Origin of the sequence: Moraxella nasovis, from assembly GCF_022701215.1 — a bacterium.
In the GTDB taxonomy this organism is placed as follows: domain Bacteria; phylum Pseudomonadota; class Gammaproteobacteria; order Pseudomonadales; family Moraxellaceae; genus Moraxella; species Moraxella nasovis.
This window is the reverse complement of sequence record NZ_CP089976.1, coordinates 1,498,452-1,613,794: the sequence shown is the minus strand read 5'-3', so window position 1 is coordinate 1,613,794 and position 115,343 is coordinate 1,498,452. Positions and strand designations below refer to the sequence as shown.

Annotated in this window: 121 protein-coding genes and 10 tRNA genes (2 of these 131 cut by a window edge); 68 read left to right on the top strand and 63 right to left on the bottom strand. The window is 42.9% G+C overall.

Annotated features, from left to right (window positions below):
- On the top strand, positions 1 to 87 hold the end of the coding sequence (locus tag LU293_RS07920) for a MiaE family protein (RefSeq protein ID WP_242747129.1). 597 nt of this gene lie to the left of the window's left edge; 87 of the gene's 684 nt are visible here — the last part of the coding sequence; its start codon lies off the left edge, out of view; the stop codon is at positions 85 to 87.
- A gap of 34 nt (positions 88 to 121) precedes the next feature.
- On the opposite strand, the gene LU293_RS07915 is transcribed toward LU293_RS07920, so the two are convergent.
- From LU293_RS07915 to hflX, 3 genes are all read right to left on the bottom strand, one after another.
- Positions 122 to 820 (bottom strand): LrgB family protein, encoded by a 699-nt coding sequence (locus LU293_RS07915; RefSeq protein WP_242747127.1) that lies wholly within the window; start codon positions 818 to 820, stop codon positions 122 to 124.
- Between the two features lie 3 nt (positions 821 to 823).
- Positions 824 to 1,240 (bottom strand): CidA/LrgA family protein, encoded by a 417-nt coding sequence (locus LU293_RS07910; RefSeq protein WP_242747124.1) that lies wholly within the window; start codon positions 1,238 to 1,240, stop codon positions 824 to 826.
- A gap of 117 nt (positions 1,241 to 1,357) precedes the next feature.
- Positions 1,358 to 2,737 (bottom strand): ribosome rescue GTPase HflX, encoded by a 1,380-nt coding sequence (gene hflX, locus LU293_RS07905; protein WP_242747122.1) that lies wholly within the window; start codon positions 2,735 to 2,737, stop codon positions 1,358 to 1,360.
- A 181-nt stretch (positions 2,738 to 2,918) separates the two neighbouring features.
- Between hflX and folP the strand changes: the two genes are divergently transcribed.
- From folP to LU293_RS07890, 3 genes are all read left to right on the top strand, one after another.
- Entirely contained in the window at positions 2,919 to 3,818 is a 900-nt protein-coding gene (gene folP / locus LU293_RS07900; protein WP_242747120.1) for a dihydropteroate synthase, read from the top strand.
- 118 nt (positions 3,819 to 3,936) lie between these two features.
- Positions 3,937 to 4,021: transfer RNA gene (locus tag LU293_RS07895), tRNA-Leu, on the top strand.
- Positions 4,022 to 4,156: 135 nt separating this feature from the next.
- A complete protein-coding gene (locus LU293_RS07890) occupies positions 4,157 to 4,462 on the top strand; it encodes a CopG family transcriptional regulator (RefSeq protein ID WP_242747117.1) in 306 nt (101 codons plus the stop codon).
- A 55-nt stretch (positions 4,463 to 4,517) separates the two neighbouring features.
- Here the strand turns inward: LU293_RS07890 and sppA are convergent, their stop codons facing one another.
- The 10 genes from sppA to LU293_RS07840 all read right to left on the bottom strand — a co-directional run bounded on the left by sppA (position 4,518) and on the right by LU293_RS07840 (position 17,957).
- On the bottom strand, positions 4,518 to 5,552 hold the full coding sequence (sppA, locus tag LU293_RS07885) for a signal peptide peptidase SppA (RefSeq protein ID WP_242747115.1): 1,035 nt from the start codon (positions 5,550 to 5,552) through the stop codon (positions 4,518 to 4,520).
- Positions 5,553 to 5,607: 55 nt separating this feature from the next.
- Positions 5,608 to 8,166 (bottom strand): ComEC/Rec2 family competence protein, encoded by a 2,559-nt coding sequence (locus tag LU293_RS07880; RefSeq protein ID WP_242747113.1) that lies wholly within the window; start codon positions 8,164 to 8,166, stop codon positions 5,608 to 5,610.
- Positions 8,163 to 8,891 carry a 2-C-methyl-D-erythritol 4-phosphate cytidylyltransferase gene (ispD, locus tag LU293_RS07875; protein ID WP_242747111.1) on the bottom strand — a complete coding sequence of 243 codons (729 nt, stop codon included), beginning with the start codon at positions 8,889 to 8,891 and terminating at the stop codon, positions 8,163 to 8,165. Before ispD ends, LU293_RS07880 begins: the two co-directional genes overlap by 4 nt.
- A gap of 54 nt (positions 8,892 to 8,945) precedes the next feature.
- Positions 8,946 to 9,335 (bottom strand): septum formation initiator family protein, encoded by a 390-nt coding sequence (locus LU293_RS07870; protein ID WP_242747110.1) that lies wholly within the window; start codon positions 9,333 to 9,335, stop codon positions 8,946 to 8,948.
- 13 nt (positions 9,336 to 9,348) lie between these two features.
- Positions 9,349 to 10,665, bottom strand: a complete 1,317-nt coding sequence (eno, locus tag LU293_RS07865; RefSeq protein WP_242747109.1) for a phosphopyruvate hydratase — start codon at positions 10,663 to 10,665, stop codon at positions 9,349 to 9,351.
- A gap of 102 nt (positions 10,666 to 10,767) precedes the next feature.
- Positions 10,768 to 11,625 carry a 3-deoxy-8-phosphooctulonate synthase gene (gene kdsA / locus LU293_RS07860; protein ID WP_242747107.1) on the bottom strand — a complete coding sequence of 286 codons (858 nt, stop codon included), beginning with the start codon at positions 11,623 to 11,625 and terminating at the stop codon, positions 10,768 to 10,770.
- 71 nt (positions 11,626 to 11,696) lie between these two features.
- Positions 11,697 to 13,325, bottom strand: a complete 1,629-nt coding sequence (pyrG, locus tag LU293_RS07855; protein WP_242747105.1) for a CTP synthase — start codon at positions 13,323 to 13,325, stop codon at positions 11,697 to 11,699.
- A gap of 108 nt (positions 13,326 to 13,433) precedes the next feature.
- Positions 13,434 to 15,203 carry a single-stranded-DNA-specific exonuclease RecJ gene (gene recJ / locus LU293_RS07850; RefSeq protein WP_242747102.1) on the bottom strand — a complete coding sequence of 590 codons (1,770 nt, stop codon included), beginning with the start codon at positions 15,201 to 15,203 and terminating at the stop codon, positions 13,434 to 13,436.
- 8 nt (positions 15,204 to 15,211) lie between these two features.
- Complete coding sequence (gene ispH, locus LU293_RS07845; protein WP_242747099.1) at positions 15,212 to 16,150, bottom strand: 4-hydroxy-3-methylbut-2-enyl diphosphate reductase; 939 nt, start codon at positions 16,148 to 16,150, stop codon at positions 15,212 to 15,214.
- A gap of 46 nt (positions 16,151 to 16,196) precedes the next feature.
- Complete coding sequence (locus LU293_RS07840) at positions 16,197 to 17,957, bottom strand: glutamine--tRNA ligase/YqeY domain fusion protein (RefSeq protein WP_242747096.1); 1,761 nt, start codon at positions 17,955 to 17,957, stop codon at positions 16,197 to 16,199.
- A 242-nt stretch (positions 17,958 to 18,199) separates the two neighbouring features.
- Here LU293_RS07840 and LU293_RS07835 point away from each other — a divergent pair, with 242 nt between their 5' ends.
- The gene (locus tag LU293_RS07835; protein WP_375540327.1) at positions 18,200 to 18,709 is read left to right on the top strand and encodes a peptidylprolyl isomerase; all 510 of its coding nucleotides are present in this window, start codon (positions 18,200 to 18,202) and stop codon (positions 18,707 to 18,709) included.
- Positions 18,709 to 19,503: a UDP-2,3-diacylglucosamine diphosphatase gene (locus LU293_RS07830; protein ID WP_242747094.1), complete on the top strand. Its 795-nt coding sequence runs from the start codon at positions 18,709 to 18,711 to the stop codon at positions 19,501 to 19,503. The genes LU293_RS07835 and LU293_RS07830 overlap by 1 nt, the downstream gene beginning before the upstream one ends.
- Positions 19,504 to 19,513: 10 nt before the next feature.
- Here the strand turns inward: LU293_RS07830 and LU293_RS07825 are convergent, their stop codons facing one another.
- Positions 19,514 to 20,233 carry a rhomboid family intramembrane serine protease gene (locus LU293_RS07825; protein WP_242747091.1) on the bottom strand — a complete coding sequence of 240 codons (720 nt, stop codon included), beginning with the start codon at positions 20,231 to 20,233 and terminating at the stop codon, positions 19,514 to 19,516.
- Positions 20,234 to 20,305: 72 nt separating this feature from the next.
- Positions 20,306 to 21,127: an ion transporter gene (locus LU293_RS07820; RefSeq protein WP_242749733.1), complete on the bottom strand. Its 822-nt coding sequence runs from the start codon at positions 21,125 to 21,127 to the stop codon at positions 20,306 to 20,308.
- 190 nt (positions 21,128 to 21,317) lie between these two features.
- On the opposite strand from LU293_RS07820, the gene LU293_RS07815 reads away from it, so the two are divergent.
- The 4 genes from LU293_RS07815 (at position 21,318) to LU293_RS07800 (ending at position 24,704) form a co-directional block, all read left to right on the top strand.
- Positions 21,318 to 22,067, top strand: a complete 750-nt coding sequence (locus LU293_RS07815) for a YebC/PmpR family DNA-binding transcriptional regulator (protein WP_242747089.1) — start codon at positions 21,318 to 21,320, stop codon at positions 22,065 to 22,067.
- Between the two features lie 75 nt (positions 22,068 to 22,142).
- A complete protein-coding gene (locus LU293_RS07810) occupies positions 22,143 to 22,409 on the top strand; it encodes a cytoplasmic protein (protein WP_242747087.1) in 267 nt (88 codons plus the stop codon).
- A gap of 100 nt (positions 22,410 to 22,509) precedes the next feature.
- A complete protein-coding gene (gene ilvA / locus LU293_RS07805) occupies positions 22,510 to 24,057 on the top strand; it encodes a threonine ammonia-lyase, biosynthetic (RefSeq protein WP_242747084.1) in 1,548 nt (515 codons plus the stop codon).
- Complete coding sequence (locus LU293_RS07800) at positions 24,054 to 24,704, top strand: hypothetical protein (protein ID WP_242747082.1); 651 nt, start codon at positions 24,054 to 24,056, stop codon at positions 24,702 to 24,704. Before ilvA ends, LU293_RS07800 begins: the two co-directional genes overlap by 4 nt.
- A 1-nt stretch (position 24,705) precedes the next feature.
- Here the strand turns inward: LU293_RS07800 and LU293_RS07795 are convergent, their stop codons facing one another.
- The 9 genes from LU293_RS07795 to pstS all read right to left on the bottom strand — a co-directional run bounded on the left by LU293_RS07795 (position 24,706) and on the right by pstS (position 32,078).
- Positions 24,706 to 25,050 (bottom strand): AAA family ATPase, encoded by a 345-nt coding sequence (locus LU293_RS07795; RefSeq protein WP_242747080.1) that lies wholly within the window; start codon positions 25,048 to 25,050, stop codon positions 24,706 to 24,708.
- Between the two features lie 16 nt (positions 25,051 to 25,066).
- Positions 25,067 to 25,351 (bottom strand): hypothetical protein, encoded by a 285-nt coding sequence (locus tag LU293_RS07790; RefSeq protein WP_242747077.1) that lies wholly within the window; start codon positions 25,349 to 25,351, stop codon positions 25,067 to 25,069.
- 43 nt (positions 25,352 to 25,394) lie between these two features.
- On the bottom strand, positions 25,395 to 25,577 hold the full coding sequence (locus tag LU293_RS07785; RefSeq protein WP_242747074.1) for a hypothetical protein: 183 nt from the start codon (positions 25,575 to 25,577) through the stop codon (positions 25,395 to 25,397).
- Positions 25,578 to 25,636: 59 nt separating this feature from the next.
- Positions 25,637 to 26,851 carry an ATP-binding protein gene (locus tag LU293_RS07780; RefSeq protein WP_242747072.1) on the bottom strand — a complete coding sequence of 405 codons (1,215 nt, stop codon included), beginning with the start codon at positions 26,849 to 26,851 and terminating at the stop codon, positions 25,637 to 25,639.
- Positions 26,848 to 27,531 carry a phosphate regulon transcriptional regulator PhoB gene (gene phoB / locus LU293_RS07775; RefSeq protein WP_446030809.1) on the bottom strand — a complete coding sequence of 228 codons (684 nt, stop codon included), beginning with the start codon at positions 27,529 to 27,531 and terminating at the stop codon, positions 26,848 to 26,850. The genes LU293_RS07780 and phoB overlap by 4 nt, the downstream gene beginning before the upstream one ends.
- Positions 27,532 to 27,946: 415 nt before the next feature.
- Positions 27,947 to 28,732, bottom strand: coding sequence for a phosphate ABC transporter ATP-binding protein PstB (gene pstB / locus LU293_RS07770; protein WP_242747070.1), 786 nt, complete (start codon positions 28,730 to 28,732; stop codon positions 27,947 to 27,949).
- A gap of 30 nt (positions 28,733 to 28,762) precedes the next feature.
- Positions 28,763 to 29,677: a phosphate ABC transporter permease PstA gene (gene pstA / locus LU293_RS07765; protein ID WP_242747068.1), complete on the bottom strand. Its 915-nt coding sequence runs from the start codon at positions 29,675 to 29,677 to the stop codon at positions 28,763 to 28,765.
- 145 nt (positions 29,678 to 29,822) lie between these two features.
- Entirely contained in the window at positions 29,823 to 30,791 is a 969-nt protein-coding gene (pstC, locus tag LU293_RS07760; protein ID WP_242749729.1) for a phosphate ABC transporter permease subunit PstC, read from the bottom strand.
- Between the two features lie 162 nt (positions 30,792 to 30,953).
- The gene (gene pstS, locus LU293_RS07755; protein WP_242747066.1) at positions 30,954 to 32,078 is read right to left on the bottom strand and encodes a phosphate ABC transporter substrate-binding protein PstS; all 1,125 of its coding nucleotides are present in this window, start codon (positions 32,076 to 32,078) and stop codon (positions 30,954 to 30,956) included.
- Between the two features lie 415 nt (positions 32,079 to 32,493).
- Between pstS and LU293_RS07750 the strand changes: the two genes are divergently transcribed.
- From LU293_RS07750 to LU293_RS07715, 8 genes are all read left to right on the top strand, one after another.
- Positions 32,494 to 32,655, top strand: a complete 162-nt coding sequence (locus LU293_RS07750; RefSeq protein ID WP_242747065.1) for a hypothetical protein — start codon at positions 32,494 to 32,496, stop codon at positions 32,653 to 32,655.
- Entirely contained in the window at positions 32,646 to 33,749 is a 1,104-nt protein-coding gene (gene argS, locus LU293_RS07745) for an arginine--tRNA ligase (protein WP_242747064.1), read from the top strand. The genes LU293_RS07750 and argS overlap by 10 nt, the downstream gene beginning before the upstream one ends.
- A gap of 73 nt (positions 33,750 to 33,822) precedes the next feature.
- Positions 33,823 to 34,359 (top strand): hypothetical protein, encoded by a 537-nt coding sequence (locus tag LU293_RS07740; RefSeq protein WP_242747062.1) that lies wholly within the window; start codon positions 33,823 to 33,825, stop codon positions 34,357 to 34,359.
- Entirely contained in the window at positions 34,346 to 34,756 is a 411-nt protein-coding gene (locus LU293_RS07735) for an ASCH domain-containing protein (protein WP_242747060.1), read from the top strand. Before LU293_RS07740 ends, LU293_RS07735 begins: the two co-directional genes overlap by 14 nt.
- Positions 34,753 to 35,166, top strand: a complete 414-nt coding sequence (locus LU293_RS07730; protein WP_242747058.1) for an Hsp15 family ribosome-associated heat shock protein — start codon at positions 34,753 to 34,755, stop codon at positions 35,164 to 35,166. The genes LU293_RS07735 and LU293_RS07730 overlap by 4 nt, the downstream gene beginning before the upstream one ends.
- A 158-nt stretch (positions 35,167 to 35,324) precedes the next feature.
- The gene (locus tag LU293_RS07725; protein WP_242747055.1) at positions 35,325 to 35,786 is read left to right on the top strand and encodes a low molecular weight protein-tyrosine-phosphatase; all 462 of its coding nucleotides are present in this window, start codon (positions 35,325 to 35,327) and stop codon (positions 35,784 to 35,786) included.
- A complete protein-coding gene (gene murB / locus LU293_RS07720; protein WP_242747053.1) occupies positions 35,783 to 36,838 on the top strand; it encodes a UDP-N-acetylmuramate dehydrogenase in 1,056 nt (351 codons plus the stop codon). The genes LU293_RS07725 and murB overlap by 4 nt, the downstream gene beginning before the upstream one ends.
- 34 nt (positions 36,839 to 36,872) lie before the next feature.
- Positions 36,873 to 37,559: a YdcF family protein gene (locus LU293_RS07715; RefSeq protein WP_242747051.1), complete on the top strand. Its 687-nt coding sequence runs from the start codon at positions 36,873 to 36,875 to the stop codon at positions 37,557 to 37,559.
- A gap of 103 nt (positions 37,560 to 37,662) precedes the next feature.
- Here the strand turns inward: LU293_RS07715 and secB are convergent, their stop codons facing one another.
- The 6 genes from secB to LU293_RS07685 all read right to left on the bottom strand — a co-directional run bounded on the left by secB (position 37,663) and on the right by LU293_RS07685 (position 40,443).
- Positions 37,663 to 38,118 (bottom strand): protein-export chaperone SecB, encoded by a 456-nt coding sequence (gene secB / locus LU293_RS07710; protein WP_242747049.1) that lies wholly within the window; start codon positions 38,116 to 38,118, stop codon positions 37,663 to 37,665.
- Positions 38,119 to 38,149: 31 nt separating this feature from the next.
- Entirely contained in the window at positions 38,150 to 38,410 is a 261-nt protein-coding gene (gene grxC, locus LU293_RS07705) for a glutaredoxin 3 (protein ID WP_242747047.1), read from the bottom strand.
- Positions 38,411 to 38,500: 90 nt separating this feature from the next.
- Entirely contained in the window at positions 38,501 to 38,920 is a 420-nt protein-coding gene (locus LU293_RS07700) for a rhodanese-like domain-containing protein (protein ID WP_242747045.1), read from the bottom strand.
- A 69-nt stretch (positions 38,921 to 38,989) separates the two neighbouring features.
- The gene (gene rsgA, locus LU293_RS07695; RefSeq protein WP_242747043.1) at positions 38,990 to 40,102 is read right to left on the bottom strand and encodes a ribosome small subunit-dependent GTPase A; all 1,113 of its coding nucleotides are present in this window, start codon (positions 40,100 to 40,102) and stop codon (positions 38,990 to 38,992) included.
- 133 nt (positions 40,103 to 40,235) lie between these two features.
- A tRNA-Ser gene (locus tag LU293_RS07690) sits at positions 40,236 to 40,326 on the bottom strand.
- 26 nt (positions 40,327 to 40,352) lie between these two features.
- A tRNA-Ser gene (locus LU293_RS07685) sits at positions 40,353 to 40,443 on the bottom strand.
- 142 nt (positions 40,444 to 40,585) lie between these two features.
- Here LU293_RS07685 and LU293_RS07680 point away from each other — a divergent pair.
- The 5 genes from LU293_RS07680 (at position 40,586) to LU293_RS07665 (ending at position 44,633) form a co-directional block, all read left to right on the top strand.
- The gene (locus LU293_RS07680; protein ID WP_242747040.1) at positions 40,586 to 41,758 is read left to right on the top strand and encodes an MFS transporter; all 1,173 of its coding nucleotides are present in this window, start codon (positions 40,586 to 40,588) and stop codon (positions 41,756 to 41,758) included.
- 301 nt (positions 41,759 to 42,059) lie between these two features.
- A complete protein-coding gene (gene metK, locus LU293_RS07675) occupies positions 42,060 to 43,226 on the top strand; it encodes a methionine adenosyltransferase (protein WP_242747037.1) in 1,167 nt (388 codons plus the stop codon).
- Positions 43,227 to 43,596: 370 nt separating this feature from the next.
- Complete coding sequence (locus LU293_RS09860) at positions 43,597 to 43,728, top strand: hypothetical protein (RefSeq protein ID WP_256462107.1); 132 nt, start codon at positions 43,597 to 43,599, stop codon at positions 43,726 to 43,728.
- 138 nt (positions 43,729 to 43,866) lie between these two features.
- Entirely contained in the window at positions 43,867 to 44,055 is a 189-nt protein-coding gene (locus tag LU293_RS07670; RefSeq protein ID WP_242747034.1) for a hypothetical protein, read from the top strand.
- Positions 44,056 to 44,300: 245 nt separating this feature from the next.
- Positions 44,301 to 44,633 carry a DUF3144 domain-containing protein gene (locus LU293_RS07665; RefSeq protein ID WP_242747031.1) on the top strand — a complete coding sequence of 111 codons (333 nt, stop codon included), beginning with the start codon at positions 44,301 to 44,303 and terminating at the stop codon, positions 44,631 to 44,633.
- 47 nt (positions 44,634 to 44,680) lie between these two features.
- Here the strand turns inward: LU293_RS07665 and orn are convergent, their stop codons facing one another.
- Complete coding sequence (gene orn, locus LU293_RS07660; RefSeq protein ID WP_242747026.1) at positions 44,681 to 45,274, bottom strand: oligoribonuclease; 594 nt, start codon at positions 45,272 to 45,274, stop codon at positions 44,681 to 44,683.
- 190 nt (positions 45,275 to 45,464) lie between these two features.
- Between orn and LU293_RS07655 the strand changes: the two genes are divergently transcribed.
- Positions 45,465 to 46,076 carry a DUF2062 domain-containing protein gene (locus LU293_RS07655; RefSeq protein WP_242747023.1) on the top strand — a complete coding sequence of 204 codons (612 nt, stop codon included), beginning with the start codon at positions 45,465 to 45,467 and terminating at the stop codon, positions 46,074 to 46,076.
- A 199-nt stretch (positions 46,077 to 46,275) separates the two neighbouring features.
- Here LU293_RS07655 and lolD read toward each other — a convergent pair whose 3' ends face one another.
- Both lolD and LU293_RS07645 read right to left on the bottom strand, forming a co-directional pair.
- A complete protein-coding gene (gene lolD / locus LU293_RS07650; RefSeq protein ID WP_242747021.1) occupies positions 46,276 to 46,956 on the bottom strand; it encodes a lipoprotein-releasing ABC transporter ATP-binding protein LolD in 681 nt (226 codons plus the stop codon).
- Between the two features lie 6 nt (positions 46,957 to 46,962).
- Positions 46,963 to 48,204, bottom strand: coding sequence for a lipoprotein-releasing ABC transporter permease subunit (locus LU293_RS07645; protein ID WP_242747018.1), 1,242 nt, complete (start codon positions 48,202 to 48,204; stop codon positions 46,963 to 46,965).
- Positions 48,205 to 48,393: 189 nt separating this feature from the next.
- Between LU293_RS07645 and LU293_RS07640 the strand changes: the two genes are divergently transcribed.
- On the top strand, positions 48,394 to 49,353 hold the full coding sequence (locus tag LU293_RS07640) for a hypothetical protein (RefSeq protein ID WP_242747015.1): 960 nt from the start codon (positions 48,394 to 48,396) through the stop codon (positions 49,351 to 49,353).
- Positions 49,354 to 49,542: 189 nt separating this feature from the next.
- Here LU293_RS07640 and ccoP read toward each other — a convergent pair whose 3' ends face one another.
- The 4 genes from ccoP to ccoN are packed head-to-tail and all read right to left on the bottom strand — an operon-like array spanning position 49,543 to position 52,927.
- Complete coding sequence (gene ccoP / locus LU293_RS07635; protein ID WP_242747013.1) at positions 49,543 to 50,613, bottom strand: cytochrome-c oxidase, cbb3-type subunit III; 1,071 nt, start codon at positions 50,611 to 50,613, stop codon at positions 49,543 to 49,545.
- The gene (locus tag LU293_RS07630) at positions 50,610 to 50,783 is read right to left on the bottom strand and encodes a cbb3-type cytochrome oxidase subunit 3 (protein ID WP_242747011.1); all 174 of its coding nucleotides are present in this window, start codon (positions 50,781 to 50,783) and stop codon (positions 50,610 to 50,612) included. Before LU293_RS07630 ends, ccoP begins: the two co-directional genes overlap by 4 nt.
- Positions 50,783 to 51,421 carry a cytochrome-c oxidase, cbb3-type subunit II gene (gene ccoO / locus LU293_RS07625; RefSeq protein ID WP_242747009.1) on the bottom strand — a complete coding sequence of 213 codons (639 nt, stop codon included), beginning with the start codon at positions 51,419 to 51,421 and terminating at the stop codon, positions 50,783 to 50,785. The genes LU293_RS07630 and ccoO overlap by 1 nt, the downstream gene beginning before the upstream one ends.
- 12 nt (positions 51,422 to 51,433) lie before the next feature.
- Complete coding sequence (gene ccoN / locus LU293_RS07620; RefSeq protein ID WP_242747007.1) at positions 51,434 to 52,927, bottom strand: cytochrome-c oxidase, cbb3-type subunit I; 1,494 nt, start codon at positions 52,925 to 52,927, stop codon at positions 51,434 to 51,436.
- Between the two features lie 568 nt (positions 52,928 to 53,495).
- Between ccoN and LU293_RS07615 the strand changes: the two genes are divergently transcribed.
- Positions 53,496 to 53,879, top strand: a complete 384-nt coding sequence (locus tag LU293_RS07615; protein ID WP_242747004.1) for an SCP2 sterol-binding domain-containing protein — start codon at positions 53,496 to 53,498, stop codon at positions 53,877 to 53,879.
- A gap of 99 nt (positions 53,880 to 53,978) precedes the next feature.
- Here LU293_RS07615 and LU293_RS07610 read toward each other — a convergent pair whose 3' ends face one another.
- From LU293_RS07610 to LU293_RS07585, 6 genes are all read right to left on the bottom strand, one after another.
- Positions 53,979 to 54,938, bottom strand: a complete 960-nt coding sequence (locus LU293_RS07610) for an OmpA family protein (protein ID WP_242747003.1) — start codon at positions 54,936 to 54,938, stop codon at positions 53,979 to 53,981.
- A 72-nt stretch (positions 54,939 to 55,010) separates the two neighbouring features.
- Positions 55,011 to 59,303: a YadA-like family protein gene (locus LU293_RS07605; protein ID WP_242747000.1), complete on the bottom strand. Its 4,293-nt coding sequence runs from the start codon at positions 59,301 to 59,303 to the stop codon at positions 55,011 to 55,013.
- 744 nt (positions 59,304 to 60,047) lie between these two features.
- Entirely contained in the window at positions 60,048 to 60,350 is a 303-nt protein-coding gene (locus tag LU293_RS07600) for a helix-turn-helix domain-containing protein (protein ID WP_242746998.1), read from the bottom strand.
- Complete coding sequence (locus LU293_RS07595) at positions 60,347 to 60,670, bottom strand: type II toxin-antitoxin system RelE/ParE family toxin (protein ID WP_242746996.1); 324 nt, start codon at positions 60,668 to 60,670, stop codon at positions 60,347 to 60,349. The genes LU293_RS07600 and LU293_RS07595 overlap by 4 nt, the downstream gene beginning before the upstream one ends.
- Before the next feature lie 106 nt (positions 60,671 to 60,776).
- Positions 60,777 to 61,070: a YeaC family protein gene (locus tag LU293_RS07590; protein ID WP_242746995.1), complete on the bottom strand. Its 294-nt coding sequence runs from the start codon at positions 61,068 to 61,070 to the stop codon at positions 60,777 to 60,779.
- Positions 61,067 to 62,086, bottom strand: a complete 1,020-nt coding sequence (locus LU293_RS07585) for an NAD(+) kinase (protein ID WP_242746992.1) — start codon at positions 62,084 to 62,086, stop codon at positions 61,067 to 61,069. The genes LU293_RS07590 and LU293_RS07585 overlap by 4 nt, the downstream gene beginning before the upstream one ends.
- Positions 62,087 to 62,262: 176 nt before the next feature.
- Here LU293_RS07585 and LU293_RS07580 point away from each other — a divergent pair, with 176 nt between their 5' ends.
- Positions 62,263 to 62,982 (top strand): Bax inhibitor-1/YccA family protein, encoded by a 720-nt coding sequence (locus tag LU293_RS07580; protein ID WP_242746990.1) that lies wholly within the window; start codon positions 62,263 to 62,265, stop codon positions 62,980 to 62,982.
- A gap of 316 nt (positions 62,983 to 63,298) precedes the next feature.
- On the opposite strand, the gene LU293_RS07575 is transcribed toward LU293_RS07580, so the two are convergent.
- Positions 63,299 to 64,756, bottom strand: coding sequence for an anion permease (locus LU293_RS07575; RefSeq protein WP_242746987.1), 1,458 nt, complete (start codon positions 64,754 to 64,756; stop codon positions 63,299 to 63,301).
- Between the two features lie 228 nt (positions 64,757 to 64,984).
- The gene (locus LU293_RS07570; RefSeq protein ID WP_242746986.1) at positions 64,985 to 67,570 is read right to left on the bottom strand and encodes a heavy metal translocating P-type ATPase; all 2,586 of its coding nucleotides are present in this window, start codon (positions 67,568 to 67,570) and stop codon (positions 64,985 to 64,987) included.
- Between the two features lie 150 nt (positions 67,571 to 67,720).
- Between LU293_RS07570 and mrcB the strand changes: the two genes are divergently transcribed.
- The 3 genes from mrcB to purH all read left to right on the top strand — a co-directional run bounded on the left by mrcB (position 67,721) and on the right by purH (position 72,938).
- Positions 67,721 to 70,126 carry a penicillin-binding protein 1B gene (gene mrcB, locus LU293_RS07565; RefSeq protein WP_242746982.1) on the top strand — a complete coding sequence of 802 codons (2,406 nt, stop codon included), beginning with the start codon at positions 67,721 to 67,723 and terminating at the stop codon, positions 70,124 to 70,126.
- A 136-nt stretch (positions 70,127 to 70,262) separates the two neighbouring features.
- Positions 70,263 to 71,189 carry a 50S ribosomal protein L11 methyltransferase gene (gene prmA / locus LU293_RS07560; RefSeq protein WP_242746979.1) on the top strand — a complete coding sequence of 309 codons (927 nt, stop codon included), beginning with the start codon at positions 70,263 to 70,265 and terminating at the stop codon, positions 71,187 to 71,189.
- 153 nt (positions 71,190 to 71,342) lie between these two features.
- The gene (gene purH, locus LU293_RS07555) at positions 71,343 to 72,938 is read left to right on the top strand and encodes a bifunctional phosphoribosylaminoimidazolecarboxamide formyltransferase/IMP cyclohydrolase (protein ID WP_242749727.1); all 1,596 of its coding nucleotides are present in this window, start codon (positions 71,343 to 71,345) and stop codon (positions 72,936 to 72,938) included.
- Between the two features lie 73 nt (positions 72,939 to 73,011).
- On the opposite strand, the gene parC is transcribed toward purH, so the two are convergent.
- The 3 genes from parC to LU293_RS07540 all read right to left on the bottom strand — a co-directional run bounded on the left by parC (position 73,012) and on the right by LU293_RS07540 (position 75,895).
- Positions 73,012 to 75,237 carry a DNA topoisomerase IV subunit A gene (gene parC / locus LU293_RS07550; RefSeq protein WP_242746976.1) on the bottom strand — a complete coding sequence of 742 codons (2,226 nt, stop codon included), beginning with the start codon at positions 75,235 to 75,237 and terminating at the stop codon, positions 73,012 to 73,014.
- 80 nt (positions 75,238 to 75,317) lie between these two features.
- Positions 75,318 to 75,602: a 4a-hydroxytetrahydrobiopterin dehydratase gene (locus LU293_RS07545; protein ID WP_242746974.1), complete on the bottom strand. Its 285-nt coding sequence runs from the start codon at positions 75,600 to 75,602 to the stop codon at positions 75,318 to 75,320.
- A 23-nt stretch (positions 75,603 to 75,625) separates the two neighbouring features.
- Entirely contained in the window at positions 75,626 to 75,895 is a 270-nt protein-coding gene (locus tag LU293_RS07540) for a GNAT family N-acetyltransferase (RefSeq protein ID WP_242746971.1), read from the bottom strand.
- Positions 75,896 to 76,374: 479 nt separating this feature from the next.
- On the opposite strand from LU293_RS07540, the gene LU293_RS07535 reads away from it, so the two are divergent.
- From LU293_RS07535 to htpX, 3 genes are all read left to right on the top strand, one after another.
- Positions 76,375 to 76,451, top strand: a tRNA-Ile gene (locus LU293_RS07535).
- A 44-nt stretch (positions 76,452 to 76,495) separates the two neighbouring features.
- Positions 76,496 to 77,173 (top strand): lytic transglycosylase domain-containing protein, encoded by a 678-nt coding sequence (locus tag LU293_RS09880; protein ID WP_311195308.1) that lies wholly within the window; start codon positions 76,496 to 76,498, stop codon positions 77,171 to 77,173.
- A 135-nt stretch (positions 77,174 to 77,308) separates the two neighbouring features.
- Positions 77,309 to 78,214: a protease HtpX gene (gene htpX, locus LU293_RS07525; protein WP_242746968.1), complete on the top strand. Its 906-nt coding sequence runs from the start codon at positions 77,309 to 77,311 to the stop codon at positions 78,212 to 78,214.
- 47 nt (positions 78,215 to 78,261) lie between these two features.
- On the opposite strand, the gene LU293_RS07520 is transcribed toward htpX, so the two are convergent.
- The 3 genes from LU293_RS07520 to LU293_RS07510 are packed head-to-tail and all read right to left on the bottom strand — an operon-like array spanning position 78,262 to position 80,609.
- Entirely contained in the window at positions 78,262 to 79,503 is a 1,242-nt protein-coding gene (locus LU293_RS07520) for a PIN domain-containing protein (RefSeq protein WP_242746965.1), read from the bottom strand.
- A 13-nt stretch (positions 79,504 to 79,516) separates the two neighbouring features.
- Positions 79,517 to 80,218, bottom strand: a complete 702-nt coding sequence (locus LU293_RS07515; RefSeq protein ID WP_242746962.1) for an LrgB family protein — start codon at positions 80,216 to 80,218, stop codon at positions 79,517 to 79,519.
- Positions 80,211 to 80,609: a CidA/LrgA family protein gene (locus tag LU293_RS07510; protein WP_242746959.1), complete on the bottom strand. Its 399-nt coding sequence runs from the start codon at positions 80,607 to 80,609 to the stop codon at positions 80,211 to 80,213. The genes LU293_RS07515 and LU293_RS07510 overlap by 8 nt, the downstream gene beginning before the upstream one ends.
- 166 nt (positions 80,610 to 80,775) lie before the next feature.
- Here LU293_RS07510 and dut point away from each other — a divergent pair, with 166 nt between their 5' ends.
- Together dut and argB are read left to right on the top strand one after the other, a co-directional pair.
- A complete protein-coding gene (gene dut, locus LU293_RS07505; RefSeq protein ID WP_242746957.1) occupies positions 80,776 to 81,240 on the top strand; it encodes a dUTP diphosphatase in 465 nt (154 codons plus the stop codon).
- 35 nt (positions 81,241 to 81,275) lie between these two features.
- Complete coding sequence (gene argB / locus LU293_RS07500; protein WP_242746955.1) at positions 81,276 to 82,160, top strand: acetylglutamate kinase; 885 nt, start codon at positions 81,276 to 81,278, stop codon at positions 82,158 to 82,160.
- Between the two features lie 140 nt (positions 82,161 to 82,300).
- Here argB and LU293_RS07495 read toward each other — a convergent pair whose 3' ends face one another.
- Together LU293_RS07495 and LU293_RS07490 are read right to left on the bottom strand one after the other, a co-directional pair.
- Entirely contained in the window at positions 82,301 to 83,056 is a 756-nt protein-coding gene (locus LU293_RS07495) for a Slam-dependent surface lipoprotein (RefSeq protein WP_242746953.1), read from the bottom strand.
- Between the two features lie 320 nt (positions 83,057 to 83,376).
- A complete protein-coding gene (locus LU293_RS07490) occupies positions 83,377 to 83,745 on the bottom strand; it encodes a Spx/MgsR family RNA polymerase-binding regulatory protein (protein WP_242746951.1) in 369 nt (122 codons plus the stop codon).
- 482 nt (positions 83,746 to 84,227) lie between these two features.
- Here LU293_RS07490 and leuS point away from each other — a divergent pair, with 482 nt between their 5' ends.
- The 10 genes from leuS to LU293_RS07440 all read left to right on the top strand — a co-directional run bounded on the left by leuS (position 84,228) and on the right by LU293_RS07440 (position 95,130).
- Positions 84,228 to 86,837: a leucine--tRNA ligase gene (gene leuS, locus LU293_RS07485; RefSeq protein ID WP_242746949.1), complete on the top strand. Its 2,610-nt coding sequence runs from the start codon at positions 84,228 to 84,230 to the stop codon at positions 86,835 to 86,837.
- A gap of 3 nt (positions 86,838 to 86,840) precedes the next feature.
- Entirely contained in the window at positions 86,841 to 87,350 is a 510-nt protein-coding gene (lptE, locus tag LU293_RS07480) for an LPS assembly lipoprotein LptE (RefSeq protein WP_242746947.1), read from the top strand.
- On the top strand, positions 87,350 to 88,351 hold the full coding sequence (gene holA / locus LU293_RS07475; RefSeq protein ID WP_242746945.1) for a DNA polymerase III subunit delta: 1,002 nt from the start codon (positions 87,350 to 87,352) through the stop codon (positions 88,349 to 88,351). The genes lptE and holA overlap by 1 nt, the downstream gene beginning before the upstream one ends.
- Positions 88,352 to 88,715: 364 nt before the next feature.
- Entirely contained in the window at positions 88,716 to 90,020 is a 1,305-nt protein-coding gene (locus LU293_RS07470) for an efflux RND transporter periplasmic adaptor subunit (protein WP_242746943.1), read from the top strand.
- A gap of 24 nt (positions 90,021 to 90,044) precedes the next feature.
- Complete coding sequence (locus LU293_RS07465; RefSeq protein ID WP_242746941.1) at positions 90,045 to 92,129, top strand: MacB family efflux pump subunit; 2,085 nt, start codon at positions 90,045 to 90,047, stop codon at positions 92,127 to 92,129.
- 153 nt (positions 92,130 to 92,282) lie between these two features.
- A tRNA-Lys gene (locus LU293_RS07460) sits at positions 92,283 to 92,358 on the top strand.
- A gap of 81 nt (positions 92,359 to 92,439) precedes the next feature.
- Positions 92,440 to 92,515: transfer RNA gene (locus LU293_RS07455), tRNA-Lys, on the top strand.
- 4 nt (positions 92,516 to 92,519) lie between these two features.
- A tRNA-Asn gene (locus LU293_RS07450) sits at positions 92,520 to 92,595 on the top strand.
- Between the two features lie 207 nt (positions 92,596 to 92,802).
- A complete protein-coding gene (locus LU293_RS07445) occupies positions 92,803 to 94,497 on the top strand; it encodes an ABC transporter ATP-binding protein/permease (protein WP_242746939.1) in 1,695 nt (564 codons plus the stop codon).
- A 60-nt stretch (positions 94,498 to 94,557) separates the two neighbouring features.
- Positions 94,558 to 95,130 carry a hypothetical protein gene (locus LU293_RS07440; protein WP_242746938.1) on the top strand — a complete coding sequence of 191 codons (573 nt, stop codon included), beginning with the start codon at positions 94,558 to 94,560 and terminating at the stop codon, positions 95,128 to 95,130.
- Positions 95,131 to 95,141: 11 nt separating this feature from the next.
- On the opposite strand, the gene LU293_RS07435 is transcribed toward LU293_RS07440, so the two are convergent.
- Both LU293_RS07435 and LU293_RS07430 read right to left on the bottom strand, forming a co-directional pair.
- Positions 95,142 to 96,143 (bottom strand): Lnb N-terminal periplasmic domain-containing protein, encoded by a 1,002-nt coding sequence (locus tag LU293_RS07435; protein WP_242746936.1) that lies wholly within the window; start codon positions 96,141 to 96,143, stop codon positions 95,142 to 95,144.
- 17 nt (positions 96,144 to 96,160) lie between these two features.
- Complete coding sequence (locus LU293_RS07430) at positions 96,161 to 96,754, bottom strand: DNA-3-methyladenine glycosylase I (RefSeq protein WP_242746933.1); 594 nt, start codon at positions 96,752 to 96,754, stop codon at positions 96,161 to 96,163.
- Positions 96,755 to 96,892: 138 nt separating this feature from the next.
- Between LU293_RS07430 and LU293_RS07425 the strand changes: the two genes are divergently transcribed.
- The 7 genes from LU293_RS07425 (at position 96,893) to LU293_RS07395 (ending at position 99,958) form a co-directional block, all read left to right on the top strand.
- Positions 96,893 to 97,201: a rhodanese-like domain-containing protein gene (locus tag LU293_RS07425; RefSeq protein ID WP_242746931.1), complete on the top strand. Its 309-nt coding sequence runs from the start codon at positions 96,893 to 96,895 to the stop codon at positions 97,199 to 97,201.
- Between the two features lie 142 nt (positions 97,202 to 97,343).
- Positions 97,344 to 97,420, top strand: a tRNA-Pro gene (locus LU293_RS07420).
- 74 nt (positions 97,421 to 97,494) lie between these two features.
- Positions 97,495 to 97,571, top strand: a tRNA-Arg gene (locus LU293_RS07415).
- Between the two features lie 19 nt (positions 97,572 to 97,590).
- A tRNA-His gene (locus LU293_RS07410) sits at positions 97,591 to 97,666 on the top strand.
- Between the two features lie 161 nt (positions 97,667 to 97,827).
- On the top strand, positions 97,828 to 99,171 hold the full coding sequence (locus tag LU293_RS07405) for a tyrosine-type recombinase/integrase (protein ID WP_242746928.1): 1,344 nt from the start codon (positions 97,828 to 97,830) through the stop codon (positions 99,169 to 99,171).
- A gap of 423 nt (positions 99,172 to 99,594) precedes the next feature.
- Complete coding sequence (locus LU293_RS07400; RefSeq protein ID WP_242746925.1) at positions 99,595 to 99,738, top strand: hypothetical protein; 144 nt, start codon at positions 99,595 to 99,597, stop codon at positions 99,736 to 99,738.
- 58 nt (positions 99,739 to 99,796) lie between these two features.
- Positions 99,797 to 99,958, top strand: coding sequence for a hypothetical protein (locus tag LU293_RS07395; protein ID WP_242746923.1), 162 nt, complete (start codon positions 99,797 to 99,799; stop codon positions 99,956 to 99,958).
- Between the two features lie 534 nt (positions 99,959 to 100,492).
- On the opposite strand, the gene LU293_RS07390 is transcribed toward LU293_RS07395, so the two are convergent.
- Positions 100,493 to 100,705, bottom strand: coding sequence for a YlcI/YnfO family protein (locus LU293_RS07390; RefSeq protein ID WP_242746920.1), 213 nt, complete (start codon positions 100,703 to 100,705; stop codon positions 100,493 to 100,495).
- Between the two features lie 437 nt (positions 100,706 to 101,142).
- On the bottom strand, positions 101,143 to 101,349 hold the full coding sequence (locus LU293_RS07385) for a hypothetical protein (RefSeq protein ID WP_242746918.1): 207 nt from the start codon (positions 101,347 to 101,349) through the stop codon (positions 101,143 to 101,145).
- A 118-nt stretch (positions 101,350 to 101,467) separates the two neighbouring features.
- On the opposite strand from LU293_RS07385, the gene LU293_RS09855 reads away from it, so the two are divergent.
- The 12 genes from LU293_RS09855 to LU293_RS07330 all read left to right on the top strand — a co-directional run bounded on the left by LU293_RS09855 (position 101,468) and on the right by LU293_RS07330 (position 108,453).
- Positions 101,468 to 101,602 carry a hypothetical protein gene (locus LU293_RS09855; RefSeq protein WP_256462106.1) on the top strand — a complete coding sequence of 45 codons (135 nt, stop codon included), beginning with the start codon at positions 101,468 to 101,470 and terminating at the stop codon, positions 101,600 to 101,602.
- The gene (locus LU293_RS07380; protein WP_242746915.1) at positions 101,599 to 101,964 is read left to right on the top strand and encodes a type II toxin-antitoxin system death-on-curing family toxin; all 366 of its coding nucleotides are present in this window, start codon (positions 101,599 to 101,601) and stop codon (positions 101,962 to 101,964) included. Before LU293_RS09855 ends, LU293_RS07380 begins: the two co-directional genes overlap by 4 nt.
- Positions 101,965 to 102,065: 101 nt before the next feature.
- The gene (locus tag LU293_RS07375; RefSeq protein WP_242746912.1) at positions 102,066 to 102,869 is read left to right on the top strand and encodes a hypothetical protein; all 804 of its coding nucleotides are present in this window, start codon (positions 102,066 to 102,068) and stop codon (positions 102,867 to 102,869) included.
- Between the two features lie 432 nt (positions 102,870 to 103,301).
- Positions 103,302 to 103,553, top strand: a complete 252-nt coding sequence (locus tag LU293_RS07370) for a helix-turn-helix transcriptional regulator (protein ID WP_242746910.1) — start codon at positions 103,302 to 103,304, stop codon at positions 103,551 to 103,553.
- A gap of 28 nt (positions 103,554 to 103,581) precedes the next feature.
- Entirely contained in the window at positions 103,582 to 103,875 is a 294-nt protein-coding gene (locus LU293_RS07365; protein WP_242746908.1) for a helix-turn-helix domain-containing protein, read from the top strand.
- A gap of 1 nt (position 103,876) precedes the next feature.
- A complete protein-coding gene (locus LU293_RS07360) occupies positions 103,877 to 104,077 on the top strand; it encodes a hypothetical protein (RefSeq protein WP_242746904.1) in 201 nt (66 codons plus the stop codon).
- Positions 104,078 to 104,139: 62 nt separating this feature from the next.
- Positions 104,140 to 104,358: a hypothetical protein gene (locus LU293_RS07355; protein ID WP_242746901.1), complete on the top strand. Its 219-nt coding sequence runs from the start codon at positions 104,140 to 104,142 to the stop codon at positions 104,356 to 104,358.
- Positions 104,359 to 104,442: 84 nt separating this feature from the next.
- Positions 104,443 to 104,979: a hypothetical protein gene (locus LU293_RS07350; protein WP_242746897.1), complete on the top strand. Its 537-nt coding sequence runs from the start codon at positions 104,443 to 104,445 to the stop codon at positions 104,977 to 104,979.
- Positions 104,976 to 105,230: a hypothetical protein gene (locus LU293_RS07345; protein WP_242746894.1), complete on the top strand. Its 255-nt coding sequence runs from the start codon at positions 104,976 to 104,978 to the stop codon at positions 105,228 to 105,230. The genes LU293_RS07350 and LU293_RS07345 overlap by 4 nt, the downstream gene beginning before the upstream one ends.
- The gene (locus tag LU293_RS07340; RefSeq protein WP_242746891.1) at positions 105,227 to 105,607 is read left to right on the top strand and encodes a hypothetical protein; all 381 of its coding nucleotides are present in this window, start codon (positions 105,227 to 105,229) and stop codon (positions 105,605 to 105,607) included. Before LU293_RS07345 ends, LU293_RS07340 begins: the two co-directional genes overlap by 4 nt.
- A gap of 30 nt (positions 105,608 to 105,637) precedes the next feature.
- Complete coding sequence (locus LU293_RS07335; RefSeq protein WP_242746886.1) at positions 105,638 to 106,198, top strand: CHC2 zinc finger domain-containing protein; 561 nt, start codon at positions 105,638 to 105,640, stop codon at positions 106,196 to 106,198.
- 26 nt (positions 106,199 to 106,224) lie between these two features.
- Complete coding sequence (locus tag LU293_RS07330; protein ID WP_242746883.1) at positions 106,225 to 108,453, top strand: DUF3987 domain-containing protein; 2,229 nt, start codon at positions 106,225 to 106,227, stop codon at positions 108,451 to 108,453.
- 705 nt (positions 108,454 to 109,158) lie between these two features.
- Here the strand turns inward: LU293_RS07330 and LU293_RS07325 are convergent.
- The 3 genes from LU293_RS07325 to LU293_RS07315 all read right to left on the bottom strand — a co-directional run bounded on the left by LU293_RS07325 (position 109,159) and on the right by LU293_RS07315 (position 110,062).
- A complete protein-coding gene (locus LU293_RS07325) occupies positions 109,159 to 109,338 on the bottom strand; it encodes a hypothetical protein (protein ID WP_242746881.1) in 180 nt (59 codons plus the stop codon).
- A 224-nt stretch (positions 109,339 to 109,562) separates the two neighbouring features.
- The gene (locus tag LU293_RS07320; protein ID WP_242746879.1) at positions 109,563 to 109,703 is read right to left on the bottom strand and encodes a hypothetical protein; all 141 of its coding nucleotides are present in this window, start codon (positions 109,701 to 109,703) and stop codon (positions 109,563 to 109,565) included.
- 185 nt (positions 109,704 to 109,888) lie between these two features.
- A complete protein-coding gene (locus tag LU293_RS07315; protein ID WP_242746877.1) occupies positions 109,889 to 110,062 on the bottom strand; it encodes a hypothetical protein in 174 nt (57 codons plus the stop codon).
- Between the two features lie 124 nt (positions 110,063 to 110,186).
- Between LU293_RS07315 and LU293_RS07310 the strand changes: the two genes are divergently transcribed.
- The 4 genes from LU293_RS07310 to LU293_RS07300 all read left to right on the top strand — a co-directional run bounded on the left by LU293_RS07310 (position 110,187) and on the right by LU293_RS07300 (position 113,163).
- On the top strand, positions 110,187 to 110,408 hold the full coding sequence (locus tag LU293_RS07310; protein ID WP_242746876.1) for a hypothetical protein: 222 nt from the start codon (positions 110,187 to 110,189) through the stop codon (positions 110,406 to 110,408).
- 18 nt (positions 110,409 to 110,426) lie between these two features.
- On the top strand, positions 110,427 to 110,561 hold the full coding sequence (locus LU293_RS09850) for a hypothetical protein (protein WP_256462105.1): 135 nt from the start codon (positions 110,427 to 110,429) through the stop codon (positions 110,559 to 110,561).
- Positions 110,562 to 110,883: 322 nt separating this feature from the next.
- A complete protein-coding gene (locus tag LU293_RS07305) occupies positions 110,884 to 111,690 on the top strand; it encodes a thiazole synthase (RefSeq protein ID WP_242746874.1) in 807 nt (268 codons plus the stop codon).
- 60 nt (positions 111,691 to 111,750) lie between these two features.
- Complete coding sequence (locus tag LU293_RS07300; RefSeq protein WP_242746872.1) at positions 111,751 to 113,163, top strand: WS/DGAT/MGAT family O-acyltransferase; 1,413 nt, start codon at positions 111,751 to 111,753, stop codon at positions 113,161 to 113,163.
- Between the two features lie 38 nt (positions 113,164 to 113,201).
- On the opposite strand, the gene LU293_RS09845 is transcribed toward LU293_RS07300, so the two are convergent.
- From LU293_RS09845 to LU293_RS07290, 3 genes are all read right to left on the bottom strand, one after another.
- The gene (locus LU293_RS09845) at positions 113,202 to 113,336 is read right to left on the bottom strand and encodes a hypothetical protein (protein WP_256462104.1); all 135 of its coding nucleotides are present in this window, start codon (positions 113,334 to 113,336) and stop codon (positions 113,202 to 113,204) included.
- Positions 113,337 to 113,660: 324 nt separating this feature from the next.
- Positions 113,661 to 114,491 (bottom strand): inositol monophosphatase family protein, encoded by an 831-nt coding sequence (locus LU293_RS07295; protein WP_242746870.1) that lies wholly within the window; start codon positions 114,489 to 114,491, stop codon positions 113,661 to 113,663.
- 93 nt (positions 114,492 to 114,584) lie between these two features.
- On the bottom strand, positions 114,585 to 115,343 hold the end of the coding sequence (locus tag LU293_RS07290) for a 1-deoxy-D-xylulose-5-phosphate synthase (protein WP_242746868.1). The gene runs 1,341 nt beyond the window's last position; only the last 759 of its 2,100 coding nucleotides appear in the window; its start codon lies off the right edge, out of view; its stop codon occupies positions 114,585 to 114,587.

Here is a 115,343-nt window from a genome sequence, read left to right as displayed (position 1 = left end):
GCATTAATTGATGAGACAGATGACGAACTGCGGTTTCATAGTGGCGTGCCATCACAGGCACTGCTTGGGGAGCTTGGTGCGGCATAATGGTTATGGTGGTAGTCAGATGCTCTTGAGTAAATCAGCCCATAACCCACAGCACCGCCATCGGTAGCCATACCGCTGTAATTAGCCCATTAATCGCCAGACCAAATGCTGCATACCGCCCTGCTGTTGGGCTTATCGTCCATGCTTCTACTGTGCCAATAGCATGAGCGACTAAGCCAAGCGATAGCCCTTGGGCTCTTTCATCTTCGATGTTTTTAAACACCACACGACAAATACCCGCTCCAAGTATGCCTGATACGATGATAATAAGGTTTGCCATCACAAGCGGTGCATTGATAATCTGGGCGACAGATAAGCCCACAGGCGTCGTTACCGAACGGGTCGCAAATGCCAATATCGTCTCAATATTTAAGAAAAAGGCATAGGCAAGCGACATCGGCAAAATTGCCCCTACGATACTGGCAAGCACGACGACCACGCCAAGCCTCTTTACAGGCAAACCTTTAAAATCCATTCCAGCTAAAGGTACGGCAAGTAACACCGTGCTATATCCCAACAAGCGATCAAACACAGGCTTAGCATTAGCATAATAGGTCTGATACGGCATATTTATCATCAGTAAGATAGTCAGCGTTAAGATAATGGCGATGATAATCATCGGCACACCACGAATGTAGCGATTAAGATACCTTAGGACGTATTTTGCTGTGATATGGGCGATAAGCGTTACCATAAAGGCTGTGATGATGGTCGTGCTGTCAATGGCTGGCATAGCTTATCCTTTATCAGATACTGTGGGCGATGGACGTTCTTGAAGCCACTTGGCAGACAGCTTGGCAAATACCCAAAGCGGTATAACCACACTAATGATAATAACAGCTGACACCGCAAAAAAGTCTGAGCCTAAGCCAAATAATAAGATACCCGCCCCTGCTGATACAGGTAAGAACGCAAAGCCACTATCTACAAGTAGCACACTGGCTGATGATGACAGCCATTGTGGCAACTGCCCTGACGCCAGACGTAAGCCTATCAAGGCGACAAATAACGCCACAAGACCGACGATATTTGCCGCTGTCGGCATACCAAACCAAGTACAGACCACCAAAGCTAGCTCACGCACACTCACCACTAAGGCGATGGTGGCGATCAGACCTTTATAAAGCTTAGGGTTTAGATAGGGGGATTTCATACGTATCCTTGTATTATGGCTTATACAGCATGCCTAAAGTGGATGGTTATTTAACCATCAATTTAGCCGATTGGTCAAGGTTTTACGATGAAATGTTGGGTATTTTATGGGTGAATGTTATAAACAAAATTCATCTAAATCCTGCTCATCACTGACTGTGAGTGTCCGCTGCTCAAACTCTTCAAGCTCTGGCAAGAGTGTATCGGCTTCGTCCTGTGGCAGTACATCATGTGCCATCAGCCCAAACTTGCCAAGCAACTCTTTTAGCTTGTCTTTAGCTAAAGTAATGGTAATCATCTCACGTCCATCATCACCAAACGTAGCGTCATCAATCACATCAAGCTCATGTAAGGCACTCTTTAGCTGACCTGCATTAAAGGGCAATGTCAGATGATAAGTAGAAAGTTTACCGACGAGTAGCTCACTGACTGCTTGGGTAAGCTTATCCATGCCTAGGTTCTTTTGAGCAGAAACATAGACACGGTGCGGCACGCCTTGCTCTTTATAAACAATGGTCGGATCTTCGCCACTCTTATCAATCTTATTATATACCAATAAAATCGGAGCATCTGCTTTAATCTCATCTAGCACATCATTCACCGCATCAATCTGCTCGTGTAAGGTGTCACTTGCTGTATCAATAACATGCAACAAAAGGTCGGCTTCTAACGTCTCTTCTAAGGTGGCGTGAAAACTTTCAACCAGTTCATGGGGTAGATGACGCACAAAACCTACCGTATCAGCAAGCACGACATTTCCCACGCCTGCCCACTTGACACGGCGTAAAGTCGGATCAAGCGTAGCAAACAGCTGATCGGCAGCATAGATATTATCATCAGCTAAGCGGTTAAACAGTGTGGACTTACCTGCATTCGTATAACCTACAAGCGAGATGGTTGGCACGTCTGATTTTTGACGTTTTGCTCGTCCTTGCTTACGAGTTTGTTTAACTTTATCTAATTTCGCCTTTAGCTGACCGACACGAATCTGGAGCAGACGGCGGTCAGTCTCTAGCTGGGTCTCACCCGGTCCACGAAGTCCGATACCCCCCTTTTGACGCTCTAAATGCGTCCAGCCACGCACCAAGCGAGTCGCCAAATGGTTGAGCTGGGCTAGCTCTACTTGTAGCTTGCCTTCATGCGTCTTAGCACGACTTGCAAAGATATCTAAGATAAGTCCTGTACGCCCAAGCACTCGGCACTTAAAGAGTTTTTCTAAGTTGCGTTCTTGGCTTGGGCTAAGTTCGTGGTTAAAGATAACGATATCTGCACCATGACGCTCAACCGCTTGAGCAATCTCGTCTGCCTTACCTGTCCCGACGAAGTATTTGGCATGAGGCATTGCTCGGCTACCTGTGATAATCTCAAGCTCGTTCGCCCCCGCCGAATTCACCAACAGGCGGAACTCTTCTAGGTCATTTGGATCGCTCATCTTTGAGATGGTTAGATGTACTAAGATGGCATTCTCACCGCCTTCTGCTCGTTCAAAATATTGCAAATGTATTCTCTTTATTAAAAAAAATATAAGCATAGATTGTGGTGATAACCTTCATTTTCAAGACCTTAAATAAGCTGTTAAAGCTTAATTGGCTTGTTATGGCTAAATAAACATGGGATAATAATCACAACAAGTGGCGATAAATACCCACTTTTACACACACCACCACAAAAAGACACTCATGACCGCCATTTTTAATCCACTACCTGCCCACAAAATTACCCACCGCACTAAAGTGTTGGATTTATCTACCCCTAAAGTTATGGGCGTGCTAAATGTAACGCCTGATTCTTTTTCAGATGGTGGGCGATTTAATACCCTAGATTACGCTTTAAAGCACGCTGAGCATATGCTACATCTTGGTGTAGATATCATCGACATCGGTGGAGAATCCACTCGCCCAAATGCTGCCGTTATCAGTACAGACGAAGAGCTGCGCAGAGTTATCCCTGTTATACAAAGTATCCGCAAAAATTTCGGTGATGAGATATGGCTGTCTATCGACACAAGCAACCCCACCATCATGAAACACGCCATAGAATCAGGAGCTGACATCATTAACGATGTTCGAGCCTTACGTCGTCCACTTGCAGCACAGACTGCCGCCAAGCTTAATTGTCCTGTGGTACTGATGCACTCTCGTGGCGAACCTGATACCATGAACGACTTAGCCACCTATGAAGATGTCCTAAGTGAGCTAAAAACAGAATTGCAAGCCGCTATCAGCTGTGCTGTGCAAGCAGGCATCAAAAAAGACCACATCATCATTGATGTGGGCATGGGCTTTGCTAAAAACTTTAGTCACCATCAGATAATCTTAAAGCACATAGATGAGATTATAAAACACTTTAATCTGCCCATGCTCTTTGGCGTATCTCGCAAGCGTTTTTTGGGTGAAATACTAAATAAAATGAACTTAGCCCATTTACAAAACCATGCAGCAATCGATCGTGATGGCATTGGCGTGTTAGCCCATCTGCTTGCCATTCAGCAAGGAGCAAGCATTGTGCGAGTGCATGATGTCGGACCTATGGTACAAGCGGTTAAATTTTGGCAAATAATGTTAGAAAATAATAAGTAAAATCAATATATTATGATATTTTTAAGCCATTATCATTTATTTTTTAAGAAAATTACTTGCCAAATATTAAAATTACGCTATAATGCTCCCCATCCAAAGCAAGCCGTGCTTGTTTATTGGGGTCGTGGCGAAATTGGTAGACGCACTGGATTTAGGTTCCAGCGGGGCGACCTGTGAGAGTTCGAGTCTCTCCGACCCCACCACATTAAAAAAAAGCTGATGTTCATTCATCAGCTTTTTTGTTATGAGTAAATCCAAAATATGGCATAAGCAGACACTGCCCGATGTGATATAATGGCATAAATTTAGTATCCATAAATTTAATATCAAGGACAGCTATGATATCCCCTAAGATTAAAAACAAATTCTCAAACCACCCTGAAATCATCACACGACCTGTACACCTGCGACTGTCTGAAGATATCATCTGTCATCTTGAAGATACCGCAGGACAGCATGGCTTTCGTCGTATCCAAGGGCTGATTCGCCTGTACATCCGCCAAGGTCTTGATAGGGATAATAACAACTACTCGCTAGCAAAAGACACCTTATTTATCGAAAAGCTACGCAAAAAAGGGGTAAGCCAAAGCATTATTGATGAAGCCTTAGCTGATCTTAACCGACCTAACGGACTTGACGGCTAAACTAACCAATAAAAACGCACCCCTTGTGAGTGCGTTTTTATTTATCGTCATTATATTACTGTAACTGTGCTTGCGACTGCTCTTGCAAGCCGACTTTAACACCTTCTCCAAGTCCTTTGCCCATCTGCACACCAAAACGGTCAAAAAAGCGTTGCATCGGATCAGTATAGCTATAATCTACATCAGGTAGGTCAAGCTGTTTTTTTAGCTTCATCATACCACCAAGCTTATCTGCCAAGCCAAGCTCCACTGACTGTGAACCAGCCCAAAACAGACCTGTAAAGATTTGATTTTTCTCAGGGTCTTTTAGCTTATCGCCACGACCTTTTTTAACGGCATTGATAAAGTTTTGGTGCGTTGCATTCAGCACGTTTTGGACATGGGTACGCTCTTTATCAGACATCGCACGAGTTGAGCTTAAAATGTCTTTATATTCGCCTGCTGTCATAGTTGTATCTGAAACGCCCACCTTATCCATCAGACCTTTAACATTATAGCTTGACATGATAACACCAATAGAACCCACCAAGCTTGATGGATTTACCCAAATCTCATCGGCTGCCGAAGCGATATAATACGCCCCGCTTGCACCGATATCGCCAATCACAGCATACACTTTCTTATCAGGATGCTCTTGGCGTAAGTCCATCACCATCTGCCAAATCTCATCTGACTGCACAGGCGAACCACCCGGTGAGTTAATATCTAGGGCGATAGCCTTAGCGTTCACATTTTCAAATGCGTCAATCAAAGCAGCGTTGATATTGTGAGCACTCGTCTCGCCAGTATCTGTAATCGCTCCATGAACATGAACCACCGCCAAATGTGGCTCAGATGCGTCTATCGGCATTGCCATACCTGTTGTCGGCGTGGTCGTACTGCACTGACTTAATAATAAAATCAGTGCTGCTATGTATAAGAACGTAAGAATCTTAAAAAATATTGACCACCTACGAGAACGACGCTGCTCATCGATACTAGCAAGCAAGGTCTTTTCAAGTAAATGCCACTCTTTGGTTGTTGGTCTTGTGGCGTCGGTTTGCACCGCTTGTGATGTTGGGGTTTTATTGGGGTTTGGTGGCCAAGCCATAATGACACCTTAAAATAAAAATTTACCTATTGTATCACGAAATATCCACCTTAGGTCAATCCTTAGCCGTCTGCATTTGTTGCCACTGCTGTATCTGTCTTTGGGCGGTGCTGATATTTTGTGCGGTAGGTTTTGCGATGATTTTTAGGTGATGCACGCCAAATCTATCCATCACCTGAGAATCTGACTGCGCCTGAATATGACTAAGCCACATGGTATTTTGGGATAAATCAGTCGTTAGATCTTGGCAAATCCACAGCCACAGTTGCCATAACTTCTCGGTGGTGGCTGCATTGATGATAACGCTTGTTATGTCGCTATCATCATCCATACCAATGCCACCTGTAAGATGCAGCTTAGGGGCGTTAATTTGTATGGTGCAATCCCACACTTGACTGTCTATAATCTGCGGCCACCCTGTGATGGCTTTAATGCTAAAATCATCACCTTGCCATGACTTGTTTTCATGACAAGATTGGGTCGCTAGATTGACAAGCTGTCTTTTGGTATGCCCTGCTTGCCAATACTCACCGACAGGGATAACACCCTTAATCTGTGCAACTGTCTGCACTAGATGATCGCTTGGCGTCTGCACGATAATACCTGCTAAGCTACTTACACTGTGTCTTTTTAGCTGATGGATAAGTGTGTCTGTATGAACTTTAGTGAGAGGCTTATCATCATAGCTTGCTAAAATTAGCCAGTTTGTTGTTCGTTTAGCATCTTGGATAAGAATCTGCTTAGCACCTGCCATATCACTTGCTAAGACAATAACCGACACGCCTGACGATCTTGGTTTTTCTGACCCATTTATCACGGTGAATGTAAAAATAAGCAAGGGTAACACCACAAGCGATTTTGGTAGAATTTTTGGCATAAGCCAAATACCTAAAGCCAAAAGTAATAACAATAGCCCCAAGCCACCAAAAAATGAATGCACCCATATCGCACCGCCATCACCAAAACGAATGAGCTCAAGAGCATAATGCACCCTATATAGAAGGTATGTAGAAATCTGCCATAGCCAATCTGCAAGATGTGGCAAGAACATAAACAGCACACCTGCCAAAAGATTAATCGGCACAATCACTATCCCAAACAAAGACACTGCCCATAAGTTTACAAACAGTCCCCATAAAGAAACCTTGCCAAACAGCACCAAGGATAAAGGTAGCATGGCAATAAACAGCCACATCTGCATTTGACATAGCATGATAAACCTAATAAAAATACGCCGTGATAATGGCAGCTTGTCTAAATCTAACGCCGTCAGCTGACTTTCATATCGCATTAAAATAAGCACAGCAATAAACGATAACCAAAAGCCTGCCTGCCATAACACTGATGGATCAAGCCAAATCATCGCCAGTGCAACAATCACAAGCACGCTGGCTGCCGATATCGGCAATGCTAACTGCTGTACCACCACAACTGCTAAAAGCATATAAACCGTACGCACAGCGGGCACATCAAAGCCTGTAAACCAAGCATACACGAAAGCCGCCACTGTCATAACCCATGCTCGTAGCTGCCTTCTAGGAATGTATTGATATGCTCGTGGGTAAAGCTGATTGACCATCGTCGCAAGAAAACCTGCCAATATCAATGCCAAGAACATCACATGAGTGCCAGAGATGGCAAGTAAATGGGAAATACCAGCAAACTGATATAAGTCCTTAGTATCACGATTAATGAGTGCACGGTCGCCTGTCAAAAGACTAAGCACTACTGCCTGAGCTTGGGCAATCTTTATGTCATACTGATACCAATTTTGATAAAAATGCTCTCTTAACTCCCATCTAAGCGACTGTAATTTTACGATAAAGCTACCGTCATCAGCAGATCTAGGCTTGCCATGCACCGCCACTATCTTTGCATTTGCATGGATATGGCGAGTATAAAGCCAGCGATAACCGCTAAAGCCATCTGCATTGGCTTTTTTATTTGGGGGTTCGATTAATAAAGTTAAGTCAATCTTAGTGTTTGGTGGTAAAGGTGGCAACTTAATTGCTTTGCCAAAACGCACGTCTTGGCGTAATAGTACAGTCATCGTACCAGTAAGGGGCGTATCATCTAGGCGGTCAGCTGACCCATCTTGCCAAAAAGGATTATCAGCGTGATCTGATACTGCATGATGATGAGCATTATGAACCAAAGATATGTCTGATAACTGAGCAACTTGGCGATAACTTGACCCTGTCAGCTCATCATAAACGCCATCGCTTATCTCTAAAATAGTGGCGGTCGCTCGCACAGTCTGGGCTTGGCGTGGTACGCTTTGCTCAAAAACTGCATGCGTGCTTAGCACTCTTATTATAAATAAGCACGCCATCAAGCCAAGTAAGCCAAACATAATCAGACGATTTATGCCAAGCTTTAAGAAAAAGCGGTCAACCCATAGATGACGATTAGGTTTTGCCACACCATCGGCATGGCGACGGCTAAAAACAGCATGCAAGATACAAAGCACAAAACAGGATAAGCTAAGCCATATAAAAAGCCTGTCGTCTAATAAAAAGGCTGAGTTTAGCAAACTTGGGGGCAGGTTTGGTGTAATGGATAGTAATCCTAAACATAACGCAATCACAACGCCTGCAAAAACCCAAATCGTCAAGGCAACGCCTCATCATCAAGTAAGTGATTGACAATAAGCCCAAGCAGTGGTAAGTCCTCAGGATAGGTTAATTTCATATTTAGCCTACTGCCCTGCACAATCTTAACAGGCATACCCACCATCTCAAAGCCACTTGCTTCATCAGTGATGGTTAAGTTTTCTTGTTGGATGGTGTTTAGCACCTTTTCTAGTTTATCAAGCCGAAAAGCTTGTGGCGTTTGAGCTTGCCATAAGTTTTGGCGTTCAATAGTGTGCGAAATAGTGACGCCATCTGCATACCTTAAAGTATCCACAACAGGTGTCGCCAATATCACCGCATCATTTAAGCCTAAACTTATAGCAGCCAATAAACATTCTAAATCTACTCGAGGCAAGCAAGCTCTAGCAGCGTCATGAATTAGCACCCAATCATCATCTTTAGCACCTTTTTGGCGAATTTGGCAGACGCCTGATATGACAGAATCCACACGCTCTGCCCCACCTTCGGCATAATTAATCACGCCATGAAACTTTGGCTTTAAGGTATGTACACGCCTATCGTCTTTTGCAACCACTATCGTCATATCTGCGATACTTGGGTGGTTTAGTCTTAATATACTATGCTCTAGCACAGTCTTATCACCAAGCGTTAAATACTGCTTGGGAATATCAGAGCCAAAGCGAGACCCCTTGCCTGCAGCAACAATCAGTGCGTGGATTTTTGGTGGTGTTTTTATAATTGACATAAAGATTTCCATATCAACGGCTAAAAATAAGACCAGCCAAAGCCAGTCTTAAATTTATAATTCAGGGGCATCTATCGGCTCTACTGCGTCTTCTTGCGACCGAGTCTCTTCTTGTACATAAGTGATGGGAGCATTTGACAGCTGGACGAATGTCTCGCCCGACTTAATTAGACCTAAGTCTAAACGTGCGTGTTCTTCAACTGCCGCCATGCCAGATTTTAGGTCTTTGACATCGGCACGCAGAACGTTATTGGTGTAGATTTTCTCTGCATTGATTCGCTCTTGCTCTTTGACTTGTTGTTGTAGTATGACTAAATTAGCGTGGCCATTTTCACCACGCCAATACTGATGTTGCAATAAGATAAACACAACAAGAAATAAGATGATTAAAGCGATCAATCCATAGATAGACTTATTGTCTTTATGTTTCGCTAAAAAAGTCACTTTACTCTACCAACTAACCACGTAAGCCAATAAATTCTTCACGACCACGATAGCTTGCCGTTACCATCTGCTCAATGCGAAGTAATTGGTTATACTTAGCCACACGGTCACTACGGCATAGCGAGCCTGTTTTAATCTGACCTGCTGCCGTACCAACGGCTAAATCTGCGATGGTGCTGTCTTCAGTTTCGCCCGAACGGTGGCTGATAACTGTCGCATAGCCATTTTGTTTTGCCAAATAGATGGCATCAAGCGTTTCAGTTAGCGTGCCGATTTGATTATATTTAATCAAAATCGCGTTAGCAATATGCTTATCAATGCCTTCTTGTAGGATTTTTGGGTTGGTAACAAATAAGTCATCGCCGACAAGCTGCACTTTATCGCCTAAAATTTTGGTGAGATAAGCCCAGCCTTCCCAGTCGCCTTCATCTAAGCCATCTTCGATCGAGATGATTGGGTATTGACGCACAAGATCTGCTAGATAATCAGCAAAACCTTGAGAATTAAAGGCTTTATTACCCTCGCCTGCCAATACATACTGACCATTTTTATAAAATTCACTTGACGCACAGTCTAACGCTAAATAGATATCTTGACCTGCTTTATATCCTGCCTTTTCAATCGCTTCTAAGATGACTGTAACCGCTTCTTCATTGCTACGCAAGTTTGGAGCAAATCCGCCTTCATCGCCCACAGCTGTATTTAGACCTTGTGCCTTTAATACAGATTTTAGACTGTGGAAAATCTCTGCACCCGCTCTTAGGCTTTCTGAGAAGCTGTTAAAACCAACAGGCTCAATCATAAATTCTTGGATATCCACAGTATTATCAGCGTGAGCACCACCGTTTAGAATATTCATCATCGGAACAGGCATAGAGAGCGAAGTCTGACCGCGTAGGTTTGCGATATACTGATGTAGTGGTAATTTTTGGGCGATTGCCGCTGCACGAGCCACTGCCAATGACACAGCCAAAGTGGCGTTTGCACCAAGTTTGGCTTTATTATCTGTACCATCTAGGTCGACAAGCTTATCATCAATGGCTTTTTGGTTGGTAACATCGCTATCTAACAAGGCTGCACGAATTTCACTATTCACATTAGCGACGGCTTTTTTTACACCTTTGCCCAGATAGCGATTTTTATCACCATCACGAAGTTCTAGTGCTTCACGAGATCCAGTTGATGCACCACTAGGTGCTGTACCACGACCAACTGTACCATCTGCCAAAATAACATCTGCCTCAATGGTTGGGTTACCACGAGAATCTAGAATTTCACGAGCAATAATATCTTTAATCTCGATTGCACTATTGGTTTCTTCTGCGTACATGGTAGTTCCTATTGTTTTGGTTAAAGTTTAGCTAAATACTTAGGGCGACTGTCACAGCTTTGCTGTCATAAATTTTATCAAGCAGCTAGACAGATCTATCTTTTAATATGTATCAAGCACATCAAAGCTCTTAACGGTATCGTCTAAGGTCTTAATCTGAGCTAAGAATGGTTCAAGCTGGTTTAATCTTAAGGCACACGGCCCATCGCACTTAGCTTCATCAGGATTTGGGTGAGCTTCTAAGAATAATCCTGCCAAGCCTGTTGCCATACCTGCTCGAGCAAGTGTTACGATTTGGTGGCGTCTGCCGTCTGCACTATCGCTACGCCCGCCTGGCTTTTGTAGAGCGTGCGTCACGTCAAAAAAGACAGGCACATTCATATCTTTCATGGTGTCAAAGCCAAGCATATCTACAATCAGATTATTATAGCCAAAGCTTGAGCCACGCTCACATAATATGACTTTGTCATTACCTGCATCAAGACATTTACCAATGATATGACGCATTTCGTGGGGTGCAAGAAACTGGGCTTTTTTGATATTAATAACCGCACCTGTTCGTGCAATCGCACTCACAAGATCAGTTTGGCGACTAAGAAAAGCGGGTAACTGTAAAATGTCCGCAACTTTTGCAGCAGGGGCTGCTTGATACGGCTCATGAACATCTGTGATAACAGGCACGCCGTATTTTTCTTTAATATCATTTAGCCAAGTTAAGCCTGTCTCAAGACTAGGTCCACGAAATGAGTGCAGACTGGAACGATTTGCTTTATCAAAACTTGCCTTAAACACATAGCCAATGCCCAAACGCTGACAAATATCAATGTAGTTTTCAGCGATTTCAAAAGCAAGCTCACGGCTTTCAAGCACATTCATACCGCCAAACAGCACAAACGGCAAATCATTACCAATCTCAATACCTGCCACATTGATGTGCGACTGTGCAACCAACTGTGTCATCGTGTTATCCTCAATTTTACCAAACTTATAAAATTAAACGCACCAAACATTTTGTCTGGTACGTTTATTCCTTAATGCTTTTGATCAATGGCTGCTTTAATAAAGCTATTAAATAGTGGATGTCCACCACGGGGCGAGCTTGTGAACTCTGGGTGATATTGCACCGCCACAAACCACGGATGGTTATTAATCTCAACTGATTCCACCAAATGCTGCTTAGCCGAATAACCAGAGATGGTCATGCCTGCATTCTCAAGCGGCTCAATATAGCGGTTATTCATCTCATAACGATGGCGGTGGCGTTCAGTGATGGTGCTTGAACCATAAATCTTAGCAAGCTTAGAACCTGTAACAAGTTCTGCTTTTTGGGCACCAAGACGCATCGTGCCACCTAAGTCGCTGTCATCGCTACGAAGCTGTAATTCGCCTTTTTCATCAAACCATTCGGTAATCAGACCGATGATTGGATTGGCAGTTCTGCGGTCAAACTCGGTAGAATCCGCCTCAATGTTAAGTACGTTACGTGCATACTCAATGACTGCAAGTTGCATACCTAGGCAAATCCCTAAAAATGGCACATCATTCTCACGGGCATAGCGAATCGCCATCATCTTACCAAGTGTACCACGCTCACCAAAGCCGCCAGGAACCAGCACCGCATCGCAAGCCTTAAGCTCTTCTAACAGCTCACTTTGGGTTTCTAATTTCTCAGCGTCAATGTAGTGGATTTTGACTTTAGTTTTATTGGCAATACCTGCATGCAACAAGGCTTCATTGACTGACTTATAGGCATCTGGTAGCTCTACATACTTGCCCACCATCGCAACAACAATTTCACCTGTAGAAGCAAATAAGCCTTCAATCACTTTATCCCAGTCAGATAAGTCTGCCTCTGGTGCTGTAATGCCGAAACGCTCACAGATGAGATCATCTAGGTCTTGTTCATAAAAACGGCGTGGAATCTGATAGATGCTACGTGCATCTTCGCATAGGATAACTGCTCGAGCCTCTACATTGGTAAATAGTGCGATTTTTTGGCGGTTATCTTCTGAGATGGGCTTTTCACTGCGACAAATCAGCACATCAGGCTGCAAGCCAATAGAACGCAATTCTTTTACCGAATGCTGAGTTGGCTTGGTTTTGCTCTCGCCTGCACTAGCAATGTACGGCACTAATGTTAGGTGCATGAGCAATGAGTTATCACGCCCAAGCTCTACTTGCATTTGGCGTACTGCCTCCATAAATGGCAAGCTTTCTATGTCGCCAACCGTACCGCCAATCTCGATGATGGCAATATCATAACCTTCGCCTGACGCACGGATTTTATGCTTGATTTCATCGGTGATGTGCGGAATAACCTGTACGGTACCGCCAAGGTAATCACCACGACGTTCTTTAGCAAGCACAGTTTGATAGATACGTCCAGAAGTGAAGTTGTTTACTTTACCCATTTTTGAATGGCGTAAGAAACGTTCGTAATAGCCAAGGTCAAGGTCTGTCTCTGCACCATCTTCGGTTACAAACACCTCGCCATGCTGAAACGGACTCATCGTGCCAGGGTCAACGTTAATATAAGGATCCATCTTGGTCATGGTAACTTTTAGCCCACGAGCTTCCAAAACGGCTGCCAAAGATGCGGCGGCGATGCCCTTACCCAAAGATGAGACTACGCCACCAGTCACAAAGATAAATTTAGTCATAATAATCATCGTCTACTGGTAAAACCGAATTTTACTAAATTTTGGTAAAAAAATACAGTCAAATCGATAAATTTTTATAGCCGCTTTGGTAAACTTAAGCGACTACCCCTAAAGTGTCGTTTCGACAACCGCTAAATCCTTAATGATAAGCTGTATATTTTGAACACCTTTCCATTCATTAATGTCAAGCGTATATAAGATATGCACAAGGCTTGCTCGATAATCCCATCGATCAGCATCATAATTAAACCAAATCGCATCAATAGGATACATCACGCCATCGTGCTTAAGTGTTAATTTTAAATGTTTGTCTTTTAGCACTTTGGCATCTACGATATGAAAGACCCCATCAAAGCTTGGCAGAACAAAGCCATTACCCCATACACTGATATTTTTTAGATCGGTTGCAAACTGTAAGCTAAAATCTTCAGGTAAAAGCGTGCCATCTGTGAACTGCTCTTCACTAAACACTTTATCATCAAAGCTGTTCATTACCTGGTTAAAGGCCTTAGCAAATGCTGTAAAATGACGCTTATAAATGGTCAGCCCCGCTGCCATCGCATGCCCACCAAAATGTAAAATCAACTCTGGATTTGCCACCGCTACCGCTTCAATGGCGTCTCTAACATGAATACCTGCGATGGAGCGTGCCGAGCCTTTAATCAGATCATCATCGCCCACGCATTTGGCATCCGCTGGTGCAAATACAATGCACGGACGATACAGACGCTCTTTAATGCGCCCAGCCACAATCCCAATTACTCCTTGGTGCCAGCTGTCTTGGTATAATACGACAGATTTTGGCAGCTCTTTTGTCTCGCCACATTCATCAGTTAAATGCAGTGTTTCAATAATGCTATTTGCCTCATCACGCATCTGCATCTCGACACTTCGGCGAGATTGGTTGAGACGATTTAGCTCAAGAGCAAGTGTATGTGCTGCACCCCAGTCATCGGCAAGCAAACACTCCACGCCAGTTCGCATATTATCCATACGCCCTGCAGCGTTAATGCGTGGGGCGATGGCAAAACCAAAATCATCACTGGTGATTTTTTGGTAATCTCGGCTCGCCTGCTCTAGTATTGCAAGCACGCCTAAACAGGCACGTCCTGCACGGATAGCATTTAGCCCATGCGTGACTAAGATTCGGTTATTTTGGTCAAGTACACCGACATCAGCAATCGTCCCAAGTGCCACCAAGTCCAAGTATCTTGATACATTCGTTGTGGTCTTATTCGCTTCTCGGCGAAGCTTAGCGACACGACCCATCACATAAAACGCCACACCAACACCCACCAATGACTTAGAGCCAAATTGACAGCCTTGCTGATTAGGATTGACGACAGCAGCAGCTTTTGGGGATGGCTTAGTGGTCAAATGGTGGTCAGTGATAATAACTTTAATACCAAGGTTGGTCGCTTGTTGGACACCGTCATGGCTTGAGATACCATTATCTACTGTGATAATCAAATCAGGGTTAAACTTATCAGCACTGTAAGTGACGATTTCTGGCGTCAAACCATAGCCAAACTTAAAGCGGTCTGGCACGATAAATTCCACCGTCGCGCCCATCTGTCTTAGACAGCGAACCACCAGTGCAGTCGATGTCGCCCCATCACAATCAAAATCACCCACAACCAAGATACGCTCACCTGCATCAATCGCTTGATCGATAAGTCTTGCTGCTTCATCTATGCCTAATAAATCAGTCGCTGGCAATAGGCTGCCCACCGAGACATCCAGCAGGCGTGTATCATCAATGCCTCGAGCCATCATCACCAAAGCTAATGTCTGAGAACCTAGCTGCTTCGTCAGCTCATCGGGTACTTTACCTGTGTAACGCTGAGTTAGGTTTAAAGATGTTGTTTTGATTGTCATAAGTGTCATTATTTTAAGGATTTTGGCAGACTAAATGTAATATTTTCTTCAATACCATTTAATTCTGTTGGCGTATCTGCTCCCCACGCTTGCAAGGTATCTAATACTTCTTGGATTAGCACTTCAGGAGCAGAAGCACCTGCAGTTACTCCAACTTGGGTTATGCCATCAAACCAAGATTTATCCATCTGAGAAGCGTTATCTATCAGATAAGCTTTTGCCCCCAGTCTCTCGGCAAGTTCACGTAAGCGATTTGAATTACTCGAATTAGGCGAGCCTACGACAAGAACGATTTGACACACTTTGGCTAACGACTTAACTGCATCTTGGCGGTTTTGAGTGGCGTAACAAATGTCGTCTTTACGGGGTGCATTAATCTTAGGAAATTTATTTTTTAGGGCGTCAATTACCACCGCCGTATCGTCCATAGATAGCGTAGTCTGAGTGACAAATGCCAAATCTTTGGCATCATCGCCATCAAAGTTTAGGCTAGCAACATCGTCAGCATCCTCAACCAAATGAATGCGGCCACCAAAACTGGTATCAAACCGTCCCATCGTGCCTTCAACCTCAGGGTGTCCTGCATGCCCAATCAAAATAGCATTCATGCCATCTTTGGCAAATTTACCCACCTCCATATGCACCTTGGTAACCAGTGGGCAGGTGGCGTCAAACACTGTCAAATCACGACGAGCTGCCTCATCTTCCACCGCCTTAGATACGCCATGAGCTGAGAAAATCACGATTGCCCCATCAGGCACTTCATCGAGTTCTTCAACAAAAATCGCCCCGCGAGATGCCAAATCTTCTACGACAAACTTGTTATGCACGACTTCATGCCGCACATAAATGGGCGGATTAAAGCGTTCTAGGGCGACATTAACAATCGCAATGGCACGGTCCACGCCAGCACAAAATCCACGTGGGTTGGCAAGTAAAATTTTCATGATTGTCTTTCTGTATGTACACTTTTAGGGTAAATTTGCCCACAAATTAAGCAGGCTTAAAGCCGTCTTTTAATCCTACAATCTGATAAAATACAGGCTTATTATCTTGGATGCTGTCTAAGATAAAGTAGCTTTCTCGCTCAAACTGAAAACGCTCACCAACCTGCGCTACTAAGGACGGCTCAACAACAGCGTCGTACACTGTTTGTGAATTGGGATTATAATGTGTAAGCACCCAAAGCGTATCATCGTCTGCATCAGGATGATTTGCCTTAATCTTGGCAATATGCTCATCTGTTAACTCATCATCCTCAAAAAGCAAGTGCTCAAATGTATATACCGCACTTGGCACACCCAAATCTGCCGATACCCAGTGAATCACCCCTTTAACCTTACGTCCTTCAGGATTATTGCCCAGCGTTTTTGGGTCGATGGTGGCGATAAGCTCTATCACATCTCCATTATCATCGGTCTTAAACTCTTCTACCTTTAGGATATAGCTATTACGTAGACGGATTTCACGATTGTCAGGCGATAGGCGTTTATAGCCTTCTGGTGGATTTAGCTCAAAGTCGCTTTGATCAATATAAATGGTCTTTGTAAACGGAATATCACGGTGACCCAAATCAAGGCTTGGGTGCTTAGGCTGACTTAGCCATAATACGCCATCTTTTACTTTAGTTGCGACCGTTGGCTTTTTAAGCGTTTCTACTTGGCTGATAGCTTCATCAAAATTGGTAATGGTGACTTTTAAGGGGCGAAGCACCGCCATGCCACGAGCTGTGCTATCCTCAAGTGAATTTCTTACACTAAATTCAAGCTGGCGAAAATCAACCACTCCATCTGCCTTACTAACGCCGATACGCTCACAAAAATCACGCAAACCCTCTGGCGTGTAGCCACGTCGTCTCATACCTGCAATGGTTGGCATGCGTGGATCGTCCCAGCCACTCACCACACCCATCTCAACTAGGCGTTTAAGCTTACGCTTAGAAGTTAGCGTGTGATCAATATTTAAGCGACTAAATTCGTACTGACGTGGGGGAATCTCAAATCCGACTTGCTCTACTACCCAATCATAAAAAGGACGATGATCTTCAAACTCAAGCGTACAAACTGAATGCGTAATTCCTTCTATTGCATCACTAAGTGGATGGGCATAATCATACATCGGATAAATGCACCACTTATCGCCTGTTTGGTGGTGGTGAGCATGCATCACACGATAGATAACAGGGTCTCGCATATTCATGTTAGGGTGATTCATGTCAATTTTGGCACGAAGCACTGCCTCGCCCTCTTTGTATTTGCCGTTTTTCATGTCGTCAAAGCGAGCCAAATTCTCCTCAATACTCGCCTCTCGCTGTGGCGATGGCACAGACGGCTTACCAAAGCCACCACGATTCTCACGAATCTCTTCGGGTGTTTGTAAATCGACATATGCCACGCCTTTTTTGATAAGCTTAACTGCCCATTCATACAGCTGGTCAAAGTAGTTTGACGCATAACGCACATCACCTGCCCAGTCAAAACCAAGCCATTGAACGTCTTTTTTAATGCTATCCACAAAGTCTTGCTTTTCGGCGGTAGGGTTAGTGTCGTCAAATCGCAAATTACACAGACCCTGAAATTCTTGTGCCAAGCCGAAGTTTAGGCAGATTGACTTAACATGTCCAATGTGTAAAAAACCATTTGGCTCTGGTGGAAATCGCGTAACGATACGCTCATGCTTATTATTTGCTAGGTCATCTTTGATGATGGTGCGGATAAAGTTATTTTTTTCGGTGTCAGGTTTGATGTTGGTCATAGCAGTCTTATTTAAATAAAATAAATCGTTTATTCTAGCACAAGTTATAGCGACTTGCTATTTTTAACCCCTAAGATTGCATAACTTATGATAATTACTTTTATATCACCCAAAAGGTTGCTCCAAAACACACGTGTTATTTTGGCGTTATGATTAAATTACAATTATATACTTATTTTTTTGTTAAAAATTTGATAATATGGTATGTGTTATTTCACATTCATTTATTTTTGGAGATTATCATGGATATGCCTATTGTAGAGCTTGACACTAACTTTGGTTCTATCGTCATTGAGCTTAATGAAGAAAAAGCCCCACAAACCGTTGCTAACTTTTTAGATTATGTTCAAAGTGGGCATTATGACGGCACGATTTTTCATCGTGTGATTAACGGCTTTATGATTCAAGGTGGCGGCATGGAAAGCGGTATGAAGGAAAAACGCACTGGCACACCAATTAAAAACGAAGCAGACAACGGTCTAAAAAATGACGTGGGTACGATTGCGATGGCTCGCACAAATGATCCACATTCTGCAACTTCCCAATTTTTCATTAACGTAAATAATAACGATTTTTTAAACTACTCAAGCCCAACACCTCAAGGCTGGGGTTATGCTGTTTTTGGTAAAGTTATTGATGGTATGGACGTGGTTAATCAGATTAAGAACGTAAAAACAACAAGTTATGGCTTTCACCAAGACGTACCTGTGGATGCTGTCGTTATTAATTCCGCTAAAGTCATCCAAAAGTAATGCCTAATTCATCACAAGTATTTTTAAGCTTTGAGCATTTACTTACTACAAAACCGCATGATATTCGTGCGGTTTTTGTCAGTGATTTACATTTATCTGAGCAGACCACGTCGCTGACTGCGGCATTTAACCATCTGTTAATGAATCTGATTAAATTACCAAATTTACAGCACTTATTTATTTTGGGAGATTTTTTGGATGCTTGGCTTGGTGATGATGATTTTATCAATCAAACATGGCTTAAGCAAACGACAGATCTATTGCAAGCCTTAAGCGATCATTGTCATATTTATATCATGCATGGCAATCGTGACTTTACCCTTGGGCAACAATTTTGTGATATTTTTCGTGGCACGCTGATTCAAGCACCGTATTATCATGCCATAAAAGGCAAAATCATTCGCCTAGAGCATGGAGATGCACTATGCACTGACGATATAAGCTATCAGCGTTATCGTGCGATTATCCAAAACCCTGTGGTAAAATTTTGTCTATTAAATACGCCTTTAGTGGTTCGCCAAAAACTTGCCAAAACCATCAAAAGCCAAGCCCATAAAGACAAAAATAAAAAGCCCAAAGTGGTGATGGATGTCAATGATGCCGCTGTTCAGCTTGCCTTAAAAACGTGCGATATACTCATTCATGGGCATACGCATCGCCCTGCTGTGCATAATCATCATGATAAAACAAGAGTAGTACTCGGTGATTGGCACTATAACGATAATCAAGTAACGGCTGTTATTGGGGTAGCTTGTGAAACGGTGGCGTTATACACATTTAAGCACCAAACATAAAGCCCATCACTCACACCAAGACCAAAACCCAGCCTTGTAGCACCCACCACACGCCCACAAATCCAAGGCTTAGCACTGCTGCAGATAACCAAAACAGACTAACCAATCTGACTTTTATCATGCGTAAATCTGCCACAAAAGCAAGCCCAAGCAATGCTCCAACAATTAAACCGCCAATATGCCCTGCATTATCAATGCCATCAACAGCAAAGCCCATAATGACATTAACACCCATCACCATCGCTAAGTTTTTCGTGCTTAAAATAAATGGCGTACGAGCTTTCGTTGCTGCCAGCACGAATAATGCTGACCCAAGACCCATGATACCGCCTGAAGCACCTGCCGACAGCCCAACAGGCCCACCTGCCAATACATCTTGCCAAGTGATAAACAGATTTAGCAAATTACCGCCAATTGCTGATACCATAAAAACCACAAAAAACCGCAAGCTATTTAAAATCTGCTCTGCCACTTGACCAAAAAAATACATAGCAAAGGCATTAAATAACAGATGGATTAAGCCAATATGTAAAAACACACTGCTGACAATCCGCCATGGCTCAATCGTCAAAGATAGCGGTAAGAAGTTGGCTCCAAAATGAATCAAATCATCTGAATTTGGTGAGTCAAGCGATACGCCAGCCACCGTTTGCCATAGTGCTACGATAACAAAACTAATGATTAAAAAAAGCGTAACAGGTGCAAGACGAACAAGTTGATCTAATTTCATTTTTGGTATGATATGATTAAAAATAGGAGTTAAGCTGTGGCAATATTAGCATTAAAGAATATGGCATAAATACTATAAATGCAAATCATGCCCACAGCGGTCGCAAAATTTGGCATTGGACGCATGACCAAATTTGCCGCAATTCGGGCAAGAGATGGGGTGTAGCTGTGGTCGCATGGTGCGTGTCAGCTCTGCGGTAAAAATCCCTGTCGGCACCGCAATGATGGCATAACCTGTAATCATCACCATACTTGCGATGGCTTGACCTAGTGGTGTTTTTGGTGAAATATCACCATAGCCTACGGTGGTCAGCGTAACTATTGCCCAATAAATAGATAAAGGAATACTGGTAAAACCGTTTTCAGGGCCTTCAACGACATACAATACCGAACCAAAAATCGTGACCAACAATAACAATGACACAAAAAATACGATGATTTTATGCTGGCTGGTCTTAAACGCCGCCGCCAAAAATCCCGCCTGCTGCATATAAGACTTAAGCTTAAATACTCGAAATATCCGCAAAATACGCAAAATACGCACCACAAGCAGATATTGCGTCCCCACAAAAAATAAACTCAGATAGCTTGGCAATAATGCCAACAAATCCACCACCCCAAAAAAACTAAACGCATAACGGCGACGATTGGGGGCAGAATACAGCCGCAGCATGTATTCTATGGTGAATAACAGCGTAAAAAACCATTCTGCATAAAAAAATAGCTTGCCATATTGCAATCTTAAAATCAGCACACTATCTAACATCACCACCGCCACCGACAACGCAATGGCAATCAGTAGCACCACATCAAAAAATTTACCCATGCGGGTATCAGTGCCTTCAATGATGATATGAATACGTTCTGCAAGGCTGTGCTTATGATGGGTTTTCATAGAATGATGATGAATAAAATTTACGCTTATTTTACCAAAAAATTTCATCATGTGCTGGTGTTGTCAATAAATTGTCAATAAAAAAGAGCGTTGGCTGGCGTGGGTGTATTTTTTGTGGTGGATTTTATGGTAAAATAGGCGATTATTTTTGTGTAGTAATTTTCAATCAAATCAATAAAAAGGTAATATTATGGCAGGTCATAGTAAATGGGCGAATATCAAACATCGCAAAGCCAAACAAGATGCCGCAAAGGGCAAAATTTTTACCAAAATCATTCGTGAGATTGTCTCTGCTTCTAAGGGGGGCGATCCAGACCCTGCAAGCAACCCACGCCTAAGAGCCGTGCTAGAAAAAGCCAATGCCGCCAACATGACCAAAGATGTCATCAAGCGTGCCATTGAACGTGGACAAGGCGGTGGTGAAGGCGACAACGTCCAAGAGATTACCTACGAAGGCTATGGCGTGGGCGGTGTGGCGGTCATCGTGGAGACCATGACCGATAACGTCAATCGCACGGTGGGCGAAGTTCGCCACGCATTTAGCAAGCACGGGGGCAATCTTGGCACATCTGGCTCAGTGGCATATTTATTTAGCAAGCGTGGCGAGATTGTCTTTCACGATGTATCGCTTGAAGATAAAGTGATGGAGATTGCCCTAGAAGCAGGAGCAAGCGACATTGAAAACGATGGCGAGAGCCTACTTGTCATCACCGAACCTAATGACTTTGGGGTGGTGGTGGACGCACTAGCAAATGCAGGACTAAAAGCAGACAGCATGGAAGTTACCATGTCGCCTTCTACCACAGCCGACATTGATGATATTGACGATGCACAGCGTGTGCTAAAAATGATTGATATGCTAGAAGACTTAGACGATGTGCAAGAAGTCTATACCAACGTCAATTTTAGCGATGATGTGATGGCACAATTAGATGCTTAATTTATCATAGGCTTTAAAATAAGATATGATAAATTCATTTATCATATCTTATTTATTTTTGACCGATAACTCATCATGAAATCATATCCTATTTTTGAATTAAAAGCATTGCATGGACTTTGCACCAATCATAGAAATTTATTGAAAAAATATCAGCAATGTGCGTGTTTTCATTGTTTGACCTATTTTGATTATAGCGATATTCAAAAAGAAGACTGGATTGATAATAATGATACAGCCCTATGCCCTTATTGTGGCATTGATGCTGTGTTACCCAACGATTTTAACAATCTGATTGAAGAAAATTTATTAAAAACCATGCAAAAGTATTTCTTTTCATGATATTTAATGGGTTTTATTTTAAATCGAATAGCCTATTAAATTATCGGTTTTTGTTTATCATACTGACAACCAACCATGTCGATACAAACAAAGGAACCCTATGCTCACCCATTATGTCCGCTCTATCATCACCGCCACTGTCTATGATGTCGCCATTCGCACGCCCTTAGACCAAGCCGTGAAACTGTCGGCACGCTTTGATAACGACATTCGGCTAAAACGAGAAGACTTACAGCCTGTATTTAGCTTTAAACTGCGTGGAGCTTATAATAAAATCAGCCAATTATCCACCGAACAAAAGGCAAAAGGGATCATCTGTGCATCTGCTGGCAATCACGCCCAAGGGGTGGCATATTCAGCAAGCAAATTAGGTTTACACAGTACCATCGTCATGCCAACCACCACGCCAGACATCAAAGTCAAGGCAGTCAAAGCATTAGGTGGCAATGTCGTGCTACATGGCGACAGTTTTGATAAAGCAAACCAATTTGCCATAAATAAAGCAAACACAGATGCTCTGACCTACATCGCCCCTTATGATGATAAGCTTGTCATCGCAGGACAAGGCACGGTGGCATTGGAGCTATCGCAGGATTGGCGTGAGATGGAATATGTCTTTGTGCCTGTGGGCGGTGGCGGTTTGATTGCGGGGATGGCGGCATTTTTGGGCGAGATTGCCCCACACGTCAAAGTGATTGGTGTAGAATCTGACGGCTCTGATTGCCTAAACATCGCACGAAAAACAGGCGAGCGAACACGTCTGCCACAAGTATCACTCTTTGCTGATGGCGTGGCAGTCGCCCAAATCGGACAAATCCCCTTTGATGTCGTCAGCCTCCCCAAATCAGATGGACAAAAAAGCGTGGTAGATGATGTCATCACGTGCAGTAACGATGAGATATGTGCCGCCGTCAAGGATATTTTTGAAGAAAATCGCCACATCGTTGAGCCATCTGGGGCGTTGGCGTTGGCAGGTCTTAAAAAGTACATTCAAACCCATCATTTACTCGGCAAAAACTGCGTGGCGATTGTATCAGGGGCGAACATGAACTTTGATAGATTACGATACATTGCTGAACGCACCGAGATTGGCGAATCCAAAGAAGCGGTTTTTGCAGTGCAAATCCCAGAGCGGACAGGGGCATTTTTGGATTTTTGTCGCTCACTACAAGGGCGAAACATCACCGAATTTAACTACCGAGTCAAACCATCATCAAAAGATGCTCATGAGTCTGCCAGTATTTTTGTGGGCATCGGCTTAAAAGATGGACAAAAAGAACGTTCAATCATCGCCCAAAAATTAGATGAAGATAACTATCATGCCTATGATTTGACAGACGATGAAGTCGCCAAAACACACATTCGCTATTTGATTGGCGGACACGCCTACCTTGATGATGAAGAGATTTTCCGTGTCGTATTCCCAGAGCGTCCTGGGGCATTATTAAATTTCTTAGAAAAATTAGGTCAAGATTTTAATATCACGCTGTTTCATTATCGCAATCACGGCGCTGCCGAAGGACGGATTTTGGTGGGGTTACAAGCCACCGCCCAAAGCTCACGACAAATCTTGGACGCACTGACCGACATCGGCTATGAATGTGAAAAAGTGAGCGATAATGTAGGGTATGGGTTATTTTTGAAATGACAGACGTTCCTGACGACATGGACGGCAAAGTCAGCGGCATTCATCAAGATGGCTTTAGTGTACTTGATGAATGCCACGAGTCTTTATCATCAGCTTATCCGATTAGCCATGATTTTGATGACGGCATTCTCCTTAGCCAGCATTTGCCAATTATCTTGATTGCCTTAGTGTTTGGCTTTAATTTAATCAATACATGGATTGGTTTATTTTATGGCAATGGCGATGTTATTGCTGTATTGATAATCTCACTTGCCTTTGTGGGGGTATTTGGATTTGGGCTATATTTGCCAATCATTCACTTTATCATGTGGCGACATCACAAAGATATGCTCGTCATTGATAAAGACCATTTGGCGTGTATTTTAAAATTTAGTGATAAACAAAAGACCGTCATCAGTTTTGAGCGCATTTATCACATAGAACTAAAATCTTACACCCACACATGGCAAAAGCTGGTGCTTTATCACATCAGTTTTAGCGATGACGGTCAATTTTATAAAAAACACAAAAACACCATTGGTTATGTCAGCGGATTTGACAAACAAAAATCCAAACAAATCCTTAGCGACATTACTCACGCCATGCTAACTTATCACGCCAATCATCAGGTTTGTCTGCCTAAGATAAACCGCATTCGTCAGCGTTAAATTACTCAAAATCCGCCTGCCTTGCCTTAAAAAATTCATAATACGCCCTGACATTATCCAATTCTGTCCATTTTTTAACGACAGGGATATTATCCACATCATAAATTTTGGCATTTGGCATGGATAATAAAAACGGCGAATGCGTGGCAATAATAAACTGACAATGATAAAAGCGTACGCTATCGGTAATAAAGTTCATCAGCTCCATTTGTCTGTTGGGCGATAGGCTATTTTCTGGCTCATCTAATAAATACAGGGCATTATCCGTAATTCGCTCGGTAAAATAAAAAAACGCACTCTCGCCATTAGACTGCTCTTTGATATGATGAATATTTTGCTTGTGCATATAAGCAAATTGGCTTTTACTCTTTTTTTATCGCTTTATATTTATCGGTATCTAGGGCTTTAAAATCAGCCAAGGAACGCACTTTGATATTGCTATATTCTTTGTAGTCATTGATGAGATTTTGGCGATGATTTTCAATGCCTTGATTTAAATGGCGAACCTCAAGCATATAATCAAAGACATCATCGCTTGTGATAATTTGGCTATCATCAGGAATATAATCAATATCCGTCAAACAAAGATTTAGATAATTATCAAAATAAGGCGAGCGATTAAAAGCGGTTTTGCGGTGTAATGCCAATTTTTCGGCAATGATATTAAGTAAGGTGGTTTTGCCAGAGCCATTAGTACCATAAAAAAAAGGTCAGCGGTTCAAATTCAAACGTAATGGCGTGGTCGTAATCTTGTCGTTTGTGGGTAAAGGCGTTAAAGGGGTGAAAATTGGTGGCGTTGCGTAAGTGTTCTAAAATGTATTCATATTCCACCCTTTCGGTGGGTAGGGCAAAGGATTTTAGGTAGGTTTTCATGATGATGTTGCATGGCAAATGATTTGTTTAGATTATCACACAAAAACCCAAAACCCAAATCATTTCACCGTCTCATTCATGGGGATTTTTACCCCAAATTTACTCCCCACACCCACTTCACTATGCACGCCAAGCACGCCGCCATGGCGTGCCAATGCGTGCTTGGCGATGGCAAGACCAAGACCACTGCCACCTGTTTTGCGACTTCTGCCCTTATCCACCCGATAAAACCGCTCGGTCAAATGTGCCAAATGCTCGCCACTGATGCCCCCACCATTATCTTGGACAAAAAACTCAATTTCATCATCTGCCGACAGATGTACACGAACCTCTGTGCCATTTTCGGTGTGGCGAATGGCATTAAAAATCAAATTACTGAACGCACTGTACAGCTCTTTATACACCCCAAGCATATAAATATCAGGCGTGATGTCGGCATGAATATGATGGCTGTCTGATAGATGACGAGCGTCTTTGACGATACTGTCTATCAGCTCGGATAAGTTAATATTTTCTTGGTGTTTGGTGCGTGGGTCGTCATTTTCTAGGTGGGACAGGGTCAATAAATCTTCAATCAGCCCAAGCATTCGCCTGCTTTCACTACTCATCATACCGATAAATTCAAGCTGTAATTCACGGGGAAGTTCATTATCCTGCAAGGTCTCTAAAAAGCCCTGTATGACCGTCAAAGGCGTGCGAAGTTCATGGCTGACATTGGCGATAAAGGCATTTTTGGTGATGATGAGCTGTTCGGACGCACTGACATCATGAGCGATAAGCATACGGGCGTTAGCTTCTATGGGTATGAGCGTACACAGCAGTGTTTTTTGATTTAATGACAGCTTTTGCTCTACACCACTCTCTTCCTTAGCACTCAAAAACTGGATAAAATCTTTGTCATTCACTTGTTTTATCAGTGGTAGTTTATTGTTTTTTAAGGATAAATAATCTTCTGCCAAGCCATTTTTCCATGCGATACCGCCTTTTTCGTCCACAATCAACACCGCACTTGGAATGGCGGTCATCATGCGATTGAGTCGATTGATGGTGCGATGTAGGCGGTCGTCTCGTTTTTGACGACTTCTTTCTTTTTTGAACAATTCGTCATATAAGCGTTGCCAACCCAAAAGCTTGCCCACATCACTCGCTTGCAAGGCATTATCGGAGTTTTGTAGCCACAGTGTGAGTCGTTTGAGATGATAAAATTGACTTACCGCCACCAAAAATAGTACCGCCACGCACAACGACAATACACCAACAAGCACCATCATCATACCGCACCAAAGCCATAGCCCACACCACGCACCGTCTGCACATAGTCTGATACACCCACAACTTCAAGTTCACGTCTTAGCCTGCGAATGTGTACGTCCACCGTTCGCTCCTCGATGAACACATGATCGCCCCACACTAGGTCAAGTAGCTCACCACGACTATAAATTCGCCCCGTGTGCGTCATAAAAAAATGCAAAAGCTTAAATTCTGTTGGGGCAAAATTGATCAATACACCGTCCACGCTCACCGTGTATTCGGCAGGGTTTAGGGTAATTTTACCCACCTGCACGACATGGTCGCTTTTGTGTGGTGTCCTGCGTCTTAGTAGTGCTTTGATGCGTGCGATGAGTTCTCTTGGAGAAAACGGCTTGGTAATATAATCGTCCGCCCCAAGATTTAACCCCATCTCTTTGTCCATCTCTTCGCCACGAGCGGTGAGCATGATGATTGGCAAATCTGCCGTGCGATTATTTGCCCTAAGCACCTTGACAAAATCCACACCACTCATGGTAGGAAGCATCCAATCTAACAAGACCAAATCAGGCAATTTATCATCAATCACCCTGCGAGCATCTTCACTGCTGTCCACACAGATGACATCAAACCCCGCTTGGGTCAGTCCAAATTCTATTAGGCGTAAGATGTTTGATTCATCTTCTACCACAAGTATGGTCGGCATGATTATCTCCTTTTTCATCTCTTGGTATTTGGTGCATTAGGTGAAAATTCACCTCCAAACTTTAAGATTTGGTATTGATTAGACGAGCATATTGTAAAAGATTTTGCTACCAATCCTAAGCCACCACCATCAAAGGAGGTGAAATTTAGGCTACTAAGTTTGCCACAATTTACCACAAACATTACCACAAACAATTTTTTAACATCTTTGCAAAACAACACCAAAGTAACGCTAAGTAATACCAAAGCAATACTCAAAATTATTCAATCAAGCATCATTTGTTCACACAACGCCAAACAAACATCACATTTATCATCACAATAATGTATCATAATTTTTAATTTTTTGACAAAATTTTAGAGTATACCTACCCTTTGTAACACTTTTTGCAAAATAAAAATTATTTGGTAATATTTTAGCCAAATTTGCCTGTGATATAATCATAAGTCGCTTTAAGTGTTGGTTCGCTAAATATCTTCTTGGTGTCGCCCATTTCAATCAGCTCGCCCAAATACATATAAGCGGTCTTATCGGAGATACGCTGGGCTTGTTGCATATTGTGTGTAACAATGGCAATGGTGTAATCTTGCTTTAACTCACCAATCAACTCTTCAATAAAGCCTGTAGAAATAGGGTCAAGGGCGGACGTTGGCTCGTCTAAGAGTAGCACATCAGGACGGCAAGCGGTGGCTCGTGCGATACACAGACGCTGTTGTTGTCCGCCTGATAGTGAGTTGCCTGATTGCTTTAATTTGTCTTTGACTTCATTCCACAGAGCGGACTTTTTTAACGCCCATGCCACTCGCTCATCAAGCTCGGATTTGGACAGATTTTCGTACAGTTTGACCCCAAATGCCACGTTGTCGTAGATGGACATCGGAAATGGCGTGGGCTTTTGAAAAACCATACCCACCTTGCTACGCAAAAGATTGACATCGGTGTGTTTATCCAAAATATTTTGTCCGTCTAGCAAAATCTCGCCTTCGGTGCGTGAGCTGTCGTATAGGTCATACATACGGTTAAAGCTACGAAGGAGCGTGGATTTACCACAGCCAGATGGTCCAATGAATGCCGTAACTTGCCCTGTGGGAATGGTGAGACTCACGTTTTTTAGGGCGTGGAAATTGCCGTAGTAGAAGTTAAAATTTTTAACGGTAATTTTATCAGCAGGTTTGCTAATTTCAGAATTGGGAAAGTTCATTTTTTTATCCTTTTGAATTTAAAAGTAAAATTAGTGCGATTTACTATTTAACACCCTTGCAATCACATTGGTGGTCAGTACGGCAAGGGTGATGAGCAACGCCCCACTCCACGCCAGAGCCTGCCAATTGTCATACGGACTCATGGCAAATTGATAAATGACGTTTGGCAAGTTTGCCATCGGAGCGGTCATGTCGGTGCTAAAAAATTGGTTGTTCAAGGCGGTAAACAGGAGCGGTGCGGTCTCGCCCGAGATACGAGCCAGCGACAGCAAAACACCTGTCATCACGCCTGCTTGGGCGGATTTTAAAGTTACCAGACCCACCATTTTATATTTGGGCGTACCAAGGGCAAAGCTGGCTTCACGCAAGGTATCTGGCACAAGATTAAGCATATTTTCGGTGGTGCGAACGACCACAGGAATGACAAGTAGCGACAACGCCAGCGAGCCTGCCACGCCTGAAAATCTGCCCATCGGCACAACCACAAGGGCATAAATAAACAGACCAATCACGATGGACGGGGCGGACAGTAGCACATCATTCATAAAGCGAGTGGCAGACGCTAGGCGAGATTTTTTGCCAAATTCGGCTAAGTAAATCCCGCACATGATTCCCACAGGCGTACCGATAAACAGACCGCCTGCCGTTATCATAAGACTGCCGACAATGGCGTTTTTTAGACCGCCCATACTCATGGGAGCAGGCGTGTTTTGGCTAAATACTTGGGCGGATAAGCCTGATAAGCCTTCGCCAAAGAGCGTGATTAAAATCCAGCCAAGCCAAAGCAGTCCAAATCCCATCGCCCCATAAGCAAAGACGAGCAGGGATTGATTGATAAAACGGCGTTTGGCGTAGGTTTTTTGACATAATTGCTTGACGGCTGGCAAACTTGGTAAGTTTACGTTTGATAGATTTGGACAAGATTGGCTGATATCGTATTGCATTTTAATTTCCATTTTAAAATTGAGAGTTGGATAGGTTTTTCGTTCGCCCTGAGCTATGCCTGCGGGTAGGAAAACCACCGAAAACCATTATGGTTCGACAGGCTCACCACGAACGGTTTTCTTGCCTACATCATAATTTCACAAATTATCTGCCTTCATGTTTTTGCATTTTTAACAGCATAATTTTGGAGATACACAAGACAATAAACGTGATGACAAACAAAATTAAGCCCAAAAACAACAGCGACGAGATGTGCATGGGGTCTATCGCTTCGGCAAATTCATTGGCAAGGGCGGACGTGATGGACACCCCAGAGCCGAATAGGTCAGCCGACAGATTAAAGGTATTACCGATGATAAAGGTTACCGCCATCGTCTCGCCTAAGGCACGCCCCAAACCTAAAATCACACCACCGACCACGCCTGATTTGGTATAAGGCAAGACCACATGGCGAATGACTTCCCAGCGTGTCGCCCCCAATCCATAGGCGGATTCTTTGAGCATATTTGGGGTAATCTCAAACACATCTCGCATGACAGACGCAATAAAGGGAATAATCATAATCGCAAGGATAAGCCCCGCCGCCAAAATCCCAATCCCCATCGGCACGCCTGCAAAAAATTTGTCAAGCACAGGGATTTGCCCGATGGTCTTGGCAAGAGCAGGCTGAACGTAAGTGGCAAAAATCGGTGCAAACACAAACAGCCCCCACATACCATAGATGATAGACGGAATGCCTGCCAGTAGCTCCACAGCGATGCCAAGGGGCTTTTTTAAAAATTTAGGGCAAAGCTCGGTCAAAAAGATGGCAATGCCGAAACTGACTGGCGTGGCGATAGCAAGGGCAATGACAGACGTAACAAGCGTGCCATAAATCGGTGCTAATACCCCATATTCGCCTGCGACCACATCCCAGTTTGAGCTTGTCAAAAAATCTAGCCCAAACGTGCGTATGGCAGGCATTGCCCCATAAATGAGCGACAGCAAAATCCCACCCAAAATACACAGCACAAATAGGGCAAAAAATTTGGTTGTGCCGACAAATAAGCTATCAAGCCTTTGTTCGCGCTTTAACTTGTGTGTTAGTGATTGTTTGGCGAGTAACGTATCCATTTGGGACATTCTCCATTCGCTTTTGATTTGGTAAATGTAATGTGTAGGGACGAAAAATTTTCCGCCCATTTGGTTGAGCAGATGATTATCTGCCCCTACTCCATACATTTGATTGTATTTTTAACAAAAAAGGAAAACCGCTTGCACGGCTCTCCCTATAAATTACTTGGCAGTATAAACCGCCTTACCGTCCGTACCAACAACATTCGCCCACTGCCCACGCACCAAGTCTTTGACGCTCGCAGGTAGTGGCACATAGTCCAGCTGTCTTGCCATGTCATCGCCCTGTTTAAAGGCATAATCAAAGAACGTCAAGGCTGATTTGGCGTTGTCGGCATTGGCAGGCGTTTTGTGCATTAGGATAAAGGTGGCGGCAGCCAGTGGCCATGCGTTTTGGCTGGGCTGGTTGGTTAGGATAAGGTTAAAGCCTTTGGCTGATGACCAGTCCACGTCCGCTGCGGCAGCAAAAGTCTCTTGGGACGGCTGAACGAATTGCCCTGCTTGGTTTTTGAGCGACACATGAGCCATATTATTTTGCTTGGCATAAGCGTATTCTACATAGCCGATGGAGTTATTCACACGCCCCACATAGGTCGCCACGCCTTCATTGCCCTTGCCTGCCGTGCCTGTCTGACTGGTTGGCCATTTGACGGTTTTGTCCGCACCGACTGTCTCTTTCCACTTGGCAGACACTTGGGATAGATAATTGGTAAAGATGAAGCTCGTGCCAGAGCCGTCCGAGCGAAATACGGTTACGATGTTTTCGTCAGGTAAGGGGGCGTCAGGGTTTAGCTCTTTGATTTTTGGGTCGCTCCATTTGGTAATCTCACCCAGATAAATCTGTGCTAAAATCTCGCCTGTGAGCTTTAACTGCCCTGCCGACACGCCTTGGATATTGACAATCGGCACAACGCCACCGATGACGGCTGGGAATTGGATTAGACCTTCTTTATCCAACTCTTCGGCGGACAATGGGCTGTCAGTCGCCCCAAAATCTACCGTCTTGGCGATGATTTGCTTAACCCCGCCTGACGAGCCGATGGACTGATAGTTGATTTGTCCGCCACTTTCGGCAAATTCGCTTGCCCACTTAGCATAAATCGGTTGTGGGAAAGATGCCCCTGCACCTGTGGCACTTAGGGCGATTTGTTCGTTTGAACCTGCTTGGGCGGCAGCTTGTGGGGTGGTCTTTTCTGCCGTTTCTGCGGGTGCAGATTTATCTTGACAGCCCACCAATGCAACCAGTGATAAACACAGTGCCGAGATGACGAATTTATTTGCTTTCATGATTTTACCTTGTAAAATGACCCAAAATCGGGCGTTTGGAATGACCGCTAACTTATTGGTGCTAAGTTTAACAAGCAAAAATGACAGTTGTATGACAATCAGCGTGATTTGAACAACCAAGATAAAAATTTGTTTTATACAAGATTTGGCGTCATGACAAAATCACCCAAAAAGCCAAAGCCATGGTTTGACCAACTGACAATCAGGGCGTTTTATTTTGCTTAAATCAGGACATATCACACTTTGACAAACTACAAATATTTTTAAAAAATTTAGGCGTTTTTGCATGAAAGAACGTGTAATTTTTCTTATTGTGCTTTTTATTTGCTGATTTTATTTGCCAATTTTTTTCCTAAAATAGGTCAAAATTTAGTATAATATCAAGCTTTCTCATCATTTAATTTATAAAATCGCCATGACCATTTTATCCACGCTTCACACCCCCATCAAAACCGCCATGATACAAGCAGGGGCGGACGAGACCACCGACCCTGTCATCAAGCAATCAGGCAAGCCCCAATTTGGCGATTATCAAGCCAATGGCGTGATGGGCGTTGCCAAAAAAAATTGGGCGTAAACCCACGAGAATTTGCCCGAAAAGTGCTAGATAACTTATCCCAAAGTGGCGAGCTAGACGGCATTGCCGAGCGTTTTGAGATTGCAGGACCGGGTTTTATCAACATTTTTCTTGATAAAGATTTTTTGGCAAAAGAAGTAGAAAACGCACGCACCGACCCCCATCTAGGCATTCACTCCGACCACACCGAAACGGTGGTGGTGGACTATTCATCGCCCAATGTCGCCAAAGAAATGCACGTTGGACATTTGCGTTCCACCATCATTGGCGACAGCTCGGTGCGTGTCATGGAGTTTTTGGGCGATACCGTCATTCGTGCCAATCATGTGGGCGATTGGGGGACGCAGTTTGGTATGCTCATCGCCTATCTTGAAAAAATGCAAAATGAAAATGCGTCTGATTTAGAATTGTCCGACTTAGAAGCGTTTTATCGTGCTGCTAAAGAGACCTATGATAATGATGAAGAGTTTGCCAAAAAAGCCCGTAGCTATGTCGTCCGCTTACAAAGTGGCGATGAGTATTGCGTAAATATGTGGCAAAAACTTGTCGCCATCACGATGCAGCAGAACCAAGCCAGCTACGACCGCTTGGGTGTAAGTCTGTCCGACAAAGACATCATGGGCGAAAGCCTATACAATCCCATGCTACCTGACATCGTAGAGAGCCTAAAAGAGCAAGGGATTGCCGTAGAAAATGATGGGGCACAAGTGGTGTACTTGGACGAATTTAAAAATAAAGAGGGCGACCCCTTAGGCATCATCATTCAGAAAAAAGACGGTGGCTATTTGTACACCACCACCGACATTGCCGCCGCCAAATACCGCCACGAGACCCTGCACGCTGACCGTGCCATCGTCTATTCAGACACTCGCCAAAGCCAGCACATGGCACAGGCGTGGGCAATCGCCAAAAAAGCAGGCTTTGTGCCTGATGACTTTAAACTTGAACATCACAACTTTGGCATGATGCTGGGCAAAGATGGCAAACCCTTCAAAACTCGTGCAGGTGGCACCATCAAACTTGCCGACCTAACCGCCAAAACCTTAAAACAAGGCTTGGGGCTACTAGGCATTGGCACGGTGGAGAAAATGTAGTTATTTATAGCAAAGGTTAAAGCAAGGGCAAAAAATTTTACCTTTATTTACCTGTGAATTTATCTAGGAAATCATGCCAAATCTTGCAAATCATAACGTCAGCTATCTGCAGTTAGAAGAAAAAATCGGACGACCATTAGTGGTTGTACTACCTATTGTTTTTATTGCCTTGGCGGCTTTTGATAAAATGACTTGGGAAAATGCCATTTCTTTTTGCTTATTTAGCACCATTGCTGGTTATTTTAAGTTTCGGCATTTTCATAAAATCACAAAATCCCTTGTGCATGAAGTTTGGGATAATGGCACGCACCTACTCATCAAAAAACATAAAGACGAATTACGCTTAGACTACGATGATATTAGCCATGTCAACTATCAATTTTATTTTCATCTAAAATCCAAATACGCCATAGAAATTTATTTAAAACAAGACAGTAAATTTGGCAATCCTATTTGCTTTATCAGTTGGGCGGACAGCTGTAATTATGGTAGAGAGTTTCATATTTTACCAACCAAAACACCAGAAATGCTCGCTTGGGTTGAAAAAATCAACCAAAAAGCCCAACAAACCAAGACAACAAAGAAAATCCAAGCACATGATAAATATTAACGATATTAACATCACCACCCTGCCCCACTCGTCATTTGGCGACAGCCCAAAGCTGGCGGATGAATTGGTAGAGCTTGTGATACAAGGTAAAAAGACGGCAACTTGTGGCTCTTTGGTGGAACATTTACAAGACCCAGCACCGCCCACAGGTAGCCTGCAAGTCATCACAGACGGACAAGACCGCCCACGCTGTGTTATCCAAAGCACCCATCAATTCATCATTCGCTTTTGTGATGTTGATGAAAATTTAGCCAAATTAGAAGGCGAAGGCGATTTGTCACTTGCCTATTGGCAACAGGCTCATCGTGAATTTTTTGGGCGATTGGGTGTTTTTGATGATAAAATGTGGTTACTTTTTGAGAAGTTTACCGTAATTAAAATTTTGGAAAATTCATGATAAATGCCAACAAAACCCAAGAGTTAACCAAAGTGCGTGCCGACAAATGGCTGTGGGCGGCACGCTTTTTTCGCACCCGCACGCTCGCCAAAGAAGCGATAGAAGGTGGCAAGGTTCACATGAACGGTCAAAAAATCAAAACCAGTAAAGAACTCTTAGTTGGCGACACACTCACCATACGTCAAGGACACGCAAACGTCCAAGAACAAAAAACCATCATCATCAAAGCCTTATCGGATAGTCGTGGCAACGCCACCATCGCCCAAACGCTCTATGAAGAAACTGACGAGAGCATCGCCACACGAGAATTTTTTGCTAAGCAGCGTAAATTACAAAACCTTGCCCGTCCTACCACCAAACCGAACAAAAAAGAACGCCGAGATATTCAAAAGTTTCAAAATCAATTTTAGATGGCATAATCACAAGAATGCCATCATTTATCTATGGTGTGGCATGGTATGGCAAGGCAAATCAGCAGTGTCCCATACACATGCTTAACCAACACCGATGGTAAAATCTTTATACATACTTACTTTAATAATCCAAACCAACAAATTAGGATAACCAAATGATTACTCCAAAATCCATACTATTTGTCTGCCTTGGTAACATCTGCCGAAGTCCGTCCGCTGAAGGCGTCATGCGTGCTAAGTGTAAACAAGCAGGTCTAGACATCACGATAGATTCAGCAGGCACAGCAGACTATCACATTGGCGAACAGCCAGATTCTAGGGCTATCGCTGTGGGTAAGCAGCTTGGCTACCAACTTGAAAATTTGCAAGCAAGACAAGTTAAACCAGATGATTTTCATCAATTTGATATAATTTTTGCGATGGATGATAGCAATCTTGCTAATTTACAAAAACTGCAAGCAGCCGTAGTGCAGCCCACTGCTAAGTTGTTATCTTTTGATCCAAGCGGTCAAATTGCCGACCCCTATTATGGCGATAAAAATGATTTTGTAAAAATGTTTGACCATATCATAAAAGTCACCGATAATTGGCTAAAACTTTGGCAATCTTACTCATGAAACTGCACCACGATTACGACTTGTCGCATGCTAACACCATGGCACTTACTTGCACAGCACACACCGCCATTGAGCTTTTTGATACAGCAGACATCACGCCTGCCATCACATATGCAAAGCTTAACAGCTTGCCTTTACTTGTGCTATCAGGCGGTAGTAATGTGATTTTGCCAAACAAACTAAAAGCGTGCGTATTACTACCAAGATTTAACGGCATTCACACGATATCCAAAAGTGACACGCACGTTCTTATCAGTGCTAAAGCAGGTGAAAATTGGCATGAATTTGTACAGACATGCTTAGATAATGGTTGGTACGGACTAGAAAACTTAGCCTTAATTCCTGGACTTGTTGGGGCGTGTCCTGTACAAAATATCGGTGCTTATGGCGTCCAAGTGTCCGATTTTATTGAAAAAGTAATCGCATATGACTTGACGACTGGCACTCAGTGTGAGTTTAAAAATGCCAAATGCCAATTTACTTATCGCCACAGTTTATTTAAGGATAATCCAAATCGCTACTTAATCAGTGAAGTTATTTTTAAGCTACATACGTCCAGCGACCATGTGCAATCTAACTATGGGGATTTAGCGGCGTTATCACTAAAGCTTGCCCATCAAGACAATCGCAAAACCATACACCCAAAAGACGTATTTAACGCTGTTATCGCCATTCGCCAAAGCAAGCTGCCCGACCCGAAAGTTTTAGCAAATTGTGGTAGCTTTTTCCAAAACCCCATCATCAGCATGGCGCAATTTACCAGCCTAAAAACACAGCACGCTAGCTTGCCAAGCTATCTTATTGATGATAATAACGTAAAAATCCCTGCAGGTTGGCTTATTGATATGGCAGGACTTAAAGGCGGTGGCATATTTCCTATCCTTACGCATAGACTCCAAGCCTTAGTGTTGACCAACCACACACCGCACATCGCTACTGCCAATGATATTCAAAAATCCCAAGACTTTATCATCGATACCGTGCATGATAAATTTGGCGTGCAGCTTGTGCGTGAGCCTGTCTGGATTGATGAGCAAGGATATCATGCTTAAGTGGTTTTTTAGATTGCTAAAGCTAGCTTTTGGCATGATAATAATCGCCTTTTCGGTGTTTACGCCTTTGTTTTCACATGTGGTGGCATTTGGACTGTCTGCATTCTCAAGCCTAAGCCTAGAAAAACCCAGCACTGAGCCATCGATAATTGTCGTGCTTGGCGGCGGTCTGTCAAAATACACAGTATATGATAACGATCATCATCGCACCATCATTGAGCTAAATCACTTTAGCCAAAGCCGAGCAGACAGCACACTTAACTTATACAATAACACGCCAACAAAGCCGATTATCATCACCAGTGGTGTAGAGTCGCCTTGGCTTGTGGACTATCTACAAAGCCAAAGCCGCTCCTTTGTTCATATCATCAGCGATAATGCTAGCATGAATACCTGTGAAAATGCCATCTTTACCAACGAACTACTCACCCACCACCATTTACCAAAAATTATATATTTAGTAACCGATCGCTATCATATGGCACGAGCAAGACGTCAGTTTGCCAAGGTCGGTGTACAGACCTTAGCTTATAACGCACCACTATCTAAGCCGATCACATGGCTTGACCCTAAGGCTAATCTTATTCACTCTAGACGGGCTATTTATGAAGTGGTGGCATTAATCCGTGATATCACAAAACCCCAAGACAACTGTCGCCGTGCTGATGAAATCACAATACAACAAATCAACACGCCAAGGCGAGTGCTTAAGACTTTCTAATAATGCCATCAATAACAGGCCAGACCAAATAAAACAAATAAAAAAAACAGCGAATCAATCGCTGCTTTTTTATAAAACTACAAATTTATACAATTACAAAGATTTAAGCGTCTGCTTGCTTAGACTCTTCGTTTTGTAACTCAGCTTGAGCTTGTAGGAATGCTTGGTCGAAGTTTACAGGAGCAAGTAGCAGCTGTGGGAAACTACCGCGGTTTACGATGTCGCTGATTACTTCACGAGCATAAGGGAATAGCACATTTGGGCAGTAGGCTTGTAGTAAGTGTGGCAAGTCCGCTTCTGGAATATTACGCAATAAGAAAATGCCTGCTTGTTGAACTTCTGCGATAAAAGCTGTACTACCGCTGTTTTTGGCAGTAACACTAACTGACAACACGATTTCTTTATGATCCTCATCAAGCTCATTGCTTGTGGTGGTGACGCTTACATCAAGCTGTGGTTGCCATTCTTTTGTGAAAACTTCCGCACTTGGCACCTCAAAAGAGATGTCTTTTACATAAATACGCTCAAGACCAAGTTGTGGGCTTTGTTGTTCTGCCATGATTATTCTCCTAAGTTAAATATAAATATTATTAAGCGTTTAGTAGGCGGTCTAACTCGCCCTTGCTATCAAGTTTACGCATATCATCAAAACCGCCGATAAACTGCTCACCAATAAAAATCTGTGGTACAGTACGGTAATTGTTGGTTTTTTTGGCGACTTCTGCACGCTCTTGTTCGGTTAGGTCAAACACGCTGTGAGCGGTATAATTTACGCCTTTTGCATCAAGTAGCTGTTTTGCTGCGATGCAGTATGGGCAAGTTTCTTTGATATATAATGTAACAGGTTGCATGTCTTTCTCCGATGTGTATTGGTACATTTATAAGGGCAATTTTGTTAATTTCAAGTCACTTAAAAATTGCCAATCACCATACTCATTTGCTTATTTTTTGGTTTTTGTTATGCCAACTAATGGTAAACCCGCTGCTTGATAGCCATTGATACCGCCTTCAAGTCGCATGGCATTAGGCGTTCCTATCATTGCCACTGCAGCACCTGCCTGCACACCCATATCACAGACGATAATCAGCGGCTCTTTGATAGCACGAAGTTCTTCTAGATGGTCTTTAATGGCAGTAAATGCAATGTTACGACTGCCAGAGATATGCCCTGTGGCAAACTTATTTGCAGGGCGGATGTCTATGATTTTTGCTTGATGATTATTCACCAATAGACCCAGCTCATTTGGTGGTACTTTCTTACCGCTACGTTTACTTTCAACCATAAAAAACGCAATAATCAGTACAAACAAAATCCCAAAGAGTACAGGGTGATTCCCCATAAATGTCAGCCAACGCTCCAAAGCTATCTCCAAAACTTAAAATAATCTATCATTATAACAAAATAACCAAATTTGTCATCAGCATGGGTGTTATTTTGTTGAAAGTTTCACGCTTGTGCCAATTTTCACTTCTTTAGTCATCTCAATTAAGCTTTCAATTCGCCGTGGCAACACTTGACCTGCTTTAGCTGCTTGCCAAAATGCACAGCCTTTTGCGTTCTCATGGTGATTACAGTCTCTAAATTGACACTCGCCATTTAACGCCATCAGCTCATCAAAGCCTGCCAGCACATCATCTGCTGACAAATGCCAGACGCCATATTCACGGATACCCGGCGTATCAATAATACCGCCCTTATTAAGATTAGTGCTGTCATAAGCAAGCAATCGGCTTGTGGTCGTGGTATGCTGACCTAAGCCTGAGCCTTCAGAAATGACGTTCGTGGACTGCTTGGCGTATGGTAAAAGCTGATTAATTAAGCTAGATTTACCCACGCCTGATTGTCCTGCAAATATGGCAATTTTACCATCAATCCTTGTCTTTAGTTCGGTAAGATTACGCCCATCTATGCTTGATGTTTGAATAATGTCAAAATCGTATTTTTTTGCAAGCTGCTCATATTCATCATAAATGACTTGGCATTCTGGTGCTTCTGCCAATAAATCTGCCTTATTTAGCACAAGTAACGGCTCTACACCAAATGTGCGCGCTACTAATAAATAGCGGTCTATCAGATTCACAGCAGGCTTAGGTAGTGGTGCAAAAACAATCACCAATACATCAGCGTTCGCTGCCACAGGCTTGACTTTATGGTAGCGATCTGGGCGTGTGATGAGCGTATGTCTTGGCTCAAGCATCTCAATCCGCCCTGTCCCTGCCGTCGTATCAAAGCTAATCTTCACCACATCACCTGCTGCTAACATAGGTAAATTGGTGCGTGCATGACATCGCCACACATCGCCAATACAAATCGATGTCGGCTTATCAGCATTCTCATCAGTGTTCTTAAAAATCTTTATGTTAGTTTTAGGGAATGCAGGCATTTGCTCTGGCAGCTTAGTAATCTGCACGGCAAGCTGCTTGCCAAAGTGAGACACCACAACGCCTGTAGCCAAGCTACTTTCGTCTATCGGTGCATCTTGATTCTTTTGGATTTGGCGGGCTTGATTTTTGGTGAGTTTACGACGGCGAATTAAAGACATATGGTAGATTTATTAGATGAAAGCCGTATTGTAGCCTACTTTTATAGAATTCACAAACGACCAAGCACAAAAAACCGCCCATAAATAGACGGTTCTTGATTACGGCAGCACCAAATAGTGCCGTCATAAATAATGGCGGAAGCTGAGAGATTCGAACTCTCGGTGGGCTACAAACCCACGCCGGTTTTCAAGACCGGTGCATTCAGCCGCTCTGCCAAGCTTCCTAAAAAGGGAATTACGATAAGATATGTGGCGGAAGCTGAGAGATTCGAACTCTCGGTGGGCTACAAACCCACGCCGGTTTTCAAGACCGGTGCATTCAGCCGCTCTGCCAAGCTTCCGTAGGCAGGTATTATAGAGCATTTTTGGTAAAATGCAAGCAATTTATAAAAAAAATTTCGGTTGCAGCAGGTAGATGTCGTGATAGTCTCTTGTCATTTTTCATGCTAGAATATCAGATTTAACCAAATCGCACGCCACATCATGCCAAAACCCATCATCAGCCAAGCCCCCACACTTGCCCAAAAATGCACCATTGCCATGGTTGGGTTTTTTGCATTTTTACAAGTATATTCTGTTCAAGCAATCTTACCCATCTTAATGACACAGCTACACGCAAGCGAAGTGGCTATTGGGCTTGCAGTTGGAGCGACGGTTTTTGCCGTGGCATTAATGTCGCCTTTTATGGGTATGCTTTCAGACGCCTTTGGGCGTAAAAGATTCATCGTCTCATCGCTGTTTTTACTTGCTGTACCGACCGCCTTACTTGGATTTAGCCAAAATGCAGAACAACTGACATTTTGGCGGTTTTTACAAGGGCTGTTCGTTCCTGGCATTACTGTCGTACTCATCGCTTATATCTCAGAAGAATATGCCAAGCACCTACCCCAAATGATGAGCTTATACGTTTCTGGCACAGTGCTAGGCGGTTTTAGCGGGCGGTTTTTGGCGGGGCATTTGCACGAGATAATCGGCTGGCGAGCAGGCTTTTTGGCCATGGCATTGCTTACTTTTATTGGGGCGATTTGGGCATTAAAGCTGTTGCCAAATTCGCAGCATTTTATTCGCAGTCATAATGTAACTTCTGCCTTTAGCATCTTATTATCTCACACCAAAAACCGCCACGTCATGAGTGCTTGTCTTTTGGGTGGCTGTGTGCTGTTTTCGCTTGTCGGTTGTTTTACTTTCATTAACTTACATCTAGCAGATGCTCCTTATCAGCTAAGTGCGTCTGGTCTTGCAAATATTTTTTCGTTATATCTTATCGGCATGGTGATTACGCCACTGACAAGCAAGATTACTGTAAGATTTGGCATGAAATGTGCCATCATCATAGCAGTGTTATTCTCAATGGCAGGCATGGCATTAACGCTTGCCACGCCACTTTATATTATTATTTTAGGTCTTGTGGTTATGTCCACAGGCGTGTTCATCACACAATCAGCCACGATAAGCTACATCGGCAGTCATGTCAGCGAAGGACGAAGTTTAGCTAGTGGGCTATATTACATGGGCTACTATGGTGGTGGTAGCATTGGTGCTTGGGCGTGTGCCATTGCGTATGCCAAAGGCAGCTGGCTTGGAACGGTGTTATTAATTTTAGCAGCCCAAGCGACTGCTTTAATGGTCGCACTTGGCTTACTAAAAAGCCACTAACCGATATAGTGATGTCGCTTCATGCTTGATTTTCATGAGATTATGAAAATTATTCATTAGCATTTTAAGCGTTTTTAATTTATAATTCTCCCCCAAATATCTAGGTGCGTTTAACATTATAACGCCTCCTAAATCTTTCGTGCGTGTTTGACATCATGTCATTTTGTAAAGCCTAAAAAAGCCACCAAAATTCACGCATTTTTCTTTTGAATTTGGTTATACCATAAATATTATTCACTTTTTGCAAGTACACTATTTTTGTCGTTAGCTTGCATTGCCACTATTAACAAGCGATTTACTCATGAATTATCAATTATTTACCTCAGAATCCGTCTCAGAAGGTCACCCTGACAAGATGGCAGATCAGATTTCTGATGCTTTGCTTGATGCTATTTTAACTAAAGATAAGGACGCTCGTGTAGCGTGCGAAACCCTTGTAAAAACAGGGGCTGTGGTACTAGCAGGTGAGATTAGCACTCACGCTAACATTGATGTAGAACGTATCGTGCGTGATACTGTCAATAAAATCGGCTACAACCACAGCGATTTAGGCTTTGATGGCGGTAGCTGTGCCATCATCAACATGATTGGCAAGCAGTCGCCAGAAATCGCCCAAGGCGTAGACAGACAACGTCCAGAAGATCAAGGGGCAGGTGACCAAGGTCTCATGTTTGGCTATGCTACGAACGAAACCGATGTGCTTATGCCAGCACCCATTCAGCTGTCGCACCGTCTTATGGAACGTCAAGCCGAACTTCGCAAAAACGGTACTTTAACTTGGTTACGCCCTGACGCTAAGGCACAAGTTACCTTGCGTTATGATGACAATCATCAGCCCATCGCCATTGACGCACTGGTGCTATCTACTCAGCACGACCCAGACATTAGTCAGACTGACCTAAAAGAAGCGGTTATTGAAGAGATTATCAAAAAGGTGATTCCTAGCGAACTACTGCATAAAGATACGCTTTATCACATCAACCCAACAGGTAAATTTGTCATCGGTGGTCCTGTGGGTGATGCAGGTCTGACAGGTCGTAAGATTATCGTGGATACTTATGGCGGTATGGCTCGTCATGGCGGTGGTGCATTTAGCGGAAAAGACCCAAGCAAAGTAGATAGAAGTGCTGCCTATGCTGGTCGTTATGTCGCTAAAAACATCGTAGCGGCAGGCATTGCAGATCGCTGTGAAGTGCAGATTAGCTACGCCATCGGTGTGGCAGAGCCGACTTCTATCTCGGTTAATACCTTCAATACAGGTAAAATTAGCGATGCTGACATCGTTCGCTTGATTCGCACGCACTTTGATTTGCGTCCTTATGGCATTACTCGCATGCTAAACCTACTACAACCCATGTATGAGATGACCGCAAGTTATGGACATTTTGGGCGTGCAGGCTCGAACAATGCCTTTACTTGGGAAAAAGTGGATAAAGTGGACGCATTAAAAGCAGACGCCAATTGGTAGTGTTATTTGCAAAAGATAAGGGGCATGATGACTGCCCCTTATGCGTTTCATGACTGGAAATAATACATAAATGAATTTTTTAGTTCTGTGACAAATGCCAAATTGCGATACTTTGATTTAAATACTCATATTAAAGACAAAGCACCTTGTATATTTATTCATGATTGGCTGTGCGTCTTCATTTGAATACCCTACGGTCGTTGCATAGCCTAATTTTGATAAAAGGCGGTGTATTTTAACTGAATTTAATAGGGGTGGATTTAGCGATAAACCTTTAAATTTTGGTTATTCTACAACAGATAATGCCAAAGTTGTGATTGAGCTTGTTTGCCACTTATAATTACCGTCATTTTATTTATACGGGCATAGCATGGGTGGCAGTATTGCCATTGAAGTGGCAAACAATTGTAATAACATAGCAGGATTGATCGTTTCTGAATGCAATTTGGATATGGGCGGTGGTGTATTTAGTAAGCACATTGGCAGCCAAGGTGAAGAATAGTTTATTAATCACGGCTATAAGCAGTTATTAAGAGATACCCGCACGCCTTGGGCAGGTTCATTACAAAATTATACCCCTTATGCTTTATTTAAAAATGCTGAGAGTTTAGTAAAAGGCATTGAACCTTCGTGGCGAGAGTTGCTATGCCGATTAGACGCACCAAAAACCTATATTTTTAGCAAAAACAGTCTGCCTGATGATGATTATCATACCTTGATGACTCACGGCGTAAACATTGCCATTATCAAAAATGCTGGGCATTTTATGTCTTGGGAAAATCCTATGGGGTTTGCTGGCATCTTACATGACCTAATGTCTAATGAATAGGGTCATAAAAAGCCCTAAAATTTCAATTTAACGCCACACTTTTTAAAATAACTCTTTATCACTATAAAGATATGATGTTAACCAATATAAGCAAAATTAGCTGGCAAACAATTTTTAAACAACTGTTATTTAAAGATTGATTGTATTTTAATTGCAATTTATCAAAATCGCAGTTTTTATTGCTACAAGTCAATGATTAAATTTATCTTTGTGCTATAATGGGGCTTTTTAGATTAAGCTATACCATGACAACCTTAAACGAACAACTTACCAACAACACCGCCAAACTCCCCGCTGATGCCAACGCCTTTTTTGAGCGAGCAGACAGCGTGATTATGCTTGCCAACTCACAACTATCGCCAAACTCGCACTCAGGTCAAGTGGCAGCCAGTCTCACCTATGCAGCGGCTCGATTTGCGGTATCAGCTGCGAGCATTGGCTTTGTCAAATCAAGTGATTTTGCCAAAGAAAAAGAAGACATCGTTAAATTTTATACCAAGCAATACGAACAAATGCTTCGTGACAACCTAGATGACTACATCAAAAACTTCGATAAATACACCGCTTTAGGCAAATAATCCTACATAAAATAAAACTGGCACTTAATTTGTGCCAGTTTTTATGTTTAGCCATCAAGCAACTTAAAAAAATGCTCACGATAATGTCGCAATTCACGAATGGAATCTCTGATGTCGTCCAACGCCAAATGAGTACCGCCTTTTTGGTAACCACTTGCTACATCAGGTCGCCAGCGATAGCAAAGCTCTTTAACACTTGATACATCTAAATTACGGTAATGAAAAAACCGTTCAAGCTTTGGCATTTGCCTTGCCAAAAAACGACGGTCTTGGCAGATAGAATTACCGCACATTGGTGATGCGCCTGCATCACACCATTTTGACAAAAACTCTATCGTTTCACGTTCTGCCTGCTCAAGCGTAATCGTACTTCTGCGAATGCGATCCACCAGACCTGACTGCCCATGCTGTTTTTTATTCCAGTCATCCATGCTATTTAGCACAGTATCTGGCACTTTAATGGCAAAAACAGGACCTTCTGCCAAGATGTTCAGATTATCATCGGTAACGATGGTGGCAATCTCAATAATCTCATCTGTCATCGTATCTAAGCCTGTCATTTCAAGGTCAATCCAAATGAGTGCTTTTTTGGTGGGTTTTTTGGTGGGTTTTGGGTGTTGAATTTTTAGTTTATCTGTCATAATCACTTACTAAATTGTTATATTGTGGTTTAAAATATAAGACTTATTTTAGCACAATTTATCTTATTTTAAGGCAAGTTACACAAATTAAACATAAAAACCACTCTAACGAGCAGTTATTTATCAATAAAAATTAGTATAGATAACGATTTTTAATATATAATAGCAAATATTTGAACATTTGATAGTTATGCCAAAACAAAAACTTAAAGCATGGCTACCCTCGCCAGAAAAGCTACGCGAAAATCGCATTATTGGATGGTTTGGACCATTTTTAACCGACCCTCGTTTATGGCATATGAACCGTAACTCACTTGAGCGTGCGGTATATGTTGGCATACTGTGTGCTTTTTTTCCTTTGCCAGGGCAAATGCCGCTTGCTGTGCTTGGTGCATTACTGCTGCGTGCCAATGTACCCATGGCGGTCGCCCTAACATGGATAACCAACCCTTTAACTGCCATTCCTGTGGTGTGGTTTGCTTATTCTGTTGGTGCATATATCTTAGGCGAACCTATGATTGGAGTGCGCACCATTAAGCATATTTTATCTGACATGGCACAGTGGTTCACCAATCAAGACATCAACCCACTAGCTGCCCACACTTCTTTCTCGCTGCATGCGTTTTTATTGGGATTAATCATCTGTGCTGTGGTTTCTAGCGTCATCGCCGGCTTGTTATTTCGAGTTTTTTGGCGATATCATATCGTCAAGCAGTGGCAAAAACGTTCTGGCTACAATACTAATATTCAAGGTTTTGAACCAAAAAATCACTACGACACAAAAACAGCCAAGCACAAATAACTTGCCTGATTGCCAATTTACCAATACAAAAAGAGTTGCCGTCTGACAACTCTAAAACTGGCATAAAATCATCACAGATACTCCGCTTTTTAGAGCAGTGCTTAAGTTATACCCATCTAATCATTACTCAGACGGCTATGCCGCATATAATAACTCCATTTAGCCCTAAATCTACTACACGCCGATTGACACGATAATCCTAGCGATTCACCCACGCACCTGATCGCATCTCAAGCTGTCTGTCTGCCATACTCGCCAAATTTCTGTCATGCGTTACCATAAGCAGTGCCGTGCCTAGCGTGCTTTGTAGCTCAGATAATAAATCAAACACCGCTTTAGCATTATCATCATCCAAATTCCCTGTCGGCTCGTCTGCCAAAACGAGTGCAGGCTGTGTCACCAACGCCCTAGCAATCGCCACACGCTGACGCTCGCCACCTGACAGCTCGCTAGGTCTGTGGTGCGTGCGATGGGATAGTCCCACCTTATCAAGCAATGCATTTGCTCGGCTACGTGCCTCTTTTACCGATATATCAGCCCGCATGAGTAACGGCATAGCGACATTCTCAGTAGCAGTAAACTCAGCAAGCAAATGATGAAATTGATAAATAAAACCTAAATGCTCATTACGCAAATGCCCTCGCTCAGTCTCATTTAGGTGATTTAGACAAATACCTTTTAGCCAAACCTCGCCTGTGGTAGGAGTGTCTAATCCGCCAAGCAAATGCAGTAATGTTGATTTTCCCGATCCGCTTGTGCCGATGATGGCAACTTTCTCTCCTGACTTGACCGTCAAATCAAGCCCTGTCAAAACAGTTGTGCTGATTTTTTCTTCGGCATAAACCTTACTGATATTATTGGCTTGTAAAATAATACTCATGGCATATCACTCATAACGCAACGTCTGTGCAGGAGCAATGCGAGAAGCTCGCAGTGCAGGATAAATCGTCATTAAAAAGCTCAGTAAAAAAGACGCACTCACGATAATCAATACATCAATCAGCTTCACTTGAGATGGTAAATAATCAACAAAATACACACTTGAATCAAATAGACTAATGCCAAACACTGAACTGATAAACACCAAGATATCATTAACAGTCAAAGCAAGCGTCACCCCTAAGACAGTACCTAGCACTGTGCCAATCACCCCAATAATCATGCCTTGCACCATAAATACTTGCATAATTAGCTTGGGTGATGCCCCAAACGTCTTTAAGATGGCAATGTCTGACTTCTTATCTGTTACCAGCATGACAAGGCTTGAGACGATGTTAAAGGCAGCAACAATAACGATTAAAAATAACAGCAAGCCAATCATCGCCTTTTCCATCTGAATGGCACTAAATAGATTACCATGCGTGCGAGTCCAGTCGCTTGGCATTAGTCTGCTATCTAGCATAGATGCGTTAATCGCTGCCGATGGTGCTTTAAAAATATCCTTCATCTGCATACGGATGCCTTGAGCCCCCTCTGGCAAACGAAGCATCACCCCAGCATCACGCATGGCAACATAACCCATAACATTATCAAGCTCTGGACTAATCTTAAATGTCCCCACAAGCGTAAACCGCTTAAATCGTGGTATCACCCCTGCAATAGATGGTGTCGCTTCTGGCAGCACCAATGTGATATGCTCACCGATACCCACGCCTAGCGACTGCACCAAGCTCTCACCAAGCACGATACCAAACTCGCCTGCTTTAAGACCATCAAGAGAGCCTGATGTCATATGATTATCAATCACTGAGACTTCTTTTTCGTATTGTGGCTCTACCCCTGACACAACGACGCCCGCCACTTGCCCATTGGCAGTAATCATACCTTGTAAAGTGATAAAAGGGGCAACAGCAGCCACGCTTTGGTCTTGTGCTTTAATCTCATCTGCCAGCTGTTTCCAGTCAGGAATGACTTCTGCTGCAGTTACCGTTGCTTGTGGCACCATACCTAAAATACGTGTTTTTAATTCACGATCAAAGCCATTCATCACCGACAAGACAGTAATCAGCACAGCAACGCCAAGCGTCAGACCAATCATCGAGATAAGAGAGATAAACGAAATAAAGCCATTTTTACGTTCGGCACGAGTATACCGAAGTCCAATAAACAGCGACAATGGGCGAAACATAGACTTCCTACAGCTTGTCAAAACTAACCCAATAGTTTACACCATTTTTCCTAAAAGTGGTGATATTTGATATTTTCACAGTGATAAATAATGCATTAGCTTGATTTTTCACATTTTCACCCTATTTAAGACAGCATAAATCACGATACGTTATATTTTACACCTTAACCAAATCAATAAGCACTCATCATGACAACACAACATTATACTTATCACCATAGACAAGCTCCGACACGCATTGATTTGCCATGCGATAAAAATGCAAGTCATGGCGACCATTGGGCAATACTCACAAGCGACATTAATACAGACGTACCAAGATGGCTTGGGCAGATGATCGAAAAAGCCGCCTTACCCTCAGGACTTGGGGTAAATAGCACCCAAAATCGCCACTTATTATTAGCGACAAACGACACCTGCCACACCAAACAAGTGCTGAGCATGAAAGATGGCAAGCCTGAAGCATTCATTAATGCCTTTCCAGCTGTTGATGGACCTTACGGACTAACCTGCCGTATTGAGCGTGTGATTAGCTGTGCAAAAACCACTGATGCCATCTTACGCCTAAAGACACCAGATGGTGCAACCATTTATGCCTTTGATCAGCTGCACGCCATCAATGCCAACAGCTACGATGCGTATACTGATTATTTTGTAAATTTTAGTGCGTGGGCATATCATATCGCACCAAGCGATAAAAACGAATCCATTTTAGTCGAAGATCAAGACGCTATCCGCTATCACCGTGCTTTTAATGATATCGTTAGTGCAAATGGTGGTACAGTACCTGATGATATCGAAGCTCAAATCAGTCAATGGCAACCAAGCGACATCAAAGAAGGCGAACCGCTTGCACCTGTGGAGATAAATCTTGGGCATAGCTGTATTTATTTATTTGGCGAAACTTTCGGTCAAGAAGATGAAGCGTGGTGCCAAGGTCAGGTGCTAGGCATTAGCCAAACCAAAGCCTTTGATAAAGACATTACGTTATTTGATGTCGTCATTTTACGTGAACCAGATGCTCAGCCATTAGTCGTACGCATCGCTGCTATAAGCACCAAAGATACCGCAAAAATTCAAGTCCACGACTATATCCAAGCTAATATCTGGCTACAAGCTGCCATCTACACTGACAATCAAACCGCTTAACTAGATTATCAAAAGGGCGTATTATTAACGCCTTTTTTATTGATCAACCCATCTCTTGTCAGTCATCACTCATGGCAATCACCACAAGCTTAACCATGCAAAAGTTTACACATGTGCCATCAACTAAAAATTGCATAATAAAAAAAAGACCCCAAATCGTTGGGGTCTTTTTTTATGACAGAATAAGGATTATTCTGCTGGGTTTTGTGATAGTGAACGCACATAAGCTGCAAGAAGCATAACACGCTCATTACCAAGCTTACTTGCCCACTCAGGCATCACGCCAGAACGACCGTTACGGATTGTTTCTCTAATGACTTCACGCTCACCGCCAAACAACCAGATATCATCGGTTAAGTTTGGAGCTGCCATTGCAACCATACCTTTAGCATCTTCACCATGACATAATACACAGTTGGCATCAAAGATTGCCTTGCCTTGGTTTACTTGCTCTTGGTTTAGCTCATAGCCATTTTGGTTGCCAGAGATTGATAACACATATTCAGCAGCGGCACGAACACCTGATTCGCCCAATTGTTGCTGCCAAGCTGGCATTCCACCTACACGACCATTATGAATCGTGGTCAGTACATTTTCTGCTTCACCACCGTACAGCCAATCATTATCTGTTAGGTTTGGATAGCCTGTTGTACCTTTAGCATTGGAGCCGTGACATAATGCACAGTTTTGTAGGAATAGTCTGTTACCAACTTTCTGAGCTTCAGGGTCGGTAGCAAGCTTATCTACATAAGGAGCTAGTGCTTTTAACTGCTCATCAATTTGTGCTTGAATTTCTTTAGAAGGAGTTTGGCTTGCACGTTGCTGTGCTTCTAAATCATTCAATTTAGCCAAGATGGCTGTTGCACCTGTTGCACCTGCATTTACCAAAATACCTTGTTCAAAGTTATCTATGAACACTTTATTGTTGGCTTGCAGCTGACTGTTTAGTTCATTTTCTGATGTCCAAGGCACGGCTTGACCATCAACTTCAACGGTTGTAACACCTTTCCAAACATTTGGCTGAATAGATGGGAATAGAACAAAATAGCCCAGACCCCAAATCAATGTACCAAAGAAGATGACCAACCACCATTTTGGTAATGGTTTATCATATTCACGGATACCATCGTAAGAATGCCCTGTCGTTTCATCTTCTTCTAAGACAGGCTTGGATTTTAGTGTCCATATCAGTACGCCGAAGATAAATAACCAGCAGCCTAGCGACAGGACGGTAATCCAAGAACCCCAAAAAAAGCTCATTGTATATCCTTAGTGTGCTTGCTTTTTGATACGGTAATATCATCAAGCACAAGTTGTGCGTCTTCTTCAAAGCGTTTTTTATTTTTTGGTGAGTATGCCCACCATGCGATGCCGAAAAAAGCAATCACTGCCAATACGGTCGCAATACTATGCAAAACGCCCCAATTCATTAGCGTTGACCTTTCATGGCAATACCAAGTTGTTGTAGGTAAGCAACGACAGCATCAAGCTCTGTTGCACCTTGTACTTGGTCTGGTGCCGCCTCAATATCTGCTTCGGTATAAGGCAAGCCAAAGCGGTCTTTAAAGACACGCATTTTTGCTTGAACTTTCGCACCATCTACTTCGCTTGTAGCAAGCCAAGGATAAGATGGCATCACCGATTCAGGAACAACCGAACGTGGGTTGGTGAGATGGTCAACGTGCCACTGGTCAGAGTAACGACCACCCACACGGGCAAGGTCTGGACCTGTACGCTTAGAGCCCCATAAGAATGGGTGATCCCATGCTGACTCAGCAGCACGGCTATAAGGTCCATAACGCTCCACTTCTGCACGCAGTGGGCGAACCATCTGTGTGTGGCAAACGTGGCAACCTTCACGGATATAAATATCACGACCTTCAAGCTCAAGAGCCGTCCAAGGACGCATATTCGGTAGCGGTTTGTTTACGCCGCCTTCTTCTGGTGCATTACGGTCAAAAATCAACGGAACAATTTCAACCAATGTCGCAAAGCTGATGGCGATAACGATGAAAGTAACGAGTAAACCTGTATTTTTCTCAACAATTTCGTGAGTAATATTTGACATGACTCTCCCCCTTTAAGCCTTGACAGTGTCGTTGTCAAACACTTCGTCACTACCAGTATTCACTTCATCAGGCTCAGCGATTGGCTCAGGTATGCTTGGCATCTGAATGGTCTTATAACAGTTATAAGCCATCACCAGCATACCGCTAACATAAAGCAAGCCACCTAACGCACGAACAACGAATGGCCAATGCGATACCACAACAGTCTGGATAAAGTCATAAGACAAAGTACCGTCTGAGTTAGTCGCACGCCACATCATACCTTGGGTAATACCAGATATCCATAACGCAACGATATAAAGCACTGTGCCTGTTGTTGCAAGCCAAAAGTGTACTGTGATTAGGTTTGTTGAGTACATTTTGGCTTTATTCCAAATACGTGGCAATAGCACATAGATAGAGCCGATGGTAATCATACCAACCCAACCTAACGCACCTGAGTGAACGTGCCCTACTGTCCAGTCTGTGTCATGGCTAATAGCGTTCACCGCCTTGATAGACAACATCGGACCTTCAAAGGTACTCATCGCATAAAATGACAATGCCACAATCAAAAAACGGATGATTGGGTCTGTACGTAACTTATCCCAGCTACCAGATAGAGTTAACACGCCGTTAATCATACCACCCCAAGATGGTGCAAATAGGATTAATGAGAACACCATGCCCAAAGACTGAGTCCAGTCAGGCAGTGCTGAATAGTGTAGATGGTGACCACCTGCCCACATATATGATGCAATCAATGCCCAAAAGTGAACAATAGATAAGCGATACGAGTACACAGGGCGACCAATCTGAACAGGAATGAAGTAATACATCATACCTAAGAATGCTGCCGTTAAGTAGAAACCTACCGCATTATGTCCATACCACCACTGAACCATCGCATCAGTCGCTCCACCATATAGGGAGTATGCTTTCCAAAATCCCACAGGAACGGCTAGGTTATTAACAATGTGAAGCAAAGCAATGGTGATGATAAATGCCGCAAAAAACCAGTTTGCTACATAGATATGGGAAGTCTTACGCTTCATTAACGTACCAAAGAATACGATGGCATAAGATACCCATACTAATGCAATGGCGATGTCGATCGGCCATTCAAGCTCAGCATACTCTTTGGCAGAAGTAATCCCCAAAGGCAAAGTAATAACTGCTGATACGATAATCGCTTGCCAACCCCAAAAGGTGAACCAAGCAAGATAAGGTGCAAATAGTCGAGTCTTACATGTACGCTGTACGATGTAATACGAAGTTGCAAAAAGTGCTGAACCACCAAACGCAAAAATCACCGCATTCGTATGTAGCGGTCTTAGGCGTCCAAATGATAGCCAAGCGGTGTCAAAGTTGAGTACCGGCCATGCAAGCTGAGATGCGATAAATACGCCCACAGCCATGCCGATAATACCCCAAATAACTGCCATGATGGTGAAAAAACGCACGATAGTGATTTCGTATTCATGGTCAATGTTAATCGGAGCTAATGCTGTTTTAGATAGACTCATTGGATAGTTTCCTGTGCAGCCCGATTTATTTGTGTTTCATTCTTCTTACAAGAAATGTCGCAAGTGAATGAACTATTTATTAATTTTAATTGGTTTTAATGACTTGCCTTGCCTACAATCTAGCTCACAAGTAAACAAATAGCAATGAACGGCAGTGCTGATGATTTTTTGTTTGCTTGCTTGACCATCTAATTAAGATGATGCTTTGATGGCTTGGCTTGCATTACTATAACGATAAAAGCGACTTTTAGTCCTTTTATGTCTAAATCCACAATGACAATGTGGTATTACTTTCAATTTTCACCCTATATTATACAACACAATACAACACAAATGTAATTTTTCCCCCATGTTTTGTAAAAAAAACGTCAAAAATTTACTGCATTTTGCAATTTTTTGATAAAACTTACACACCTAGCACCATTTAAATGCTTTATTTAATGCTTAAATGGCAATCTTTTTGATGAAAGCTACCCATCCTAATAGATGTTTTAAAAAACTACACCCTATTATTGATTTTTGGCTTATAATAAAATACTAATCTTCCATTAAAGAGTTTATATTTCACATGGCAAAATTTCTAAGTCAAGCTTGGTTTAATCAAATTGATGAGCTTAATGAATCTGCAGGCGAACTAAATCTACCGCCTAGCTTATCAAATCTCATCATTAACGTCACCGTTACAGGCACTAATGCCGATCTTCACCTAAAAAATGGTAAGCTTTATCAGGGTCTAACTCAAAATGCCACAAGCAGTATTACAATTGATGGCGATACACTCAACCAAATCATCAAAACCAAAGATACAAATCTTGCGATTGAAGCTTTTATGACAGGTAAAATCCGAGTACACGGGGATATGACATCTGTCATGGCACTGCAGTCAGCCAAGCCAAGCCAAGAACAAAAAGCCTTATATGGACAGATTTTAGCAATGACAGAATTTACCTAAAGCCTTTCACCAAAAGACGTTATTAATGGTATTTTTTATTTAGCTTAAGACATAAAAAAACCCCTGTGCCGTATAGCAAGGGGTCTTTTGTCTTATGGATTATTGAGCTTGGTTAAAATTATTATATTGCTTATCCATCTCAATTAACTGAGAGCCATTCTCAGTTCTGGCATACACCTGCACAGCCACTTCTACACGGCGGTTTGGCTGTAAGCAGCGAACTTGCTCTTGTTTTGGTGCAGTTGTGCTACAGACTACTTCTGGTAGTGGCTGAAGCTCACCTGCTCCTGCTGCAGTGATGGTAGTAGGATTAATGCCTTTACTAACCAAGTAATTACGCACTGTCATCGCACGGCGTTCTGACAGCGTTTGGTTATATTCTTCGCTGGCATAGCGGTCGGTGTGACCTACAAGCTGAATGCGACTGTCGCCACGGCTTTGCCAATCAAGCAGCTTAACAGCAAGCTCATCAAGCGTTGCGCGTCCCGCAGGAAGCATGTCTTCTAGCTTGTATTTATCAAACTTAAACAGTGCATCTGCCTCTAGACGAATACGCTCATTAACGATTGGGGTTGGTTGTGGTGCAGGCTGATGGATAATCACAGGCGGTGGTGCAGGCTGATGAACAATCACAGGTGCTGGGGTTGCTGGTGGTTTTGCGTATGCAGCACAGTCAGCAGGTAGCCAGTAGAACTCTTGACCACGGTAATCTTTATCAAAGATAACTTTATATTGACAAACCTGTACACTATCATCAGGGCGATGAAACTTTAAGATATAGTCCCATTCACGAGCTTTATTTGCTTCGTTAAAATGCGGACGACCAATAAGCTGATATAACTCATCTTTTGCCACACCCGCACGAATTTTTGATAGGTTTTCACGGTTTGGGAATTGACCATCTTTTTGCCATGCACTATCTAGCTTAGGAAAGTAGATGTCCTCAGCTGCGATCGTGCCTTGTTCTGTGATATTTTGGCTAATCGCCTTAGTACCCATACAGCCTGTTAAGGCAAAAGCGGCAATGCTTAACGCACTTAGAGCAGTTAGTTTTTTCATATGTAATCCTTAGATTAAAATTTTATGTAAAGATATGGCATTGTACCACATCTTTACAACTGGATTGATTAATTAAAAGTGAAAGCCTGCACCGACTGCACCGCCCGCATTACCTTGGGTATCAGCAGAGCCAGACATCTTTAAGACCCAGCGACCATTGTCAGATAGTTTTGAGAAACCAACTGCAACTGCACCTTGACCATTATAGCTTGCTATACCGCCTGTCAGCATTGACTTACCTGGGATATAGGCTTGTGGTAAAGTTGCCATCGCCATTGATGATGAAACACCTGCATTAGCATTATTCTCAACATCGCCAATACGATTGTTAATCATGTTCGCCATATGATTTAGCTGACCTACATTGACTGCATCAGTTGTATTGATGCCTGGTGCAACATTGGTAATGCGAGTTGGTGAAGTTTTAGTACCAACAGACAATTCACGCCCACCATCTTGCTCATTTATATTGCTAGTTAGTGTTACTTGTGCATCGCCAATATTAACACTATTAAAGCTCACATCATCTTTGGTGGCATAGGTAATCTTGCCGTTCGCCTCTTGCTTAACAGTTAGGTTTTTGCCTGCAACCATTTCTACTGTGTCAGCAGGATTGATGATTTCAGGATTAGCTATTGAACCTGTGTCTTTCTCACCGCCTTCAGCTGATGATGTCAGTTTAAAGCCTGAGTTTTTAATTGCATTCGCTACATTGATAGCGGTTGCCACACCGTCAGTTTTTGGGTCGGTGATAGCACCGGTAGCTGGATCAGACGTGATGTCAGCTGTGGTAACATTAACTTTATAGGCGTGGTTGCCATTTTCAGGTGTGTCTACCACAGTAGTTAGATTACCATCAGACAAGGTCGTTACTGTATTGGTGTCGGTAAAGTTGGCTTTTAGTTTGCCATCTTCTATTGTGATAGTGCTGTTATCAACATTCACACTTACGCCATCACCATCGACAGTAATACCGCCTTTTGCTTTTGGTTTAACAGTTAGATTGCCATCAGTGCCTACTTCTAAACCATTGCCAGCATTGACATCATATTTGATGGTAGAAGTTTTACCGTCTGTTTCCACGCTAGCCGTGGTGCCACTGCCATCAGCAAAGATGACGTTGTCATAAGCGGTAACAAAGTCTTTTTCTTGTGCTGCTGTATTACCATTTTTAACTTTTAGGTTAAACCCAGCATTTAATACATCGCCCACAGTGGCTGCGTTGTTTTTGATGGTGTCTTTATCAGCAGGGGCAGTACCAACTATCGTCGGTGCTTGGGTACCTTCTTTTGCTCCAGCTAGGTTGCCAGCTACATTGGTGATTGCTTTGTTGCCTGCTTTAATACCGTCTTTATTGATGGTGATTGGAGCAGCATTTGGGTTATCTTCATCCTTTGTTGGCACAACAACTTCTTTTGAGGTGACTTTATCAAACTCAACCTCAGATTTAGTGGCATAGGTAATCTTACCGTTCGCCTCTTGCTTAACAGTTAGGTTTTTGCCTGCAACCATTTCTACTGTGTCAGCAGGGTTGATGATTTCAGGATTAGCTATTGAACCTGTGTCTTTCTCACCGCCTTCAGCTGATGATGTCAGTTTAAAACCTGCATTTTTAATTGCATTCGCTACATTGATAGCGGTTGCCACACCGTCAGTTTTTGGGGCGGTGATAGCACCTGTAGCTGGATCAGACGTGATGTCAGCTGTGGTAACATTAACTTCATAGGCGTGGTTGCCATCTGTACCAGAGTCTTTCACCGTAGTCAGATTGCCATTAGCCAAAGTAGTGATGTTGTTAGTATCAGTATCTTTGAAGTTAGCTTTTAATTTGCCATCTTCTATTGTGATAGTGCTGTTATCCACATTCACACTAACGCCATTGGTATCAACAATTAGACCGCTGACGTTTTTATTGTTTTCGGTTTTTGGTTTAACCTTAACTTTACCGTCCACAACTTCGATACCATCGCCAGCATTGACATCATATTTGATGGTAGACGTTTTACCTTCATCTGAAACCACTACACTTGCAATAGTGCCACTGCCATCAGCAAAGATGACGTTGTCATAAGCGGTAACAAAGTCTTTTTCTTGTGCTGCTGTATTACCATTTTTAACTTTTAGGTTAAACCCAGCATTTAATACATCGCCCACAGTGGCTGCGTTGTTTTTGATGGTGTCTTTATCAGCAGGGGCAGTACCAACTATCGTCGGTGCTTGGGTACCTTCTTTTGCTCCAGCTAGGTTGCCAGCTACATTGGTGATTGCTTTGTTGCCTGCTTTAATACCGTCTTTATTGATGGTGATTGGAGCAGCATTTGGGTTATCTTCATCCTTTGTTGGCACAACAACTTCTTTTGAGGTGACTTTATCAAACTCAACCTCAGATTTAGTGGCATAGGTAATCTTACCGTTCGCCTCTTGCTTAACAGTTAGGTTTTTGCCTGCAACCATTTCTACTGTGTCAGCAGGGTTGATGATTTCAGGATTAGCTATTGAACCTGTGTCTTTCTCACCGCCTTCAGCTGATGATGTCAGTTTAAAACCTGCATTTTTAATTGCATTCGCTACATTGATAGCGGTTGCCACACCGTCAGTTTTTGGGGCGGTGATAGCACCTGTAGCTGGATCAGACGTGATGTCAGCTGTGGTAACATTAACTTCATAGGCGTGGTTGCCATCTGTACCAGAGTCTTTCACCGTAGTCAGATTGCCATTAGCCAAAGTAGTGATGTTGTTAGTATCAGTATCTTTGAAGTTAGCTTTTAATTTGCCATCTTCTATTGTGATAGTGCTGTTATCCACATTCACACTAACGCCATTGGTATCAACAATTAGACCGCTGACGTTTTTATTGTTTTCGGTTTTTGGTTTAACCTTAACTTTACCGTCCACAACTTCGATACCATCGCCAGCATTGACATCATATTTGATGGTAGACGTTTTACCTTCATCTGAAACCACTACACTTGCAATAGTGCCACTGCCATCAGCAAAGATGACGTTGTCATAAGCGGTAACAAAGTCTTTTTCTTGTGCTGCTGTATTACCATTTTTAACTTTTAGGTTAAACCCAGCATTTAATACATCGCCCACAGTGGCTGCGTTGTTTTTGATGGTGTCTTTATCAGCAGGGGCAGTACCAACTATCGTCGGTGCTTGGGTACCTTCTTTTGCTCCAGCTAGGTTGCCAGCTACATTGGTGATTGCTTTGTTGCCTGCTTTAATACCGTCTTTATTGATGGTGATTGGAGCAGCATTTGGGTTATCTTCATCCTTTGTTGGCACAACAACTTCTTTTGAGGTGACTTTATCAAACTCAACTTCAGCTTTGGTGGCGAACGTGAACTTACCGTCTTTTTGGACGATTTTCATGTTTTTGCCAGCATCTAGGGTGAGTGTCTCACCTGTTTTGATGAGATGATCTTTTTTGTTCGCCTCATCAATCTCTCCGCCCTCAGACTTGCTTGATGTGGCAAGAAAACCTGAATTATTGATGGCGTCTCGAACCGTTGCGGCGGTGGTTAGCTGATTATCCAGACCTTGTTTTGCCGCGGCAATCTTGGCTTTTTCATCGGCAAGTTTACGTCTGACCAATTCCTCTGCCGCAACTGCCTGATCATCTTCATTTAAGTTAGCCCAATTTTCAGGTCGTTCTGCTAGGGGCAATGTATTGACATAGTCAATTGCCTTATCCCAAAATTGAGGTTTTAATCTATTTAGTTTAGGACCCGTCGCCTCATCCACCTTAGTTTTTAACTCATCGAGCGGTTGTAGGTTTTCGGGCAGTTTTAAATCTGGTGTGTTTGCAGAGACGACGCCATTATCTGGGTTATTACTTAGCAGACGGCGTGGCTCAGGTATGGTAGAGAAAGTAAAACTGGTGTCTCTATTAGCTTGGTCAATCTTGATACCTTCACCTGCTTTTAGTCGCAAGATAGTACCCGCTAGAGTGATGTGGGCAGTCTTTTCATTACCTGTGGCGGCACCGCCATTGGCTTCGGCTTTTACACCTAATTTCATGCTATTTAATGCAGTCGCTACGCTCCCAACAGTCATTAATGCTGATCCACCGCCCCCTGCATTTTGGAACTGCGTACCTCGGTCGTTCGTTTCTTCTAGGGGTGTTAAGCCCCCTGTGATGGCAGCGATGTTGCCATCTTGATTTACTTTGATGGTTTGATTGTCTGTTTTGACAGCGGATGATGCTTGTGCCATCGCTGTGCCTGATAGCATTGCGGTGGTGGCAACAGCTAAGGCGAGTTTTTTGGCAGACTTAGTCTTACCCTTACCACGGGCATACTCTGAGACGACCGTCCATGTGGCGGTGGCAGAATTCCAAACGATTTTGTAAATTTTATTCATGTAGATACTCTCTATGGTCTGACTAAATTAGCTCATCAATGCAGTGGTTATTGATACAGTAGTCATTAATACACTGGTCATTATCAAGGCTGTAGCAACCTTTGTTATCAAGATAAAGGCAGCCATACTAAGACAACAACGGTCAAAAAGATAATTTATTATGCAAATAGATAAATTTGTCTATACAAATTAATATTTGACAAAATCACCCCCTCCCCCCCCCGATTTTATACAAGGTTTATGGGTGTGGCGTAAGGGGATATGATGGGCTAATTAGTTTAGATTTATTTTAAGTTTAGTTTTACATGAGATATTATATATACTAAATCAAGCGTATGCTATAGAAAATACATAAATTAGCGTTTTATATACATAAAGTTACATAATGATTTTAAAGCACACACATTGACAATTTTTGTGGGGAATTGATATAGCTGTCTAATAAGGATAGCCCTGATACATCAACTAAGGCAAAGCTTGGTATCTTATGTATAAGTCATAACACATCTAAAAGCGACACCCAACGCCTTTAAATGCTCGGTGTCAACTTTCACCCAACCTACAAGCAATTTTAATGACTAAGATTGGTGTTAGGCTTGCCACAAAAAGACAAAAAACCTTATCTTAAGGCGTAATCTGTAACGCAAGGCTAGAAAGGCGTGCTAGTAGATAGGTGGGCTAGTAGAGCATCGCCCACGACACTAGATGACTTATCAGCATTCATGCTTATCACAAGCGTGTAACTTAAGTGGCTAGCTCTTTAATCAGCTCAGGACGACGAGCAAGTAGGGTAAGTAGTACACGAGCACTGCCACTGGGCTGACGCTGCCCCTGCTCCCATGATTTAAGCGTATTCACCGAAATGCCAAGAGCCTTAGCAAATTGGCTTTGGGATAATCCGACTTCTTGGCGAATGGTGCTTGGGATACTAACAACCTTGGCAAATTCGCCTTGCTTCATCTGTTTTACACTTGCCAAAAGCAGCTCGCCAATCTCTTCACCTGTGAACTCATGCGTAGCAATGTTAGTGGTGTCTAAATCAATCATGGTTGAACTCCTTTGTTTAGCTCTTTTGTAATTTGTTTTAGGATATGACTTGGGATATTTTGGGTTTTGGCTTTGGCATAGACTAAAAGCAAATTTATCACGCCATCATCTAACTGGTTATAATAAATTACTCGTACGCCACCACGCTTACCCATGCCTGTGCGAGCATAACGGATTTTGCGACAGCCGCCACTATGGGGGATAACATCGCCGTTGTCGTGATTTTGGGCGATAAAGATATGTAGCTGCTCTTGTTCATCTTGGGTAAATAAAGCATTGACCATTTTGGAATAAATAGCGGTTTCTTTTAGTGTGTACATGGCGTTATCTCATTTATGATACTTTGTATTATAATACTATGTGTGATGATTTGCAAATTAATTTTAAGATTATGTACCTAACGCGTTTTATGCTTTTAACTAGACACTACTTAAATTTTACCACCTGCTCAGTATTTAGATTTGGGTAGTGGTGTTCATGCTCCACATCACACGCCTCGCCTATGGTGTTACCTTTATCGTCTTTTGGCTTGGCGATATAGCCTGTACGCTCGTGTACAGGTAGATACTCATGCTCCCACACCATCACTGCCTGCATACAGGTCTGACGCTGTTCATCGGTAAGTTTTTCGCCATTTTCCCATTTGCCAATCTCGATGGCGGTGCGAAATTTGGCGACAATGTCAGGGGTGAGATGGGCTAGGATATCGTGTTTATTCATGTCGTCTTCTCGTGTGGTTTTGTGCAATCTTCGTCTGCTTTATCACTATCTAGGGCAAATTCATCGCTAAATGCGTTCCAGTTTAGCTTAGTGCGGCACGCCTTATAAAAGTTATACCCTGGTGGGTGTAGCAGTAATAAGGTCTTATCGTACTTGGCGATGAGTAGGGTCTGGTCGCTCTCAAGTGGGGCGGACGCCTTACCATCTGCTCCGACCATCGGCTGGGTGCGGTTATCTTTATGGACGTTAATGGCGATTTGGCTTGCTCCTGCCACGACCAGCGGACGAGATGATAGTGTGTGCGGGTGCATAGGCACAAGACTAATGGCGTCAATCGTAGGGTGAATGATAGGCCCGCCTGCAGATAGTGAGTAGGCTGTAGAGCCTGTCGGTGTGGCGATGATTAGCCCATCAGCGTGTAGGCGATAGACATCTAAGCCGTTAATCTTTAGGGTAAAATCAATCGTATGCACCGATTTGCCTGCGTGTAGCACGACGTCATTTAAGGCAATGTCTTCATGAATGACGTTCTCGGTTGGGTTGCCGTTTTTGTCATTTTGGACAATGCGAAACTGAATCAAAAAACGCTCAGCAAGCCAATACTCCCCATCTAATGCTTGGGCAATCCGTAAAGACAGCTCATCAGGATTGACATCTGCCAAAAAACCAAGCCGCCCACGGTTCACCCCAAGCACAGGTACATCCGTCCCTGCCAGAACGCTTGCCGCCTGAAGCATAGAGCCATCACCCCCCACCACGATAACAAAATCGCAATGCTCGCCAATCCTTTGGCGTGGGACAATCTTTAGCTTATCGCCATCTACTTCATCAAAGTCAATTAAGATGCCATCAATAGCTGCTGTATCTGTATCAATGATAACAGACAGCCCACGCCCCATCAGTAAGGCAATGAGTTCATTTAGCGTGGTAACGACGCTGGACTTGCCAGCACGCCCCATCAGACCGATTTTTTTAAATTTATCTCGTTTTGGGTGATTGTTCGTGAAATTTGACATAAAAAAAGGTGCTTTAAAGGTGCTTTAACAGCATAAATTTAAGCGTATGATACAAAAAAACCACCACAAACACAATCAAAATCAGCCCAAAACACCACCGATAACAAAACTTCACTTGACAAAATTACTAAGTTTTTCAATAATTAAGGAAATCTAATTAGACAACAGGAATGATTATGGCAAACCCTATCATAAGTCGTACTGAGCTTAAGGTCGGCACTGTACCAATGAGCGTCGATGGCGTGGTGCATAAAAGTGCATTTTTACTCGCCTTAGCAAGCGTGGCAGGCTTTGGGACGTTTTTTTATGCTTTGATGGGTGGTATCAGCCCAAGTATGCTGTACCCCATCGCTTTAGTGGCGTTATTTGTGGGTATGGGGCTTGGGCTAGTTAGTGCCTTTAAGCCACATCTGGCTAAGACGGTAGCTGTGCCGTATGCACTCGTTGAAGGTGTGCTAATCGGTGCGTTTAGCGTGATTATGTATCGCATATACCCATCTGTGCCACTATCTGCCCTAGCGGCAACTTTTATCACCGCTGCCGTCATGCTGTCGCTGTATGTGACTGGCGTCATTAAGGTAACTGAGAAGTTTCGCTCTATCATCATGTCGGCTGTTATCGCCATCGGTATCTTATATCTAGTGCAACTTGGCTTTCATTTTTTTGGCTCAAGCCTGCCGTTATTATTTGATGGTGGTCTGATTGCCATTGGCTTTAGCGTCTTTGTCACGCTGATTGCTTCTTTTAGCTTATTGCTTGACTTTGATAACATTGATAAAGGCGTACATTATGGCATTGCTCGTGAATATGAGTGGGTGTTTAGCATTGGTATCTTATCAACGCTTGTGTGGATGTATATTGAGTTTTTACGCTTGATTGGCTATCTGCAAGACTAAGCACTCGCTAAACGCTATCCACTAAATACTATCCATAAAAAGCTGTCAATGATTGGCAGCTTTTATTTGGGTGGTATTATCAAATTTTGTCCCAATCTTAGCTTATCTTGACTTAAAAAATTCATGGCAGGCTAAAATAAAGCGAAATCCAACATATACAAACGTTGGGGCTTGCAAGTTTGACTGAACCTGCGATTACTCGATACTCACTAAAGACTAAAAAAACCGCCTTATCAATCAAGCCCAACTCCACAAAAAAAACCAAGCCATACAAGCTGACTTGGTTTATGGTATGTAGCAGTAGCTGACTTTGGCATTAATAAAACCCTAGCACTTTCCACCAAATCAATCCCACGCCAATCCACACAGCTAAGTTTACAATACTCATGATAAAGCCAACTTTCCACCACTCACCTAGTGAGACGTAGTTTGAGTTAAAGACAACAGGAGCAGTACCTGTGGCATAGTGAGTAAGACTCATCATCAGACTACTAGACGCTGCCAAAATCAGTGCGTACAGCATGGGCGGTGCACCAAGGGCGATACCCACCGTATAAAAGGCAGCAAACATAGCGGTGATGTGGGCTGTGGTACTAGCAAAAAAGTAGTGAGCATATAAATAAATCGCCGTCAAAATCGCAACGCCAACCACCCAGCTGACACCCATGCCATTAATCATACCCTCAATATTACCTGAGAACCAGCCAATTAGCCCAAGCTTATTAAGGTAGGTTGCCATCATAATCAGCACACCAAACCACACAAGCGTATCCCAAGCTGACTTTTCTTTAATAATGTCGTCCCACGTCAAAACACCAGTCAAAATAATAGCAGATAAACCTAAGAACGCCACGGCAGTTGCATCAAATCTAAAGGCGTCGCCAAATATCATCGCAGGCACGTTCGCCCATAACAAAAGCATACCGCCAAACACCAAAAGCATGATTTTTTCATCACGGCTGACTGCACCAAGCTCGGCTAACTTAGCATTGGTAAAGGCTTTAACATCAGGGGTTTGGGTGATTTTAGGTTTTTGGATAAGATATATCACAAGTGGCATAAGTAAGATACACGCAAGCCCCGGCAAAAACATCGCCAACGCCCATGTCGTCCATGACAGCTGTATTTGACTGCCTGTTACTTCACCCACAAGCTTAACAATCAAAGGGTTTGGGGCGGTGGCAGTAATGAACATCGCTGAAGTGATGGGGTTTGATTGGTAATTGACCTGTGCCAAATATTTACCCATTTTATTTTCTGTGCCGTCTTCAGGCTTTGAGTCAAAGCTTTCGGCAATAGATCGCATGATAGGGTGGATAATCGCCCCACCACGAGCGGTGTTTGATGGGGTAATCGGAGCAATCAATAACTCAGCAAAGGCAAGCGAGTAGCCAATCCCTAGTGTCTTTTTACCAAAAATCGCCAAAATATTATAAGCAATCCTAGCTCCAAGTCCTGTCTTAACAAGCCCACGAGAGATAATCACCGCAATGGCGATTAGCCAAATCAGCGGACTTGAAAAACTTGACAACGCATCTTTCATCGCCTCTTTTGGGCTGTCAGCGGTAACGCCTGTCAATGCCACAAGCGTGATGGCGATGATAGAGATCGCCCCAATCGGCAAGGCTTTACCGATGATGGCTGCAATCGTCCCTACAAATAAAGCAAGTAAATGCCACGCATTTGGCTCAACGCCTGCTGGCACAGGTATCACAAACCAAATAATGAGTGTAATCGCCACGGCAATGGCGGTGGGTATAGGTTTAAATGGCATAATCACCCCTTATTGTTATCGGTTATCAAAATTCCACAAATCACTCAAATTCCTTGTGATTCATCAGGACTGATATTCATAAAATAAAAAGACCAAAAAATTACCCGACATCGCCTTACTTGGCAAGATGAGCGGTTAGCTTTTTGGCTTGTGTCATTATAACAAATATTTGTGGTGGCTTGTGTAGCGTTTTATGTAGCGTTATGATACAAATTTATCATCATTTATCTACCCCATTCGCCCAATACGCATGGCATTTGCCACCACCACAAGGCTTGATAGCGACATTCCAATGGCAGCAAGCCAAGGTGGCACATAGCCTAAGGCAGCTGGCACGAGTATGGCGACATTATAAGTTACTGCCCATCGTAAGTTTTGGCGGATAATATTATGTGCCTTGGCAGATAAGGTAACGGCACGCCAAATGGCTGATAACTTACCACTTAATAAAACGCTATCAGCAGACACTTGGGCAAGGTCTGCTGCCCCTGCCATCGCAGTAGAGACGTTCGCTGCCGCTAAGACAGGAGCGTCATTAATGCCATCGCCCACCATTAAGACAGTATAGCCTTGCGCCTGAAGTCGCTTAATGTGATCTACTTTATCCTTAGGAGATAGCCCAAAGTACGCCTGCTCAATACCAAGCGATGTGGCGATGGCAAAAGCGTTCGGATTTGGGTCGCCTGTTAGCATGATGGGTGTAATGCCACGCTGTCTAAGTGCGTCTATTGTCTGCTTGGCGTCTACTCTAAGCGTATCATTAAAATAAAAACGTGCCACCACTTGCCACGCACCACCACGATATGCCGAGAGCAGTACAGATGTATTGGCACGATGATAAGCTAAGTCTTCTTGTAATAAGGCATCTAAATCATCATTGGTCGCCCTATCATCATCTAAAGTAAATGCTAAATGTCCGATACGGTACAGCACGCCATCAACCACGCCAGAGACCCCGCCTGCTGTATGGTGCTGAACATCTACGACATTAGGCAAGTGCAATCCATGTGCCGATGTCAAAAGTGCTTTTGCCACAGGGTGCTTTGAACCTATCTCAAGAGCGGCAGCAATCTTTAAGGCATCTTCGTCTGCCATGCCGTCCGTCTGAGTAGATAGCAGATTGGCAAGTCCTGTGGTAAGCGTTCCTGTCTTATCAAAGCACGCCACACTCACTTCAGATAAAGTCTGCACCGTATGACCCCGAGTTGCCAAAAACCCAAAAAAAGCCAAGCGATTGGTAGCAACCGTCAACGCTATCGGCGTGGCAAGACTTAAGGCACATGGGCAAGTCGCCACAAGCACCGCCACCGTCGCCCAAAGTGCCTGCGACCGATCCACAAACCACCACACAGCAAACACCAAGGCAGACAATACCAGCACACGAGCCACGAACCAGCGAGCCATTTTATCAGCTTGGATAGCAATCTTTGGCTTTTCGCTCATCGCACGATTCATCAGTCGATCGATGAGTGCCATCTGGCTATCGTCCACCTTAGCGGTTACCAGCATCACGAACGGTTGGGCATCATTTTGGCTACCGCCTGCTACCATATCCCCACACGACTTGACGATTAAATCACTCTCGCCCGTCAGTAGGCTTTGTGATACGGTAGCTGTATCAGACAGCAGCACACCATCAGCGACAATTTCATCGCCCGCTTCAATGCACACCACATCGCCCACCTGCACCGACTGGGCTAGAACCTTTGGCAAATCATCAGGCAAATTTGCCAAATCATGCTTATTTTGCCAGCCTTGTATCACGTCTGCACTTAGCTTGCCTTTGGCATATAACGCCACTAAATCACTATCTACGCCAAGCTTACGCACAAGCATAGGCTCAATAACGACCATGTCTTTTGCCATATTTGCCGCTTTTAGGCGAGCGTTTTGTTCAATATATCGCCCTGCTAATAAGAAAAAGACAAACATGGACACTGAGTCAAAATACGTCTCACCAGAGTGCGTGATGGTCGCATACAGACTGGCAAGAAACGTCGTCAATAACGCAATCGATACTGGCACATCCATATTCACCTGCCGAGCCTTCATAGCACGATAAGCAGAAGTAAAAAATGGAACACCTGAATAAAAAATGACAGGTATGGTCACAAGTAACGCCACCAAACGAAGAAAGTCTCGATGCTCTGTTAAAATCCCTGAATACGCCCCAAAGTACATGCCAATGGAGAACATCATCGCTTGCATCGCACCCATCGCCGCCACACCAAGACGAATCAGCATTTGCTTGTTTTGGCGTTTTAGCATGGCTTCATGTGTATCTTGGCGATAAGGCTTAGCGTCGTAGCCGACCGCATGAATCGCCCTTAAAATCTCACCGATACTGCACTTATCATCTTGCCAGCTGACAGTCATGCGTAGCTGTGTTAGATTCACATGGCACGCACGCACGCCTTGCATGGCGTGCAACCGAGATTCAATAAGCCAAGTGCAAGCGGTACATTTTAGCCCCACAACCGACAACTCAGCGACATCTACCCCATCTTCACGATATACGAACTGTGATCGAATATCGTCATGATTATACGCATCAAAATTCATCTCATTTGGCAAGCTTGCCGTAGGGCTAATCTGCCTACGATCTAAATAATACTGCGACAGCCCTGATTCTACGATACTCTGTGATGCCAGCTTACACCCAAGACAGCACATCGGACGTGCTTCATCAAAGATGGTCGTAAAAAACGGCTCTTTTGGGAGAGTCTCGCCACAGTGAAAACAGCTGCCTTCAGGTGGCAACAGCAGCGAATCTTGCATGGTGTCATCAGCAGGCGTGTTAGGGTGGTTTGTCATAATAAAAAACATTAGACGGTATGTATGTTGTTATTATATCACGAAATATCTTAGAGCATGGGCGGTGTGAAATATAAAAAGGATAAATTTTTACTTGCCAATGGCTAAAAATTCGCTATCATTTAAGATAAGATAATAACGAGAAAGACCATGTCTCACCCTATGCACATCACCAAACTTAAACATGAGCAAGGCTTAATTGGTGGATTTTTTTTATTAATTGCTGTTATATTTTTTATAGTGGTGGCATTTTTATATGTCAATTCACTAAACACCACAGTCATTAACAAGTTTGAAAGTCGGCGGTGGGATATCCCTGCTACGGTATATTCTCGTCCATTATCGCTATATATCGGCAAAAGCCTAACGCCTAGCGACCTTCAGACTTGGCTAAAGCTGTTACACTACACGCCAAACACCCAATCACAAGGCGGCTATACCATAGATGGTGATACTTTTACCATACACACTCGGGGGTTTCGCTATGGCGATGGCGATACAGAGACACCCCAGATTATTCGCATAACTATCCAAGATGATTATATCGCCAAACTCCAAAGCAGTAAGTCACACGCTGATGGTATCATTCGCCTTGAGCCGATTAAGATTGATAAAATCTACCCCCAAAATAACGAAGATCGTAAACTTTTAACCGTAAAGACCACGCCACAGGCACTGGTGGATGCACTGATTGCCACCGAAGATCGCAACTTTTATCAGCATTATGGCGTATCGATGCGTGGTACGGCTCGTGCCTTAATCACAAATGCCAAAGGCGAAGCACTCCAAGGCGGTTCAACCATCACCCAGCAGCTCGTTAAAAACTTCTACCTAAGCCAAGAACGCACCCTTAAGCGTAAAATAAATGAAGCGGTTATGGCGTTATTATTAGATTATCATTACTCCAAAAATGACATCTTACTTGCCTATCTTAATGAGATTAACTTAGGTCAAAATGGCAATCAGTCCATTAATGGCTTTGGGGCAGCTGCTGAATTTTATTACAATAAACCACTTAGCGAGCTTAGATTAGACCAATATGCCTTGCTTGTTGGCATTGCTAGAGGTCCAAGTTATTATAACCCTAAAAAAAACCCAGAGCGTGCCAAAAGTCGCCGCAATACCGTCTTACATAATATGCTCATCACAGGCAAAATCAGTCAGCAAGTCTATGAAAATGCCATCAATCAGCCTTTAGATGTTATCGCCAAATCGAGCTCAAAGAATTCATTTGCCGACTTTATGGACGCCATCAAGCGTGAGCTTAGAAGCTACTACCGTGAAGAAGATCTACAAAATGCTGGATTAAGTATTATCTCAACCTTAGACCCACTCGCCCAAATGGCGGCCGATAAAGCCATGACAGATGAGCTTGTCAAGTTAAAACGTCAAGGCGGCAATAAAAGCAAACTACAAGGAGCTATTATCAGTGCTGAGACCACCACAGGGCAGATTGTTGCTATCGTGGGCAGTGGTGGCGAGTTTACAGGATTTAACCGTGCGATTGATGCTAAGCGACAAGTCGGCTCGTTATTAAAGCCTGTCATCTATCTAAGTGCCTTACAGTCAGGTGCATATAATCTAGCAAGCGGCGTAAGTGACGACTCTGTCACCTATCGCATTGGCGATGCCAGCTGGACACCAAAAAACTATGATGGCACATCGCACGGCACCGTACCACTTATCACCGCTTTATCAAAATCCTATAACCAAGCTGCGGTCAATGTCGGCATGCAATTTGGCATGGATACATTTCGCCGTCAAATGGCACAGCTTGGCATTAACCAAGATCAAGTATCTGCCTATCCATCTGCTCTACTTGGAGCAGTTGATCTATCGCCTTATCAGATGCTTGGCGTGTATCAAGTTTTCTCTACTGGTGGGAAGTTTGCTCCTTTACACACCATCATCAGCGTGACAGATGAGCAAGGCAGAGTGCTTCAGCGTCATGACACACGCAACCAAACTCGGCTATCCCCTGAGGCAGCCTATCTCACTAATCACGCCATGCAATCTGTCATCACAAGTGGCACTGCAAAAGCAGCTAATTTTAATCCGTCCTTACATCTAGCAGGTAAGACAGGCACGACCAATGATAATAAAGATGCTTGGTTTGCAGGCTATTCTGGCAACTATGTCTCTGTGGTGTGGGTGGGACGTGATGATAATAAGCCCATCGGACTAACAGGCGGGACAGGTGCATTGCCCATCTGGATAGCATATATGCGTAAGCTTAATCTTACCCCTGTTGAGCTACCCAAGCCTAACGACATTACTTGGGCGTGGCTTGAGCTTGGCACAGGACGACTGTCAAGCGAAGGCTGTCCAAACGCCGCTTACCTACCGATTAATGCACAGTTTAGCCCAGATGAAGTGGATGAATGTACCGCCTATCGTCAATACGAAGAGGCACAAGCCGAGTTTTATGATGACCAATATAACAGCTACCAAGATGGCTTTTATCAAGACGGCATAGACGTTTGGCAAGATGGCGATATAAACCGACTGCCTAGCGATAACCTAAACGACCGCCAAACAGATTATACGAACTGGTAGTCAGCCCATACGCCCTACCCTTTAGTAGGGTGTATGTGACAGAGTGTATGGTGTGACAACATAAAACACAATTCACCCTAAAAAACCAAAACTTGCTATAATATACCCACACAATCAACCTTTAGGAATTTTCATCATGTCATGGCAACAGCTGCATTTACAATGCCAAAAAGATAAAGTCGAACTTGCCGAAGCCCTATTTTATGACTTAGGAGCCGTATCCATCTTGCTTGAAGATGCAGGCGATGAACCACTGTTTGAACCCATGCCAAATGAAGAGCCACTTTGGGGTAATGTTGTGGTAACAGCGATTTTTGACACCAATAGTGATGACAGTTTTGATGGTACAGACTTTGAGGGTCTTGCCAATGAGATTGCCGCTAAGGTTGATGCTGAACGCCATTGGACGACTCGCCTTGACGATAAGGACTGGACCAAAGAATGGATGACTTATTATAAGCCCATCAAGTGTGCTGGCAATCTATGGATTGTCCCAGAGTGGCTTGACGCTCCAGAGCCGAACGCCACCAATCTCATCTTAGATCCCGGTCTTGCCTTTGGCACAGGCTATCACGCCACCACTCGCTTATGCCTTGACTGGCTGTCCAAACAAGATTTAACTGATAAAACTGTTATCGACTATGGCTGTGGCTCTGGTATCTTAGGCGTGGCAGCTCTACTGCTTGGGGCAAAACAGGTGCTTGCTGTAGACATCGACCCCCAAGCGGTGCTTGCCACCACCCAAAACGCCAAGCTTAATGGCGTGGCAGATAAGATCCAGGTTTTTTTGCCAGAAGAATTTGCCAAGCACCAAGCCAAAACTGGCATACTTGCAGACACCATCACCGCAAACATTCTTGCCAAGCCCTTAATCGGCTTTGCTCCTTATTTTGCCAAACTCATCAAAACAGATGGTAAAATCGTATTAGCAGGGCTGATCACAAGCCAGATAGATGAAGTGTTAGAAGCGTATACGCCTTATTTTACAATGGATACACCGCATAATTATGCAGATAAAGAAGATCACCATTGGCATAGGTTATCAGGTACGCGCATAGGCTAACTTGACACCAAATAACAGCATACCTAAGCTTAACTATTTACTTTGATGGCTTTATAAATAACGCATTTGCTGTTATTATTTACATTTTTTAACATTTAAAATTTTAGTTCATAAAACTTTAGTTAATCTTAATCCATTGATCCAACAGGGGTGATCATGAAAAAATTTGCACTACTTTCGGTCTCTGACAAGTCAGGCATTGTAGAATTTGCCAGAGGCTTACAATCCAATGGCTTTGGCATTTTATCCACAGGTGGCACGTTTAAATTACTCAAAGACAATGGCATAAACGCCACCGAAGTCTCTGCCCACACAGGCTTTAGCGAGATGATGGACGGACGTGTAAAGACCTTACACCCCAAAATTCATGGTGGCATCTTAGGTCGCCGTGGCGTTGATGATGAGATTATGAGTGAGCATGGCATTGACCGCATTGATGTGGTGGCAGTAAACTTATACCCCTTTGCCCAGACAGTTGCCAAGTCTGATGTTAAAATGTCTGATGCCATTGAAAATATCGATATTGGCGGGCCTGCGATGGTGCGAAGTGCCGCCAAAAACCACGCCCACGTTACCATCATCACAAATAGCGATGATTATGAGCGTGTGCTTGCTGAGATTACCCAAAATGGCGAAACCACTTACGCTACCCGCTTTGATTTGGCGGTTAAGGCTTTTGAGCATACTGCAAGCTATGATGGCATGATCGCCCAGTTTTTTGGGGCAAGGTTAAACGACACGCTAACTAATCCATCAGATGACAGCACACCAACTGCCGACTTTGCTCGCACCTTTAACGTGCAGCTACACAAAGCCCAAGAGTTACGTTATGGTGAAAATCCACACCAAAAGGCGGCATTCTATGTAGAAAATGAAGCCAAAGAAGCATCTGTTGCCACCGCCAAACAACTACAAGGCAAAGAGCTGTCTTATAACAACATTGCCGATACAGACGCTGCTTTAGAGTGCGTAAAATCTTTTGCCAAACCTGCCTGCGTGATCGTCAAACACGCCAACCCTTGTGGTGTGGCGGTCTCAACCGATGGCATTTTAGATGCTTATAATCTAGCATACGCTACCGATCCTGAGTCTGCCTTTGGTGGTATCATCGCCTTTAACCGCACGCTTGATGTCGCTACCGCCACTGCCATCTGTGAGCGTCAATTTGTAGAAGTCATCATCGCTCCAAGCATTGCAGAAGGCGTGCTTGAGATTACCGCCAAAAAGAAAAACGTGCGAGTGCTGGTCTGTGGTGAATTACCAAGCATTGATAACCGTCATGCCCAATTAGACTACAAGCGTGTCAATGGCGGACTGCTCGTCCAAGACCAAGATTTAGGCATGATTAATAAAGACGACTTAAAAGTGGTTACCAAAATCGCTCCAACAGACAGCGAGCTTGATGACTTGATTTTTGCGTGGAAAGTTGCCAAATACGTTAAATCCAACGCCATCGTCTATGCCAAAAATCGCCAAACTGTCGGTATCGGTGCAGGACAGATGAGTCGTGTGAACTCTGCTCGCATTGCAGGCATTAAGGCAGAACATGCAGGGCTTGTGGTAGAAGGTGCAGTCATGGCGTCGGACGCATTTTTCCCGTTCCGTGATGGCATTGATAATGCTGCCAAAGCTGGCATTAAGTGCATTATCCAACCAGGTGGCTCTATGCGTGATGAAGAAACCATCGCTGCCGCTGACGAGCATGGCATTGCCATGGTGTTTACAGGTATGCGTCATTTTAGACACTAGTTTAGATACCAAGCTAACATTAAAACCTTGTCAAACGACAAGGTTTTTTTTGGTATTATTATTCAATTACCGACTACTGTTGGGCGATATCAAGCTTAGTCACATTACCAAAGCCCTTGGGTAGCTTAGCCCCACGCCCTGCTCGCTTACCGTGATAGTTGGTAATATCGGCAGGCTTTAAGGTAAGTGTGCGTTTACCAGCTGTGATAACAAGGCTATCATCTACAGCAAATGTTATCACATGGGTTAGACTTTCATCATTTTTTAGGGTGATGATTTTATTACCCTTGCCCTTAGCAAGGGTTGGCAGCTCTGCTAAATCAAACACCAATAAATAACCTGCATTCGTCACAGCAGCCACCATACTGTGTGCTGGTAAAGCCTGACTGATCGGTAATAAATTTGCACAAGCAAGATTAATGATGGATTTACCTGCTTTTTGGTTGGTTTCTAGATTACCAAACTCACCGATAAACCCATAACCTGCGGTGCTTGCCAATAATATTTTATCGTTTTTATCGCCAAATAACACCTGCTCGATACTCGCTCCATCAGACAAGCTAAGCATACTCGTTACAGGGTCGCCTTGTCCACGAGCAGACGGTAAGCTTAATGTATCTACCGCATAGCTACGCCCTGTACTGTCTAATAAAATCAGCTTTTGGTTGGTCTTGCCAAGGGCATGAGCTTGATAATCATCGCCAGAGCGATAGTTCATTTTGGCAACATCTACGCCATGACCTTTGGCGGCGCGAATCCAGCCTGCCTTTGACAGTATCACAGTAACAGGCTCGCTTGGGATTAGATCACTTGGCTTAATCACTACCGCTTCATCACGCTCAACCACAGGCGACATTCTGCTATCACCATGGGTCTTCATGTCAGCAGTCAGCTCATCAATCATAAGAGCAGTCAGCTTATCAGCATCATTAAGACAACCTAACAGCTCATCACGCTCAGCTTCTAGGCGATCACGCTCAGCATTTAGCTCAATCTCTTCAAGCTTGGCAAGCTGGCGTAATTTAATGTCTAAAATGGCATCAGCTTGGATATCCGTCAGTCCAAAACGACTCATCAGCTCAAGCTTAGGATCATCTTCGGTTCGGATAATATGAATGACTTCATCAATATTTAGATAGGCGATGAGCAAACCTGCCAAAATATGCAGACGCTTGTTAATCCTATCTAGTCGATGCTGCAGACGGCGAGTTATTACACTACGGCGACAGCTTAGCCATTCGGATAAAATCTGCTTAATATTCTTGACCTGAGGCTTGCCATTTAGCCCAATCATATTCATATTGACACGATAACTGCTCTCAAGATCGGTACTGGCAAATAGATGCCCCATGATTTTATCGATGTCGTGCTTGCCTTTTTTAAGCTCAATGACGATACGGCACGCATTCTCATGATCAGACTCATCGTTGATATCCACCACCCAAGGTAGCTTTTTATCATTCATAAGCTTGGCAATCTGCTCAATTAGCTTATTACCAGACACTTGATAAGGTAAAGCGTCAATAATGATGGTATTTTTATCATTTGGATCAAGGTGATAAGTGGCACGCATTTTATAGCTACCCCTACCAGACTCATACATAGCGACAAGCTCATGCTTAGGTGTGATGATTTCAGCACGAGTAGGTAGGTCTGGAGCAAGAATGGTGGTAGCAAGCTGCTTGACAGATAAATCGGGATTTTTGAGTAGGCGAATACACGCCTTAACGACTTCGTTTAGGTTGTGCGGTGGAATGTCGGTTGCCATACCGACGGCAATGCCTGTCGTTCCGTTTAGTAAAATATTTGGCAAGCGGGCAGGCAATGTTACTGGCTCTGTTAGCGTGCCATCAAAGTTATCTTGCCAATCTACCGTACCCTGCTCAAGCTCAGATAATAACGTATTGGCATAATTACTCATCTTCGCTTCGGTGTATCGCATGGCAGCAAATGACTTCGGATCATCTGGACTGCCCCAGTTGCCCTGACCTGTGATGAGCGGATAGCGATAACTAAAAGGCTGGGCCATCAGCACCATCGCTTCATAGCACGCACTATCGCCATGTGGGTGGTACTTACCCAGCACATCACCAACCGTGCGAGCAGATTTTTTGGGCTTAGCGGTATGACGTAAGCCAAGCTCACTCATGGCATAGACGATGCGTCTTTGGACAGGTTTTAGCCCATCGGCAATGTGCGGTAACGCCCGATCCATGATGACATACATGGCATAGTTTAAATAAGCTTGCTCAGTAAATTCAGCAATGCTGCGAGTATCTAATTGTTTTGGTGTGCTCATAAAGTAGTTTAATGGCTAAAAACGCCATAATACCAAAATTTTAATGCTTTATAAACATCAATGCAAAAGCACACCAAAGATTAAGACTCAAATAATGCTTGAATGCGTTTAGCAAGCTGAACATCGCGCCCATGCACATCGTCACGGCTTGGGTCACCGATTTTAACAATCAGCTGATTATAATGGTTTTCCCAGATTGGATAATGCTCAAGCTCCACACACACAAAAGCGGCACGAGTAATAAAGGCTATCGCATCGGCAAAAGTGTCAAATTCAAAAACTCGCACCAAACGCTTATCGATAATCTGCCAGCCAGTTAGACTTTCTAATTGCAGGGCGATTTGCCCAGATGTTAGACTGCTCATAATCACTCCATTAATTGTAGGGCTTATGCCAAAAGCGACTGGTATTCAGGGTTTTTATTGATAAAGCTTGCCACAAAACTACAACTTGGCACGACTTTTTTATGGTGTTCTTTGGCATAATCTAAGGCAAACTTGACAAGTCTTGTCCCAAGCCCCTGACCGCCAAGCTCTTTTGGCACGATGGTGTGATCGTATTCTAACGTATCATCATTAAGCTTGACATAGCTTAGATACGCTGTATGCCCATCAATCGTCGTCTCAAATCTGTGTGTATCGGTGTTATGATGAATCATAGTTTATCCTTATTACTTTAATTTACTTTTAATGTTAAATTTAAGTGCATTTACGCACGCTACTTACCGCTATCATAAAATAAAACACCAAAAGTTACAAATAGATTTTAATAATTAGGCAATTACTTACTTTACCAAGATTTATTGGTTTTAGCAGTTGTCTTTGGCATACTTAAACACACCAAAAATAAAAAATAAAAAAATATTAAATCATAGTATCTATAATATATAGGCTTTTATGCGACTTTTGTGCTTGGTAATCTAGCGATTGCTTTTTAGGTTCAAGGGCAACTGACCAATAACAACTTTCGTTCATTTAGCTCTTTTATTTTTTTTGTTCATTGTGTATAATACGCCTATTGCGATATACAGCAATATTTCACAACTATTATCCACCCATTAAAAAATCATTTTGCATTTTGGTTTGTTGTGGAATTCAAATATCAGTAAATCATTGTATTTATTGATAATTTTTAAAAGGGCCTATAGCTCAGTTGGTTAGAGCAGCGGACTCATAATCCGTTGGTCCACAGTTCAAGTCTGTGTGGGCCCACCAAATTTATCATCTCACCCCTGCAAGTTATTGTAGGGGTTTGGTTTATGATTATGAAGCTTACACATCGCTTACACCTATCATCACGCCTATTAAAGCTTGTGCCACATCTTTTTGTTGCGGCAGTTTCGCTTAATGCTTGGTCAGCTCAAACCTACATTTACCAAGATGAGAATGAACAGCTGCTGCTGACAAACATCATCCAAAATGTCGATGGCACAAAAAAGTTCACTCAAATTAGCCATACCTACTACCCTGATAGCATCCAGCCGAGTGCCAGCAACCACCTTTTGGTCAGCACCTTATCCACGCCGACAACCTATGACACACTCATTATCGCCGCTGCCCAAAAATACGGAGTTGATCCTGCTCTAATCAAGTCTATCATGCACGCAGAATCCTCCTTTAATCCTCAAGCCCGCTCAGCTGTCGGAGCGATGGGTCTAATGCAGCTAATGCCAGATACAGCACGCAGTATGGGAGTAACGAACGCTTGGGATATCACCCAAAATATCGATGGCGGTGTCAGATACATAGCATGGCTACAAAAACGTTTCACCAACCGCGATCTGGTCATTGCAGCTTATAACGCAGGGCTTGGCAATGTCCAAAAATATGGCGGCATTCCACCATTTCGTGAAACCCAAAATTACGTCAAAAAAGTCAATACGCTTTATCGCACCTTATATCAAAACAATATCCATCTGGCAATGAGTAACCCCTAATCGCCACGACCATAACCATTGGTTAAAATTTCTCAAAAAACCCTTTAAATTTCAGTATTTACCCTTATAATAATCAGTCTAATCAGGTGCAGATGCTTTGCACAGATTTTTATCATTCATAAAGGAACTTGCATCATGATGCGAATTGGCTTGTTTTTACTTACCAACATAGCCGTTTTGGTCGTTTTTAGTATCGTTTTTGGCATTTTATCTAGCGTCTTTGGGCTAGGTTCTGTACATGGTCAAGGCGGATTAAACTACATAAGTCTTGCCGTTATGTGCCTTGTTTATGGCATGGTAGGCTCAGTCATCTCGCTATTTTTATCAAAGTGGATGGCAAAAAAATCCACAGGTACAGTCGTCATTGACAACCCAACAAATGGCACCGAACGATGGCTTGTAGACACCATCGCCAAGCAAGCAAAATCAGTGGGCATTGGTATGCCAGAAGTTGGTATTTTTGATAATCCACAGCCCAACGCCTTTGCCACAGGTTGGAATAAAAATAATGCTTTGGTTGCTGTATCCACAGGGCTACTACACACCATGACTGCCGAAGAAGTTGAAGCGGTATTAGCACATGAAATCGGACACGTCGCCAATGGCGATATGGTAACACTTGCCCTAATCCAAGGGGTGGTGAATGCCTTTGTGATGTTCTTTGCTCGCATTATCGGAAGTTTTGTTGATAAAGCGGTATTTAAAAATGAAAGCGACAGCCCTGGCATTGGTTATTTTGTAACCAGTATGGTCATGGATATTTTGCTTGGTATCTTGGCAAGTGCCATTGTCATGTGGTTTTCTCGCCTGCGTGAATATCGTGCCGATGAAATGGGGGCAAAACTTGCAGGCAAACACAACATGATAGCCGCACTCAACGCCCTACGCCCTGCCGAAGCTCGCCCTGATAACATGCCAGAAGCCATGAAAGCCTTTGCCATTGCAAGCGGTCAATCACAAGGGTTTAGTATCGCCAATCTATTTAGAAGCCACCCCACATTAGATGATCGCATTGCGTCCTTACAAAAACTAAATAGCTAAGCTACCAAACCCGCAAAAAAAACACCGTCCAATGGCGGTGTTTTTTGTTAGGTGAGATTTTTACTGACAAGTCCACCAGCATATACACTTTTACCATCAACCATTTTGACCCACCCTTGCGATGCTGCCAACTTCATCAAGACAACATCACTTTCATTAGGAAATATCACCTTTGCCATCACCAAATACTCTTCGGTAATCGCTTCTTGACCTACCTTGACTTGGCAAAGAAGTTCATCTTTAAGTTTTTGTGCCATAAATGTTGATAACAGCCGATTATCAACACGAACAAATTGTTCAGAGCTACTTTTGAGCACAACATTCGCCCAATTTTCAATCAGCTCGTCATCAAAAACCAAATTTCCAACAGCATTGATGATGTAACATTTTTGCAAGGCTTGTATGGTATTATTTATCTCATAATCATGATTTAATGCCAATTTTTGTTGAATCCATGCAAATAACTGGGTCCTGTCTGTGGGTCTATCATGTTTATCAACCCATAAATCACAACATAACTTAACCCTGCGTAATAAAATTTGATTAGCTATATCCTTGATGTCGGGCAGGCGGGCTAATTCCTTATGTCGCATGATAAGCTGATCTTTGTCCAATTTTTTTTCATTAAGTTTTAATTTTGACCAAGTTTTAATATTTGCCAAATTGTACTGTATTTTATTATCTATTAAGGTGATGAGCTGATGTGTTAGCAGTCTATCTATAATAAGATGAACACTTGAATCTGATAACCGTGTTTGTATTTTGATGGCGTTTTGCAATGTTTTTGGCTTTTTGGGTAGGTTTGCTAGATTTTGAGCCGCCCAATGTACACACATCTGATGCACATCATGTAAATAAATATCTGCATTAAATGAGTTAGCTTTTGGGAGAATCCCTTCGTCAATCTGTTTTTTTGCTTGGTATTTTTCTTTGGAAATTTGCTTAACAACAAATCCTTTGTCTATCAGCAAATCCACAATATGACAAAAATCTTGATCGCTAGATAAAATATGAAATTTCACTTTGTTGGGTTTAAATTTTTGTGATAGTAAACCTGCGTAAAACCCTAAACCAAAATCTGCCGCATTTGCTTTTTTGGTTGCTCGCATGGGAATTAAAAATAACGATTTATCCAAAACTTTATTTAATTGATTTATATCCTGCAAGGCAAAAATAGCAGGCGTTTTGACAAAACTAATGTATACCGCATGATACTTTTCACAAAACAAAAAAATATCGTGCGACTTGACCTGAACATTTTCAATATCAAGCAATAAAATCTTTTTCATTCAACCACCCCAATCACAAAATCCAAGGCACAATCATCGGTGCTAAAAACGCCGTTAAGACGCCATTTAAAATCATGCCCATTGTCGCATAAGCCACATAGCGGTGTCCCATTGACATTACTCTAGCTGTGCCTAGGGCATGTGATGCTGTACCCATGGATACGCCTTGAGCCATTGGACTGTGAATATGCATAAGACGCAGCACCCCAATCCCTATGATTTGTCCCACCACGCCTGCAATCAGCACTGTCGCTGCTGCAATTGCCACCACACCACCCAGTTTCTCAGTTACTTCCACCGCTATCGCCATTGTAACCGACTTGGCAGCCATAGCGACAGCAATTTGTTTTGAACCGCCAAGCATCAGTGTTAGCCAAACACCTGAAACAATGCCAACAATACTACCAATCACCTGAGAGATGATGATAGGTAGCCACTGCTTACGAATCTTTTGCCACTGCAAGTATAAAGGCACAGCCAAGCACACAATCGCAGGCTGCAACCAAAAGGTAAACGGGCTTGTCGCTTGATTAAACACTTCCCAAGACACGTCAAATACCGACAAAAACCAAATCATTACAACCGTTGTGATCAAGGTGGGATTGATCAGTTGCCAACCTATGCGTCCACGTAGCCAAATAGAGCCAAAAAACACCACCAAAAACACAAGAATCAAACCGATTGGATTATGGGTAAGTGGTGATAACTTATCCATGAAAACCCCCCGATCGTCTTTTTTGCCAAAGACGTCCAAGCTGATACGCTTTACCTGTTACGATAAGTACAATAATCGTACTAACTGCCGATGCCGTCAATAAAATCCATAAATCATCATAAATCACATCTAAATACTGCATGAGTGAAATGCAAATTGGCACGATGATTAACACCAAATAATCAAGCATAACCTGAGCAAGCTTTTGGACGGTTTTAAGCTCAATTACGCCAGTTTGCAACGCCATAAATAGCACCACAAGCCCAATCACACTTGGCGGTAAAGGTAAGTTTGTCAGCCAAATCACCCCTTCACCAATAAATAAGCAGCCAAACACCACCAAAAACGCCTTTAATATCATACAATCACCACTTTTTAAACGATGGCTCATTTTACTTGAAAGATAATCAATTTGCACACCGTTTTGGCAGAAACTTTTCTTATATTAAGCAATCCTACTTATGATGGAAAATTTACCGCTTTAAAGCTTACTTACTTTTAGTTTAGATGGCACTTGGTGTATAATGACAGCTTATTTGTCATAAAAAGCAGTGATTATGAACGCCGTTCAAGTTAAGATTTTAGACCCAAAAATCGGGCAAGACCCCAACTTCCCCCTACCCACTCGTGCCACAGATGGCTCGGCAGGGATTGACCTTCGGGCGTGCATTGATGAGCCAATCACCATCAAAGCTGGCGAGACGACACTCATCGGCACAGGACTTGCCATCTATATCGCCGACCCGAATTTTGCAGGGCTGATTTTGCCACGTTCAGGGCTTGGACATAAGCATGGCATTGTGCTTGGCAACTTGGTGGGGCTGATTGACGCTGATTATCAAGGCGAGCTGATGGTGTCGGTATGGAACAGAAGCGACAGCGACTTTGTACTCAATCCTGCTGAGCGTATGGCTCAGTACATGGTCGTGCCTGTGGTACGCCCTACATTCACCATCGTAGATGATTTTAATGATGTCAGCGAGCGTGGCGTGGGTGGCTTTGGAAGTTCTGGCACACATTAACCCATAAAATATCATACTAACATCAAGGAGTAGTCATGTCGTTATCTTTGGAGCAAGCCAAACACACCGCTGAGGTTATCACCACCGCCTTGCCCTATATTCAGCGATATAAGGATAAGCTTGTCGTGATCAAATACGGTGGCAATGCCATGACAGAGCCTGCCCTTGAAAGCTCATTTGCCAAAGACATCGTACTACTAAAAACCGTAGGCGTACACCCTGTGGTGGTTCATGGCGGAGGTCCACAAGTAGATAATCTCATGTCAGAGCTTGGGCGGACAAGCGATCGCATTGACGGCATGCGAGTGACTGATAAAGCCACCATGGACATCGTAGAGATGGTGCTTGGCGGCAGCGTGAATAAATCCATCGTTAATCTCATCAACAAACACGGCGGTCGCGCCATCGGTCTAACAGGCAAGGACGCCAACCTAATCCGAGCCAAAAAACTTGCGATGACAAATGACAAGGACGAACCCATCGACCTAGGTTATGTTGGTGAAGTAGAACACGTTAATAAAGACGTTATTGACATGCTAATTCACGCTGACTTTATCCCTGTTATCGCACCGCTTGGCGTAGATGATAATGGTGAGACTTATAATATCAATGCCGACCTTGTGGCAAGTCGTGTGGCTGAATTTTTAAACGCTGAACGTCTGCTACTGCTGACTAATATCAAAGGCGTGCTTAATAAATCAGGCGAAATATTAACAAGCTTATCACCTACCGATGTGGACGATCTTATTGCCGATGGTACAATTTCTGGGGGCATGATACCAAAAATCGCAGGGGCATTAGATGCCGTCAAAGCAGGTCTTAGAAGTGCTACCATCGTGGACGGACGAGTGCCACACGCCTGCCTACTAGAAATTTTTACCGATGAAGGGGTGGGTACTCAAATTTTAAGAGATCAATGATTTTAAAAAATAGATGGTTTTAAAAGACTGATGAGTTAATTTCATCATTCAACTACTTGCCATTTGTCATTGAACCAAAACAAAAAACAGCCTGATGACAGACTGTTTTTTTGTTTATGGCTAGTTTAGCTTAAATGGGTTTATTGAGATTTTTTCGCCCCAAAAGCACCAATCGCACCCTTGCCTTGATAGATGCCTGCCAATTCTGCGGCATTATCACCAAAGAACGCACCTTCGGTCTGTACGCCATTTTTGTTGCCAGCAAAAGTATTACCCTTGATGTTGGCTGACAATGCCAAGCTACCGCCAGTCAAGCTCTTATCTGTAATGACGCCCGCTAAGGTTTTATCGGCAAAGTTTACTGTGAAATTAGAAGTACCATCACTACCATTACCCACTACCGCACGACCTTTATAGGTAGCTATGCCAGTGGTTGGCATATTGGTAGTACGCTGACCTTGATAGAAATAGTATTTTTTGCCTGAATCATTTTTGACGCCATATTTAACATGACTTACATGGTTGCCACTTGTGATATCGCCATTAATATTGGTGAAACCACCTGCATTGATACCAGAAAAGGCAATCGGAAAGCTTTTGCCATCAATCACTAAGTTGTTGATGTCATCAGTACCTAAGGTTTTTGATGTTACTGATTTGCCTTGAACGACGTAGCTGCCGCCTTGAAATTTGGCAGTAGTTGGGTTATTTGCAGTGTTTGACTGTGCTGCGTCCGCCTTGGTAGGGGTGGTATTGACACCTGTGATGGTGCTTGGTACGGTTGTGGTTTTAGTAACGGTAGTAGAAGAGCTATGACCGCCACTACTACACGCTGTCAATGCCAAAACTGCCGTAGATAACACCGCCACAGATAGACTTGATTGTGATAATTTCATATCATTTTCCTTAAAAATAATAAACAACGAACTGATTAACAGCTGTCAAAATTTACCCAAAGTTAACGATCGGTTATCCTAGCTAGTCTTGATTGACTTACAAATATCAAAAATTCAGATTTGGTCAATCAATATCCAAAAATCCGAATCATCAACGATTGGGTACTTTATTCTGCAATAAAAGTTAGGGATTTGCAAGTAAATTTACATAAGAAAAACATATCTTATAAATGACTAACGAAAGAAACAAAAGCCAAATCACATCATTTATCTGCCCTTAGACTTTGATGTTATGTTTGACTTTGTGTTTGACTTTATGCTTAACTTTGCGTGAATGTCTGTGTGTATTTTTGTTCATCAAATCCAATGAGTGCCACATCAGCATTGCCAATTTTGCCCAATACAATCGGACGCTTTAATACGCTTGGATTATCCTTGATAATCTCATACATGGCGGAGGTGTTGCAAGTTTCAAGTGTCGCTTTGGTGTTATCATCAAATTTGCGGTAGGTTGTGCCTTGTTTGTTAATCACTTGACTGCCAAAAATTTGTACAAAATCATCAAACTTATCTTGTGATAAAACTTGTTTTTTATAATCAAAAAACTCATAAGCCACCCCATGTGCATTCAAAAAATCAAAGGCTTTTTTCATGGTGTTACAGTTTTTTATGCCATAAATCGTCAGCATAGCACGCTCCTATTTAAACCTAAATTTATCAAAATTAAAACCTACAAATTAAAATATGCTTAGGGCGTGTCTGCCTTTTGTATTTGCAATGAAAAATGCCCATTAAAAATAAGGGTAATCGCACGTTTTTCAAGGAAAAAACTTACAAGCGATACTTATTATATCGGTTAAGGTTTTTGACGAAGAGAAACACCCAAAATAATTATCAAATAATTTTTTATTTTGTAAGAAGTGTTACAAAGGGCAGGCACGCCCCAATTATAGCATTTTTATTTTGAAATTTTTACCAAATTCAAAACCATCACATTTACGGCTAAGGCATATTATTAAATGATTTTTAATTGCAAAAGTGTGATAAAGAGCAGACACGTCCTGATATATGACATATAAAAGTTTAACACGCCCCAACAAAAATTAGGTATAATACCAAGCCATCTTTTATATTTTCATTGCGATTTTAGTTTATCATTTGAGTTATTATCATGAGCCTACCAGAGTACAATTTTCACACCTTAGAATCTGCCCAACAAGCCAAATGGGACACCGACAAACGCTACCACACCAACAATAACGACAACGGCAAGCCGACACGTTATATGCTCTCCATGTTTCCTTATCCTAGCGGAAAACTGCACATGGGTCATGTCCGCAACTACGCCATCACGGACGTGTTGAGCCGTTATTATCGCCAAAAAGGCTATGATGTCATGCAACCGATGGGTTGGGACGCTTTTGGTCTGCCTGCTGAAAATGCCGCCATCGCCAACAACGTCGCCCCTGCCAAATGGACTTTTGCCAACATCGCCAATATGCGCGAACAGCTCAAATCGCTTGGATTGTCCATTGACTGGTCTCGTGAATTTGCCACTTGCACGCCAGAATATTACCAGTGGGAGCAATGGCTGTTTTTGCAATTATACAAAAAAGGCTTGGTCTACAAAAAACTTGCCACCGTAAACTGGGATCCTGTGGATAATACCGTGCTTGCCAATGAGCAGGTCGTGGACGGTCGTGGTTGGCGTTCTGGGGCATTGGTAGAAAAACGTGATATTCCGATGTATTATTTTAAAATCACCGATTATGCCGATGAACTCCTTAATGACCTACACACCCTAGAAGGCAAATGGCCCAAGCAAGTGCTGTCCATGCAAAATAACTGGATTGGCAAAAGCTATGGCATGGAAGTGGCATTTGACTATGAGCTTGACGGTCAAACAGATGAACTCAACGTCTTCACCACTCGCCCTGACACGCTTTTGGGCGTTACTTATTTGGCGGTCGCCGCCGAACACCCACTGGCTCAATACGCCGCTCGCCACAACGAAGCCATCGCTCAATTTTGCACACAATGCAAGCAAGGCTCTGTGGCAGAAGCAGACCTTGCCAAAGCCGAAAAAGTAGGCATGGATACAGGTCTGACTGCCAAGCACCCCATCACAGGGGAAGCTGTGCCGATTTGGGTGGCTAATTATGTGCTGATGAGTTATGGTTCTGGGGCGGTGATGGCAGTACCTGCTCATGATGAGCGTGATTTTGAATTTGCCAAAAAATATCAGTTACCCATCAAGCAAGTCATTGATATACAAGGACAAAGCTATGATGATACCGCTTGGCAAGATTGGTATGCCGACAAAGAAAATGGCGTTTGTATCCACTCTGGCGTACTTGATGGTCTAAATAAAGGTGAGGCCACCACCAAGATTGCCGAACTGCTTGGCGATAAAGGTAAAATCACCACCCAATATCGCCTGCGTGATTGGGGGGTGTCTCGTCAGCGGTATTGGGGCTGTCCGATTCCGATGATTAACTGCGAATACTGTGGCACCGTGCCTGTGAATGAGTCAGATTTGCCTGTGGTACTGCCCACCGATGTCGTCCCTGATGGGCGTGGTAATCCACTAAAAAATATGCCAGAATTTATCAACTGCACCTGCCCCAAATGCGGTCAGCCTGCCGAGCGTGAGACCGACACCTTTGATACTTTTGTGGAGAGCAGTTGGTATGCTCAGCGTTTCACCACGCCCCACAACGACAAGCAGATGGTCGGTCGTGCTGGTGCTGACAAGTGGCTTGCGGTTGATCAATATGTGGGCGGTGTTGAGCATGCGGTACTGCATTTATTGTACGCACGCTTTTTCCATAAAGTGATGCGTGATGAAGGCTTGGTCAGTGGCGATGAACCCTTTACCAACCTACTTGCCCAAGGCATGGTCTTGGCAGGGACGTTTTATCGTGAAAACCTTGATGGCTCAAAGACCTATTATTTTCCACATGAAGTGTCCGTCAATGGCGATAAAGCCACGTTAATCGCCGATGGTCTGCCTGTGGTCATTGGCAAAATTGAGAAAATGAGCAAATCCAAAAATAACGGCATTGACCCCCAAACAATCATCAATGAATACGGTGCTGATACCGTGCGTTTATACACCCTATTTACCGCCCCTGCTGACCAGACGCTTGAATGGTCGGATGCCGCCTTAAAGGGTCCGCATAATTTTGTCAAAAAAGTATGGCGAATCGCAAGCGAACACTTGGCGAATATTCAAGGTGTGGAAAAAACGGCTCTTGATGTTAGTAATATCGATACGGCAACTCTATCAAAAACCGCCAAAGATTTACGCCGTAAAACCCACGAGACGATTGCCAAAATTGATGTCAGTCTTGGCGAACATTTGGCATTGAACACCCCTGTGTCATCTTTGATGGAGCTTGCCAATGAGATTTTCGCCTTTGATGTGGCGTGTGCTGATGATTTGACCGTCAAGCACGAAGCCTTGATTGCCCTACTATCCATGCTGTCATTATATGCCCCACACGTTGGTGAGTATCTATTAGAACAGCTTGGTTTTGATAGCCAAAACATCGCATTTCCAAGCCTAGACGAAGACGCATTGACGAACGAAACCATCACCATGGTGGTGCAAGTCAATGGTAAGGTACGTGGCAAAATGGACGTGGCAACAGGGCTAGATAATGACACGCTGATTTTACTTGCCAAACAAGCAGAGGGTGTGGATAAGTTCTTGACAGGCGACATCAAAAAAGCCATCGTTGTGCCAAACAAACTGGTCAGTTTTGTGGTTGCAGGTTAACATATGACAAAAAAACCCCTAACACTCGCCCTAGTGGTATTAGCGACAAGCCTAAGTGCTTGTGGCTTTACCCTGCGTGGTAGCAATCATCACCATGTCATCACCCCCACCAATCCAAGCACAGCGGTTGTACTAGAAGACAATCAGAACAATCCGCTCGCTTTGGCTCTAAATAAGCCCCTAGCCAAGCACCTACAACTGCTTGGCATCAAAGAGCATTCAGAATCTAATAACACCATCAAGATAAGCAACGTCCGCCTACATCGCTATGATTTGGTAGGTACCTTGACCGAAGTGCGTCTGGTGCTGATGGCAGATGTCAGCTACACCATAGACAAGGCGACTTACCGCACCCCCATACAAGTTGAACAAAGCTATCAGTACAACGAAGCGAGTGTCATAACCCTTGACCAACAAGGCGAGAAAACCAAAACTTGGCTATATGAGCGACTTGCCGAGCGTATTGCCGAGCAGTATTATGCCAGAATAAATTATCCAAAAAAGAACTCTTAATGCAGCAACGTTTCATCTCTTTATTCAAACAGCTACACAGCACCAACCCTGCTCATCATCAGCCCTTGCAGGGGTTTTGGTTCATACATTCAGATGAGCCGTTAATCAGCCAGTGGCTCATTGACGCTTGCCGCCCTATTTGGCAGGTGCATGACCAGACCATCAAACGCATTGAGCTGTCATCTGCCAAATCATGGAGCGATGTCATCAATGAACTTGACACGCTCAGCTTGTTTGGCGACACGAGTGCCATCATCGTATCAGGCAATCACAAGCCTGACAAACAGGCGATTGACACCTTAACGCACATCGCCAAAGACACCCCCCACCATCTGCTATGGCACAGCCAAAAGCAAGATAAGAAATCTCTTAGCACAAAATCCTTAAAACTATTTGATCAAGTCGGATTGCTGATTGATGGCAATCTATATGATGAAAAAATGCGTGGCGAATTGTTAAGGCTACAAGCAGACCGCTTAAATATTTCGCTTACGCCTGATGCGTGGCAACTGCTGATGACGCACACTGAACAAAATCTTCTCGTGGCATATCAAAATCTGTGGCGTTTATCCTTATCAGATACCGCCGTCATTGATGCACAGGTGCTGATGGACTGCCTAATAGATGGTGCTGAATTTAGCGTATTTAACCTATCAGACGCAGTTATTGGTGGCCATGCCACCAAAACCTTACAAATCCTAACTCATCTAAAAAACACCGACACCGCCCCAAGCCTTGTGCTGTGGGCGATTGCCAAAGACATACGGCTCATTTTACAAATCCAAGCAGGCAAAAACCCTAGCGAGCTTGGCATTTGGTCAAACAAAACCCACCTTTATATAAATACTGCCCACCGCAGTCAAGGGCGAAGCGAGCAATGGCTTAGCCAAGTATATGAACTTGATAAAATGATTAAGGGCGTATCTGATGATGATGTGTGGCATGGGCTTAAAAAACTGTGCTTGGCGGTGTGCAAAATTGATTTGATGAACAAAGCGTAGTTTATATACAAACGCTTGTATCTTTATTATGACGTGATAATAAATTATAACGTGATAATACCTCTTCCCATAAGCTCTTATATTATAGTTATTTTATAACAACATTTTTTATAAAATTTTTGCTAAAATAACCAAAGTGCACCTGCTTTTATAGTTGCAATGAAAAATACCCATTAAAAATTAGGGTAATTGCATGTTTTTTTTAAGAAAAAACATCCGACCACTTAATTCTTAATGAGTAAGTGGTCAGATAGCTATTTTCACGCAAAGCACTTCAAAGCACTTTATTTTTCTTTTATAAAAAGTGTTATGTTATAAAGGTTTAGTACACTCCATTTTATTCTAACAACTCATTATATTTACTATGCTTACCAAAAATAAATCAACCAAACATAACAAACCCAAATCATCGCCACGTTTGCCAAAATGGGCAATGATTACCATCGCTGTCTTGGCCCTTGTTGCCATCGCTTATGCCTTTTTGAAACCCAAACCCACACCGCCGTCCTACCTGACCGCTGACGCTGTGATGGGCGACATTGAAAGCACGGTCATGGCATCAGGCAAAGTCAAGCCAATCCAAAGCGTAGATGTCGGCTCAGAAGTCTCAGGGCGTGTCATCAAGCTGTATGTCAAAGTAGGCGATGAAGTCAAAAAAGGCGACTTAATTGCCCAAATCAGCCAAGTGGAACAAAAAAACGCCCTATCCAATGCCAAGGCAACCTTAGAACAAGCCCAAGCAGGTCTTGCCCAAGCGACAGCAAGTCTGGCAAGCAGTCAAGGGACGGTGGCAAGCCAAGAAGCTACCTTAAAGGCAAGACTTAGCGAACTAAACAAAGCCAAGCAGTTTTTTGATCGCATGAATCATCTTGTCAAGATTGATGCCGTGAGCCGTCAAGATTATGACGATGCCAAAATTGCCTTAGAAGTGGCACAGGCGAATGTGGAGATTGCCCACGCCAATATCCAAAACGCCAAAAATGACGTGGCGACCGCCCACGCCAGCATCAAAAGCCAGCAGGCGAACATCAATAAAGCCAAAAATGAGCTATCTACTTCCCAAGAAAATCTAAACCACACCACCATTGTTGCACCGATGGACGGCATGGTCAGCCACATCAACCAAGAAGAAGGCACCACCGTCAATGCCAATCAGTCCGCCCCCACCATCGTTACCATCACGGATTTGAGCAAAATACGCATCAAAGTACAAATCTCCGAAGCGGACGTGATTCATGTCAAAGTGGGTATGCCTGCCAAGTTTAGCATCATCGGCGAGCCAGACACACAATACAATGCCACCTTGACAGGCATAGAGCCAGAATCACAATCCAATGATGGCGGTGCGGTATATTATATTGGCTATCTGGACGTGGATAATAACGAACGCAAATTTAGAATCAACATGACCACCCAAGTTGCCATCATCAAAGACCGTGTTCAGAACGTCTTGACCATACCATCATCTGCTCTTGTCAATGAAAACGGCAAATACAGCGTGCGTGTCATTGGGACAGATGGACAAGCCAAAGCCGTGCCAGTAGAAGTCGGTCTAAATAACCGCATCAATGCCGAGATAAAATCTGGATTGAGCGTTGGCGATAAAATCGTCATCGGTGAAAAGACATCAGACGACACCGACCACAACCCACGCAAAAACCGCTCATGATAAGATGACAAGATAAGAATAACTATGACAATCCCCCATAACACCAATGACCAAAATAGCCATGCCAAGCACAAAATTCCGCTCCTTGAAATACAAAATTTGGTGAAAGAATTTGTGGCAGGCGATAACACAATACGCATCTTGCATGGTATTGATTTAACACTTTATCAAGGTGAGATGGTTGCCATCATCGGTCAGTCAGGCTCTGGCAAATCCACACTCATGAACATACTAGGCTGTCTTGATAAAGCCACAAGTGGCGATTATACTATTTTTGGTAAATCGGTAAACGAAATGAATACCAGCGAACTTGCCAAACTTCGCCGTGAGCATTTCGGCTTTATTTTTCAGCGTTATCACTTGCTTGGCGACATCAACGCTTTGGATAATGTGAGCATTCCTGCCGTCTATGCAGGCATGGATAGCACCAAAAGACGCAAGCGAGCAACAAACTTACTCACCCAGCTTGGGCTTGGCGACAAAACCCAAAACCGCCCCAATCAGCTCTCAGGTGGACAACAGCAACGTGTCTCTATCGCACGGGCTTTGATGAATGGTGGCGACATTATCCTAGCGGACGAGCCGACAGGGGCATTAGATAGTGGCTCTGGCAATGAAGTGATGTCTATTTTGCATAATCTCAAAGACAAAGGGCATACCATCATCATGGTAACGCACGACCCCAATCTTGCCAAACAAGCCGAGCGGGTGATTGAACTAAAAGACGGACGAATTATTGCTGATTATTATATCAATCACGCACACAATCAACACACCAACCCAACCAATTTAACTGACTTTACCAATCCAAACGACACCGATGACATTAACGCACAAGGTTTCAATACACAAACAGCCATCAGCAAAAATACTTTTAGCACCAAAAGTCCTTTTTGGGCATGGCTAGATAGACTCAATGAAGCCTTCAAAATGTCCATCTACGCCATGAAAGCCCACAAAATGAGAACCCTACTCACCATGCTTGGCATCATCATCGGCATTGCTTCTGTGGTGTCTATCGTGGGGCTGGGACAAGGCTCACAAGCCAAAATCCTAGCCGAAATCAACGCCCTAGGCACCAATACCATCACAGTACTAGACGGCTATCCTGCTGACGACCCCAGAAGACGCTTTGGGAGGGCAAACCTGACCATCGCAGATGCAGAAGCGGTCGCAAGCCAGCCTTATGCCTTGTCGGTCAGTCCGCAAGTGGACGTGAGCACTTCCATACGCTACAAAAACCAAGACATCTCAGGCACAGTCAATGGCATCGGCAAGGATTATCTGCAAGTAACTGGGGAGAAGCTTGCCATGGGACAAGGCTTTGATGATACGAGCATTGCCACATCAGCCCAAGACATCATCATTGACCAAAACGCCTACAAAAGCTATTTTAATGGTGAAGGCAATCCTGTAGGGCAAATACTACAAGTTGGCAACATACCCGCTCGCATTGTCGGCGTGCTTGGCGAGCAGACATCGTTCTTTGCCAGCACATCTAACAATCCCACCGTCTATATGCCCTACACCACCGTCATGTATCGCATGCTTGGCAAAAGCACGATTGACCGCTTTGTCGTCTTGGTTGATGAAGACACACCATCTGACATCGCTGAGACCGCCATTTTTGATTTGTTAAAAACTCGGCATGGTACAGATGATTTTGATACTTTTAATTTAGACAGTATCAAAAAAACCGTACAATCCACCACCAACGCTTTAACCGCACTCATTTCGTCCATCGCCATCATCTCGCTCATCGTAGGCGGTATTGGTGTCATGAACATCATGCTCGTCTCTGTTACCGAACGCACAAGCGAAATCGGCGTGCGTATGGCGGTTGGGGCAAGACAGTCGGATATTTTGGGACAGTTTTTGATAGAAGCGGTACTCGTATGCCTGCTTGGTGGGACGCTTGGTATCGCTCTTGCCTTTGGCATTGGTACATTGGTCAATCATTTTGGGGGCGACAGCGTTGGGGTCGTCTATTCACCCCTATCCATCGTGGTGGCGTTCGTCTGCTCTACGCTCATCGGCGTGGTATTTGGCTTTTTACCTGCTCGCAATGCGTCAAAACTAAACCCTGTGGACGCTTTGGCTCATCACTGACACCCAGATTTGCCATAAACGAAAAGCTAAGTTAATCGCTTATGTTGTTTAAGTTGATATTGATGAGTTGATACTGATAATTTGATAAAAACTTACAAAAACCACTTGCAAAGATAAAAATTTGCTGTATAATACGCACCACATTAGCGATAAGGGTCGTTAGCTCAGTTGGTAGAGCAGTTGACTTTTAATCAATTGGTCGCAGGTTCGAATCCTGCACGACCCACCATTATCCTAATTCAAAGCATGAATAAATTTTAAAAAAAATGCTTGCAAAGTTGAGATTATCTAGTATAATACAGCACAAATCGGGTCGTTAGCTCAGTTGGTAGAGCAGTTGACTTTTAATCAATTGGTCGCAGGTTCGAATCCTGCACGACCCACCATCATTCCCCAATAGCTCAGTTGGTAGAGCATCGGACTGTTAATCCGTGTGTCCCTGGTTCGAGCCCAGGTTGGGGAGCCATATTTTGCTAATTAGCAACATTAAGCCACTTATGATTAAGTGGCTTTTTTGTTATTGGTTCAACCAAAGCCACTGTTATTTTGTGCTAAAATATACCCCAAGTATAACAATCAACAGACACTTATGGACTGGTCTCAAGAACTCATTACATCCGCTTTATGGATCTTGAAATCGCTTAGCCTTACTGCTGTGGTCTTTGGCATTTCAATGTACATACTGATTAAAACAACGCGTTGGGGTAGTCAATTTTGGGAGATGGCACAGGGTTATTTATCACCACAGCGAAGTGTTAAGCCAATCTTATTTTTTGTGTTCATTGTGATGCTAACCTTGATTGAAGTACGCATTAGTTTGATTTATTCAAACTGGTATAACACCATGTACGCATCACTTGAAGCATTAGACGCCACTGTCTTTTGGCAACAGATGATCGTGTTTTGTTTTATTGCTAGTGCTGCTGTAATAAATGCACTTTTGGCTTATTATATGCAGCAGCGGTTTAGCATTGGTTGGATTAAGTGGCTAAATGGATATTTACTTGATAAATGGCTTGCCAATCAGGCTTACTATAAGACTCAGCAGATCCATAATGAGCTTGATAACCCAGACCAACGCATACAGCAAGATGTTCAGCTATACGTCAAAAGCTCTCTAGCACTTGCCACAGGGGTTATCAGTGCGGTAACTTCTATCGTCTCTTATACATTACTGCTTTGGGATTTATCAGGAGAGATGAGCGTGCTGGGCGTTAATGTGCCACACATGATGGTGTTTTTGGTGTTTTTATATGTGTTGTTAGCGAGTATTATCGCCTTTTGGCTTGGCAGACCGCTTATCAACTTAAACTTTGACAATGAAAAACTAGGTGCAAACTACCGCTACTCACTTATTCGGGTGAGAGAATATGCAGAAAGCATTGCCTTTTATGCTGGGGAGCGAGTGGAAAAGACGCTGTTATATCGTCAGTTTAATCATGTTATCCAAAATATGTGGGCAATCGTGTATCGCACACTAAAGTTCTCAGGTTTTAATCTGATTGCATCGCAGATATCTATGGTTTTTCCCTTACTTATCCAAGCGAATCGTTTTTTCTCAAAGCAAATCAATCTTGGCGATCTTATGCAAACGGTTCAAGTGTTTGGCAGATTACATGATAGTCTGTCATTTTTTCGAAATGCCTACGATACAATTGCCGAATACCAAACCACGCTCGATCGCTTAACAGGTTTTAATCATGCCATTAAAAACAGTCAAAAGCCGACACAGCTACAGCTTACATATCATGACACCGATGTAATATTTGATGATGTAACCATAAAATCACCTACGGGCAAAACGCTCATTGAGACTCTCAATCTTAGACTACCCCAAGGCTTAAGCCTACTCATACAAGGCAAGTCAGGATCAGGAAAGACCACCTTACTTAAGACAGTGGCTGGACTTTGGCAGTATTCAACTGGCAGTATTCAGCGACCAAATGACACGCTGTTTTTATCCCAAAAACCCTATTTACCCCAAGGCAGACTCATTGATGCCTTATACTATCCGCACGCTACCCCACATGACGACCAAACAGCAAATCTTACAGCTCTGCTTGATATGGTGTGTATGTCTTATCTAGCAGCCCAGCTTTATCAAGAAAATAACTGGTCATATACGCTATCTTTAGGGGAGCAGCAACGCCTAGCCTTCGCACGCTTATTACTGCATAAGCCAGCTGTCGCTTTTTTAGATGAAGCCAGTGCAAGCTTAGATGAAGGTCTAGAAGACCTACTTTATCGCACGCTAAGACGTCATCTGCCTAGCACTACCATTATTAGCGTTGGACATCGTTCAACACTAGTTCGGCACCACGCTCAGCATCTACTTATCTTAGATAAGGCAATGTGGCAGCTGACCTAAGCAGACCATAACTTTTTAGCCTAATCCACACTTAACGATAAATAAATACCGTAACGCATTATGTCAAATTATCCAAATACCGAACAAAAACAAACAGCTACTTTAGCTTGGCACACCAAAGTGCTGATTGCCTTACTTGTTTTAAACCCTATTATTTTAGGCGGATTGTATCTGCATCATCAATCACGCAACACTCCAACTCCAGCCCCACAAGCTGTCATCCTAACAAAAGCAAACCCTGCTATGCCCAAAGAAACAGCCTTGCAAAGTGCTAGTGCAGACACAGCCCAAAATAGCAACGATGATGACGCACCATCAAAGGCAGATGAAAATCCATCACCTGATGAAACTAAAGCCATGAAAGACACTAAGCCTGCATCAAAGGTTAAACCATCACCGATAATCAATACACAGCCTAGCCAGTCGCCTAAAAATATCGCCACCCAAGCTCATTCTTTTAATGACGATCAGATTGCCGCTTTAGAAGCCCAAAAACAAGCAGAAGCAATCGATGAAGAAATCTCCAAACAGATTCAACAAGTTCGCAAAATCAATGAACAAAAACTAAAAGACGTATTACAGCCAAAGTCTTCATTAGACACAATCCAAGATAGCCAAGATAATAAGGAATAATAAAACTTTAGTTAACGCGGCAAACCTTCTCGGATTACGCTTGAAAAGCTATCAGATGAAATGGGATTATGCTCATCATAATCTGCAACTTTTGGGTTGATGTATGCCAATTTTTTCCATTCATCCGCAGGTAAAGATGGTCTAATAATCCCTTCTTCTATCAGATACGATGGCAGCCGCCCTGAGACCAAAATACGATAATCCATAGGTATACGCTTGATCGCAGGATCGATTCGCTGTACCAACTGATAAATGACAGTGGTGCAATTACTAATAAGCGTGTTGTACCACCTTGGCTGATGATTTAATTTATCGCCTTGTCTAAGGTACGTCAAAAATAGCTCTCGCATTTTAGCTTTATCATAAGATATCGGATAAAGATAAACTTTTTCTTTTCGGATATTGCTGCGAGTGTAGATGATGTCTTTTTCATCAGCAGCGATGATGGCTAGTTCATATTTTCGAAAAAAGCCACCGATTGCTGAAAACTGCTCACCTTGCTCTTTACGAATCTCAACAGAAAACGCCACATATTGACCATCTGTAAAGCCAAATGTCACAAGCGTATGAGCGATATTCTCATTGTCCCAAATAGACAATACCAAATCCATCGTGTCAAGCTGATCTAAGTTGTATTGCCTTGTATCCCAGCGTATATCGTAATCTTCTTCGCTACGCCAGTTAAAGTTTCTGACATGGTGAATGGTGATGAGATTTGGATTATGTAAATTGCGTTCATAATTGACAATGCGTGCAACATCATCACTCCAAATCCTATCATTACTAGGGCGTAAAGATATAAGCCACGCTAAGACTGCGGCAACAACTATCACGCCAACCCAAGCCGCTTGCCTGCTAAAGTAAAATGACTTTAGGCTTATTGCTGCCATTATTAGCACCGCCAAGCCAATGATTGCATAGCTTATCAGCCCAAATGGCATATTTACCCACACCGCAGTGCATGCGATTAATAAAGCAATACACAGTAGAACATAAAACACCACACTAAGCATCTAAGCCACCTAAATCACTAACGAAAATTGCACGATTGCACATGGTCATTTACCATACCACAAGCCTGCATGAAAGCATAGCAGATGGTTGGACCCACAAACTTAAATCCGTCCTTTTTAAGCTGCTTAGATAAGGCGATACTCGCCTTTGTCTGGGTTGGAATCTCACTTTCACACTTAGGCATACGATCAAGCGGTGCTTGACCTTGGTGCTTTTTGACAATACCCCAGACATACTCGCTAAAGCTTTGCTGTTTGCTAATCTTCAGATAGGCTTTGGCATTGCCAACCATCGCATAAATCTTACCTGCATGGCGGATAATGGTGGCGTCATCTTTAAGTGCATTTATCTTTGACTCATCATAAGCTGCCAAAATCAACGGATTAAACCCATCAAACGCCCGATATAACGCTTCTTTACGTTTTAAAATCGTAATCCAGCTTAAGCCTGCTTGCATACTCTCAAGACATAATAAGGCAAACAGCTTTTGATCATCAAAGATAGGTTTCCCCCACTCATAATCATGATAAGCTTGGTAAATGGGGTCGCTACCGCACCATGAGCAGCGATTTAATACATTGGCAGCTTTAGATTTAGAATAAATATTCATGATAAATATGCATAATAGAAGTCTTGCATCATACCGTTTTTTGATGTGTATTGGCAAGTTGCTTTGATGATAAATATTTTACCGATACCAAAAAATTTGCTAAGATAAGCTTTTATCGTAGATGTTTTTAGGTGTATTATGATTACAAAACTTGCCATTACTGACTTCACGCCAAGCCAAGAGCTAAATATTTGGGACGTCAGAGACGCTAAAAGCTATGCTACAGGGCATATTCAATACGCCATCAACCACCCAATTGATACGCTAAATGACACGCTACTTGCCCAGACCACAGGCGATATTTATGTGCTATGCGGTGGTGGTACTAAGGCAAAAAGAGCATGTGCATTACTAGATGAATTACAGCCAAATCGCAAAATCATCCACCTAACGGGCGGAACAAGGGGTGCAAAAGCTGCTGGCATGCCAATTATCGAAGAAGCATAAATAATAAGTTAAATAAAATCAATAACTTATAAAATTTATCAAAATTTATAGAAATAAGCTGTTGACACATTAGGCTCTTACTTGTATCATACGCACCACAACGACATACGGTGATGAATAAATCGCAAACACGTTGTAAATTCGGAGTGTAGCGCAGCTTGGTAGCGCATCTGGTTTGGGACCAGAGGGTCGGGGGTTCGAATCCCTCCACTCCGACCATTTTTAAGGCCTTGACGGCTTTTTTTGTTGGTAATGTTTATATTGATTTACAGTATCAGCATTTAACCACTAGAGCGCCTGTAGCTCAGTTGGATAGAGCATCCGCCTTCTAAGCGGGTGGTCGCAGGTTCGAATCCTGCCAGGCGCGCCATTTGCCTGATTTTTTTATGGTGGGTATAGCTCAGTTGGTAGAGCCCCGGATTGTGATTCCGGTTGTCGTGGGTTCAAGTCCCATTACTCACCCCATATTTTATTCTAAGGTTGTCCGACATTGTCCGACAACCTTTTTATTTTGTGGGGTTTTGGCGGTTTTGTTGTCTGCATTAGTCCGTATTGGTTTATTGCAATCTATGAAAAATTACGGTATATTTTACGGTATATGAGTTCAATTTTAAATTATACCGTAAATGAGCCTGACAGATACCGCCCTAAAACGCCTAAAACCTAGCGAAAAATGCACCGCCAACCGCCCCGATAAAATTTCAGACGGTAACGGCTTGATGGTACTGATTAGGCATAGTGGAACAAAGTCATTTATTAGTGCCTATTCTTTTAATGGCAAAACACAAGAAATTACCATAGGCAAGTATCCCATGATAAGCCTAGCACAAGCACGAAGCGAAAATATCCGCATTCGTGAACTGGCAAGCCAAGGCATAAACCCCAAAGACGAACGCCAAAAAGCCAAGCAAAAAGACACCCTAGACTTTGACCATTTCGCCCAAATATGGCTACAGCACCAAGAAAAACGCATTAACCCTGCCACCTTTAAACGAGACAGCAACGCCTACAAAAACCATATCAAGCCCATTTTGGGAAATATGAACATTTATCACGTCAAATTATCGGACGTGCTAGCGGTGCATGACCGCTTGGCATTAAATGGCAAAACCAACATGGCACATAAGGCGGTAAGCTGGATAAGTGCGATATTTGAACACACCATCATTAAAGGGCTTGCCCCAAATCTATTAAATCCCATTCCAAGGGGTATTCATAAATCATTGGTTGAACACAAACAAACTAATTACCCCCGCATAAAAATTACCGAGCTACCAAAGCTACTAGCAGACATTGACAACGCCAATTTAGAGCCATTAACCAAATATGCGTTTTATGTGATGGCTTATACTTTCGTGCGAACTAATGAGCTGTTTGGTATGCGATGGGTGGAAATTGATTTTAATACTTGCCTTTGGACGATACCGCCCGAACGCATGAAATGCCGTAATACGCACGTTGTACCGCTTGCCCCACAAGTAATAGAGATTTTGCAAACAATTAAAGAATGGCGGTTACATGATGAATTTGTGTTTTTTAGCAATCGCAGTAAACAGCGTGAAACCCTATCGCCCAACGCCCTAACCACCGCCCTAAAACGCATGGGCTACAAAGACAAAATGACAGGGCACGGCTTTCGTGGTTTGGCTAGTACGTCCCTTTATGAAATGCAGTACAACCCCAAAGCCATTGAATTGCAGTTGGCACACGTTAGCAAGGATAAGACCGAACGAGCCTACAACCACGCCGACATGATACCCAAAAGAATGCAGATGATGAAAGAATGGGCGGATATTGTCGATGAAATCAAAGACGGAGATTTTAGCACCTACCGAAAGCGTCTAACTGCCGATGGTTCAAGCGATGATTTGGCGTTATTTTTAGGGCGGATTTATAAAAATGGTGCAATTTTGCATGGCGAGCTTGCCACGCACCAAGCGGAGCTATTAGAAATCAAAGGAATGCAATGACCGCCACGCCTGCCATTTCGCCCCTTTTTGATATTTAACCCAAAATGGGGCAAATACGGTGACAAATACGCCTTATCATTTGCCCTATAGCAATGCAAACCAAAACCACCGACATACCACAACACCACCACCAAAAGTGCAGGCGTGAACCAACAAAACACCGCCCACGCCCACAAATCAAGGCAAACACCCCAACAAATCACAAAGCCCCCATAAAAAACCATAAAATAATAATAAATAAAATATAACATAAATATATTATTATTTAATATAATATATGTTATGTTATATTATTACATATATAAAAATTTGCCATCACGCACGCGCGCGAGAAAACCCCCAAATTAAATAAAAATAATAAATATATTATTTAATTATTATTTATATTATTAAATAATCCTTGTCTGTTTTGGTGTTTTTCCCTTGCCTTTTGCCCTTGTGATTTTACCGCCCTATCATCGCTTTTTGGCGGTGCTGGCGTGGGCGGACTTTTGCCCATTTTTGAGCCAAAGGGCGGAGTGTTTTTTTGGCGGTTGGCTTGTTGTGTTTTTTAGTAGCGTGATTTAGATTTTTTGCCGTCTTTGCGGGGCGAAATTTTTTATTATTAAGCGATACTAATTTTTATATGATTATTTATATTTATTCACGGTTCACGCCTGTACTTTTGGCGGTAAATTGTAAAAAATCGTGGGCGTTTACTAAATTTTCAGTAAAAGCCACCACTACACCGCCACGCCTTGCCCAGCATGACCCTATTTTATTAAATGGCGACATGATGGGCGGTTAAGTGTGGGCGTTGCGTACTTTTTTATTATTATGTATTGACATAGCACAAAACATTAAAATAATTCAATCAATAATAAAACTTGATGAATAAAATTTAATTTACCCCTTATTTTTTTTTATTTTTTACCCTAAAAACCGTCCAAATTATCCAAATTATGGAAAAATACCCCTGTAAGCCTTGCTACATAAGGGCTTATAATTTGGATTTAAAATCCAAATGAAACCCAAATTATAAATATTTAATCCAAATATTAACCCTTATTCATCATGAAAGCCTTTAATATCAAGGGTTTCATCATTTGGATAATGGTTTTATAATTTGGACGGTGGGAATTGGTAAAGGGTTGGCATTTAGTATCATCATTTGATACTATAAAATGATACTATCAAGGCAAGCCCAAACACCGACAAAGGGGCGGTAATGAGCGTTACAAAATGGCTTGATAGCATGGGAATAAGCCCATAAAGCCCATAAAGACAAATAACCACGCACCACCAACACCATAACAAGGGGCAAAATACCCCTTGTTTTTTTTTATTGCCCATTATTAGCATGGTTGGCTTGCCATAGCTCCACCGCCTCCATGATAATGATGTTTTTAGTTTTGCCTGTTTGCTTGGCAAGTTCATCAAGACGGTTTGCAAACTCAATAGGCACTTTAAAACCTATGGACTTAATACCCCGCTTGGTATCGCTGTCTTTTTGGATTTGTAGGCGTGTTTTTGGTGTATTGATAATTTTTGGCATGATTTAACCTTGTTCAAATATTCCACTTAGTAGCGAACCGCCCCGATACCACTAGGGCGGTCGTTGTGCTATGGCTTGACTTAACTGCTAGATTTTAGTAAGATACATAACACAAGGATAATTGCGATTTTTAATAAAGTCTTCATCGCTTTTACTCCTTCTACTGGTGGGTTTAATAGATTGCATGAACAATCTACCGCCTACAAGGCAAGAGCTGCAACTCTTGCCTTGTTGTTTATATTATATTCTAAACTACCTTATAAGTCAATCAATTTATACATTTTGCATAAAAATTATATTAAAAATTTGGCTTTTTTATTATCCGAAAATTATTCAAAATCCAACCCTTGCACTTCATAAAATTATAAAACGCAATCAAAACGCACCAAAACGCCCAAAATGGCACGTTTAACCCCCATCAAGGGGGGTAACACCACCTAAACCCCAAACCACGCTAAAAACCCCCAAAATGGGGCAAATACGGCGACAAATACGCCCACTATCCACCATATCAAAAAAACACCGCCAAAAGTGCAGGCGTGAACGATAAAACACACCGCCCACGCCTGCCATTTCGCCCTTTTTGCATTAACCGCCTTTTGTAGGTATTGTTGTGATAACAATAGCTTATTTCCCCACACCATATTAACCGCCTATGGCTTGGCATGGATTGGTTTTTATTGTCATTGGATTATTAGTTTGCTACAATTTCAAGCAATCCAAACAAATACGAGCGTAATTTTAACAGGATAACAAAACACCATGAGTAAACCCACCAACACCAAGCCAGTTATTATGCACTTAACAGGTGAAGCAGGAAAACGAGTAATTTTAAACTCTGCCAAACGTGTTATGAATACCCATAAAAAAGAAATTAAGGCATTGGCGGATAAATGATTGATATACATTTTGTGATAGCCATTCATGACGAGATTTTGGCAAATGAAAAAGGCTTAAAGGGCATTGCAAGCATGGCAAGCCTTGAAAGTTGCTTATCACGCATTGACAATCAAATGAGTTATGAGCCATTGGATAATGTATATTTGATAGGGGCATTTTATGCCGTAGCATTAGCCAAAGCACACGCCTTTAATGATGGCAATAAAAGAACCGCCCTTGTGGTTATGTTAACTTATTTGGATATGCAAGGTATTAACATTGCCCCCAATAGCGGATTAGATGATTTGATGGTAAAAGTGGCAAGCAGTGAAATGAATTATACCCACCTTGCAGATATTTTAAAAGATTTAACAGTTTAAACCCTTTTAGCAGGCTAGGAGTAATTAACCGAAAGGCGGTTATTTTTCATACCTTAGACCGCCACGCCTGCTATCTTTTTTAAGGTATGGTAAGGTATGAGATGAACAACAAAACATTTCAAGCACTAGCCAAAGAATTTAACTCCCTTAAACTTGGTGATTTTTTTGATATTGGTATGGGCGTGAGTAAACAAGATTTTGCAGAAATTGCCTTTTCATTTTTTGGCAATTTTAGTCATTTCGATGAATTTTGGCAAAATTGCCACGCTTGTATTACAGACATTCACGCCATTTGTCAAAAACTACAACAAGAAACCAAAGGCTATCAATTCCCCCGCCTATTTAACCACATACGCACCAATACACCACCTAGCACCGCCATAGACCACCTTTTTTATTGCCTTGCCAAGGCTAACCCAAATATAGAGCTACCACCGCCAGCGGTCAGACAAAGAGCGGTTGAGATGGTAACATTGCATTTGGTATTTAAGCAATTTGCACAGATTTACCACGACCGCAAAAAGCCCTTTTACGCCCATTTACTCAAAAATCACGCCTTGAAAGTGCTAGGCGGTGTGCAGTATCTACATGGCTTGCCACAAGATAGAATTTTAACGCTAGGTATGATTGACGATAAAACCAAAGAAGACATACACCGCCAAGTACAAAGCGAACAAGGACGACAAAACGCCCTAAAAGCAACAGAACCACACCGCCAAGAAAGAAAGCAATTAGGACAAAGATACCTAAAAATCATGCAGGATAAGGGCTTTAACTTCACACAAACCGCCGAATATGTTTTTATACATGACAACCTAGAAAACAAGAAATATGAATGGATATATGGCACATTAAGGGAAGCCCATAAAGCCCATAAAGCCCATAAAGCCCAAAAAGACAAATAACCACGCACCACCAACACCAACACCAAAACAAGGGGCAAAATTCCCCTTGTTTTTTATTGCCCATTATTCACGCCCTAAAACACCCCAAATAACCCTTTTGGCATTTGGCAAGGGGTAACACCACCCACCACCCAAACCACGCTAAAAACCCCCAAAAGGGGGCAAATATGGCAACAAATCCGCCCCACTATCCACCATATCACAACAACACCGCCAAAAGTGCAGGCGTGAACGATAAAAACACACCGCCCACGCCTGCTGTTTCGCCCTTTTTGCATTAACCGCCTAAAACTCCGTTTTTATAGATACCCCCCCTAAGTGTACAGATAGCAGGGTATTGCGTTGTTGTTATTTTCGTACACGCCTATAATTTTCGCACGCAACTTATTTACAGTGCGACAAAGCCCAAATGAACACATACGGAGTAAACCAATGACCAAAACCACCCAAACCCAAAACGATACTTTCCACCCCAAAGGCATTAGCCGTATTGATAAGGTCTGCAAGATGGTGGGGCTGTCCAAATCCACGATTTACGGCTGGATAAAACAAGGCAAATTCCCAAAACCCATCAAGCTATCTACTAGCATGAGTGCATGGCGTAATAGCGATGTTTTGGCGTGGTTAGATAACCTTGAAAGTGCAGACGACTTGGCACAATACCAACCCAAAGCCAAACAATAAGCCCAAACAGACCATAAGGAGTTAAACCATGATACCCATTACCCACGCCCACAAAAACCGCCAAAAATGGCAAGTACTACAAGCCATGCTAGACGGCGACGGTGTACACGTCCTATATGCCGTAAACGTGCTAAACGTGGTCAGCCTATCAAGCCGTATTGCAGAGCTTAAAAAGCTAGGTTTTATCATTGATTGGCAATGGCACGAAACCGAAAATTCACGCTTTAAACGCTACTTCATCAAAGACAAAGTAAAAGCTATGGCACTTCGTGAAGAGATTTTAAATAAACCCAAAACCAAAACCACCAAAAAAGGTAAGTAACATGACCCCAAAAATGCAAAAAGCACGTCAAGAAATGCACGAAATCACACCCTACACCAAAGCAGGTAAACGCCTAAGCGAAAATGCTTTTTGGAATAGGCTAGTAAAACTAAACGAAAAAGCGGGCTATGGTTATATGAATATGCTTATATGGGGTACAGATACCATGCAAAAATGGGGCTATTGGACTGGTAAAAAATAAGCACCAATAGACTTTAAGAACCCAAACCCATTTTAACCAAGCCAAAACCAAAGGAAACCACCATGGAACAAAACACCAGCACCCAACGCACCGCCAAAATTTGCGATGAGAATTTAAGCGATGTTATCAAGACTTTGGCAAGATTTGATAAAAAACTATCCAAACACGAAAAACGCATTAAAAAAATGCGTCATATTTGCCAAGGCATGATGAGCGACATTCACGCCATCAAGCACGAAATTTTACAAGAGCTTGCAGACGAAAGCGATAGCATACAATAACCGCCACACCTACCATACAAAAACCGCCTTATCCATGACAGATAAAGCGGTTTAGGTAAGATAACAAGATGGATAGATTATAGCATGAATTTAATTCACATTAAACGTATTTTTGATGAAATTTTATCACTTGATAAAATTCAAGCAGTATTGCAGAATATCGCCCGCAGCGTCGAAAACTGCTTTACAACCGCCAACCAAGGGCGAAATACTTGGATTTTTTATGCCTATCAGAATTTAACCGCTTTTTTGTCGGTTGCCTTTCTTATGGGTTGGAAGGTGTGGAAATACCCAATACCACACGCCGTTGTTGTAGCGGTTTTCGAACTTCCAGCCCACCCTATTTTTGGGGTGTTTTCCAAAACTTCGAAAGGTAACTACAACATGAACCAATCTATTTTATCCCATTCCCTAACCGTCTTAACAGACGAATACCACCGCTATAATGAGCTACACGCCCAAGAACCCTTTAACGGCTATTGTGAGCGTGCCAATGCCATTTATAACGCCATACACGCCCTAAAATCGCTTGATAACGCCCCTTGTGCTACCTATGCACCACCTAAGCCTAAAAGTGCCTTAAAACGCATTTTAAACGCAATTAAAGGGGGTGCAAAATGAGCCTTAATAACCATAGCAATGTTTTATTTGACATAGAAGACGCAAAAAACGCCCTAGATGACGCATTAGCGGGGGTTTATTTTCTGTATCATGGCATGGATACGGGTACAGAGCTAGACCGCACTAAAGCCATGATAATGCTGATATGGCAAGCAGTAGAGACCGCCCAAACAGAACTTAACCAAGCCTTAGAGCGATTAACCGCCGACACGCCAGCCGTCAATAATACCACCAAAGGGGGTGTAAAATGATTGAAGTTATCTACTATTCAATAAGCTGTAACAATCCACGGATTTACAAAGAGTTCGCCAACAAAGAAAGTGCCTTGGTATTTCTTGAACAAGTCAAGCTAGATTATCCCAACGCCGACATTACAGGCTATAAGCATACAAGATTTATCAATAATGGCAACGATGGCAATAAACCGCCTTTCCAGCCGTGCAATCATGTAAGTTTTAAAGACATTGCCCCATTTATCCCAAATGGCGTGATGTTCGGTACTGGTAAGCCTAAGCATTTTGTTATGGCTTGTCATTATTTTGATGATGAGACCCAAGCCCAGCATTATGCTAATAGCTTACCGACCGCACAAGCATTCATTAAGACCGTGAGCATATCAGACGGCTAAACCAATCATCAAGCACAACAAGGGGGTAACGTGAGCCATTCATTCTTTAAAAGACCATCATTTTTTAATCAAGGCTTGTTTGGTTCACAAAAGCCCACCACCGACAGGGCGACAAATGGGGCAAATAGTGCAGGCGTGGACAACTGTTCAAATAACAACACTCACGCCAGCACGACCGCCAAAACCGCCCAAAATGGCACGTTTAACCCCCATCAAGGGGGTAACACCACCCACGCCCAAAACCACGCTAAAAACCCCCAAAATGGGGCAAATATGGCGACAAATCCGCCTTATCATTTGCCCTATAGCAATGCAAGCCAAAACCGCCCACAAAAACGCATGAACACGGACAATAAACCCGACCCAGTGAGCTTTTACGCACGTTATGGCATTGCCCTAAAAGGCAATCAAACTAACGTAAAATGCGTATTTCATGGCGACAAAACACCAAGCCTAAGTATTAACCGCCAAACAGGGGCGTTTTTTTGTTTTGGGTGTGGGGCGAGTGGTGGCGATGTGCTTGATTTTTACCAGCGTTATCATAATTGCGACTTTTTGACCGCTTGCCGTGATTTGAATTTAGATATTTAAGATAAGATAACAGGAAAACAAGACAAATGAACACGCAAAACCGCCTTAGTGTGAAAGATTTACTAAGTTTTGAGTTTATCCAAGCCCTTTTTAATCATTTAATGGCAAGTGATAGACAGTTTAAGGGGCTAAATTTTAACCTAAAAGCCCACTTTAGGGGCGTTCACGCCTACACCGACAAAGACGGTCATTTACTGTATTTTAAGCCTAGATTTGCCAAAGATGGCAATAAATGGATTAAGCCCATGTATCACGATAACAGCGGTTTTCATGTGGGCGAACCAAAAGCACGCTTTATAGACGGTAAAAAGCCTTTGTATAATTTGCCCCTACTGGATAAAAACACCATGCCAAAACCTGCTAAGGTGTATTTTGTGGAAGGCGAAAAATGTGCAGACGCATTAACTAACTTTGGCATAACCGCCACCACAAGCGGAGCAAGTACGAGCCTAAAAACCACCGATTTAACGCCCCTTATGGGCTGTCATGTGGTGTTATGGCGTGATTATGACGATGTGGGCGACAAATGGCAAACAGAGCTATCACAACGCCTACACGAGATGGGTGTAAGCGTGGACGTGATAGACGTGGATACATTAGCCAAAGAGTATCACGCCAGCACCAGCCAAATCATGCCAAAGGGTTTTGATGTATTTGATTATATAGAGATTTTAAGACAACAAGGCAACGATGACCGCCATATCATTGATAAAATCCTTGGCTTGCCACGCTTGGACGCACAAGCCTATCACGCCAAAAGTGCAGGCGTGAATAATAACGATGATTTAACCAGCATTCACGCCAGCACGACCGCCAAAAGCACCACCACAAGCACAGGCGACAACGCCAAAGACAGCGAAAAATGGGGCGAGCTTATCCCATTTGATGAAGTAAAAAACGTAGAAACGCCTTTCCCACTTGACGCATTCCCAAAAGACCTAGCCCATGTAATAGAACGCACCGCCTATTATGGGCAAGTGCCGTTATCTATGGCGAGTTTTGGGGTGCTAGGTGCAATCAGTCATATTGGACAAGGGTTCATAGACGCACCCTACCTAAGCCAAGGCTACAACCCATCAAGCCTATATCTTATGGTACAGGGCGAAAGTGGGAGCGGTAAAACCCAAACCATCAAAATTACCCACAAAGCCATTAACGACCATGAAAAACAAAGCTATCAAGACTTTATGGAAAATAAAATAAGCTATGAAAATGAAATGGCGGGCAAAACCAAAAAAGAGATGACCGCCTTTAAAAACCAAAACCACCTACCCAAAGACCCTAGGGCAATGTTTGGGAGCGGTTCAATTCAAAAAATCATGCAAGGCTTTACCGATGGCAATTATTTAAACGCCAGCTACACCATAGACGAAGGGGCAAATTTACTTGAAGGGGCAAGTTTAAAATCAGAAACGGCAGGGGCTTCTATTGGTGCGTTATGCGACATATACAGCCACGGCAAAGCTGAACGTATCACGATAAGCAATGGCAACGCACAAGCCGCCTATGACGTGCGTTTGACGTTATTTTTATCCGCCCAAGAAGTCGCCTTAAAACCAGCCCTAAATGACATTAAATTAAACAATCAAGGCTTATTACCACGTTGTTTATTTGCCTTTCCACCTGATAACAGGGGTATAAGACAGCTGATAAAAGACAGCCCAGAGCATGACCCCACATTACAAACCTATTGGAAAAAATGCCATAACTTTTTATCATTGCCAGAGCTAGGGGCAAAACGTAAAAAAATGGCATGGCAAGCCCCCGCCTTGGCTATCGCTGAAAAGTTTTGGCAAGCGGTAGAAGTTAGCCAAACCAAAGGCGGCATCAATGAACACTACAAGGCTTACGCTTCACGCATGGTAGAGAATGCCACACGCATTGCCACCTTGTTTGCTTGGTTTAAGGGTAGTCGTGCGATTGATGAAGCGGATATATTAGGGGCGATTAAAATCGTTGAATATTCCATGGCGGAGCGTCGCAGATATAGCGAGATAGTAACCGACATTACAGACGCAGAGCGATTATTACAATGGCTTATCAAGAACGCCTATAAGCCAAGCAATCACGGTGTAGGTAGGTTTTTTTATTCAAGCCTACAACAAGCACTACCCAAAGATTTGCGAGCCGTGCAGGTGCTAGATAACGCCTTAGAAACACTTAGCGACGGTAATTATGTTTGCCTTGTCGATATGCCAAGTTATAGACGCACCAAACGAGTGATAGAACTTAACCCCATATTATTAACCGCTTAACTCCCAACTATATCGAGCACACCATAACAAGGGGCAAAATACCCCTTGTTTTTTTATTGCCCATTATTCACGCCCTAAAACACCCCAAATAGCCCTTTTAGCATTTGGCAAGGGGATAACACCACCTAAACCCCAAACCACGCTAAAAACCCCCAAAATGGGGCAAATATGGCAACAAATCCGCCCTACTATCCACCATATCAAAAAAAAACACCGCCAAAAGTGCAGGCGTGAACCACCGCCCACGCCTGCCCATCATTAAATCTTTGGCACAGCTGACACACTACCCAAACAATCCAACCAATCCAAATTATAAAATCATTATCCAAATTATGAACCCCTTGATATTAAAGGCTTGCACGATGATAAGGGCTTAATATTTGGCTTAGATATTTATAATTTGGTTTTCATTTGGATTTTAAATCCAAATTATAAGCCCTTATGTAGTAAGGCTTACAGGGGTATTTTTTCATAATTTGGATAATTTGGACGGTTTTTAGGGTAAAAAAATAAAAAAAACAAAGGGTAAATTAAATTTTATTCATCAAGTTTTATTATTAATTGAATTATTTTAATGTTGTAGCAGTGTTGTAATACGGTGCATTGATGGCGTGATGATAGAAAAGTACGCAATACCTAGATTTAAGGCGACACGATGGGGCTTTTATCATTAGAATGCCACCACCCGCCCCATATCAAGCCCATTTACCAATTAACAGGCAATCCATAAGCACCGCCCACCATCAAGCCCAATCCCACCACAAAAAACACGCCCACCGTTCGGGGGGTGTGCGATAAATTACAAAGCCCGTCCAGTGGACACCGCCCCTTTTCCCACGCATAAAAAAAATTTTTTGTTTGGGAATTTTCTCCGAAAATATCCATTGAAACAAAGTTACATAAAATTACACAAATAGGCGAAAATCTGACACCCATAACCGCTTTTTATTGGCTGCTGTCAATCGTTAGGAAGTGGGCTAAAAATGGTTAAAATTTAATCAAAAATGGGGGTTGCTTTGTAAAATTACGGTATATTTTACGGTATAATTAAAAATTTAAAATAAAATATTAAATAAATACAATAACTTACAATAAATGTGTGAAGTTCATTACACCCCATATTCTACTCTAAGGTTGTCCGACATTGTCCGACAACCTTTTTGTTTTATGGGGTTTTGGCGGTTTTGTTGTCTGTATGCATCCATGATGATGGATTGCAATCCATGAATTTTGTTGGTATTGTAGTTCATTTATTATAGTGCCAACAAATGCACGCCCAAAACTTATCATTCATGGCTTTAACCGATACCGCTATTAAAAAACTAAAACCCTCCGACAAATAACCCCGCACACGCCCAGACAAATACAGCGACATGAACGACTTGCAATTATGGGTAAGATATACAGGCGTTCAATCATGAGTAGTTGCTTATCGCTATCTTAGTAAACAACAAAATACCAACCTTGGACAATATCCATTTATCAGCCTAGCAGACGCACGGAAGCGAAACCGCCAAAATGGCAAGGCGTGAGTCGATAGGACACCCACGCCCTTGCCTGTTATGTTACCACTTTTGGTATAACTGTCTTTTATGGGCGTCTTTATCATAAAGACACCTTATTTCCCACGCCATTAAACCGCCGATGGCTTGGCATAGATTGGTTTTATTGTCATTAGGTTATTAGTTTACTACAATTTAAGGCGGTAAGAACGCATTTAACAGGATCACAAGATGATTTTAGATTCGCCACCGCAAATCGCCCAAATTTTCGCCCATATCGCCCACCACCAAAGCGTGAGCGTGGAGCAGTTTGTGCTAAATAGTGCTTATGAAAAAGCCCTACAATTTACCTATACACCAAATGATGAGACGCGCCAAGCGATAGACGAATTAACAAGCGGCAAAGGCGTAAAATTTGATACATTGGACGAGCTAATGGCGGATTTAGCTTAACAATCAAGGAAAAACACCATGAGCAAACCCACCAACACCAAACCAGTTATTATGCACCTAACAGGCGAAGCAGGAAAACGAGTAATTTTAAATTCCGCCAAACGTGTTATGAGTACCCACAAAAAAAAGATTAAAGCATTAACAGATAAATGATTGATATAGATTTGTGATAGCCATTCATGACAAGATTTTGGCAAGGGCGACAACACACCCCAAACACCACCAAAGCCTGATAATAAGACAAACTTTCATCTTTATTAAAGATAAAAAATTAAGGACAAAAAATTCGTTTTAACTACATCTTACCTATAATCAGCTTGACATATTGAGAAAAATGACGCAAGATTTAAGACCAATCTAGCACGTCGTTTATTTTTATTTCACCACACAAATCCTAAATTTTAGTAAAATTTTATGACAAAATTTGCTATACTATCACAAATCTACTGTCCATTATGCCAACAAGGGCAATTACATGACCACATCAGACAACCCCCTACAAAATGACACGCTGACCATAGGTTCTCGCACTTTTTCATCTCGCCTATTGGTTGGTACAGGCAAATATCAAAATCTTTCCCAAACAGGCGAAGCCATCAAAGCAAGTGGCAGTCAAATTGTTACTGTCGCCATTCGCCGTACCAATATCGGTCAACATCAAGGCGAGCCTAACTTATTAGATGTCATCTCGCCCAAGCAGTACACCATTTTGCCTAATACCGCTGGGTGTTTTGATGCCGATAGTGCCATACGCACCTGTCAGCTGGCACGAGAATTATTAGATGGGCATAATTTGGTAAAGCTTGAAGTTTTGGGCGATGAAAAAACACTCTACCCCAACGTGAGCGAAACCTTGATTGCTGCTCGTGTGCTGATTGACGATGGCTTTGATGTGATGGTCTATACCTCAGATGACCCCATCATCGCCAAAGAGCTAGAAGACATGGGCTGTGTGGCAGTCATGCCCCTAGGCAGTCTCATTGGTTCAGGATTGGGTTTATTAAATCGCCACACATTAAGCTTAATCATTGAGAATGCCAACGTACCCATCTTGGTAGATGCAGGTGTCGGCACAGCGTCTGACGCTACCATCGCCATGGAGTTAGGCTGTGATGGCGTACTGATGAACTCCGCCATCGCCCATGCCCAAAACCCTGTCTTGATGGCACACGCCATGAAAAACGCCATTCATGCAGGTCGTCAAGCATTCTTGGCAGGGCGAATGCCAACACGCAAAATGGCAGTGGCAAGCTCACCGCAAACTGGCTACTTTTTTCAGTAATACGGTTGTATAAATCATATATTCATCTTCCCATCTCATTGGCGATATTAAGGAAATTTTGTGCGTGTTTTAAATGTCATTGATGCTCTTTTTTTATTGCTTGAAAGTCGTAAACAGCCTATGCACGTGGCAGGGCTTTGCATTTTTGAATTACCAGCTAATGCAGGTGATGATTTTATAAGCACTCTCATTGACCATATCCGATCAAGCAACGGCCAGCCAAAATTTCCATTCAACCAAGTTCTTAGCCACTTAGCCTTTTGGAAAACAGATGATCAATTTGATATAGATCATCACTTTTATCATGTCGCCCTGCCTAAGCCAAGTGGCGAAATTGAACTGATGAACTACATCTCATCTGAACATGAACGCAAGCTAGATAAGTCAAAGCCCCTGTGGGAAATGCATTTCATTGAAGGTCTTGCACCTTTAGCAGAAGGACTACCTGCTAGATTTGGCATTTATATCAAAATTCATCACGCTTTAGCAGATGGTATTGCCGCCATGCGACTACTCACCATGTCGCTGTCTAATTCGCCAACGCAGGTGTCGGATACACCATTTTGGTGTCTATCCACTCGCTACCGCAACCAAATTGATGCCATCTTACCTATCCATAAGCCAGCTTTACAGATTGTCAAAGAGCAATTTGGCACAATTGTCCCTGTATGTAGACAGCTTATAGAAGACACCAAAAACCGCAAAAACCCCTACTTTATCAGCACCTTTGATGCACCAAAATCCATGCTTAATCAACGCATTGACGGCTCTCGCAAGTTGTTTGTTCGCTCTTTTGCAAAAGATGGTATCGTCAAAATCGCCAAAGCCTGCGATGTGACAACCAATGATATTATATTAGCAATCTGTTCGGGTGCATTAAGACGGTATTTATTATCCCAAAACGCCTTACCCAAAAAGCCACTCATCGCCTTTGTACCGATAAGCTTGCGTGCTGACGATAGTGCTGTTGGCAATCAAATCTCTTTTTTATTAGCCAACCTTGGCACGCACAAATCAAACCCAAAAGACAGACTCCAAATCATCAAAGACAGCATTGGCTTGGGTAAAGCACGTTTTTCACGCATGAGTCAAGCCCAAACCATCAACTATAGTGCGGTGGCATACGGCTGGGCAGGAATTAACTTAGCCACAGGGCTTTTCCCTAGAAAACAGGCATTCAACCTAATCATCTCAAACGTCCCAGGACCTAAAGAAACGCTATATCTAAACGGGGCTAAGCTAACAGAAGCCTACCCTACCTCTGTGTTATTTGATGGGCAAGCACTAAACATTACGTTTACAAACTTCCAAGATAGGATTGATTTTGGCATTACAGCTTGTCATTCTGTCTTGCCAAATATTGATGGTCTGTTAGACTTTATTGAAACAGAGATACAAGAACTCACCTCTTTGGTTCACAATGCCTATTTAAGTCAAACCATGAGTAGATCAGACCATAATCAGGTCAACTAATGTATCATTTGACCATCACAACTTAGGCAACTTTTAATTTAGGCAACTTTTGATAAAGACAGACGATGGGCTTTGGCAAGCTTTTCTAGTACTTTAGCGATCATCTCGCTTGTGATTGGTTTTTCTTGTCCTTGGGATAATATATTCATCTCAAAGTGTGTTTTCTTCGTCATGGCAATCTCCTTAAATGGGCTTGGTGGGGTTCGCTTATCGCTTACCTAACTTGTAGTCAAGTTTAACCAAGTTAACAATCGTTCACAAGAAATTTTTGGGATTTTTCCCAATAAAGTGTAAACAGATGTTTCTTATTTGATGTTTTAAGGAGAAAACACACCAAACCATCTTTAGCGTTTATGATGCAAAATACAGCTAAATAATAAGCACACCAACAAACTTCATCACTTTATCATGACGATTGACAAATAAGCCATCGCATAAAAAAACCGCTCACATAGGAGCGGATTTTTATGTATTATCAATCAAATATAGCCAGCGGTTTAACCTAAGGCGTTTTCCCATGTCGGTATCACAAGCTGCATAAGCGGCTTTAATAGCTTGACATTACAAGCAAACACAGAACCTGTCGCCATCGCATTTGGTGCACCACGATGATCGACAACCACACCACGAGCTTCAGTTACAATAAGCTCGCCTGCCGCCACATCCCACGGCTTAAGCGACATCTCAAAATAACCATCTAAGCGACCTGCTGCCACATGGCACAAATCTAACGCTGCACTACCCAAGCGACGTACTTGACCGCCCTGCTCACAAACCGCCTGAAGGCTTGCAAAATGCTGACGAGCAAAGCTTGTATGCACACCATTTACCATTTTTTCGTATGGATGCCCTGTGGTGAATAGACCGCCATTAATGGTTGTGCGATCTGACACCGTAATGCGACGCTGGTTTAGTGTCGCACCACGTCCACGACTGGCACAAAATATCTCATCACGCACAGGATCGTAGATGACACCATGCTCGGTTACGCCGTTTTTTTGGGCGGCAATAGACACACAAAAATGCGGCAACCCATGCACAAAATTCTTAGTGCCATCAAGCGGATCAATCACCCAGCACCATTCTGCATCATAACCCTTACCCTCTTGCAGACCGAATTCTTCGCCAAGATAAGAATGATTTGGGTAGCTTTCTTTTAATAAAGAAATAGCCAGCTCTTCAGCATAACGATCGACTTTAGTAACAAGACCATCTAACCCCTTTGATTCTACCGCCAGATCAATGCGATGACGGTTCTCGTGAGCTCTTAGGATTTCGTGCCCGACTTTACGAGCCACTTGTGATGCGATTACTACCATAGGTTCCATAGTTCACCTTCATTTGGTTGGGTTAAGTTAAAGTTAAATAGTTTAAATAGTATAACTGCCCGCATAAGACAGTTGTCATGTATTCAAAATAAGCTACTGGCTGGTAAAACTAGACAGATGCTGATAAATACCGTCTTCGTCCAGCTTACAAGCCGACAGCTGTTCTGCGTGGCTTGCATGTGCAATAAATTCATCATGAATACCGATATTCTTAATGCACACGCTCGCCCGTCTTTGTAATAAATATTCATTAACCGCTGAGCCTGCTCCCCCTGCGATCTGATGCTCTTCTACGGTAGCTATATGCGTGACACCATCAGCAAGCAGTCGATCTAGCATATAACTATCTAAGGGCTTAACCCACCGCATATCAATCACACATAAGCCAAGCTGTGATGATTGTAATTGTTTGGCGGCGGCAAGTGCATCATGCAGACGGGTGCCAAACACAAGCACAGCAAGCTTTTTGGAGGCTAGTTGCCATGTGTCAGTCTGCCATATCAGCTTTGATACACCTATCTTAAATAACTCATCAGTGTGCTGATGAATCTGCCTGCCGATGCCTGCACCACGTGGATATCTTACAGCAGCAGCACCTTGGTGAGCATAGCAAGCAGACAGTAAATGATAACATTCATGCTCATCAGATGGAGCAGCAATAATCATGTTCGGCACACATCGCATGAATGCAAGGTCAAATACACCAGCATGCGTCGCCCCATCTTCACCCACAAGCCCCGCTCGATCAATGGCAAAGGTTACATCAAGCGACTGTAACGCCACATCGTGAATCAGCTGATCATAGCCACGCTGTAAAAATGTAGAGTAAATCGCCACTACAGGCTTAATTTT

Coding starts and splice junctions, on each gene's coding strand:
- LU293_RS07915 (WP_242747127.1), bottom strand. CDS start 820: ATGCCAGCCATTGACAGCACGACCATCATCACAGCCTTTATGGTAACG.
- LU293_RS07910 (WP_242747124.1), bottom strand. CDS start 1,240: ATGAAATCCCCCTATCTAAACCCTAAGCTTTATAAAGGTCTGATCGCC.
- folP (WP_242747120.1), top strand. CDS start 2,919: ATGACCGCCATTTTTAATCCACTACCTGCCCACAAAATTACCCACCGC.
- LU293_RS07890 (WP_242747117.1), top strand. CDS start 4,157: ATGATATCCCCTAAGATTAAAAACAAATTCTCAAACCACCCTGAAATC.
- sppA (WP_242747115.1), bottom strand. CDS start 5,552: ATGGCTTGGCCACCAAACCCCAATAAAACCCCAACATCACAAGCGGTG.
- ispD (WP_242747111.1), bottom strand. CDS start 8,891: ATGTCAATTATAAAAACACCACCAAAAATCCACGCACTGATTGTTGCT.
- eno (WP_242747109.1), bottom strand. CDS start 10,665: ATGTACGCAGAAGAAACCAATAGTGCAATCGAGATTAAAGATATTATT.
- kdsA (WP_242747107.1), bottom strand. CDS start 11,625: ATGACACAGTTGGTTGCACAGTCGCACATCAATGTGGCAGGTATTGAG.
- pyrG (WP_242747105.1), bottom strand. CDS start 13,325: ATGACTAAATTTATCTTTGTGACTGGTGGCGTAGTCTCATCTTTGGGT.
- recJ (WP_242747102.1), bottom strand. CDS start 15,203: ATGACAATCAAAACAACATCTTTAAACCTAACTCAGCGTTACACAGGT.
- ispH (WP_242747099.1), bottom strand. CDS start 16,150: ATGAAAATTTTACTTGCCAACCCACGTGGATTTTGTGCTGGCGTGGAC.
- LU293_RS07840 (WP_242747096.1), bottom strand. CDS start 17,957: ATGACCAACATCAAACCTGACACCGAAAAAAATAACTTTATCCGCACC.
- LU293_RS07835 (WP_375540327.1), top strand. CDS start 18,200: ATGGATATGCCTATTGTAGAGCTTGACACTAACTTTGGTTCTATCGTC.
- LU293_RS07830 (WP_242747094.1), top strand. CDS start 18,709: ATGCCTAATTCATCACAAGTATTTTTAAGCTTTGAGCATTTACTTACT.
- LU293_RS07825 (WP_242747091.1), bottom strand. CDS start 20,233: ATGAAATTAGATCAACTTGTTCGTCTTGCACCTGTTACGCTTTTTTTA.
- LU293_RS07820 (WP_242749733.1), bottom strand. CDS start 21,127: ATGAAAACCCATCATAAGCACAGCCTTGCAGAACGTATTCATATCATC.
- LU293_RS07815 (WP_242747089.1), top strand. CDS start 21,318: ATGGCAGGTCATAGTAAATGGGCGAATATCAAACATCGCAAAGCCAAA.
- LU293_RS07810 (WP_242747087.1), top strand. CDS start 22,143: ATGAAATCATATCCTATTTTTGAATTAAAAGCATTGCATGGACTTTGC.
- ilvA (WP_242747084.1), top strand. CDS start 22,510: ATGCTCACCCATTATGTCCGCTCTATCATCACCGCCACTGTCTATGAT.
- LU293_RS07800 (WP_242747082.1), top strand. CDS start 24,054: ATGACAGACGTTCCTGACGACATGGACGGCAAAGTCAGCGGCATTCAT.
- LU293_RS07795 (WP_242747080.1), bottom strand. CDS start 25,050: ATGCACAAGCAAAATATTCATCATATCAAAGAGCAGTCTAATGGCGAG.
- LU293_RS07785 (WP_242747074.1), bottom strand. CDS start 25,577: ATGAAAACCTACCTAAAATCCTTTGCCCTACCCACCGAAAGGGTGGAA.
- LU293_RS07780 (WP_242747072.1), bottom strand. CDS start 26,851: ATGATGATGGTGCTTGTTGGTGTATTGTCGTTGTGCGTGGCGGTACTA.
- phoB (WP_446030809.1), bottom strand. CDS start 27,531: ATGCCGACCATACTTGTGGTAGAAGATGAATCAAACATCTTACGCCTA.
- pstB (WP_242747070.1), bottom strand. CDS start 28,732: ATGAACTTTCCCAATTCTGAAATTAGCAAACCTGCTGATAAAATTACC.
- pstA (WP_242747068.1), bottom strand. CDS start 29,677: ATGCAATACGATATCAGCCAATCTTGTCCAAATCTATCAAACGTAAAC.
- pstC (WP_242749729.1), bottom strand. CDS start 30,791: ATGGATACGTTACTCGCCAAACAATCACTAACACACAAGTTAAAGCGC.
- pstS (WP_242747066.1), bottom strand. CDS start 32,078: ATGAAAGCAAATAAATTCGTCATCTCGGCACTGTGTTTATCACTGGTT.
- LU293_RS07750 (WP_242747065.1), top strand. CDS start 32,494: ATGACCATTTTATCCACGCTTCACACCCCCATCAAAACCGCCATGATA.
- LU293_RS07740 (WP_242747062.1), top strand. CDS start 33,823: ATGCCAAATCTTGCAAATCATAACGTCAGCTATCTGCAGTTAGAAGAA.
- LU293_RS07735 (WP_242747060.1), top strand. CDS start 34,346: ATGATAAATATTAACGATATTAACATCACCACCCTGCCCCACTCGTCA.
- LU293_RS07730 (WP_242747058.1), top strand. CDS start 34,753: ATGATAAATGCCAACAAAACCCAAGAGTTAACCAAAGTGCGTGCCGAC.
- LU293_RS07725 (WP_242747055.1), top strand. CDS start 35,325: ATGATTACTCCAAAATCCATACTATTTGTCTGCCTTGGTAACATCTGC.
- murB (WP_242747053.1), top strand. CDS start 35,783: ATGAAACTGCACCACGATTACGACTTGTCGCATGCTAACACCATGGCA.
- LU293_RS07715 (WP_242747051.1), top strand. CDS start 36,873: ATGATAATAATCGCCTTTTCGGTGTTTACGCCTTTGTTTTCACATGTG.
- secB (WP_242747049.1), bottom strand. CDS start 38,118: ATGGCAGAACAACAAAGCCCACAACTTGGTCTTGAGCGTATTTATGTA.
- grxC (WP_242747047.1), bottom strand. CDS start 38,410: ATGCAACCTGTTACATTATATATCAAAGAAACTTGCCCATACTGCATC.
- rsgA (WP_242747043.1), bottom strand. CDS start 40,102: ATGTCTTTAATTCGCCGTCGTAAACTCACCAAAAATCAAGCCCGCCAA.
- LU293_RS07680 (WP_242747040.1), top strand. CDS start 40,586: ATGCCAAAACCCATCATCAGCCAAGCCCCCACACTTGCCCAAAAATGC.
- metK (WP_242747037.1), top strand. CDS start 42,060: ATGAATTATCAATTATTTACCTCAGAATCCGTCTCAGAAGGTCACCCT.
- LU293_RS09860 (WP_256462107.1), top strand. CDS start 43,597: ATGGGTGGCAGTATTGCCATTGAAGTGGCAAACAATTGTAATAACATA.
- LU293_RS07665 (WP_242747031.1), top strand. CDS start 44,301: ATGACAACCTTAAACGAACAACTTACCAACAACACCGCCAAACTCCCC.
- orn (WP_242747026.1), bottom strand. CDS start 45,274: ATGACAGATAAACTAAAAATTCAACACCCAAAACCCACCAAAAAACCC.
- LU293_RS07655 (WP_242747023.1), top strand. CDS start 45,465: ATGCCAAAACAAAAACTTAAAGCATGGCTACCCTCGCCAGAAAAGCTA.
- lolD (WP_242747021.1), bottom strand. CDS start 46,956: ATGAGTATTATTTTACAAGCCAATAATATCAGTAAGGTTTATGCCGAA.
- LU293_RS07645 (WP_242747018.1), bottom strand. CDS start 48,204: ATGTTTCGCCCATTGTCGCTGTTTATTGGACTTCGGTATACTCGTGCC.
- LU293_RS07640 (WP_242747015.1), top strand. CDS start 48,394: ATGACAACACAACATTATACTTATCACCATAGACAAGCTCCGACACGC.
- ccoP (WP_242747013.1), bottom strand. CDS start 50,613: ATGAGCTTTTTTTGGGGTTCTTGGATTACCGTCCTGTCGCTAGGCTGC.
- LU293_RS07630 (WP_242747011.1), bottom strand. CDS start 50,783: ATGAATTGGGGCGTTTTGCATAGTATTGCGACCGTATTGGCAGTGATT.
- ccoO (WP_242747009.1), bottom strand. CDS start 51,421: ATGTCAAATATTACTCACGAAATTGTTGAGAAAAATACAGGTTTACTC.
- ccoN (WP_242747007.1), bottom strand. CDS start 52,927: ATGAGTCTATCTAAAACAGCATTAGCTCCGATTAACATTGACCATGAA.
- LU293_RS07615 (WP_242747004.1), top strand. CDS start 53,496: ATGGCAAAATTTCTAAGTCAAGCTTGGTTTAATCAAATTGATGAGCTT.
- LU293_RS07610 (WP_242747003.1), bottom strand. CDS start 54,938: ATGAAAAAACTAACTGCTCTAAGTGCGTTAAGCATTGCCGCTTTTGCC.
- LU293_RS07605 (WP_242747000.1), bottom strand. CDS start 59,303: ATGAATAAAATTTACAAAATCGTTTGGAATTCTGCCACCGCCACATGG.
- LU293_RS07600 (WP_242746998.1), bottom strand. CDS start 60,350: ATGATTGATTTAGACACCACTAACATTGCTACGCATGAGTTCACAGGT.
- LU293_RS07595 (WP_242746996.1), bottom strand. CDS start 60,670: ATGTACACACTAAAAGAAACCGCTATTTATTCCAAAATGGTCAATGCT.
- LU293_RS07590 (WP_242746995.1), bottom strand. CDS start 61,070: ATGAATAAACACGATATCCTAGCCCATCTCACCCCTGACATTGTCGCC.
- LU293_RS07585 (WP_242746992.1), bottom strand. CDS start 62,086: ATGTCAAATTTCACGAACAATCACCCAAAACGAGATAAATTTAAAAAA.
- LU293_RS07580 (WP_242746990.1), top strand. CDS start 62,263: ATGGCAAACCCTATCATAAGTCGTACTGAGCTTAAGGTCGGCACTGTA.
- LU293_RS07575 (WP_242746987.1), bottom strand. CDS start 64,756: ATGCCATTTAAACCTATACCCACCGCCATTGCCGTGGCGATTACACTC.
- LU293_RS07570 (WP_242746986.1), bottom strand. CDS start 67,570: ATGACAAACCACCCTAACACGCCTGCTGATGACACCATGCAAGATTCG.
- mrcB (WP_242746982.1), top strand. CDS start 67,721: ATGTCTCACCCTATGCACATCACCAAACTTAAACATGAGCAAGGCTTA.
- prmA (WP_242746979.1), top strand. CDS start 70,263: ATGTCATGGCAACAGCTGCATTTACAATGCCAAAAAGATAAAGTCGAA.
- parC (WP_242746976.1), bottom strand. CDS start 75,237: ATGAGCACACCAAAACAATTAGATACTCGCAGCATTGCTGAATTTACT.
- LU293_RS07545 (WP_242746974.1), bottom strand. CDS start 75,602: ATGAGCAGTCTAACATCTGGGCAAATCGCCCTGCAATTAGAAAGTCTA.
- LU293_RS07540 (WP_242746971.1), bottom strand. CDS start 75,895: ATGATTCATCATAACACCGATACACACAGATTTGAGACGACGATTGAT.
- LU293_RS09880 (WP_311195308.1), top strand. CDS start 76,496: ATGATTATGAAGCTTACACATCGCTTACACCTATCATCACGCCTATTA.
- htpX (WP_242746968.1), top strand. CDS start 77,309: ATGATGCGAATTGGCTTGTTTTTACTTACCAACATAGCCGTTTTGGTC.
- LU293_RS07520 (WP_242746965.1), bottom strand. CDS start 79,503: ATGAAAAAGATTTTATTGCTTGATATTGAAAATGTTCAGGTCAAGTCG.
- LU293_RS07515 (WP_242746962.1), bottom strand. CDS start 80,218: ATGGATAAGTTATCACCACTTACCCATAATCCAATCGGTTTGATTCTT.
- LU293_RS07510 (WP_242746959.1), bottom strand. CDS start 80,609: ATGAGCCATCGTTTAAAAAGTGGTGATTGTATGATATTAAAGGCGTTT.
- dut (WP_242746957.1), top strand. CDS start 80,776: ATGAACGCCGTTCAAGTTAAGATTTTAGACCCAAAAATCGGGCAAGAC.
- argB (WP_242746955.1), top strand. CDS start 81,276: ATGTCGTTATCTTTGGAGCAAGCCAAACACACCGCTGAGGTTATCACC.
- LU293_RS07495 (WP_242746953.1), bottom strand. CDS start 83,056: ATGAAATTATCACAATCAAGTCTATCTGTGGCGGTGTTATCTACGGCA.
- LU293_RS07490 (WP_242746951.1), bottom strand. CDS start 83,745: ATGCTGACGATTTATGGCATAAAAAACTGTAACACCATGAAAAAAGCC.
- leuS (WP_242746949.1), top strand. CDS start 84,228: ATGAGCCTACCAGAGTACAATTTTCACACCTTAGAATCTGCCCAACAA.
- lptE (WP_242746947.1), top strand. CDS start 86,841: ATGACAAAAAAACCCCTAACACTCGCCCTAGTGGTATTAGCGACAAGC.
- holA (WP_242746945.1), top strand. CDS start 87,350: ATGCAGCAACGTTTCATCTCTTTATTCAAACAGCTACACAGCACCAAC.
- LU293_RS07470 (WP_242746943.1), top strand. CDS start 88,716: ATGCTTACCAAAAATAAATCAACCAAACATAACAAACCCAAATCATCG.
- LU293_RS07465 (WP_242746941.1), top strand. CDS start 90,045: ATGACAATCCCCCATAACACCAATGACCAAAATAGCCATGCCAAGCAC.
- LU293_RS07445 (WP_242746939.1), top strand. CDS start 92,803: ATGTACATACTGATTAAAACAACGCGTTGGGGTAGTCAATTTTGGGAG.
- LU293_RS07440 (WP_242746938.1), top strand. CDS start 94,558: ATGTCAAATTATCCAAATACCGAACAAAAACAAACAGCTACTTTAGCT.
- LU293_RS07435 (WP_242746936.1), bottom strand. CDS start 96,143: ATGCTTAGTGTGGTGTTTTATGTTCTACTGTGTATTGCTTTATTAATC.
- LU293_RS07430 (WP_242746933.1), bottom strand. CDS start 96,754: ATGAATATTTATTCTAAATCTAAAGCTGCCAATGTATTAAATCGCTGC.
- LU293_RS07425 (WP_242746931.1), top strand. CDS start 96,893: ATGATTACAAAACTTGCCATTACTGACTTCACGCCAAGCCAAGAGCTA.
- LU293_RS07405 (WP_242746928.1), top strand. CDS start 97,828: ATGAGCCTGACAGATACCGCCCTAAAACGCCTAAAACCTAGCGAAAAA.
- LU293_RS07395 (WP_242746923.1), top strand. CDS start 99,797: ATGATTATTTATATTTATTCACGGTTCACGCCTGTACTTTTGGCGGTA.
- LU293_RS07390 (WP_242746920.1), bottom strand. CDS start 100,705: ATGCCAAAAATTATCAATACACCAAAAACACGCCTACAAATCCAAAAA.
- LU293_RS07385 (WP_242746918.1), bottom strand. CDS start 101,349: ATGGTGTGGGGAAATAAGCTATTGTTATCACAACAATACCTACAAAAG.
- LU293_RS09855 (WP_256462106.1), top strand. CDS start 101,468: ATGAGTAAACCCACCAACACCAAGCCAGTTATTATGCACTTAACAGGT.
- LU293_RS07380 (WP_242746915.1), top strand. CDS start 101,599: ATGATTGATATACATTTTGTGATAGCCATTCATGACGAGATTTTGGCA.
- LU293_RS07375 (WP_242746912.1), top strand. CDS start 102,066: ATGAACAACAAAACATTTCAAGCACTAGCCAAAGAATTTAACTCCCTT.
- LU293_RS07370 (WP_242746910.1), top strand. CDS start 103,302: ATGACCAAAACCACCCAAACCCAAAACGATACTTTCCACCCCAAAGGC.
- LU293_RS07365 (WP_242746908.1), top strand. CDS start 103,582: ATGATACCCATTACCCACGCCCACAAAAACCGCCAAAAATGGCAAGTA.
- LU293_RS07360 (WP_242746904.1), top strand. CDS start 103,877: ATGACCCCAAAAATGCAAAAAGCACGTCAAGAAATGCACGAAATCACA.
- LU293_RS07355 (WP_242746901.1), top strand. CDS start 104,140: ATGGAACAAAACACCAGCACCCAACGCACCGCCAAAATTTGCGATGAG.
- LU293_RS07350 (WP_242746897.1), top strand. CDS start 104,443: ATGAATTTAATTCACATTAAACGTATTTTTGATGAAATTTTATCACTT.
- LU293_RS07345 (WP_242746894.1), top strand. CDS start 104,976: ATGAGCCTTAATAACCATAGCAATGTTTTATTTGACATAGAAGACGCA.
- LU293_RS07340 (WP_242746891.1), top strand. CDS start 105,227: ATGATTGAAGTTATCTACTATTCAATAAGCTGTAACAATCCACGGATT.
- LU293_RS07330 (WP_242746883.1), top strand. CDS start 106,225: ATGAACACGCAAAACCGCCTTAGTGTGAAAGATTTACTAAGTTTTGAG.
- LU293_RS07325 (WP_242746881.1), bottom strand. CDS start 109,338: ATGGATATTTTCGGAGAAAATTCCCAAACAAAAAATTTTTTTTATGCG.
- LU293_RS07320 (WP_242746879.1), bottom strand. CDS start 109,703: ATGAACTACAATACCAACAAAATTCATGGATTGCAATCCATCATCATG.
- LU293_RS07315 (WP_242746877.1), bottom strand. CDS start 110,062: ATGATAAAGACGCCCATAAAAGACAGTTATACCAAAAGTGGTAACATA.
- LU293_RS07310 (WP_242746876.1), top strand. CDS start 110,187: ATGATTTTAGATTCGCCACCGCAAATCGCCCAAATTTTCGCCCATATC.
- LU293_RS09850 (WP_256462105.1), top strand. CDS start 110,427: ATGAGCAAACCCACCAACACCAAACCAGTTATTATGCACCTAACAGGC.
- LU293_RS07305 (WP_242746874.1), top strand. CDS start 110,884: ATGACCACATCAGACAACCCCCTACAAAATGACACGCTGACCATAGGT.
- LU293_RS09845 (WP_256462104.1), bottom strand. CDS start 113,336: ATGACGAAGAAAACACACTTTGAGATGAATATATTATCCCAAGGACAA.
- LU293_RS07295 (WP_242746870.1), bottom strand. CDS start 114,491: ATGGAACCTATGGTAGTAATCGCATCACAAGTGGCTCGTAAAGTCGGG.